The sequence below is a fragment of the Oligoflexus sp. genome, from assembly GCF_035712445.1.
Taxonomy (GTDB): Bacteria; Bdellovibrionota_B; Oligoflexia; order Oligoflexales; family Oligoflexaceae; genus Oligoflexus.
In genome coordinates this window covers 1-115,343 of the sequence record NZ_DASTAT010000145.1, presented here as the reverse complement: position 1 = coordinate 115,343, position 115,343 = coordinate 1, and the positions used below count along the sequence as shown (strand labels likewise).

Annotated in this window: 98 protein-coding genes and 2 pseudogenes (1 of these 100 running past the window's edge); 45 read left to right on the top strand and 55 right to left on the bottom strand. The window is 55.3% G+C overall.

The genetic code is table 11. The annotated features are described in order from the left end of the window. Nucleotides 1–609, bottom strand: partial view of a hypothetical protein gene (locus tag VFO10_RS31105; protein ID WP_325145937.1) — the 5' portion only. 93 nt of this gene lie to the left of the window's left edge; only the first 609 of its 702 coding nucleotides appear in the window; it begins with the start codon at nt 607–609; its stop codon lies off the left edge, out of view. Nucleotides 610–945: 336 nt separating this feature from the next. On the opposite strand from VFO10_RS31105, the gene VFO10_RS31100 reads away from it, so the two are divergent. Continuing rightward, the gene (locus VFO10_RS31100; RefSeq protein ID WP_325145936.1) at nt 946–1,692 is read left to right on the top strand and encodes a hypothetical protein; all 747 of its coding nucleotides are present in this window, start codon (nt 946–948) and stop codon (nt 1,690–1,692) included. A gap of 154 nt (nt 1,693–1,846) precedes the next feature. Here VFO10_RS31100 and VFO10_RS31095 read toward each other — a convergent pair whose 3' ends face one another. After that, the gene (locus tag VFO10_RS31095; protein WP_325145935.1) at nt 1,847–4,153 is read right to left on the bottom strand and encodes an MGH1-like glycoside hydrolase domain-containing protein; all 2,307 of its coding nucleotides are present in this window, start codon (nt 4,151–4,153) and stop codon (nt 1,847–1,849) included. A gap of 154 nt (nt 4,154–4,307) precedes the next feature. On the opposite strand from VFO10_RS31095, the gene VFO10_RS31090 reads away from it, so the two are divergent. Beyond that, nucleotides 4,308–4,838, top strand: a complete 531-nt coding sequence (locus VFO10_RS31090; protein ID WP_325145934.1) for a hypothetical protein — start codon at nt 4,308–4,310, stop codon at nt 4,836–4,838. A gap of 68 nt (nt 4,839–4,906) precedes the next feature. On the opposite strand, the gene VFO10_RS31085 is transcribed toward VFO10_RS31090, so the two are convergent. Both VFO10_RS31085 and VFO10_RS31080 read right to left on the bottom strand, forming a co-directional pair. Continuing rightward, the gene (locus tag VFO10_RS31085) at nt 4,907–5,989 is read right to left on the bottom strand and encodes a hypothetical protein (protein ID WP_325145933.1); all 1,083 of its coding nucleotides are present in this window, start codon (nt 5,987–5,989) and stop codon (nt 4,907–4,909) included. Nucleotides 5,990–6,141: 152 nt separating this feature from the next. Beyond that, nucleotides 6,142–6,681 (bottom strand): hypothetical protein, encoded by a 540-nt coding sequence (locus tag VFO10_RS31080; RefSeq protein WP_325145932.1) that lies wholly within the window; start codon nt 6,679–6,681, stop codon nt 6,142–6,144. Nucleotides 6,682–6,859: 178 nt separating this feature from the next. Between VFO10_RS31080 and VFO10_RS31075 the strand changes: the two genes are divergently transcribed. The 10 genes from VFO10_RS31075 (at nt 6,860) to leuB (ending at nt 18,591) form a co-directional block, all read left to right on the top strand. Further along, nucleotides 6,860–8,134, top strand: coding sequence for a pyridoxal phosphate-dependent aminotransferase (locus tag VFO10_RS31075; RefSeq protein ID WP_325145931.1), 1,275 nt, complete (start codon nt 6,860–6,862; stop codon nt 8,132–8,134). Between the two features lie 527 nt (nt 8,135–8,661). Next, complete coding sequence (gene ilvD / locus VFO10_RS31070; protein ID WP_325145930.1) at nt 8,662–10,308, top strand: dihydroxy-acid dehydratase; 1,647 nt, start codon at nt 8,662–8,664, stop codon at nt 10,306–10,308. Nucleotides 10,309–10,433: 125 nt separating this feature from the next. After that, nucleotides 10,434–11,468: a ketol-acid reductoisomerase gene (gene ilvC, locus VFO10_RS31065; protein ID WP_325145929.1), complete on the top strand. Its 1,035-nt coding sequence runs from the start codon at nt 10,434–10,436 to the stop codon at nt 11,466–11,468. Further along, a complete protein-coding gene (gene ilvG, locus VFO10_RS31060; protein WP_325145928.1) occupies nt 11,443–13,107 on the top strand; it encodes an acetolactate synthase 2 catalytic subunit in 1,665 nt (554 codons plus the stop codon). The genes ilvC and ilvG overlap by 26 nt, the downstream gene beginning before the upstream one ends. Then, nucleotides 13,091–13,405, top strand: coding sequence for an ACT domain-containing protein (locus tag VFO10_RS31055; protein ID WP_325145927.1), 315 nt, complete (start codon nt 13,091–13,093; stop codon nt 13,403–13,405). Before ilvG ends, VFO10_RS31055 begins: the two co-directional genes overlap by 17 nt. Then, on the top strand, nt 13,383–14,600 hold the full coding sequence (locus tag VFO10_RS31050) for a 2-isopropylmalate synthase (RefSeq protein ID WP_325145926.1): 1,218 nt from the start codon (nt 13,383–13,385) through the stop codon (nt 14,598–14,600). Before VFO10_RS31055 ends, VFO10_RS31050 begins: the two co-directional genes overlap by 23 nt. A 1-nt stretch (nt 14,601) precedes the next feature. Beyond that, entirely contained in the window at nt 14,602–15,585 is a 984-nt protein-coding gene (locus tag VFO10_RS31045) for a branched-chain amino acid transaminase (protein WP_325145925.1), read from the top strand. Continuing rightward, entirely contained in the window at nt 15,563–16,945 is a 1,383-nt protein-coding gene (gene leuC, locus VFO10_RS31040) for a 3-isopropylmalate dehydratase large subunit (RefSeq protein WP_325145924.1), read from the top strand. Before VFO10_RS31045 ends, leuC begins: the two co-directional genes overlap by 23 nt. Nucleotides 16,946–16,954: 9 nt before the next feature. Next, on the top strand, nt 16,955–17,530 hold the full coding sequence (gene leuD, locus VFO10_RS31035; RefSeq protein WP_325145923.1) for a 3-isopropylmalate dehydratase small subunit: 576 nt from the start codon (nt 16,955–16,957) through the stop codon (nt 17,528–17,530). Continuing rightward, entirely contained in the window at nt 17,527–18,591 is a 1,065-nt protein-coding gene (gene leuB / locus VFO10_RS31030; protein WP_325145922.1) for a 3-isopropylmalate dehydrogenase, read from the top strand. The genes leuD and leuB overlap by 4 nt, the downstream gene beginning before the upstream one ends. Before the next feature lie 58 nt (nt 18,592–18,649). Here leuB and VFO10_RS31025 read toward each other — a convergent pair whose 3' ends face one another. After that, on the bottom strand, nt 18,650–20,809 hold the full coding sequence (locus tag VFO10_RS31025) for a hypothetical protein (protein ID WP_325145921.1): 2,160 nt from the start codon (nt 20,807–20,809) through the stop codon (nt 18,650–18,652). Between the two features lie 171 nt (nt 20,810–20,980). Here VFO10_RS31025 and VFO10_RS31525 point away from each other — a divergent pair. The 3 genes and pseudogenes from VFO10_RS31525 to VFO10_RS31015 all read left to right on the top strand — a co-directional run. Next, a pseudogene (locus VFO10_RS31525) lies at nt 20,981–21,454 on the top strand (7TMR-DISMED2 domain-containing protein); the annotation flags it as partial. Between the two features lie 59 nt (nt 21,455–21,513). Beyond that, nucleotides 21,514–21,897: a 7TM diverse intracellular signaling domain-containing protein gene (locus tag VFO10_RS31020; protein ID WP_325145971.1), complete on the top strand. Its 384-nt coding sequence runs from the start codon at nt 21,514–21,516 to the stop codon at nt 21,895–21,897. Continuing rightward, nucleotides 21,894–22,403 carry a sensor histidine kinase gene (locus VFO10_RS31015; RefSeq protein WP_325145920.1) on the top strand — a complete coding sequence of 170 codons (510 nt, stop codon included), beginning with the start codon at nt 21,894–21,896 and terminating at the stop codon, nt 22,401–22,403. Before VFO10_RS31020 ends, VFO10_RS31015 begins: the two co-directional genes overlap by 4 nt. Before the next feature lie 2 nt (nt 22,404–22,405). Here VFO10_RS31015 and VFO10_RS31010 read toward each other — a convergent pair whose 3' ends face one another. Continuing rightward, nucleotides 22,406–23,110: a hypothetical protein gene (locus VFO10_RS31010; protein WP_325145919.1), complete on the bottom strand. Its 705-nt coding sequence runs from the start codon at nt 23,108–23,110 to the stop codon at nt 22,406–22,408. A 236-nt stretch (nt 23,111–23,346) separates the two neighbouring features. On the opposite strand from VFO10_RS31010, the gene VFO10_RS31005 reads away from it, so the two are divergent. The 5 genes from VFO10_RS31005 (at nt 23,347) to VFO10_RS30985 (ending at nt 31,386) form a co-directional block, all read left to right on the top strand. Continuing rightward, nucleotides 23,347–24,336, top strand: coding sequence for a DMT family transporter (locus VFO10_RS31005; RefSeq protein ID WP_325145918.1), 990 nt, complete (start codon nt 23,347–23,349; stop codon nt 24,334–24,336). A 342-nt stretch (nt 24,337–24,678) separates the two neighbouring features. Continuing rightward, a complete protein-coding gene (locus tag VFO10_RS31000; RefSeq protein WP_325145917.1) occupies nt 24,679–26,292 on the top strand; it encodes an ELWxxDGT repeat protein in 1,614 nt (537 codons plus the stop codon). A 289-nt stretch (nt 26,293–26,581) separates the two neighbouring features. Beyond that, on the top strand, nt 26,582–28,012 hold the full coding sequence (locus VFO10_RS30995; protein WP_325145916.1) for an OmpA family protein: 1,431 nt from the start codon (nt 26,582–26,584) through the stop codon (nt 28,010–28,012). A gap of 39 nt (nt 28,013–28,051) precedes the next feature. Then, nucleotides 28,052–31,075 carry a LamG domain-containing protein gene (locus VFO10_RS30990; RefSeq protein WP_325145915.1) on the top strand — a complete coding sequence of 1,008 codons (3,024 nt, stop codon included), beginning with the start codon at nt 28,052–28,054 and terminating at the stop codon, nt 31,073–31,075. Between the two features lie 182 nt (nt 31,076–31,257). Beyond that, the gene (locus VFO10_RS30985; RefSeq protein ID WP_325145914.1) at nt 31,258–31,386 is read left to right on the top strand and encodes a hypothetical protein; all 129 of its coding nucleotides are present in this window, start codon (nt 31,258–31,260) and stop codon (nt 31,384–31,386) included. Between the two features lie 100 nt (nt 31,387–31,486). On the opposite strand, the gene VFO10_RS30980 is transcribed toward VFO10_RS30985, so the two are convergent. Continuing rightward, nucleotides 31,487–32,989 (bottom strand): pyridoxal-dependent decarboxylase, encoded by a 1,503-nt coding sequence (locus VFO10_RS30980; RefSeq protein WP_325145913.1) that lies wholly within the window; start codon nt 32,987–32,989, stop codon nt 31,487–31,489. Nucleotides 32,990–33,119: 130 nt separating this feature from the next. Between VFO10_RS30980 and VFO10_RS30975 the strand changes: the two genes are divergently transcribed. The 6 genes from VFO10_RS30975 (at nt 33,120) to VFO10_RS30950 (ending at nt 41,247) form a co-directional block, all read left to right on the top strand. Further along, on the top strand, nt 33,120–35,120 hold the full coding sequence (locus VFO10_RS30975; protein ID WP_325145912.1) for a TrkH family potassium uptake protein: 2,001 nt from the start codon (nt 33,120–33,122) through the stop codon (nt 35,118–35,120). A 29-nt stretch (nt 35,121–35,149) separates the two neighbouring features. Next, a complete protein-coding gene (locus VFO10_RS30970) occupies nt 35,150–35,821 on the top strand; it encodes a TrkA family potassium uptake protein (RefSeq protein WP_325145911.1) in 672 nt (223 codons plus the stop codon). After that, nucleotides 35,821–36,525 (top strand): hypothetical protein, encoded by a 705-nt coding sequence (locus VFO10_RS30965; RefSeq protein ID WP_325145910.1) that lies wholly within the window; start codon nt 35,821–35,823, stop codon nt 36,523–36,525. Before VFO10_RS30970 ends, VFO10_RS30965 begins: the two co-directional genes overlap by 1 nt. A gap of 744 nt (nt 36,526–37,269) precedes the next feature. Further along, a complete protein-coding gene (locus VFO10_RS30960) occupies nt 37,270–38,607 on the top strand; it encodes a hypothetical protein (protein ID WP_325145909.1) in 1,338 nt (445 codons plus the stop codon). A 54-nt stretch (nt 38,608–38,661) separates the two neighbouring features. Beyond that, on the top strand, nt 38,662–39,186 hold the full coding sequence (locus VFO10_RS30955) for a hypothetical protein (RefSeq protein WP_325145908.1): 525 nt from the start codon (nt 38,662–38,664) through the stop codon (nt 39,184–39,186). 597 nt (nt 39,187–39,783) lie between these two features. Next, entirely contained in the window at nt 39,784–41,247 is a 1,464-nt protein-coding gene (locus VFO10_RS30950) for an aminoacyl-histidine dipeptidase (RefSeq protein ID WP_325145907.1), read from the top strand. A gap of 122 nt (nt 41,248–41,369) precedes the next feature. Here VFO10_RS30950 and VFO10_RS30945 read toward each other — a convergent pair whose 3' ends face one another. Together VFO10_RS30945 and VFO10_RS30940 are read right to left on the bottom strand one after the other, a co-directional pair. Continuing rightward, on the bottom strand, nt 41,370–42,779 hold the full coding sequence (locus VFO10_RS30945) for a glycoside hydrolase family 5 protein (protein WP_325145906.1): 1,410 nt from the start codon (nt 42,777–42,779) through the stop codon (nt 41,370–41,372). Nucleotides 42,780–42,959: 180 nt separating this feature from the next. Beyond that, a complete protein-coding gene (locus VFO10_RS30940) occupies nt 42,960–44,555 on the bottom strand; it encodes a D-arabinono-1,4-lactone oxidase (protein WP_325145905.1) in 1,596 nt (531 codons plus the stop codon). 378 nt (nt 44,556–44,933) lie between these two features. Here VFO10_RS30940 and VFO10_RS30935 point away from each other — a divergent pair, with 378 nt between their 5' ends. Beyond that, nucleotides 44,934–45,404, top strand: coding sequence for a hypothetical protein (locus tag VFO10_RS30935; protein ID WP_325145904.1), 471 nt, complete (start codon nt 44,934–44,936; stop codon nt 45,402–45,404). Nucleotides 45,405–45,407: 3 nt separating this feature from the next. Here the strand turns inward: VFO10_RS30935 and VFO10_RS30930 are convergent, their stop codons facing one another. From VFO10_RS30930 to VFO10_RS30910, 5 genes are all read right to left on the bottom strand, one after another. Beyond that, nucleotides 45,408–46,685 (bottom strand): phospholipid carrier-dependent glycosyltransferase, encoded by a 1,278-nt coding sequence (locus tag VFO10_RS30930; protein ID WP_325145903.1) that lies wholly within the window; start codon nt 46,683–46,685, stop codon nt 45,408–45,410. A gap of 138 nt (nt 46,686–46,823) precedes the next feature. Beyond that, complete coding sequence (locus tag VFO10_RS30925; RefSeq protein WP_325145902.1) at nt 46,824–48,089, bottom strand: DUF1552 domain-containing protein; 1,266 nt, start codon at nt 48,087–48,089, stop codon at nt 46,824–46,826. Between the two features lie 15 nt (nt 48,090–48,104). Beyond that, nucleotides 48,105–49,949 (bottom strand): DUF1588 domain-containing protein, encoded by a 1,845-nt coding sequence (locus tag VFO10_RS30920; RefSeq protein WP_325145901.1) that lies wholly within the window; start codon nt 49,947–49,949, stop codon nt 48,105–48,107. A gap of 96 nt (nt 49,950–50,045) precedes the next feature. Next, complete coding sequence (gene bla, locus VFO10_RS30915; RefSeq protein WP_325145900.1) at nt 50,046–51,041, bottom strand: class A beta-lactamase; 996 nt, start codon at nt 51,039–51,041, stop codon at nt 50,046–50,048. Nucleotides 51,042–51,118: 77 nt separating this feature from the next. Further along, a complete protein-coding gene (locus tag VFO10_RS30910) occupies nt 51,119–52,009 on the bottom strand; it encodes an SDR family oxidoreductase (RefSeq protein ID WP_325145899.1) in 891 nt (296 codons plus the stop codon). A gap of 205 nt (nt 52,010–52,214) precedes the next feature. Between VFO10_RS30910 and VFO10_RS30905 the strand changes: the two genes are divergently transcribed. Then, nucleotides 52,215–53,669, top strand: coding sequence for a hypothetical protein (locus VFO10_RS30905; RefSeq protein WP_325145898.1), 1,455 nt, complete (start codon nt 52,215–52,217; stop codon nt 53,667–53,669). 275 nt (nt 53,670–53,944) lie between these two features. Here VFO10_RS30905 and VFO10_RS30900 read toward each other — a convergent pair whose 3' ends face one another. From VFO10_RS30900 to VFO10_RS30880, 5 genes are all read right to left on the bottom strand, one after another. Continuing rightward, nucleotides 53,945–54,694, bottom strand: a complete 750-nt coding sequence (locus VFO10_RS30900) for a DUF72 domain-containing protein (RefSeq protein WP_325145897.1) — start codon at nt 54,692–54,694, stop codon at nt 53,945–53,947. 74 nt (nt 54,695–54,768) lie between these two features. Continuing rightward, on the bottom strand, nt 54,769–55,539 hold the full coding sequence (locus VFO10_RS30895) for a class I SAM-dependent methyltransferase (RefSeq protein ID WP_325145896.1): 771 nt from the start codon (nt 55,537–55,539) through the stop codon (nt 54,769–54,771). Continuing rightward, complete coding sequence (locus tag VFO10_RS30890) at nt 55,539–56,537, bottom strand: NAD-dependent epimerase/dehydratase family protein (RefSeq protein WP_325145895.1); 999 nt, start codon at nt 56,535–56,537, stop codon at nt 55,539–55,541. Before VFO10_RS30890 ends, VFO10_RS30895 begins: the two co-directional genes overlap by 1 nt. Next, complete coding sequence (locus VFO10_RS30885; protein WP_325145894.1) at nt 56,524–57,549, bottom strand: glycosyltransferase family 2 protein; 1,026 nt, start codon at nt 57,547–57,549, stop codon at nt 56,524–56,526. Before VFO10_RS30885 ends, VFO10_RS30890 begins: the two co-directional genes overlap by 14 nt. Then, nucleotides 57,546–58,646, bottom strand: coding sequence for a DegT/DnrJ/EryC1/StrS family aminotransferase (locus VFO10_RS30880; RefSeq protein ID WP_325145893.1), 1,101 nt, complete (start codon nt 58,644–58,646; stop codon nt 57,546–57,548). Before VFO10_RS30880 ends, VFO10_RS30885 begins: the two co-directional genes overlap by 4 nt. Before the next feature lie 4 nt (nt 58,647–58,650). On the opposite strand from VFO10_RS30880, the gene VFO10_RS30875 reads away from it, so the two are divergent. Then, entirely contained in the window at nt 58,651–59,814 is a 1,164-nt protein-coding gene (locus VFO10_RS30875; RefSeq protein ID WP_325145892.1) for a mannosyltransferase family protein, read from the top strand. Here the strand turns inward: VFO10_RS30875 and VFO10_RS30870 are convergent. From VFO10_RS30870 to VFO10_RS30835, 8 genes are all read right to left on the bottom strand, one after another. Then, nucleotides 59,797–60,084, bottom strand: a complete 288-nt coding sequence (locus VFO10_RS30870) for a hypothetical protein (RefSeq protein ID WP_325145891.1) — start codon at nt 60,082–60,084, stop codon at nt 59,797–59,799. The genes VFO10_RS30875 and VFO10_RS30870 overlap by 18 nt on opposite strands. 106 nt (nt 60,085–60,190) lie before the next feature. After that, nucleotides 60,191–61,261, bottom strand: coding sequence for a universal stress protein (locus VFO10_RS30865; RefSeq protein WP_325145890.1), 1,071 nt, complete (start codon nt 61,259–61,261; stop codon nt 60,191–60,193). A 190-nt stretch (nt 61,262–61,451) separates the two neighbouring features. Next, entirely contained in the window at nt 61,452–62,990 is a 1,539-nt protein-coding gene (locus tag VFO10_RS30860; RefSeq protein ID WP_325145889.1) for a PAS domain-containing hybrid sensor histidine kinase/response regulator, read from the bottom strand. Between the two features lie 55 nt (nt 62,991–63,045). After that, nucleotides 63,046–64,323: an acetyl-CoA hydrolase/transferase family protein gene (locus VFO10_RS30855; protein ID WP_325145888.1), complete on the bottom strand. Its 1,278-nt coding sequence runs from the start codon at nt 64,321–64,323 to the stop codon at nt 63,046–63,048. Nucleotides 64,324–64,352: 29 nt separating this feature from the next. Next, complete coding sequence (locus VFO10_RS30850) at nt 64,353–65,210, bottom strand: universal stress protein (RefSeq protein ID WP_325145887.1); 858 nt, start codon at nt 65,208–65,210, stop codon at nt 64,353–64,355. Nucleotides 65,211–65,221: 11 nt separating this feature from the next. Next, nucleotides 65,222–66,190, bottom strand: a complete 969-nt coding sequence (locus tag VFO10_RS30845) for a universal stress protein (RefSeq protein ID WP_325145886.1) — start codon at nt 66,188–66,190, stop codon at nt 65,222–65,224. 170 nt (nt 66,191–66,360) lie between these two features. Next, nucleotides 66,361–67,440 carry a hypothetical protein gene (locus VFO10_RS30840; RefSeq protein ID WP_325145885.1) on the bottom strand — a complete coding sequence of 360 codons (1,080 nt, stop codon included), beginning with the start codon at nt 67,438–67,440 and terminating at the stop codon, nt 66,361–66,363. Nucleotides 67,441–67,539: 99 nt separating this feature from the next. Next, nucleotides 67,540–68,676: a hypothetical protein gene (locus VFO10_RS30835; RefSeq protein WP_325145884.1), complete on the bottom strand. Its 1,137-nt coding sequence runs from the start codon at nt 68,674–68,676 to the stop codon at nt 67,540–67,542. 180 nt (nt 68,677–68,856) lie between these two features. Here VFO10_RS30835 and VFO10_RS30830 point away from each other — a divergent pair, with 180 nt between their 5' ends. The 3 genes from VFO10_RS30830 to upp all read left to right on the top strand — a co-directional run bounded on the left by VFO10_RS30830 (nt 68,857) and on the right by upp (nt 73,145). Continuing rightward, nucleotides 68,857–70,470, top strand: coding sequence for an aspartate:alanine exchanger family transporter (locus VFO10_RS30830; RefSeq protein WP_325145883.1), 1,614 nt, complete (start codon nt 68,857–68,859; stop codon nt 70,468–70,470). Between the two features lie 125 nt (nt 70,471–70,595). Continuing rightward, the gene (gene thrS, locus VFO10_RS30825; protein WP_325145882.1) at nt 70,596–72,407 is read left to right on the top strand and encodes a threonine--tRNA ligase; all 1,812 of its coding nucleotides are present in this window, start codon (nt 70,596–70,598) and stop codon (nt 72,405–72,407) included. 105 nt (nt 72,408–72,512) lie between these two features. After that, entirely contained in the window at nt 72,513–73,145 is a 633-nt protein-coding gene (gene upp / locus VFO10_RS30820) for a uracil phosphoribosyltransferase (RefSeq protein ID WP_325145881.1), read from the top strand. Nucleotides 73,146–73,159: 14 nt separating this feature from the next. Here the strand turns inward: upp and VFO10_RS30815 are convergent, their stop codons facing one another. From VFO10_RS30815 to VFO10_RS30790, 6 genes are all read right to left on the bottom strand, one after another. Then, nucleotides 73,160–75,727: an Hpt domain-containing protein gene (locus VFO10_RS30815; protein WP_325145880.1), complete on the bottom strand. Its 2,568-nt coding sequence runs from the start codon at nt 75,725–75,727 to the stop codon at nt 73,160–73,162. A 291-nt stretch (nt 75,728–76,018) separates the two neighbouring features. Beyond that, entirely contained in the window at nt 76,019–77,209 is a 1,191-nt protein-coding gene (locus VFO10_RS30810) for a hypothetical protein (RefSeq protein WP_325145879.1), read from the bottom strand. A 105-nt stretch (nt 77,210–77,314) separates the two neighbouring features. Beyond that, a complete protein-coding gene (locus VFO10_RS30805; RefSeq protein ID WP_325145878.1) occupies nt 77,315–77,905 on the bottom strand; it encodes a TMEM175 family protein in 591 nt (196 codons plus the stop codon). Between the two features lie 48 nt (nt 77,906–77,953). Further along, the gene (locus tag VFO10_RS30800; RefSeq protein WP_325145877.1) at nt 77,954–78,646 is read right to left on the bottom strand and encodes an ABC transporter ATP-binding protein; all 693 of its coding nucleotides are present in this window, start codon (nt 78,644–78,646) and stop codon (nt 77,954–77,956) included. Beyond that, nucleotides 78,639–79,853: an ABC transporter permease gene (locus VFO10_RS30795; protein ID WP_325145876.1), complete on the bottom strand. Its 1,215-nt coding sequence runs from the start codon at nt 79,851–79,853 to the stop codon at nt 78,639–78,641. Before VFO10_RS30795 ends, VFO10_RS30800 begins: the two co-directional genes overlap by 8 nt. Further along, nucleotides 79,843–81,069 (bottom strand): efflux RND transporter periplasmic adaptor subunit, encoded by a 1,227-nt coding sequence (locus VFO10_RS30790; protein ID WP_325145875.1) that lies wholly within the window; start codon nt 81,067–81,069, stop codon nt 79,843–79,845. Before VFO10_RS30790 ends, VFO10_RS30795 begins: the two co-directional genes overlap by 11 nt. 240 nt (nt 81,070–81,309) lie before the next feature. Between VFO10_RS30790 and VFO10_RS30785 the strand changes: the two genes are divergently transcribed. Both VFO10_RS30785 and VFO10_RS30780 read left to right on the top strand, forming a co-directional pair. Beyond that, nucleotides 81,310–81,444 (top strand): hypothetical protein, encoded by a 135-nt coding sequence (locus tag VFO10_RS30785; protein ID WP_325145874.1) that lies wholly within the window; start codon nt 81,310–81,312, stop codon nt 81,442–81,444. Between the two features lie 165 nt (nt 81,445–81,609). Then, a complete protein-coding gene (locus VFO10_RS30780) occupies nt 81,610–82,623 on the top strand; it encodes a hypothetical protein (protein ID WP_325145873.1) in 1,014 nt (337 codons plus the stop codon). A gap of 60 nt (nt 82,624–82,683) precedes the next feature. On the opposite strand, the gene VFO10_RS30775 is transcribed toward VFO10_RS30780, so the two are convergent. The 11 genes from VFO10_RS30775 to modA all read right to left on the bottom strand — a co-directional run bounded on the left by VFO10_RS30775 (nt 82,684) and on the right by modA (nt 95,654). Then, nucleotides 82,684–83,022: a hypothetical protein gene (locus VFO10_RS30775; protein ID WP_325145872.1), complete on the bottom strand. Its 339-nt coding sequence runs from the start codon at nt 83,020–83,022 to the stop codon at nt 82,684–82,686. 36 nt (nt 83,023–83,058) lie between these two features. Beyond that, nucleotides 83,059–85,365, bottom strand: a complete 2,307-nt coding sequence (locus VFO10_RS30770) for a xanthine dehydrogenase family protein molybdopterin-binding subunit (protein ID WP_325145871.1) — start codon at nt 85,363–85,365, stop codon at nt 83,059–83,061. 12 nt (nt 85,366–85,377) lie between these two features. Next, entirely contained in the window at nt 85,378–85,839 is a 462-nt protein-coding gene (locus tag VFO10_RS30765; protein ID WP_325145870.1) for a (2Fe-2S)-binding protein, read from the bottom strand. Nucleotides 85,840–85,976: 137 nt separating this feature from the next. After that, the gene (gene rsgA / locus VFO10_RS30760) at nt 85,977–87,053 is read right to left on the bottom strand and encodes a ribosome small subunit-dependent GTPase A (RefSeq protein WP_325145869.1); all 1,077 of its coding nucleotides are present in this window, start codon (nt 87,051–87,053) and stop codon (nt 85,977–85,979) included. Nucleotides 87,054–87,309: 256 nt separating this feature from the next. Next, nucleotides 87,310–88,215 carry a hypothetical protein gene (locus VFO10_RS30755; protein ID WP_325145868.1) on the bottom strand — a complete coding sequence of 302 codons (906 nt, stop codon included), beginning with the start codon at nt 88,213–88,215 and terminating at the stop codon, nt 87,310–87,312. Nucleotides 88,216–88,229: 14 nt separating this feature from the next. After that, nucleotides 88,230–89,069: a hypothetical protein gene (locus tag VFO10_RS30750; protein WP_325145867.1), complete on the bottom strand. Its 840-nt coding sequence runs from the start codon at nt 89,067–89,069 to the stop codon at nt 88,230–88,232. A 46-nt stretch (nt 89,070–89,115) separates the two neighbouring features. After that, nucleotides 89,116–90,030 (bottom strand): TIGR02147 family protein, encoded by a 915-nt coding sequence (locus VFO10_RS30745; protein ID WP_325145866.1) that lies wholly within the window; start codon nt 90,028–90,030, stop codon nt 89,116–89,118. A 342-nt stretch (nt 90,031–90,372) separates the two neighbouring features. Further along, nucleotides 90,373–91,686 carry a cytochrome P450 gene (locus tag VFO10_RS30740; protein WP_325145865.1) on the bottom strand — a complete coding sequence of 438 codons (1,314 nt, stop codon included), beginning with the start codon at nt 91,684–91,686 and terminating at the stop codon, nt 90,373–90,375. A 63-nt stretch (nt 91,687–91,749) separates the two neighbouring features. Beyond that, complete coding sequence (locus tag VFO10_RS30735) at nt 91,750–92,937, bottom strand: hypothetical protein (protein WP_325145864.1); 1,188 nt, start codon at nt 92,935–92,937, stop codon at nt 91,750–91,752. A 132-nt stretch (nt 92,938–93,069) separates the two neighbouring features. Next, entirely contained in the window at nt 93,070–94,857 is a 1,788-nt protein-coding gene (modB, locus tag VFO10_RS30730) for a molybdate ABC transporter permease subunit (RefSeq protein ID WP_325145863.1), read from the bottom strand. Further along, nucleotides 94,854–95,654, bottom strand: coding sequence for a molybdate ABC transporter substrate-binding protein (gene modA / locus VFO10_RS30725; RefSeq protein WP_325145862.1), 801 nt, complete (start codon nt 95,652–95,654; stop codon nt 94,854–94,856). The genes modB and modA overlap by 4 nt, the downstream gene beginning before the upstream one ends. 186 nt (nt 95,655–95,840) lie before the next feature. On the opposite strand from modA, the gene VFO10_RS30720 reads away from it, so the two are divergent. After that, nucleotides 95,841–96,113: a DUF2171 domain-containing protein gene (locus tag VFO10_RS30720; RefSeq protein WP_325145861.1), complete on the top strand. Its 273-nt coding sequence runs from the start codon at nt 95,841–95,843 to the stop codon at nt 96,111–96,113. Nucleotides 96,114–96,185: 72 nt separating this feature from the next. Here VFO10_RS30720 and VFO10_RS30715 read toward each other — a convergent pair whose 3' ends face one another. From VFO10_RS30715 to VFO10_RS30695, 5 genes are read right to left on the bottom strand one after another with little or no spacing between them, the layout of a single operon-like run. Then, nucleotides 96,186–98,369 (bottom strand): hypothetical protein, encoded by a 2,184-nt coding sequence (locus tag VFO10_RS30715; RefSeq protein WP_325145860.1) that lies wholly within the window; start codon nt 98,367–98,369, stop codon nt 96,186–96,188. Between the two features lie 13 nt (nt 98,370–98,382). Continuing rightward, nucleotides 98,383–99,543 carry a hypothetical protein gene (locus VFO10_RS30710; protein WP_325145859.1) on the bottom strand — a complete coding sequence of 387 codons (1,161 nt, stop codon included), beginning with the start codon at nt 99,541–99,543 and terminating at the stop codon, nt 98,383–98,385. 28 nt (nt 99,544–99,571) lie between these two features. Continuing rightward, the gene (locus VFO10_RS30705; RefSeq protein ID WP_325145858.1) at nt 99,572–100,216 is read right to left on the bottom strand and encodes a hypothetical protein; all 645 of its coding nucleotides are present in this window, start codon (nt 100,214–100,216) and stop codon (nt 99,572–99,574) included. Beyond that, nucleotides 100,213–101,271, bottom strand: coding sequence for a Hint domain-containing protein (locus VFO10_RS30700; RefSeq protein ID WP_325145857.1), 1,059 nt, complete (start codon nt 101,269–101,271; stop codon nt 100,213–100,215). The genes VFO10_RS30705 and VFO10_RS30700 overlap by 4 nt, the downstream gene beginning before the upstream one ends. Before the next feature lie 20 nt (nt 101,272–101,291). Then, complete coding sequence (locus tag VFO10_RS30695) at nt 101,292–102,740, bottom strand: hypothetical protein (RefSeq protein WP_325145856.1); 1,449 nt, start codon at nt 102,738–102,740, stop codon at nt 101,292–101,294. A gap of 348 nt (nt 102,741–103,088) precedes the next feature. On the opposite strand from VFO10_RS30695, the gene VFO10_RS30690 reads away from it, so the two are divergent. The 3 genes from VFO10_RS30690 to VFO10_RS30680 all read left to right on the top strand — a co-directional run bounded on the left by VFO10_RS30690 (nt 103,089) and on the right by VFO10_RS30680 (nt 105,924). Next, a complete protein-coding gene (locus VFO10_RS30690) occupies nt 103,089–103,499 on the top strand; it encodes a hypothetical protein (RefSeq protein WP_325145855.1) in 411 nt (136 codons plus the stop codon). A gap of 52 nt (nt 103,500–103,551) precedes the next feature. Further along, nucleotides 103,552–104,502, top strand: a complete 951-nt coding sequence (locus VFO10_RS30685) for a BON domain-containing protein (RefSeq protein ID WP_325145854.1) — start codon at nt 103,552–103,554, stop codon at nt 104,500–104,502. 126 nt (nt 104,503–104,628) lie between these two features. Continuing rightward, nucleotides 104,629–105,924: a sodium:proton antiporter gene (locus VFO10_RS30680; RefSeq protein ID WP_325145853.1), complete on the top strand. Its 1,296-nt coding sequence runs from the start codon at nt 104,629–104,631 to the stop codon at nt 105,922–105,924. Here the strand turns inward: VFO10_RS30680 and VFO10_RS30675 are convergent. After that, on the bottom strand, nt 105,914–106,537 hold the full coding sequence (locus tag VFO10_RS30675; RefSeq protein WP_325145852.1) for a hypothetical protein: 624 nt from the start codon (nt 106,535–106,537) through the stop codon (nt 105,914–105,916). The two genes, VFO10_RS30680 and VFO10_RS30675, sit on opposite strands and share 11 nt — an antisense overlap. A gap of 41 nt (nt 106,538–106,578) precedes the next feature. Further along, on the bottom strand, nt 106,579–107,211 hold the full coding sequence (locus tag VFO10_RS30670) for an outer membrane beta-barrel protein (RefSeq protein ID WP_325145851.1): 633 nt from the start codon (nt 107,209–107,211) through the stop codon (nt 106,579–106,581). A 150-nt stretch (nt 107,212–107,361) separates the two neighbouring features. Between VFO10_RS30670 and VFO10_RS30665 the strand changes: the two genes are divergently transcribed. Beyond that, nucleotides 107,362–108,249, top strand: a complete 888-nt coding sequence (locus tag VFO10_RS30665; RefSeq protein WP_325145850.1) for a phospholipase A — start codon at nt 107,362–107,364, stop codon at nt 108,247–108,249. A gap of 117 nt (nt 108,250–108,366) precedes the next feature. Here the strand turns inward: VFO10_RS30665 and VFO10_RS30660 are convergent, their stop codons facing one another. Both VFO10_RS30660 and VFO10_RS30655 read right to left on the bottom strand, forming a co-directional pair. Continuing rightward, entirely contained in the window at nt 108,367–108,975 is a 609-nt protein-coding gene (locus tag VFO10_RS30660; RefSeq protein ID WP_325145849.1) for a hypothetical protein, read from the bottom strand. A gap of 27 nt (nt 108,976–109,002) precedes the next feature. After that, nucleotides 109,003–109,425 carry a BON domain-containing protein gene (locus tag VFO10_RS30655; RefSeq protein ID WP_325145848.1) on the bottom strand — a complete coding sequence of 141 codons (423 nt, stop codon included), beginning with the start codon at nt 109,423–109,425 and terminating at the stop codon, nt 109,003–109,005. Between the two features lie 304 nt (nt 109,426–109,729). On the opposite strand from VFO10_RS30655, the gene VFO10_RS30650 reads away from it, so the two are divergent. Next, nucleotides 109,730–111,154, top strand: a complete 1,425-nt coding sequence (locus tag VFO10_RS30650) for a sigma-54 dependent transcriptional regulator (protein ID WP_325145847.1) — start codon at nt 109,730–109,732, stop codon at nt 111,152–111,154. Nucleotides 111,155–111,304: 150 nt separating this feature from the next. After that, nucleotides 111,305–112,108 carry an Hpt domain-containing response regulator gene (locus VFO10_RS30645; RefSeq protein ID WP_325145846.1) on the top strand — a complete coding sequence of 268 codons (804 nt, stop codon included), beginning with the start codon at nt 111,305–111,307 and terminating at the stop codon, nt 112,106–112,108. A gap of 54 nt (nt 112,109–112,162) precedes the next feature. Here the strand turns inward: VFO10_RS30645 and VFO10_RS30640 are convergent, their stop codons facing one another. Then, entirely contained in the window at nt 112,163–113,044 is an 882-nt protein-coding gene (locus VFO10_RS30640; RefSeq protein ID WP_325145845.1) for an OmpA family protein, read from the bottom strand. A 272-nt stretch (nt 113,045–113,316) separates the two neighbouring features. On the opposite strand from VFO10_RS30640, the gene VFO10_RS30635 reads away from it, so the two are divergent. From VFO10_RS30635 to VFO10_RS30620, 4 genes are all read left to right on the top strand, one after another. Further along, nucleotides 113,317–113,619, top strand: coding sequence for a hypothetical protein (locus VFO10_RS30635; RefSeq protein ID WP_325145844.1), 303 nt, complete (start codon nt 113,317–113,319; stop codon nt 113,617–113,619). Between the two features lie 230 nt (nt 113,620–113,849). Beyond that, nucleotides 113,850–114,050 carry a hypothetical protein gene (locus VFO10_RS30630; protein ID WP_325145843.1) on the top strand — a complete coding sequence of 67 codons (201 nt, stop codon included), beginning with the start codon at nt 113,850–113,852 and terminating at the stop codon, nt 114,048–114,050. A gap of 18 nt (nt 114,051–114,068) precedes the next feature. Then, nucleotides 114,069–114,299: a hypothetical protein gene (locus tag VFO10_RS30625; protein ID WP_325145842.1), complete on the top strand. Its 231-nt coding sequence runs from the start codon at nt 114,069–114,071 to the stop codon at nt 114,297–114,299. A gap of 148 nt (nt 114,300–114,447) precedes the next feature. After that, nucleotides 114,448–114,900, top strand: coding sequence for a hypothetical protein (locus VFO10_RS30620; protein ID WP_325145841.1), 453 nt, complete (start codon nt 114,448–114,450; stop codon nt 114,898–114,900). Nucleotides 114,901–114,930: 30 nt separating this feature from the next. On the opposite strand, the pseudogene VFO10_RS30615 reads toward VFO10_RS30620, so the two are convergent. Continuing rightward, nucleotides 114,931–115,343, bottom strand: a pseudogene (locus tag VFO10_RS30615) (glutathione-dependent formaldehyde dehydrogenase); the annotation flags it as partial.

Here is a 115,343-nt window from a genome sequence, read left to right as displayed (position 1 = left end):
AAACAAAGGAACGCGTTCCACGGTGCCATCACCATCGATGTCAGCGGAAATCGAGAGCAGCTCGCGCGACACATTCGAGAAACTGCTCTTGCCCTTGGTACGAATCTGCACCAGGGTTTCCAGGCTGCAGACAAGCTCACCCGAGACCACGTCGGTGGCACAGGTATTGGCTTTGATCGAGCCATTGGGTTTGCCCAGAGCGCGAGCATAAACCGAGTATGACGTCACGCCATCACCATCCGCATCCGGCGCTGGCAATCGGAAAGCGGCCACACCATCGGTGCCGTTGGCGTCAAGAACCATGAAATCACCCTGGCTCAGGTTGACCTTCGCCGTACCTTCCAGAGGAAGGAAAATGCGGTTACCGCTGGTGATCGTTGCTGTCTTGTTCTTGGGAACGCCGATCAGATTCAAGCTGAAATGCTTGCCGGACGGAGCGCCATTGCCAGCCAGTGCTGCTGCATCAACTCCTGCCCGGCTGCTCTTTTTGCCAAGTCCGAGGGAGCGAAGGTTCATATCATCCGTTCCACAGCCGGACATCGTCAGAGCAAAGGCTACAAAGCAAGCGATCGAGAAATGCATCCAGGTCTGGCTGTTCGTGCGGATCATAAAGTCCCCTCTAAATTGGCTCGTGATGTCGTACACACAAAAAACGTATCGGTAGAGCTGCATCAAAATTGAAATAAATCTTATAAAAACAGTGATTACAGTGAGTTGAGTGGAATTAATTGGGCTTTTTTCATACACAGAATTTGGCCAAAAAAGAGGCCAGGCAGAAAGCCTCTCAAGATTTCTGCCGCTCGTGCCGTGTGATCCGTGGGCAACGAAAGAAATGACGAGTCGCAAACCTTGGTTTTCAAACCCATCTGCAGAAAAGTTTTATTGGCGAATTTGAATACCGATAAATTTTCTACGCGACGCAAAAAATTCTGGAGGGACCAAATAATGAAAGTTCAACTCAACCATCTCACTCATGCGGCTCTCGCTGTCACTCTTATGCTAGGCGCAGCCTGTAACCGGACATCATCCACAACAGCCGCCGAGGAAGCACCTGCTGATATCGAGAGTGCCTACCTGGGTCTGTCGGCTGACCTTCAAAAAGAAATCTATGGCGCTGAAGTCATGCCCGTGGCGGAAGTTCGTAAGGAGCTTCTGGCCAAAGCTGATAAGGATGGCGACGGCAAACTGAGCGAAGAAGAAAAAGCCGCTCTGAAAGCCGAGTGGAAGGAAATGAAAGAAAAATTGCGCGCTGAAATGAAAGCCGCACTGGATAAGGACAAGGACGGCGAAGTCAGCGCCGAGGAAAAGAAAGCCGGTCTGGAGGCCATGGGCCAGAAGATCAAAGCTGCGATCCAGAGCACATTGGAAGACATTCGCACCGCCCAGGAAGACGCTCGCGCCAATATCAAAGAAGCCTGCTCCAGGAGCGACGATGCCGGCAAACCTGAAGCGGAAGCTGCTGCACTGAAAGAAGGCGCTGGGCGTTCCGCGGATGCCGGCCCTGCTGATGATTTGGATGCGGAAAGCATGGGCAAGGAAATCGAAAAGGAATTGAATGCCTGCCAGACGGTGGTTCAGGCTGAAAAAGAAAAGATGCGTGAGATGCTGAAGGCTTCCCTTGACGCGCTGCATGCCGAACTCGATGAGCTGAAAGGCAAACTCGGTTCTGTTGAAGACGTTCAGGGCGCTTGATCGCGGAAGGTTAAGCTCATGCCTGTCAAGAGTCGGCCGGTTGGTGCCGCGGCCGACTCCGAGCTGCCTGATGAGCCGATGAAATCTCTGGTTCCAGCGCTTGATAAGACTCCACCCAGACCGGATGCGCGCACCGCGAATCCTCGGAAAAGTTTTAGTCCAAGCGCCGGACCCGCACTCCACTGATGTTCACCCGATTCACGGCACCGTCCGCACCTCCGCGCCCGGCTGTATAGCGATCAAAGTGTTTCAAATAACTCATATTCTTCGCATCAAGAACCCGCAGCCGATAGCTTCGGCCCGCTTTGAGTTTCAACCCAGCTGCCGAAGAAAAAGCCCAAATTCCCCAGTTCGTTTGATGCGGCATGAACACCGCCGCACCCTGTGTTTCTCCACTCCCCACATCCATCACTTCAATCCACTTCACCGCCGCCGTGATCCCGGTGTTGATTGGCCCGAAAGCATTCCCAAACGCAATCTCCGCCCGATACGCCCCATCCGTCGGCACCTGAAATGAACTCACTTCAAGAACCTGCTGCGGAGACCCCCAGCCATTGAAGTGCCGCCGATTGTGATCGCTGGATTGCGAGGCTCCATCCAGGCTCTTCAAAGTCCCGTTATACGCCGTATATTCCCAGTTCCAACCAAGCTGACAAAGTTCGGGACTGGGATGCGAAGCGAGGCTTCCATTCTGATAGGTTTGAATCGCGGTGTAGCAGCCTTCCTTCGGAACTCTGATGCTGTCGCTCGTCAGATTCTCGGCGAAAAGCCGACCATTGCGATAAAGGTCCCAGCGGGTCGGATTCTGTTCACGGCGATCGATGCGAATGGTCTCTGCATTCACCCAACTCAGCCGCGGTTCCATAGGCGCAAAAACCTGCCGATATTCTTCATTGGGAAGACCGGGTCCAATACCGACCTCAGGCTTATTCACGCTCAGTGTTTGAGCCGCAGCATCCTCAACCAGCTCGATAAGAATCTGATTGTCAGCCTTCAGCTGATCAAAACGAACAAAGGCCGCATCCTGCAGCTGACCGTTCACCTCGATACGCTGCACTTTCAAAAAACCGTCTTCGGTTTCATGGATCGTCGGCCAGCGCAGTTCCACCTGAAGACGTTTGCCACGCCACTGAAGATCACGCAACTCCACGCGTCCATTCGGAATCCAGCGTTTGGCGATCACATGGGTCAGATGCGGCTCCATGTGCAGCTGATCGCCTTCAGCGTTCAGTCCAAAAATTCCCTGGATGACGACTGAAGCAAAAGCCGCGACCGACCACAGCTGCCGCTTGGAATTCACCACCGGGCCGGAAAGATTGCCATCCACCACATAGGGAAGTCCCGACAGGAATTCCAGGTTTTCCATATGCGAACTATTGCGCGAGGCCCCGTTCCAAAGACTCTGCATGGCCTCGCTGACGAAGGGGGCGTGCTCGACCTGAGCAGCGGCCTTGATCGCATAAGCCGTGACGAAGGGCCAGACCGCGCGATTATGATAAATCGGCGTCGCGGGGAGCTGCGGATGAATCACAGGAGGTCCCGCTTTGTGGAGGGGATACTGCGAAAAGATGCGGCGGCCTTCTTCAGGTGAAGCAAGGTTCGCGAGCACAGCCAGGGACGAACCGAGAAGGTCATACTTTTCCAAAGGGAAGGCCGGATCGGTGGCGCTGCTCATCGCTGCGAACATCCCGCGTTTCGGCAGCCAGAAAAAATATCGAATATTCTGAGCCAATGTCTCCGCCCAGGTTTCATAACGTTCCTGACGAACCCGATCGCCCAGTTCTTCCGCATAACGCGCCGCCTGCCGCAGAGCGAGAAGATGCAGCACGTTGGTGGACAGAGCGAAACTCTCGCCGATCGCTTTCACATCATTTTGGGTCCAGCTTGGATAGGTCTGCTCGCGCCAGTCCAGGAAGGACTGTTCGCCGCGATAAAGCCCATGCTCAGGTTCGAAGACCACAAGTCGATCGGTTTCTATGGTATTTTTCAGGGCCTCATAAGCCTGCGCGAGGAACGCGGACTGCTTATCTTCCGTCAAATGCGGCAGCACACGATCCGCGCCAAGACCCCAGACCACGCGATCCGTGCTGACCGGCCAGCTGCCACCGCTGCCGGTATCCTGCACGATTTCAGGGCCGGATCCAAAGCGCGAGTCCTGCCGCGCCTTGGATAATTTGAAGAGCAGAGTTTCCTGACTGCGTTCGGGATCGAGCCAGGCGAGGCCCAGGTCCACGGCATAGGCGCTGTCGCGGGTCCACACGTAATGCCACAGTTCACCAGTTTCAAAGCAGTCGCAGGGCAAGGGCTGCCCGTTTTGAAAGGCGGCATCGCGTATGGTGCTGACCGAGTTATCTTTGACCTCTTTCATCGTCAGCGCGAAGAGGGCATCAAAATCCGCCTGCCCGGAACGCAGTGAAGGCCGATTCGAAGTTTCAGTTCCGAAGGCTGGTGCGGCGCTCATAAGGGAACTCCCCAGGAGAATCGTAAGCATGGATTTCAACATCATCGAATCCTTCCGAAGACAAAAGGGTGAAGTCACCCAGGGGACAAAAAAATCATGACAAGCTCAAAGCCTTGGGGTAAGCTGCGCGCACTTCAATCCAAGGAGCCACTTTATGAAAACATGTGTTCGCGCAATCATCGGTCTTTCCCTCTCTCTGTCCGCCTCTGCAGCTTTTGGAGCGGTGCATGATCGTCAAACCAACCTGGAACTCGAGGCCATGGCCCTTGTTCAACTTTCCGAGATGCAGGCGGAAGTCGGCGTTGAAACCCAGCGCCTCGGCGGACTTGGTGACGCTCTTGGGAACATCGGCGATCTTGTGAAGCAGATCGAGGACATTAAAAATCAGCTGGTCGAGCAGTTTGATGAGAACAAAAATGGCCGCATTGATCCGGGTCCTGAACTGGATAATTTCAAGGAAACCATTCAGTCTGTCATTCTGCTTTTGGCCGACAGCAACACCAACGGCCGCATCGACCTTGAGGATATCAAAGTCCTGACCCAGACTCTACTGGATCAAGCCAAGGGCAAAGCTTTGGAACTGGCGTGCCCCACCGTCATTCGCGAGGCCGAAAAAGCCGGCTGGTGGCTGCGTTTTCGCCCCGTTTTGAAGCATTTCTATGAGGTGTGCACCTTCGGAGTCTAAGAGCCGAAAGCTACCGGAGCGGAGGCCTTGGGCATCCGCTCGGGCGTCCCGACATGCCATCTTCGGCACTAAATATCCATGCTGTAGAAGAGGCCGAATCCGCTGTTGCGTGAGATCTCTCTGGGGCTGCTCTTCTGCTCCAGATAGTAATACTGCCAGCCCAGCCCGAATCCAGCGAAGAGATCCCGAAGGCCGAAGAAGGCCGAGGCTTCCAAACTTCCGTCAGGCAGCGCGGCCAGACTTTTGCGCTGGGTGAGTCCTTCATAAGGAAGCTGCTCAATGCCATCCCGCAGACCCTCGTCCTGATCCGCGTGGATGATGTATTTCGCGGAACCCGACATTCCCAATTTCCAAAAGATGTGCAGCGACGTGAGAGCTTTTACATACACACTCTTCACGCTCGCGATCTTTTCAAAAGGCTGATCCGAAGCCGCTCTCCCGGAATATTCGGTGCGGCTCATCCCGGGCCCGACATCCAGATTCATATTAAAGAGCGAAAAGGCGAGGCATCCGTGGAGCCAGTGATCGAGTTCTTCGATCCCGGGCTCGTCTTCGCCGCTTTCGGAAACCGTCAGGTAGGTGAGGGTGTAATGCGCCGAGAAAAAAGGCAGTATCATAAGGCCGAAATCATTCTGAATGCGCCGGGAGCTGAAGTCGACGAAAGCGTCCTTATCGTGAAGGATCTGGCCCTGGCCGATATCCAGGCTATAGCGAAATGCGCGGTAATAAGCGCGGCCAACCACCCCGTACCAGGAGCGTTGGAATCCCGTGCTTTCCGTGGTGTTCAGATTCGCATCCTTCACCTTTTCGGTACGATTGCCCCAGGTATAGCTGCCGTAAGGCTGCACAGTGAGGCCTGGGTTGCCGGGAACCAGAGGAATTCCATACACGCGCGCCCCGAGTCCGAATTCCGAAGAAATCACATCCGTGCGCAGTCCATCGACATCGGTTTGCCTTGCCCGGAATCCAGCAATCGGCCCAATGTTCCAATCAAAGCCTTCGGGACTCCAATCGGGAAACAGAACGCTGTCGGAAGCTTCCATGGGTTCCTGAAGGGTTTTCGTCACTTTTTTCGCGGGTTCGGCCACGGCCATCCCGCTTAGGAACAGAGCCAAGCCGCTTGCCATACTCATCCATTGCTGCCCATGCATGCCTTGTTCTCTCCAGATGAAAAATGAAGTGCTGTCGCATTCTAACCCGAGATGGCGTGGGATAAAATGCAAAATGCAACAGGATTGTGAGCTGAAGGGCATGTGCGGCGGAAAGAGGGCGGAAGAGAAGGGGAAGGGCGGACCCTTCCTCTTTACGAGAGACTTTGCAGAAATTCGCCGACGCTCTTATTCATGCGTTTCAGGGCGGATGCTCCCTGGCGGCTGATTTCTTTTAAATTGTCAGACAATTCCGCTTTGGTATCCTGCAGCGCATCGGACGTTTCCGCCTTGGCCAGTTGCGCCTGGACGCGCATCTCCTGCAGGAAGGATTTGGCTTTTTCCCTGTCCTCTTTGAAAAGACTCAGAGCTTTGTTGGCCTCTTCGCGAGCGGTTTCCCAGCGGGTGCGCGCATCCATGAGTCCCAGGTGAAGCTGCACTTCGGCGGATTCCTTGGTTTTCTCCAGAGTTCCGGCATAATCGCTCAGACGACGGCTCAGGTTGTCCACCGTGTCGAACAATTCGGATTTCAAATCCTTGGCTTCCATTCCCGCAAGGTGAAGTTTGACCCGCAGTTTTTCGCCGAGGATCTTCAGTTTATCCGCCGTGTCCTCGATGGATTCACGCAGATCCGTGGAAATGTCCGCATCATCGGGCAGTGTGTTCAGAGGACCTGTTTCATGTTCGAGACGCATGGTGATTCTCCCTTGTTACAAACGTTCGGGTCGGCATGAGCCTTTTCGCCCATAAGCGACATCCATAAGTGGAAAAGCAAGGGTCGTACCAGATTTTTAGTTGGCTGCGCTTGCGCCTGTCACGCATACTGAAGATGGAAGACGAGACCTTTACCCCACAGCAAGGAATGCGGACACAATGATGCCCCAGGACCAGTTCCCCAGTTTTCGCGAGGTGCCCAACACGGGCGTAATCTATGTCATGACCAAAGCCCAGCAGGCCGGGTTTCACTACGGTGCGGCGGACTGGGCCAACCTCGGACAGGGGGCACCGGAAACCGGAGCCTTGGCGGCAGGCGAGGAGCGGCTGGAAGCTGTGGCGATTGACGCGACATCGAGTGAATACAGCCCGGTAGCGGGGCAAAAGGAACTGCGCGAGGCGGTTGCGGAGCTTTATAACAAGCGTTATCGACGCGGTCTGAAGTCACAGTATACTTACGAGAACGTCGCCATCTCGTCGGGTGGGCGGACCGGGCTTGCCCGGGTGGCCGCTTCGCTGGGACGCGTGCACCTCGGTCACTACCTGCCCGACTATACAGCTTATGAAGAACTCTTCGATGCCTTCAAAGGTTTCGTCCCCATTCCCATCGTCCTGAAGGAAAAGGATCAGTTTCGCGCCACGGCCGGTCAGCTCGAAGAAGAGATCGTAAGCCGCGGTCTCGGGGCTGTGCTGCTGTCCAATCCCAATAACCCGACAGGTCAGGTGATTCACGGCGCCGAACTCGAACGCTACGTGGAGGTAGGACGGCGGCAGCGCTGCGCTCTGATCTTCGATGAGTTCTATTCCCATTATCTTTACGATAGCGCGGCTTTGGAATCGGCCTCGCTGTCGGCCGCCCGTTATGTCGAGGACGTGAATAAGGAAATGGTCATCGTGGTCGACGGCCTGACCAAGAACTGGCGTTACCCTGGCCTTCGCATTTCCTGGACCATCGGTCCCAAGGCCATCATTCAAAGAATCGCCTCCGCCGGATCCTTCCTGGACGGTGGAGCCGCCCATCCTCTGCAAAAGGCCGCGATTCCCCTGGTCGATATCAAGGTCGCCGATCAGCAGGCGAAGATCATCCAGGGGGAATTCTCCAAAAAGCGCGAACTGATGATGCGTTCTCTTATTAGTATGGGCTTCCGCCTGCCGGCGCCCCCGATCGCCGGCTTCTATTGTTTCGCAGGTTTGGAGAAACTCCCGGAATCCCTGCAGGATGGTATGCAGTTCTTCGAGGCTGCCCTGCAAAAAAAGGTTATCGTGGTGCCGGGTAAATTCTTTGATGTGAATCCAGGCAATCGGCGGGGTCATATCCCCTCGCGACTGAACAAGTATGTGCGCTTCAGCTTCGGCCCGAGTCTCGCGGAAGTCGAACGCGGCCTGTCCCGCCTGCGTGAAGTCATTGCCGAGGCTGCTGCCAAAGGCGAATGAGTGTAAGATGGAAGCGCCCTCGTCCAGGATGAGGGTGCTTCATGAATAAGATCGAGCCGATTCCCTCACCATGTATCCCCCACATTAAAAATTCATTTGAGAGAATTTTATTTCTTCCGCAGTCGGAAGAAAGCCTCATCTACTCTGAAATTTCCTTACAATAACAGGTGCCTACAAATCACTTGCGCCAAAGAAGTTACCATTTGGTGAGGCGTTTCCAAACTTTCATTCGGGGCCGGTTGACTTCTCAGCCAGTGAAGAGGAAATTAGGGTCAGAAATGAAAGCAACTCGGAAGAGAAATATATGAGGCCGCACATTTCACAAAAAGTTCAGGAACAAGCTGCAGTGATCAGCGTTGTATCCGTGCGACTTATTTCTCTTATTCTCATTCTCGTGCTTCTTGGCATTGTACTTCTTCTTATTGCCAACGGGGGCCCGCCGTAAAGCTTACAAGCGAAAGACGGAGCCCCCAACACCCTGAAAAGTGTTGGGGGTTTTTCATTTACACGGTCACGCAGAGGACTTTATGCACTATCGGAGCAAGGAAATCACATCGCGCCCACCTGCTCGGGCCATGCTGAAGGCAACCGGACTCACCGATGATGATTTAAGTAAACCATTGATCGGCATTGCCAACACCTGGACTGAAGTCACGCCTTGCAACTTTCACCTGCGGCGCCTCGCGCAGAAAGTGAAAGAAGGCATTCGGGCGCGCGGCGGTACTCCGATTGAATTCAATACCATCGCCGTGTCCGATGGCATCACCATGGGAACCCAGGGCATGCGTGGCTCCTTGGTTTCACGGGAAGTGATCGCCGACTCCATCGAGCTGATGACCCAATCCCACCTCTTCGATGGCCTCGTGACCATCGTCGGCTGCGATAAGACCATACCCGGTGCGGCGATGGCCATGGCCCGCTGCGATCTGCCTTCTATTATGTTATATGGAGGTTCGATCGCTCCCGGTCAGTGGCGCGGTCAGAGCGTGACCATCCAGGACGTATTCGAAGCCGTCGGTGCGCATAGCGCCGGACGCATGAGTGATGATGAACTGTTAAGTTTGGAAAATCGCGCCTGTCCGGGCGCGGGTGCCTGCGGTGGGCAATTCACCGCAAATACGATGGCCATGGCCTTCTCTGTCATGGGGCTGTCACCGATCGGACTCAGTGAAGTGCCAGCCCTCGACCCCCGCAAAGACCAGGCCGCCTACCGCTGCGGTGAACTGGTGATGAAAAACCTCCAGGATCGAATCACCGCCCGCCACTTCCTGACTCCCGAAGCTTTCCGTAATGCCATCGTCGCTGTCTGTGCCACAGGTGGATCCACCAATGCGGTGCTGCATCTCCTCGCTTTGGCCAAGGAAGCGGACGTCGAGCTGCCGATCGATATCTTCGATCAGATTGCAGCGGAAGTTCCCTTGATCGCCGACCTCAAACCTTTTGGTCGGTATATGGCCACCGACCTGGAACGTGAGGGTGGAGTGGCCCTGGTTTGCCGCAAACTCTTTGCGGCCGGGATGCTCGTCGATGCTCCTAACGTGAACGGCCGCACTCTGAAAGAGGAAGCCGACGACCTAAAGGAACGCGCAGGTCAGGATGTTGTTTTGAATGTTGCAAATCCTTTGAAAACTCGCGGAGCTTTTGCCATCCTCAAAGGCGATCTCGCTCCCGATGGTTGTGTCCTGAAACTCTCAGGCAAAAATATCCAGCGCTTTGAAGGGCCGGCTCGGGTTTTTGATTCGGAGCAGGAAACCTTCGCGGCTTGCCAGGAAGGTCGCATCCACGCCGGTGATGTGGTTGTGATTCGTTATATGGGCCCGAAAGGGGCGCCTGGCATGCCCGAGATGCTGGCTGTAACCGCCGCGTTAATCGGCGCTGGTCTGGGAGATTCTGTGGCTCTCTTAACCGATGGACGATTCAGTGGGGCGACCCATGGACTTTGCATCGGACACGTGGCACCCGAGGCCCATGTCGGTGGACCCATCGCTTTGATTCGCGATGGAGATCGGATCACGATTGATGTCCCATCGCGCCGACTCGATGTCGATGCGGATTTGAAGAGTCGCCGTTCGGAGTGGAAGGCTCCGCCCGCACGATTTGAACGCGGTGTGTTTGGTAAGTACATCCGGGAAGTCGGCTCGGCCGCGCAGGGAGCGAGTACGCAGCCGGAGTAAGCCGACGGCTCAAGAGGTCCCCCTTCGGGGGATGACGATTAACAGGTGATGACGGAATCATACGTAAACCCTTGCAGAAGCAAGGGGCATGGCAGCGCTTTGCCAACTTCATAGGAGACACACAGATGAGCGCAGCATTCTTCGCCCAGCAGAATCTTGATACGACCCTGATTGATGGTCTAACCATCGCCGTACTTGGCTACGGTAGCCAGGGGCGGGCCCATGCTCTCAACCTGCGTGATAGCGGTTGCAATGTGCGCGTCGGTGTGCGGGAAGGCGGACCGAGTTATGAACAGGCGATCGTGGACGGCTGGCAGGTGCAAAGCGTGGCGCAGGCTGTGCGTGATGCGGACCTGATCTGCTTTCTGACCCCGGACATGCCGCAAAAAGCCATGTACGAGGAAGATGTGAAGCCGCATATGAAAAAAGATGCGACCCTGCTTTTCGCTCACGGCTTTTCCGTGCACTACGGCCGCATCGAGCCAGGTCCCGATCATGACGTGATCCTCTGCGCTCCCAAAGGTCCCGGGGCCCTGGTGCGTCGCCAGTATGAAGAAGGCAAAGGCGTCCCCTGCCTCATCGCGGTGCAGGCCGATCCTTCGGGCCAGGCGAAACAAAAAGCGCTGCAATACGCGCATAAGATCGGAGGCACCCGCGCCGGTGTTCTGGAAACGACCTTCAAGGAGGAAACCGAAACCGACCTCTTCGGCGAACAGGCCGTCCTTTGCGGTGGCGCGACCGAACTCGTGAAGGCCGGTTTTGAAACTCTGGTTTCGGCCGGATATCAACCCGAACTCGCTTACTTCGAATGTCTGCATGAGCTGAAGCTGATCGTTGACCTTCTCTATGAAGGCGGCCTTGCGAAAATGCACCAGTTCATCAGCGATACGGCCAAATACGGAACACTCGTCAGCGGCCGCCGCGTGATCGATGCCCACGCCCGCCGCAATATGCAAAGGATCCTGGAAGAGATTCAGGACGGAACCTTCGCCGCCCGTTGGCAAAAAGAATACGAAACGGGCCTGAAAAACTACCGGGCGCAGCTCAATGACGAACTGCGGCATGAGATCGAGTCAACAGGTAAACGTCTGCGTTCGCAGATGAGTTGGATTCAACAAGCGGGAGATAAGGCCGATGATCGGAGCCGACGCAATCATTAAGGCTCTCGAGCACGAGGGCACGGACCTGGTATTTGGATATCCGGGCGGCGCGATCATGCCTCTTTTTGATCGCCTGCTGGATGCCGGCTTCAAAACCATCCTGGTGCGGCATGAGCAGGGCGCGTCCCTGGCCGCTGATGGTTACGCCCGGGCCACGGGTCGAGTCGGTGTTTGCATAGCCACCTCAGGCCCTGGTGCCACCAATCTGGTGACAGGGATAGCCAATGCTGCTCTGGATTCGGTGCCGATCGTGTGCATCACGGGCCAGGTGGCGACGTCCATGATGGGCACGGATGCCTTTCAGGAAGTCGATATCTTTGGAATGTGCCTGGGTGTCGTGAAGCATAGCTTTGTGGCTCGCGATGCGAATGACCTTTATGGAATGATCCGCCGGGCCTTTGAAATCGCCCGCAGCGGACGTCCCGGTCCGGTGCTCGTGGATCTGCCGAAGGATATTTCGATTCAGCAGATCGAAACTCTGGAAGCCTGGCCGCCGATGCCCAAGCGTCAGGCGACTCCTTCGGAAACGGCGATGGCCCGCGCGCAGGAAATGATTCAGGCGGCCCAGCGTCCCCTGATTTATGTCGGCGGCGGCGTTGGCATCGCCGGTGCGGTGCGCACCTTCCGAAATTTTGTGAATACGACCCGCATTCCTGTGGTCGCGACCCTGAAAGGTCTGGGTTCCATTGAAACCGAACATCCTTTGTTTTTGGGGATGCTCGGCATGCATGGAATGAAGGCGGCGAACTACGCGGTCGAAAACTGCGATCTTCTGATCGCGGTCGGGGCCCGCTTCGATGATCGCGCGACGGGGAAACTGCAGGAATTCGCGCCGACGGCCAAGGTCATCCACATGGATATCGATCCGGCGGAAATCGGCAAGAATCGGTCACCGGAAGTGTCGCTCTGCGGCGCGCTGGAACCGAATCTGAAAGCCCTCACAATGCCTTTGGAGAAAGTCGAGTGGCTGGAGCAGTGCCTCGTCTGGAAGGATGAGTACCGCTGGAATTACGAAGCGCCCGGTGAAGGCATCTATGCCCCGCGCTTTCTGCAGCTGCTCTCACGACTCGTGCCGCGTCGCACGATCGTGACGGCCGATGTCGGTCAGCATCAGATGTGGCTCGCGCAGCATTTCGCGCTGCAGAATCCGAATGATCATCTGACCAGCGGCGGGCTTGGCACCATGGGCTACGGTGTTCCTGCGGCGATCGGCGCGCAGCTCGGCAATCCCGATGCGCTCGTCATCTGCTGCAGCGGTGATGGTTCCATCATGATGAACATTCAGGAATTGGCCACGATCAATCGCTATTCCCTGCCGGTCAAGATACTGCTCTTTGACAATCAAAGGCTCGGCATGGTGCGGCAGTGGCAGGAGCTTTTCTTCGCGGAACGGTACAGTGCGGTGGATCTCTCGGATAACCCCGATTTCGTGGCGTTGGCCAGGTCCTTCGGCATCGACGGCATGACGATTCAGGATCGCATGGATGAAATGCCAGGCATCGACTACCTGATCAATCATCCTGGTCCCTGTCTTCTGCACGTTCGCATAGATCCGCAGGAAAACGTGTGGCCTTTGGTCCCACCCGGAAAATCGAATATCCACATGATGGAGGGCTCTTCGTATGCTTTATCACGCTGAAATTCTCGCTCGGGATGAAGAAGGGGTCATGGAACGGATCCTCAGAGTTTTTCGCCACCGCGGCTACAGCACGCGCACGCTGCGGGCCACCTGTGATCAGGAGCAAAACCTGATTCACATCGAAATAGAAGGAGACAGCGAGCGCCCTCTCTCGCAACTTTCCCTTCAGATCGAGAAGCTCTGTGAAGTCATCGAAGTGACAGTGGGATCGCTTCCCGCTGTGCTGCCGAAGTTCGAAAGCCGGGGATTGAATCAGGTGATGAGGAGGCCAGTCTATGCAAGTTCCAGCCGAGGATAGAGTAAAAATTTTCGATACCACGCTGCGGGATGGCGAGCAATCGCCTGGGGCTTCGATGAACCTTGAAGAAAAGGTTCAAATGGCCGAAGTCCTGGCCCAGCTGAATGTTGATGTGATCGAGTGCGGTTTTCCCGCCAGCTCCGAAGGGGATTTCGCAGCGGTGCGCGCCATCGCGGATTCGGTTTCCGGACCGACCCTCGCCGGCCTGTCCCGCTGTCGCCGGGATGATATCGTGCGCACCCAGCTCGCTTTGCGGGGAGCGAAACGCAGCCGAGCGCATATCTTCCTCGCGACCAGCGAAATTCATCGGACCTATAAACTCCGCATGAATCGGGGCGAGGTCCTGACCTGTCTGCGCGAGGGTTTGACGCTGGCCCGGGATCTTTTCGATGAGGTGGAATTTTCCGCGGAAGACGCCGCGCGCACCGAACCGGATTTCCTGGCGGAAGCGGTTTATGAAGCCATCGAAGCAGGCGCGACTGTCATCAATATTCCGGATACGGTCGGCTATGCCGTGCCGCATCAGTTCGGCAATTTGATTCGCTATCTGAAAGCCAAGGTCCCCAATATCGATAAGGCCGTACTCAGCGTGCATTGTCATAACGATCTCGGTTTAGCCGTGGCCAATAGCCTCGCTGCGATTGAAGCCGGAGCCCGCCAGGTGGAATGCACCATCAACGGGATCGGCGAACGTGCCGGCAACTGTTCGCTGGAAGAACTGGTGATGGCGCTGAAAACCCGCAAGGATTATTACGGCGTCGAGACGGGCATCAACACCCAGAGCCTGGTATACGCCAGCACCATGCTGACCCGTATTACCGGCCTCGCCGTTTCGCGCAACAAGGCCGTGGTGGGTATCAATGCCTTCGCGCATGAAGCGGGTATACATCAGCATGGTGTGCTCATGCATCCGGCGACCTACGAAATCATGCGTCCTGAAGACGTTGGCCGCGCCGGCAACAGCATGGTGCTCGGCAAGCATTCAGGTCGACATGCATTTCATTACTGGATGGAAGAGCGGGATATTCACTGCACCGAGATGCAATTTGAAGAGGCTTTCAACGCTTTCAAACGTCTTTGTGACCAGAAAAAAGAACCCCAGGAGCATGAATTGCTGGCCATCGTAAGGGATATCGTGCACACTGCGGGCCATACGTCCCCTGTGCTCGCAAACTATTCCCTACGAGGAGTGTAACATGTCTATTAAGCCCAGCAATTGGATTTGGCATCGTGGAACCCTGGTCCCCTGGGAAGAGGCCACTGTGCATGTGCTCTCGCATGCCCTCCATTACGGAACCAGTGTCTTCGAAGGCATTCGTTGTTACAACACCAGCACGGGCCCGGCCTTTTTCCGCTTGCGCGAGCATGCAAAACGCCTTTTGGAATCGGCTTCGATTTACAAAATGCCGGTGACGTATGACGAGGATCAAATTTCGGAAGCCATCCACAAAGTTGTGGCGGTGAATGGTTTGGAAGGCGCTTACATCCGCCCGATCATTTTCTACGGCTATGGCAGCATCGGTGTGATGCCGACCACGGCCACGCGCCTGGAAATGTCGATCGCGGCGTTTGAATGGGGTTCCTACCTTGGCGCCAAGGGCCTTGATGAAGGCATCGATACCTGCGTGACCTCATGGTGCCGCGCGGCGCCGAACACGCATCCGCAGCTGGCGAAGGCCGGCGGGAATTATCTGGCCTCGTTCTTCATGGTCGACGAAGCCAGGCGCCATGGTTATACCGAAGCGATCGCTTTGAACAGCCAGGGCTTTTTGAGTGAAGGCCCGGGTGAAAACCTTTTCATCGTCAGAAATGGAAAGATCTATACGCCTTCCATTCACTGCTCGATCCTGGAAGGCATCACCCGCGATACGGTGATCCAGCTGGCGAAAGAACTTGGTTATGAACTGGAGGAAGGCACCTATCCGCGCGAACTCCTTTATCTTGCGGATGAACTCTTCTTCACAGGAACCGCCGCGGAAATCGTGCCCATTCGCAGCGTCGATGGTCGCAAGGTGAAAGATGGTAAACCCGGTCCCATCACCCGGGCTTTGCAGAAGGCTTTCTTTGGCCTCTTCAAAGGCGAAACAGAAGATCGCTGGGGCTGGCTCGAACCTTTGAGAAAGTTCGAAGCGCCGGCCCAAGTACTGGAGGCTTCCTATGCATCCTCGGACCCTTCTTGACAAGATCTGGAGCGCGCATGAGGTGGCGGCGGAATCCGCTGACCACCCCGCTATCCTCTATATCGATCGTCACCTCGTGCATGAGGTGACCTCGCCTCAGGCCTTTACCGAGCTGCGGCAGCGGGGGCTTCGGGTCCGACGCCCGGACAAAACCTTTGCCACGCTCGATCACTCGATTCCCACCGATGCGAAGCGCGAGGCCTATATCGACGATCAGGCCCGCACGCAGGTGGAAACCCTTCGCAAAAATTGCCAGGACTTTGGCATTCCGCTCTTCGACCTGGGATCCCCGTATCAGGGGATTATCCATGTGATCGCGCCGGAACTCGGGCTGACGCTGCCCGGGCAGACCATAGTTTGCGGCGATTCCCATACCAGCACGCATGGGGCGTTTGGAGCTCTTGCCTTTGGCATCGGAACCAGCGAGGTCGGGCATGTTCTGGCCACGCAGTGTCTTCTGCAGAAAAAGCCGAAGACGCTGGCTGTGCATGTGAGCGGGCAGCTCGGGCAGGGCGTGACCGCCAAAGATCTGATCCTGGCGATCATTCAAAAACTGGGATCCGGCGGGGGCACGGGTTATGTCCTTGAGTATCGCGGCGCGGCGATTGAAGCGCTCGATATGGAAGCGCGCATGACCCTTTGCAATATGAGTATCGAAGCTGGTGCGAAAGCCGGATTGATTGCGCCGGATGAAAAAACCTTCGCCTGGCTCCATGACCGGCGTTATGCGCCGACTGATGAGAAATGGCAGGAGGCCCTTGCGTACTGGAAGACTTTGAGAAGTGATAAAGGCGCGGTCTTTGATCGGGAAATTTATCTGAATGCCGATCACATTGCACCGATGGTGACCTTTGGAACATCGCCGGATCAATCCATCAGCATCCAGGAGCCTGTTCCTTCCGCGGACGAACTTCAGGGTGCGCTGCAGTATATGCAGTGGAAGGCCGGACAGAAAGTGGAAGGCACGGCAGTGGATGTCGTCTTCATCGGCAGCTGCACCAATTCCAGGATCACCGATCTGCGCGCGGCCGCGAAAATCCTGAAAGGCCGCAGCGTGGCCCAGGGTCTGCGCCTTATGATCGTCCCAGGTTCCGTTGATGTAAAGCGTCAGGCGGAAGAGGAAGGCCTTGCGCAGATTTTCCTGGATGCCGGCGCGGAGTGGCGGGAACCGGGCTGCTCGATGTGCATTGCCATGAATGGTGATCAGCTGCAGCCTGGACAGCTTGCGGTCAGCACCAGCAATCGAAATTTTGCAGGGCGGCAGGGCAAGGGTTCGCGCACCATCCTGGCGAGCCCTTTGACAGCAGCGGCCACAGCGGTCACGGGTCAGTTAACCGATCCTCGGGTTTTTCTGCTTTAGGAGTCAAGCATGCAGCCTTTTCACAAGCTGACGTCCCCTTTCATCACGCTGCCGGTCGAGAACATCGACACCGATCAGATTATCCCGGCCCGCTTTTTAAAGCAGACCCATCGCGATGGTCTGGGGGATGCTCTTTTTTTTGACTGGCGTTACAACGCCGACGGCTCGCGGCGGACTGATCAGGTTTTGAATGAGAAAGCAGGTCAGGATTATCAGATTCTGGTCGCGGCCCGCAACTTCGGTTGCGGTTCGTCCCGGGAGCATGCCGTGTGGGCCCTTCAGGGCTATGGTTTTCGGGCGATTATCAGCCCTTCGATCGGCGATATTTTCAAAAGCAATGCTTTGAAGAATGGGCTGCTGCCGATTGAAATCAGTCAGGAATTTTATGAGCGCATTCGGGCTCAGGATGTCGGCGCCCTTTTCATCGACCTTGAGAAACAGGAGGTGAAGCTGGCGTGCGGCATGATTGAGAAATTCTCGATTGACTCCTTCGCGCGTCTTTGTCTGCTTCAGGGTGTCGACCAGCTTGGATATCTTCTGGGCATGGATGAGGCCATCAGCCGTTTTGAAAGGAGAGCGCTGTGACCGATGCGCATATCGTAATACTTCCTGGTGATGGAATCGGTCCCGAGGTTTTGGAAAGCGGCATCCTCGTTCTGCAACGAGCCGCGCTGCTGGGTTCGCTTGATTTGCGCCTGGAACACGGATGGATCGGAGGCGCGGCCCTTGACCTTTGCGGCGAGCCTATATTCCCCGAGACCCTGCAGGCCTGTAAGGAAGCGCATGCGGTTCTTTTGGGAGCCGTGGGTGGACCCAAGTGGGAAAAAAATCCGGGACATTTACGGCCGGAAGCCGGGCTTTTGAAGCTAAGGAAAGAGATGGGCGTCTACGCGAATCTGCGTCCGGTCGTCACGCGTCCGGCTTTGGCGGGATTCACGCCCTATCGCCCGGAGATCCTTCAGGATGTGGATCTGATGATGGTTCGCGAGCTGACGGGCGGCGTTTATTTCGGTGAAAAGGGCCGCACGGAAGATTCCGCGTTTGATGTCTGCACTTATAAACGAGACGAGATCGAACGCATCACGCGGGTCGCGGCCAGACTTGCGCAAAAACGCCGGAAAAAGCTGACGTCGATTGATAAGGCGAATGTCATGGAAACCTCGCGCCTTTGGCGTCAGGTCGTGACCGACGTGATGGAACGTGAATTTCCCGATGTGCAGCTGGAGCATATTCTGGTCGATGCAGCCGCCATGTATCTGACGCAAAGGCCGGCATCTTTCGATGTGCTGCTCACTGAAAATATGTTTGGTGACATCCTTTCCGATCAAACCAGCACGCTCGCCGGTTCGCTGGGGCTTTTGCCGTCCGCTTCGCTCGGCGATCGTCAGCGCGGACTCTATGAGCCGATCCATGGCTCCGCTCCCGACATTGCCGGACGTGGGATAGCCAATCCCATCGGCACCATCCTGAGTGTGGCCATGATGCTGCGACTCTCTTTAAATCAACCAGACCTGGCGGATGCGGTGGAAAGGGCTGTGGAGAAAGTTCTCGCCACAGGACCTTTGACACCGGATTTGGAACGACTCCATCCCAGTCATACGCGGGAACTCACCACCCGTGTGTGTTCCGCCATGGGCGCGGAATAGTGCAGGAAGGTGGAACTTCGGTTCCACCTTTTTTCGCGAGGTTAAGCCCTGGCGGCTCCTAAAGAGTGAAGCTCAGTTTGGCGAAGTATTCCCGCGAAACAGGATCTTCCTGAACCTCAGGACGGATCTGATTCACACCACAATAGGCCGACAGGCCTTCGATATTCTGATAGCCAAGAACCCAGGACAGGCTCTTCTGTTCGACGACCTCAGCATAATCAGTGATTTTGCTTTGCTGGGCTGTTATCCGCATGAAAAGATTGCGACTGAAGAAGACGCGCAGAATTCCGTTCTGCACCCTTTCATCCAGGCCATGATCAAGAGCTTCGATCTGATAATTGTCATGATCATGCGCATATTCCAGAGACACATGCAGACCCAGGCTGACCCCGATCCGGCAGCTGGTCTTGCGATTGCGGCCCAGTGAATCTTCGCTGTAGACGGTCGCATGCCCCCAGAGGTAGCTGCATTCCAGTAATGATAGATAGCGCGGTGGCCTTAGAGTGAAACCCGCTTTCTGAGCGTTACCTTCGTGGAGCTCGCCGCCGAAGTCCACCCGCTGGATGTCCCGGGGTGCCCAGGCATAGTAGAAGGTCATCCAGTGATCCGTTTCATAAACGGCTTCCAGGGCCACGCTCGATGCCATCAGGGCTTTGGATTCATCTTCATATCTGCGAGCACCATTGATGTTGAAAAGAAGGTCGGACAGCATCCATTCCGGCTTTTTCAACTGGGTGCTCCAGGATCCAAAAAAATTGAGTTCCTGCGTTCCACGCTCCGGCATGAAGCCGAGGTCATTGACGAAGCCGGCCTCCGTGCGTTTGCCGGCGATATTGAACATGGTCTGGTCGCCACTATAATCATAGGCGATGGCTTGCGCCCGGCCCTTCTCCTCGTAGGCGTCCAACACGCCATCTGCCTTGTTTTCAGTACGGGAACTCAAGAACTGCGCGGTCACCCGATGGGTTGCATTGAATTTATAAGTAAGATCAGCGCTGCCGACAGCGTTCTCATAAAGATCCTTCTCCTGCTTCCCATTGAAACCAAGTCCAAGAGTCAAATGTTCATCGGCATTCCAACTGCCGCGGGTCATGATGTTCTGTGATGTGGTCCTGGCTTCCACATACTCCGACTGATAGGTGCCGGGTCGCAGGCGATAGACCTGGGACTGATCCCCTGCGGCCAGCGCGAAGACTTTATAATGCTCATGCCGGCTCAGAAGCTTTAGCCCATAGGTCGGCGAAACGATGGATCGACTTTGGGCACTGGAAAAAAGAGGAGCAAAGAGAATATCATTGCCTTCCAAAAAGAAGGGGCGTTTTTCTCTCTTCGGCAAGGGGAAGGGACTGTTGGCCTGCAGGTAGGGACTGTCGTCTTCCACCTGGGAATAGTCGGGCCGCCATGTTCCATCCAGCCGGGTGCCGGCGGCCAAAGGAAGGCTCACCGTGACGCCCAGATTCTCACGGTTGCGCCGTTCGCCGCCTTGGTCCTCGCGGCTGGCGAACGCCTCAACGACAGCCTTGATATGATTCTGCTTGGGCGGAGGGGTCAAGGTAAATTGCTGGGCTTTGCAAAGAATGCAGGATCCAAAATATTCCAAAGGGCTCGATGTCAGAAGCCCGAATGATTCCCGCAAATAGCGCCGCTCCACCAGAAGCGTGATGACGGTGGGGCTGGTCTTGTATTTCAGCTCATGGAATGGCAACTTCATACGCACCCGCCACCCGTCCGGCAGCGATTCGCATTCTGCCGTGAAGGTGAACTGCGGGGCGATATCGAGATAGGAATTCACTTCGTCGATCACAGCATCATAGGGAACGCAGGCCGCATTCACACCGATCAGCTGGCCAAACTTTCGATGTCCCGTCGGGTCTATCATGACGGAAACACGATCATCATCTTCGCTCATGGGCTGATCACGCAATCCATATTTTCGCCGCACCTGACTCATGTCATCATCATAGGACATGATTTCAAAGTAAAGCGCGTCGGCATCATAAACCATTTTATAGACTGTTCGAAAACGGGGTTTGGCGTGATCGATGACGGAATAGGTGAGTTCAAAGGCCTGGGCGGCCTGCCAGACCTCTTCGTTGTGAAGAATATCGGCTGCGGCGTTGGGTGCGAGAGGAGCCAGTTCAAGCGGCGAAGTTTCGGCCAAAAGCTGCGGGGCTGATACCAGAATAAGAACCGTGCCTACCCATGATGGCAGCTTCATAACGTGTCTCAATTGTAAGGAGTTCAGGATATCTTTCCATTCTAAGACGCTTCGCCGACTTCCACAAACACCCTCCGTGAAATGAGATCAAGATATACGGCCAGGAAAGAATCCCAAGGCCGGCATCGAAGCCTCCCTTAAGTTTCCTTGCTGCTTTCCGAAACCAGATCCATGAGCTGGTTTTTAAAGAAATTTCTCTCTATTTTAAGTCTTCTCCTTCTGCCAGCCCAGGGCGGGTCAGCAGCTCCTTTCGCCTTGTCTTCGATGTCTGAAACAGTGGACGTCAGTGATGCCTTCGTCTCTCAGATTGAAGAGAGGGGCGTTGCCCTTGACCCTGAAATGTTGAAGCAGAGTGACGAGAACTGGACGCCGAACCCAAAATCCTGGCCTTACGGCGACGATATCATATGGCTGCGGGCGCGCTTTCAGAATGAGGACACGCAAACGTCCCATAAGATCTTGTCGCTGGCCTATGCGTCGCCGACGATAGCCGATTTCTTTGTCTACGATGCGAACGGACAGCTTGTGAAGAAGGTGGCCAACGGCACTTTTTCTCCCTGGTCGGGCCGTGATCTGAAACTGAATCTTTCTGGAATTCGGCTGGATGTCCCGCCGGGTGCTGTTCATACTGTGCTCTTGCGCATGCAGTCGAAGAGCCTTGAGGATAGCCACTTTCTTTTAAGTCCGAGGACGCCCAGAGCCAGCTGGACTGGATTTACCTCGCAGCTTATGGGCTTTACTTCGGCCTCGCTCTGGCTCTTTTCTTTCATAACCTCAGCCTTTATTTTTCGGTGCGGGATAAGGTTTATCTTTACTACCTCGCTGTCGTGGGCTGTATCACGCTGGCCATGTGCTTTTCATCGGCCTATTACTCGGTGTTCTGGTACCGCCTGCCGAAGGTCTTTCATAACTTCCCTTATGCCACGCCCTCCATGGTTCACATCGTGGCCCCGCTCTTCGTTGCTGAGTTTCTTCATATCAAACTCCGACAGCGTTGGGTGGGCCTGGCTCTGGCTTTGATGTCCTGCTCCGGGCTCCTCGTGGCGCTGATGCAGCTGAGCGTGCTGATCGCATTGCCTTCATTGTGAATGCCCTGCGCTCTTTTTCGCAGGATGATGACGTATCCGAGCGGGACTCTTTCTCCCTGGCCGATGCTGTTCAGAAAGCGCTGTCCCTCTGCGACCAAAGAATGAAGGACCGCGGTATCCAGCTGCAACTGGATCTCGATACAAGATCCTATCAGGTGATGGGGTCGGAAGCTCGCAGCATGGAAGTGATCCTGATGCTGCTCGATAATGCCATTGATATCCTGGATGAAGTCCCCGAGAAAAAAATCGTGGTGCATTTGAAGAAACGTGACAGCTCCAGCGGCAGCCGGGTGCGACTGACGATTCAGGATAGCGGTCCGGGTGTGCCTCCGGATCTCCAGACCCATCTTTTTCAGCCCTTTTTTACGACAAGGCCGGTCGGTGAAGGCGCTGGTTTAAGTCTAAGCCGTAGCCACGGCATTGTTCAATCCATGCAGGGCGAACTTTCTTATGAACGACGCGAGGGTCATACGCATTTCATCATAGATCTGCCTTTGGCAGCCTGAAATCATGGCAGGCAGGTCATGGAATTGATCTCCACGGTATGAACCGCCTCGTGCGCGTCGCTATCATCAAGTATGCTGACAGAGGACGGGTAGGGGAAGGCAGCGAAAGCCTTGTCCGGCCCATAACGCAACCAGCCGACATAGGAGCGGCTCAGGTCGCGATAAGTGAATTGCACAAGTGTGAGCTTCGGTGAGCCTTTGGGATAATAGGCGATATACTGGTCCAAAGATGGGTCGTTCCAATCTCCAGGTTTCAGAGTGAAGAAAAACGCCGCAAACGTTTCTGTGCCGAGAGTCTTCTCGCCAAGATAGACGGGATTATACGCGGCGGCTATGGCCTGTGGCAGAGTCACGTAAAGTCGCAGCGACTCCACATAGATGCGATCCCATCCGCTCAGTTCACTATCCTTCAATACAAAGGGCGATTGACCAGGGAGGTTGACGGCGCTGTTTGCGCCAGCCTCTTGCAACTGAAATGGGCTGTGGTTCTCGCTCAGGGGCGTGAACCAACGCAGAACACGGCTGGACCAGGTGTCGGTACCCCGGATGTCCAGCACCCCGGCGCAATGCGGCCGGTTTTTTTGCAGATCCTTATGCCAGCTGACGCCTGCATCCATGCCAGCTTTTTCGGGACGGGCATCGAGAAGATCCACATGACGGCAGCTCGACAGGAAAAGCCAGAAAAGGACCAGGATCGACGCGCGCATGGTGCTTCCTTTCCAAGGACGATGTTCCCATCATTTGGCCCCGGGCCGGGGTGGGATGTCAATCGAATTTGCCTCTGTACACCCGGAAACATAAATCATGTCCAGGGGTTTTCAGTCCCCAGCGGCTGCATCTTTCGCCTCTTGCAAGGAGCCATCAATGGGAGTAGAAGGACCATGCTTGTGCCTGATAGACTTGGCTTTCAGGCCAACTAACTTTCCGCGAAATGGTCACGATTATGCCGCTTGCCTTTCTTGCCCTGATGCTCGTGCAGCTCAATTTTGGAATACTCCCGGTCGCGCAAAAACTGGCGTTGAATACCCTGACTCCACTGGCGCTCTTTGGAATTCGCACGGTGCTCGGTGCGAGTTTGTTCTTTGTCTTTTATAAATTATGGTCAAGCCGCAAGACGGGATCAGGCGTCGGAACGAAAACGCCCGCGAAAGTCTACTTCATGCTCTCGCTCCTCGGCATCGCGTTGAATCAGTTCCTTCTGATCCTCGCTCTGACCCACACCACCGCCATAGCCACGGTCGTCGTCGTTCCTTCCATCACACTTTTCACTTACGGCTTCGCCATTCTTTTGAAACGCGAGAGCTTCGAATGGAGCAAGGCCATCACCCTTCTTCTGGGCGGCATGGGCGTTCTTTTGCTTTTTGGTGAAGGGCTTTTGCACATGATCGAAAAGCTGGACGCCTCGATCTTTCTGGGGAACGCCCTGTGCCTCGTATCCGCTGCTGTTTACGCTTTCTATCTCGTCATCTCGCGCGATTATGTGGGCCGGCAGTCCGCGGTGGAATTCACGAGCCGCATGTTCGGGGCCGCTGTCGTTTGGTTCGCTCTGCTCTTGTTGGGAAGCTGGATCTGGCAGCTCATGCAGGATCCTAACGGGTCCATCGTGAGCCTCTTTTTAAAGGAGGCCCCCATGGACAGCACTCCAGTCGTCAGCGGATTCACACCCCAGCTGATCGGAACCCTCGGCTTTATCGTCCTCGGCCCTACGGTCATCAATTATTTCTTGAATCTCTGGACTTTGAAACATTTGCCGGCGAGCACGGTCAGTGGCTTTATCTGCCTGCAGACCCTGATCGGATCCACTGTTTCCTACTTCGTTCTGGGTGAGACGATCAAGCCAAGCTATGTGATCTCGGCTGTATGTATTCTATCCAGTGTTTTGCTCTTGAGCATGCGTTCGCTGCGGGCGCCGCTCAGGGCCCGCTGTCATTGATCACGAACGAACCGTTTCCCGCCCCGCTGACCTTTCAAAGGAATGCATGAAATGAAGCCTGCATGGGTTCCTCAAAGACGGCTTAGGCCTTTCGGGCTAGGCTTTGGGTGGTCTTGCTCTACTTTTAACTTCGTATAAATAGCTGCTGCACAAAATCAAGGGAGTCGATTGAAATTATACTCTCAAATCTTGCGTGCATGATCGTCAATGGCTCAAGGTTTGGCCCATGCTGCCGAATCAAAGCCTGAATTCGAGACGATCATTGCACTTAGGATGTGACAGATGAAAAAGCCCAGGCTCGCTCTTTTGATGATGACTTTGGCGTGGAATAGCAGCGCCTGTTTGAAGAAGAAGAAGAAGAAGACCAACACTGCCGCAGCCACGGCCGGGGCAGAGACGCTCGCTCCCACTTATACTTTGAAGGGTACTGTGAGTGGTCTCTTGCCGGGCGCGAGTCTGACTTTCAATCTCAATGAATCGGAATCCTTGACGCTCACAGAAGACGGTAATTTCACTTTTGCGGCTGTCCTGAAGGAAGGTGACAGCTATGCAGTAGCCATTGATAGCTTGGACGGTCAATGGGTCGATTCCTTGTTGAATGAATGTTCGATCACGAACGGATCTGGAACAGTCAAAGAAAATCCAAGCGATGTGGCCATTGAATGTAAAAAAATTCTCGTATTCTATGCGAACAGCGGTACAAGCGGTGAACGCGGTCTGTGGCGGACCGATGGGACGGAAGCAGGGACAACGTTCTTGCATGAAGTGAATTCAGCAGCCAGTCCCTGGGCGCCATACAATACTTTCATGTCCCACACGATTCAAAACCAGCTCTATTTTTTAGCCAAAGGCAGTGATACCGGAACCCAGCTCTGGCGAAGTGATGGAACCGGCGACGGCACGTCAATCTTCTATAATACCGGGAATGTGGTATCAGCCAATGCAAATCTGAAGTTCGTGAAGCTGGACTCACAGTTTTACTATGCCTTCAATGATGGCACCCATGGACTTGAACTGTGGAAGACCGATGGTTCGGCAAATGGAACGGGATTGGTTAAAGATATTGGCAGTAATGGTGGGGGTCCAGGCAACCTCGCTGTCGCCAAGGATCGCCTTTATTTCAACATCGATGATGCCGCTCATGGCACTGAGCTTTGGACCAGTGATGGTACGGACGCCGGTACTGTTCTTGTGAAGGATGTGGTGGCAGGGACCGATAGCAGCTACCCTGGTAAAGTAGTAGGCATGGGTGATAGCGCATATTTCCTGGAGTTTAGTTCACCCCATCAAATCAAAAGACTGTGGAAAACGGATGGCACCGAAGCGGGAACAAGCGTGATCAAGGAGATCGATCGTGGCGTTACGTCCGGCGTTATTGATAGCACGCTTGCTGTTTTAGGTAACACCCTGCTCTTTCCAGCGGATGATGGAGTCAACGGTCTTGAAATGTGGAAAAGCGATGGGACTGCGGCAGGTACCGTGATGCTCAACGACATCGCTGCTGGAGCCACTGGGTCCAGTCCTGGTCCGATAACCATCATGGGCGGTTTTGCGTATTTCAGTGCCAAAACCGCAACTCATGGAATTGAGCTTTGGAAAACGGATGGCACCGAGGCCGGAACTGTTCTGGTAAAAGATATCTATGAGGGTGCGACGGACGGCTCTCCCTCAATCAAAGTGGTGACAGGCAACAAGCTCTTTTTGACCGCAACCGATGCCGCTCACGGGACTGAGATTTGGGTGAGTGATGGCACAAGCGAAGGGACCGTCTTGCTTAAGGATATCCAAGGCAGTGGAGGCGGTATTCCCAGTATTTTCGCCTACGATGGAACTCATGTCTACTTTCGTGTCACCAGCCTGGAGTATGGCTCCGAACTTTGGAAGTCTGATGGCACCACGGCCGGTACCGTTTTGGTGAAAGACATCAATCCAGGTTCTACTGGATCGAACCTTTGAATTCGGTTCGCTGGCGCGTTCGATCGTTCAAGACCGCGCCTTGAATTAAGAAGTCCTCTCCTCAGACAAATCAATTTTTACGGACCGCAGATTCTTCAGCCTAGGCCGAACATCCTAGGCCGCTCAATCCCATACTGGAAGCGTTGTCTAGCGAAGTCCGGTCATGGTAATCTTAGCCTATTATAGCTGCCAAAAATGAAGCGGGAAAAGCCGCCAACGCGTGACGCTCTCTTACGAGAAACATTCACGAGGCGCGCGGCTGAACATCTCTTGTGATAGGGAATCCTGGATGAGAAAGTGGTTCTTCCTCAGTTTACTGTCTTCGGCGCCCATTTTTGCTGAAGACAAAGACGCAAGCTCCAAGCTTTTCCTCCTTTCAACCTATGATCGGTATTCACTCAAGACCACCGATGCGCTTGAGGTCGACAAGGAAGGCTCGGGCTATTCCCTCGCGCTCGGCGGTTATTCGCCTCTTGGTCAAGGATACCTGCAATATGGAATTGGCTTCAGAGGCGGGCAGGCCACAGGGGAAAACTATGATAGAAGCCAGGAAGTCGAAGTTTCCGATATCCTCATAAAACTCGGCTATCTTTATCCCATTCCTGGTGTTGAACCGTATCTGCACGCTGGCCTCGTCAGTGACATATCCACAGGCAAAGGATCCAGTTTGGGCTACGAAGATACTGAATCCATTCAAACCGTCGCTCGGCTTGCCCCCATCGTTCACCTGCGATTTCCTGTGGGTGGTGCCTGGAGCCCTTACCTGGAAGCCAGCTATGCCTGGGACCTCAACAATAAATTCTACCGCGAGAATCGCAGCAGCTATGGTTTGGGTATCCTGCTGGAGCTTGGTCAAACGGCAGCAGCAGAACCCTTGAAGTCCTCTCCTGTAGCCGTGTCTGCCCCGGAACCGATTCCTGAGTCAGCCCCACAGGTCGCGGAAGAGACTTTGGCCATCGGCAGTGGCGTGCTGATCTTTCCTCTGGGTGAAGCGGAGTTACCGACCTCACTGCAGACCTATGCGGGTGGCCTCGCACACATACTGAAGGAGCAAGCTGATGCCTGGACCCGCTTGTCGATCATAGGCTACGCGGAAAACACCGAAACTGAACTCTATGGTGCCGACTTGAGCGGGAAGAGGGCAAAATCCGTCTACGATTTCTTCCTTGCTCAGGGGATCAATGGGGAACGCCTGGGCATAGCAGAAACTCCCAGGGGTGAGGGAGACACCTTGTCCCGGCAAAGGGTCGATATCTTCCTGTCTGGTCGCTCGATGGGCAGACTCAGGGGCATCGAGACACAGATTGCGAGCAAACGCAGCGCCACAACCATCAGTCTGCGACTTGAGACCTTGACTATGGATAAATCAAAAGTGGATGTCGGACCCAAAGGCAAAAGCTTTCTGATCGAACTCGCCAAGCTGCTGAAAGCTCACGACGATCAATGGAAATTTTTGACTGTAACTGGTTTCACCGACGCACGAGGCAATGCCGAAATCAATCGTCGCGTGGCGACACAGCGCGGGGAGCGTCAGGCCACTATTCTTATCAACGAAGGACTGCCGAGTGACCGCGTGAAAAGCATGGGCGTAAGCACCGCGGCTTTGCTGGAATCGCAGAATCCAACCTCGCATTGGAACAGGCGTGCTGAAATCGAAATTCACGGGGTTGTGGATGCCACGACGCTCAAGGCTAAAATTGATGAGCTTTCTGGACAATAGCAGTTGGGCAAAAGCCATGGACAGGACGAGGAATTTCCCATGAAAATCGTGCAGAATGTTTACGTGATCTTCGGTTTTCTCTTGGCCGTATTGATGTCCACTTGCAGTGTCAAGCGGAAAGGACAATGCTACTCATGCTTTGATTCCCTCGCCAATGTACAGCAGGTCTATCTCGATTCGAGTCAGGCCACATTCAACCTGGATGTGACGCTCAACCCGGAGAGTCAATTCAAGATCGTCCTTGCCAAGAGCAGGGATCTCATTGATTCCGTTGAAAAAGCCAATATTGCAGCCACATCCGATGACGTCCAAATCGTGAGTGACTGGAGCCCACGCGTATCCCTGGCATTCCTGCAGGGGCTCGTTCCCGATCAAAGTTATGCCTTGGCCTTGCTTGAACAGAACAAGTTTGAACGCATTCGCATCATGGAGATCAAAGAGTTTTCCACTCAGTCCGCCGCTTCGCCAATGACCGGCGGGGTACCCAAAGTCCTGCAGGTGAAGAAAGAAGAAGCCACCATAGCCTTTCCCAGTGCTCTCGACGATACGACGAAATCCGCAGAAATGGATTATCTGGTCGCTGTTTGGAACAAGGACTTCGGTTATCCCACTAAAGAGCAGATCCTCGAAAAAGCCTCGGGTATCTCGATCGTGCAGGACTGGACGCAAGCAACGGATCAGGACATTCAAGAGGTGCGAATCAGTGGTCTCTCTGTCGAGACAGACTATGTTATCGGGATTGTCGCGCGAGATAGCGATGGTAACACGACTCTCCTGCCCTTGCGTTCCCTACGAACGCTCGATGAATCAGCGCCTGATGCCGATGCCATCTCTTTAAGCAGCTCCAGTGGATCCTCGGTTACCATCACCTGGCCTCAAGCCCAGGACCAGGAAACGCCTGCCGATCGCCTGGAGTACAAAGTTTTGCTGGCCAGTTCCCAGTCCAGCCTGCAAGACCCGACAGTTATGAATTCTACCGACAGCAACTCGCTGGAGCCCAGAGTTCTGCAGGAATGGACACCAAATCTGCTTCAGTATGAAGCGACAGGTTTGGCTACAGGTAGAAGGTATTATTTCGCTGTCCTCGTCCGCGATCTTGGGAAAAATTTGGCTTCTTACCGAACACAGTCTGCCGTTTTAGTTGATGAGAATGCGCCGGCTTTCAAAGAGGATGCACTTGAAATCTTCCAGATGAGTACAGGTTATAGGTACCTGGATGGCAAACAAGTCATATCGTATGGAGATGCTGGTCACAAATCGAGTATCGCCGTTGATAAAGCCACGCCTTCTGAAGAGATTGAATATCTGTCGGCCTGTTCGTCGGATGCTGCGGCTTTGACGTCACTGGAAACGATTGAAAAAAATCTTGGGAAGGTAAAACGATCAAGCTGGCAAAAGGCCGTCCGAAAAAAGACCAGCTATTCGATCACAGTGGATCGCAGGGATAGGGATCTGGAGGACTATTGTAATAGGAGCGACTATGCGGATTACTATGAGATGGGGGGCCCATACCGGACGGCTACTCCTGAGCTGCAGAATGCTCAACCCCAAACGTTTGCCAATATCTGCCGGGTTTTGCAGAGTTATGAGAATGGCAGCACCTATGAAATGTTGGGTGTCCGGACCGGCTGCCGGTATTCTGGAGTGGCGGGGGAACTCTATGGAAAAGTTTTCGCTCGCGATGCGGATGGTATGATGACCAGCCTGGGTCCTAAACTCCTAGCCTATGCCTGGGACACCGATGCTCCAAGGTTTAAGGCGGACCCCACGCTGAGCGGCGACGACACCCTGAGCTGGACAGCAGCAACAGACTATTTTACTCTTCCAGAAAAAATTGAGTACAAAGTGGTTCTTGCTACCGCGGCCGAGTCTATCGACACTCTGGAAGAAGTTGCGGCCATCACGACTTCCGCTGGTGGACTTGTCATGGATTGGACAGCAAATGTGACAAGCACTCAATTGAATATCGCCCTGACAGGATCCTCTTATACAATCGCGCTCGCCACCAGTGATGAGCTTGGCAACGTAAGGCTGGCGAAGGCTGTGAGCCTGCAAGACAACGCGCCGAGCGTGGGGACGGCGTTGACCTTTTCCGATTTTGTTTTCAATTCCTTGATCATGAGCTGGGGACCGGCGTTGGATGATAAGACGGCAGCCGCTGATCTTTATTATAAGCTTGTGCGGGCTGATGCTTCCGCTGACATTGATACGGTTGCCGAAGCCAATGCCCTGAGTGGCAGCAATGTGCTCCTCGACTGGACGAAGGCGACGACCTCGTATGAACTCACCGGATCGCAGCTTGCGGTCGGCGCTCTGGCTGTGCTTGTCCGTGATTCCGTTGGGCAGATGGCGCTTTACGAACCCGTCAGTCGCAGCCAGACAGTTGACGGATTGCAGCTTTACTTTGATCCGGGTAACACGGCCTCATACCCTGGCACAGGAACCACCTGGAAGGATCTGTCTGGTAATGCCTTCGATTCGACTCTTTATGGTGGAGTCGCTTACCTGACCAGCGACGGTGGCGTTATGGATTTTGATGGAGTTGATGATTATGTGCTGCTCGGTGACTTGAGTGCGCTTAAACCGACGGCGGCCATCTCCATTTCGCAGTGGCTGGCTCCAGACAGCTGGGCACCTGCGGGGCCTGGGGCGTACTATATAGTTTCCATCAGCTGCACCCAAGGCTCTGGCTATTCCATCAATGTACTTGAGGCGGGTAGCGTAAGGTTTCAGATTTATGCGGGCGGGACCTATAGAGCGCCTTCGACTTCCACAGCGGGATTCACGGGCTGGAAGCATGTTACAGGAACTTTCGATGGCCGTTATGCCAAACTCTATGTCAATGGCGCCCTTGCCAGCACTGTAGACGCGGGAGCAACAGTTGCTGTCAGCTATATTCAGAATGGTATTTTGATAGGGGCTGAAGCCACGAGCAATAACACGCCCCACACCGAAAACTGGTGGGCTGGCAAAATCGGTCCTACCCTGATTCGTTCCGGGGCCATGACCGCTGATGAAGTGCTGGCGGAATTCAATGCGAGTAAAGCCAGGTTTGGTCTTTAACAAAGCAGGGCCCAGGCTGGAGCCACGCTTCGAAGCGAATACCTGAAGTAAAGTCTACAACGCCCTATCTGGGGCGGGGCAAGCTGCTGATAAGAGGTCTGAAACCGACCGCTCCTTCATTCTGCCGATACCTGGGCAGTTCGTGGGCAAGTCCACCCGCGATATTTGGAGGAAAAACATTTATGAAAAGTCAAAGACTCTGGATTGTGGCCTTCGGCTTTTGGTACTGGTTCTGGCCTGCAGCAGATCTTGATGATGGAACCTTGCCCTTGCCGCTGGAATTCGCGGCAGTGCGGGTGATCGTCACATGACGCCAGCCGCGACGCAGGTTCGTAGTGCTGTCCTTGAATTGAGGCGCCGTGGCCAGCGGCGATTCATTCAAATGCCAGATGTCGGCGGAATGCACAAATCTTACGAGTGGTTAAGAGGATGATGGGCGGCCTTTAAGCAAACATCCCAGAGGTATTCCATATCCTGGGATTCACTGTGAACGCTGCCCAAAGCCAAGCGAACGAAGCGCTCTCCATTCAGCTGCGAGGGATAAACGAGGAACTTTTTCCCGTGCTCGCTCAGCTCATCAAGCCGCTGTAAAAAGCTTTCGTTTTTGCTGCTGTCGTCAGTATTCAACTGAAAACACACCAATCCCCATTCCGTCGCGACAGTCTGCTTGAAAATTCCGGATTCGTCGATCCGTTTACGGAAGCTGTCCGCCTGCGCAATGGACTGCCGCAGATAATTCTGCAGGCCTTCCAAACCAAAATAGGAGAGCACCATCCAAATCCGCAGCGATCGAAAACGCCGTCCCAAGGGAATCGACCAGTCTTTGAACTCGGGGTTATAGACCTCTTCTTCAGCGGCCTTGGCCATAAACGTGTCACCCGCTGCATAGACCGCTTTCAGCAGCTGGCGATCGCGGATATAGAGGAACGCGGAGTCAAACCCGCAAAGAAACCATTTGGAGCCATTGAAATTAAACGAAGTCGCGAGGTCCTGAATCAGGCGTGAACGCTCCTTATACTCAGGCAGAATCAGCGAGGCCCCGGCATAAGCGGCATCGACATGCACCCAGACGTTTTCCGTTTCGCGCAGGTCACGGAAAGATTCCAGATCATCCGTGCCGCTCGTATTCGTGGAACCATAATTCAAAATCACGGCGCAGGGCGTCAAGCCACGCGCTCGATCCTGAGCCATCGCCGCCTTCACATCATCGGCCGTGATCCCATAATTCCCATGCGCAAGTTTTCGTGCTGGAATTTTATGAAGCCGCATCCCGGCCACACGCACGGCTTTGGGGCCGGAGAAGTGCGTTTGATCCGACATGTAAACGACCAGGGACGAGGAATCCTGCCAGTAGAGTTCTTCAGGCGAAAGTTCGCCATGATCCTTGCGATGCTGATGCACCCGCGCGGCCACCATGATTACGGCCATCGCTTCCCCTGCCGTATTTTGGATGATGCCGCCGCCTTCCTTCGATTGATGCAGAAAGGGTGAATCCGCGGGCGCATGCAGCATGCGCATGATCCAGTCCATGACCACGCATTCCAGTTCCGTGGCCGCGGGATTCGCGCTCCACTGCAGCCCCACCGATCCCAGGAAGGCGATGAGGAGTTCGCTCAGTATAGCCGGTATGGATGTGGTTGCCGGATAGTACGCAAAAAAGCGAGGATGCTGCCAGTGAGTGATCGCGGGAAGAAGATGTCCCTTCACTATCTCCAGCAGTTCGTCCATTGTTCGGGGAACCACGGGCGCTTCGGTGGGAAAGGCGGCGGCGACGGCGCCCGGTTTCAGATCAGGCTTGACCGGGCTTTGTCTCAATTCGTGCAGATGAGCCATGCTCAGATCAAGAACAAGCTTGAGCTCGCGCTGGAGCGTTTCAGGGTCCAAATGAAAAGAGGAGACGGCGGTCGTATTCATGGAATTAAAGGTCCTTCCTGGCAGAGGTCACCTGCGTCTGATATTCTGGGTAACTCTGTGCGCATCCTATGCTAAAATCCCTGGCAGGTCGCGAAATTTCTGGGCGGACATGATGCTGAAGTTCCTGTACTTGAATCCGTTGAAGCTGGGTTTTTTTCTGACACTCGGAACCAGTTTTGCCATCGTGCTCAGCGCGAGTCATCAGCTTATTCCCGAGATGAAATCCTGGCATCTCGAACCAGGACTTCTGGTCAGCCTTGGACTAAGCCTGATCGCCTTCCTGTTTTTTATTGATGCACGGAAGGCCCAGTGGGTCATGGGCTTGGGCCTCGTTACGGCCACGGTCGTATCCCTTTTCTATCTGTATATGATGCCGGCCCGCGCCTACTTCATCCTGTGCCTCCTCATGCTCAGCGCCTATCTCTTGCCGGGCGTCGTTACCCGGGAGCGATGGCGACCGGAGGTGTTTCGGCATGATCTTCTGAAAAGCATGCTGCTGATGACCGGCTTCAACTGGATTCTGGTCCAGCTCTTCCGTGTCACGGACGATAGCACAGCCCAGGCCTGGCTGGTCTTTTCCACCTGGCTCTGTCTGATCTTTTCATTCCTGGATCGGTATTACACTGGACAGGCCTGGAAGCGCGGAAGCCTTTGGATCGCAGCCGGGGTGCTGGCGCTGGGTTTTGCGCCGATCTTTTTAGGTCAAAGCTATCTGGTGGCCGCCAGTCGCCTGAGCGTGCTGGGTCTGATCGCCTGCGCTCCGACCTTTCGCTTTCGCAATGGGGTGCGGCAGCGTATGACCTCCATTGTGGAAGGACTCTTCTTCCATCCTGAAGGTGTGGTCATCACCTTTTTCATCTGGTTCTGTTTGATCGGGACATTTTTGCTGGCTGTCCCTTTCCGAGGGGTGGAGGCCGGCGGGATCGCCCTCATAGATGCCGCCTTTACCGCGGTCAGTGCAGTCTGTGTGACTGGTTTAGCGACTTTGGATGTGGTGAAGGATTTTAAAATCGCCGATCAGATCATTATTATGATCCTGATCCAGGTCGGTGGTCTTGGGATCATGACTCTTTCCTCTTTGGCCCTTTTCCTGATGGGACAGCGCATGAGCCTGGCCCAGGAAACCACGCTTTTTGGAGCGATCGGTCAAAAGAAATTAAAAACCGAGGTGCGCCACACGCTGGCACGGGTTCTGATCTTTACGCTCCTGGTCGAGGCGGCCGGAGCCTTCGTCCTGACTCTGGCCTTTGCCAAGGGTGGTGAATCCTGGGGCATGGCAGCCTGGAAGGGCATCTTTGCAGCCATCTCCGGTTTTTGTAACGCCGGTTTTGCGCTCGAAAGCACCAACCTCATACCCTGGAACCAAAATCCCTTGGTCCTGCATACCGTGGCTGCGCTGATTATCATCGGCGGTCTGTCGCCGGCTTTTGTGATGGCCATGCCGCGCATGGGTCGCGAGGGCCCCGTTCCTATTCAATATAAACTGGTCTTGATTGCCACCGTGTCTCTTTTATTCGGTGGCACCGCCATCCTCCTGGCTTTGGAATGGAATGCCAGCCTGAAGGATTTATCCCTTGTGGATAAGCTGCATAATGCCTGGTTTCAATCGGTCACGACCCGGACCGCCGGCTTCAATTCCGTGGATATGACAACGCTCACCAAGCCCTCCATTTATGTCATGATGCTTTTGATGTTCGTCGGCGGCAGCCCAGGCGGTACCGCCGGTGGTATCAAAACCACGACCTTCATGGTTTTGATTTTTACCGCAGCCAATATCATCCGCGGCCGGATGGAGGTTCAGATGTTTGGCCGTCACCTGAAACATACAACAGTTTATCGGGCTTTCACGGTCACGCTTCTGGCCATGGGTGTGGCTACGGTTGCCTTCCTGCTTCTCATCCTGTCGCAGCCGATCGACAGCGAGAAATTACTCTTTGAAGTGATCTCCGCCCTCGGCACCGTGGGACTTTCGCTTGGCATTACCCCGCAGCTGGATGCCTTCGGTAAAGCGGTAATTATGGCTTGTATGTTCATGGGCCGGGTGGGCGCTCTTTCAATTTTTATCTTTATGCTGGAGCAGCCGGTACGGAAGCGTTGGACTCTGCCCAGCGAAGACGTGGTGGTCAGCTAAGCATTTCCTTGGAAGGATGTGGAGTTTCTATGAGAAAGCAGATCATGGTCATCGGACTGGGACAGTTCGGAATGGGTTTGATCAAAACCCTGGCCAAAAAAAATGCTGAAGTGATTGCGCTGGATGTCGATCAGAAGAAGGTGCAGATGGCTTCCGCCTATGCGGCCCAGGTGCTCTGCTGCGATGCGACCGACGAGGACATGCTGCGGCAGCTGAACCCCGCGTCGCGTGACGTCTGCATCTGCGCGACAGGGGATCAGTCCAAGGAAGCTGCGATCATCTGCACGGCGCTTTTAAAGCAGATGGGCGCGCGGCGGGTTATTGCCAGGGCGAATGATGAACTCCACGCAAGGATTTTGAGCCTGGTCGGTGCGGATGAGGTGATCAATCCCGAATGGGCCTTTGGCGAGCGTTTCGCCAACCGGGTGATCAACGAAGCCATTCTGGAGGAAATGTCCCTGGGATCGGATCTGGTGGTCACGGAATTCAAAACGCCGGGTGCTTTTGCCAATAAATCCCTTTTGGACCTGAATCTGCGCCGCCGCTACGAAATGACAGTCGTAGCGATTCGCGCCGCTCAGAGCGGGCAAGTGAAGCTGGCGCAGCCTGAGGAAGTCCTGCATCGTGATGATATCCTGGTCGTCGTATCGACGATCGGCAGTGTTTCGCGTCTTCTGGATGAAACGAAGGAGCCACGCTAATGTTTGTTTTCGAGCGGCGCTTTCATCGAGGCATGCTCTCTCTTCTCATCATACAGGTCATTCTGAGTTTTTTTACCGTGTATCTTTTGGAACGCATGGCCAATGACGAAACGCGGATTCCGATTGATGTCGATCTGGGCCTGAGGCGCAGTCTGAATGCCCTGACAGTTTCTTTGCAGAACCCCGATCCCGATTTTGCGACCTGGAATCTGGCCTGGAGTCAGGCGCTCACGGAGACCGGCCATCAGCTTCAGAATGCGAAACATCCGGTCACGCTCTTTTTGCCGCTCTCCAAACTCGATAGCCGCACCTTGCACCAGGACGCCGCGCTGCGAGCCGAAACGGAGAAGACAATCCTGGCCTTGGCCCAGTCTTATGAAACGCATTGGGCCCAGACCCTGAAAACCTTTCGCCTGACGGCGGTGGGGGGCGCCTGGTCAGTGACGCTGCTTTCTTTGATCGGATTTGTCAGTCTTGCTTACATTCACAGTCAGATTCGGCGATTTCTGCTTTTTCCCTTGCGGGAGATTTGTCAATGTCTGCTTGACTGGAAGCGTGGCAATCGTTTGCGTCGCTGCTCGGTGTCCGGCATCGATCCGAAAGTGCAGCGATCCATGGATGTCATCAATAGGGTCCTCGACGAATATCGACCGCTCAAGGTCATGAACCCCATTGAACGCAGGCATGACGAGGATGATCGTTAGTCCGCTTACGGCCGTCGCTCAGAGCAACCGCATAGTAAATTATGGGTAGCCGATCTGCCTGAAGCCAAAGGTCTTCATAGAGTTTTCAATCGCTATCACGAATTCCCTACATGTCTTTGGCTTCTCAAAGTTCCCAAGAGTCGATGTTACGAAAGCAAACAGCGACTCGCAAAAAAGGCTGAAATCGAGGGTGGGTGCTTCCGAGAAGGCGTTTGGCCCGCTGGCCTTGACGAAAACCGGGAAGGCCGCTTTGTGAATTTCTCTTGTCCATGGATGCGAAGATGAAGAATAGCATCCGCGCCCTTCCCCCACGAAGCTCTGGACTCGCTATGGTTTGCGAGGCCAATTGCCACCGGGATGGATCTCCATGCGTCCACGCTTTAACCCATCGCAGAGCCTCTTCTGAAGCTTAAGCCTGAAACTGCAGAAGGGGCCGCGCTTTTCGCTTGTGAAGCTGCAGAAAGCAAAGCAGGATTCCTTTCCACGCTTTAAAAAAATTTAACAGCTTCAATCTTTCCACTCTCTCTTTCATGGAAATCCCCATGCGGCGTCGATTCCATGAATGGAAATGCAATCACCGCTGTACTATCCCCGCTACAGACAGTTCGCTGTTTTTCTCGCTTCATAAACCGTTCAAGCCGTTTCTCATGCCTTCCTCATTTTGGAACGACTTCTGCAAATGGGGTCCTGTCAGTTCAATCGAGCCCGAAGGCTCCCGAAAACGTTATGTAGATAGGATACACCATGCATTGTTGTCAGAAGTTAGCGCTTATTCTGCCTTTGCTGATTACCGTAGCTTGCCAGGAAGAAAAACAGAAAACTGAATACCGTTACATAGATTCTCAGGGCAACCTGGTGGAGAATCCTGGATGCCAGGCTGATTTACAAACTCTCTGCAATGACGTTCAATCCCAAATAGATGCGAAACAGGAAGAAATCAAAAAGCTCGCCGAGGCGGGTGATAACGTCGCCCTTTACAAAGCCCAGCTTGACCTGAATGAATTGATGGAAATCCGTTCGGCTTATCAGAAGGGCACGAGCGATGTCACCGCAATCAAGGATCGCTATTCGTCCTTGCGCCAGCTGCTGGCGGCCAATGACGGTGACGCGACGGTGTTGGGTGCGCTGACCTATCCCAAAGAGGAAGTGGCCGCGGTGCGCGAAGTCTTCGACGCTTTGGGTGAACTGACGATTGATCCGGCAAATATCGCGACGGTGGCGAATGATAAAAACAAAACCATTATCTATAGCTCGCAGGAAAACGGCACCCCATGGGCGGCCTACTGGTATCCGCGTCGCAACAAGAGCATGTTTGAAGCCGGCGACTCTCCATTGCGGAAACTGGATCAGTGGTTGAACAGCCAAGGCAAGGGCAGCAAGATCGTCGAATGGGAAGAGAATAGCTTCGATGGCGCCGCTGCGGAATGGGAAGGCCTTTGCGATGCCTGGGCCATGGCCGCGATCACGACGCCCGAGCCGCAGAAGGATGTGAACATTGATGGCGTCAACTTCACGCCGAGCGATCTGAAAGCTCTGACAATCAAGTATTATGAAGGCTATAAGCCCAAAATCTACGGCCGCCGCTATCAGGGTCTCGCCGCCACCGATGGGCTGATTCAGGATCTGCGCCCCGAAGCGTTCCATCGCATCGTGGAAGAATATCTGGGCAAGCAGAAAAAACCCATCGTCATCGACGAGGATCCAGGTCCCGAGATCTGGTCGAAGCCCGTCTTCCGCATGGCCGTGAACATCATGAAAGATCCGAACAGGCCCCAGGCCCTTGTCGTGAAAGCCTTCCCCTGGATGACCCGGCAGCGCGCCAGCGTCGATAACTCGGCGACCAGCCTTGCTTCTGACCTTGCGGCTCCGACTTATGAATATCGTCTTTATTACGAGGCCAAGCCCGATGCCAACGGTCGGCTGAAGATCATCGCGGGCGAGTGGATCGGTCCAAGCCTGAACTTCCATCCTGATATGGTGTTCCTGCCTCAAGGCAAGGACAACAAGGATCAGTACAATCCCGAGTTCAAAAAATACAATAGCGACATCCGAAAACTTCTGGAAAAGGCAGGGATGTTCTAACCCTGACCGTCCAGCTGTTTAGTATAACACCATCTTTGCATAAGGATTACTTCGATGAAAACATTCTCCATGTCTGTCCTGGCGCTCAGTTTCGCAGTTTCTGCATCGGCTTTTGCAGCTCAAGGCGGCAGCCAATCTTCGATGAACCTCGAAGGTCTGAAAAACAAGTGTACTGAGCTTTCAGCCAACGAGCAGCTGAAACCTTTCAAAGCTGTCGTGACCTGTAAGCAAGTGACCACCGAATGGCGCCCAGCTGCTGAAGCGCCAAGCGTAGAAGTGCAGAACACCAAGCAAATCGGCGCTTCATTCAGCCTGAAAGGTTACGCAGTACCCTTCCAAGCTGAAGACGTGGAAGTAGGTCCAGCCACCGCCGCTTGTACTGTGTTGGAGCAATATAAATTGACTGTTCCAGCTGTTGACATCGAACTGGATTGCGCAGGCCTTCAGGCCGTTCAGAAATTGGCTGACCTCTGCGGTCCAGTCATCGACGAGCGTCTGACCGCTGACCCCAGCATCCAAATCGAAGAGAAAACTGGCGCAACATTCAACAGCTGCAATCCTAACTCTCAGGTCCAATAATCTGTTCCGCTTCTGACTCCATTCCAGGGAGGGGGTTCAAAGTCCGATGGAAGGATTTTGAACTTCCCTTCCTATTACCTTGTGGGGGAATGGAGTCCCCAGGAAGTTCGTATGGGGCATGGCCGAAGGCGCTTTGCCGAAGGCGCTTCGCCGTCGGAATTCATCGGTCATACCGCAACCATGTCATCTTGAAATTTTGTAGGGATTACATCGTTTTGAGGACGGATCGAGGAAGAGAAGAGGATTCAGCTCATGAGCGAGCTGAACAGAGCGCCAGCGGCCAGACGGGACAGGAGGTCCTGGGCCCATTTGCTGGTCTTACGGGATTTTTCTTTTTTCATACCAATAACCTTTCTTGTAAGCCCGACCATTCGGGCATTTCACAGGACGATGGTAACGCTTCTTTATTGCGTTTGAAAAGTCACAAAAATTCGCTAACTGGCTATCCACCGCCTGTTTGCGGGTTTATCCCGGGGCTGTCAGCTGGGCCAAGTCTGTTAAATTTCTTGATATCTTCCTCTGCTGTCCCTTAGTCTAGGGATGGAAACACCGTCCTCAGGCGAATTATCGCCGCCTGCACAAAGGAGCTTTGCCATCATGTCTGAAGCAGTCTCGGGTCTGGAACCCGCACTCCTCTGGAAGCACTTCGCCGCCATATCCTCGATACCGCGCCCGTCCAAAAGCGAGGCGGCCGTTGCCCGTTATGTCATAGAAACCGCTCAACGCACGGGCTGCAGCGTCGATCGGGATGCCATTGGCAATCTCCTCATTCGAAAACCAGCGTCTCCAGGGCGTGAAGGCGCGCCTTCGATTTGCCTGCAGGGGCATCTCGATATGGTCTGTGAAAAGAATGCGGAGACGGCTCACGACTTCAATAAGGACCCCATTCGCCTGCAACGGAACGGGGGCCACATCAAAGCCACGGGCACCACGCTGGGCGCCGATAACGGCATCGCTGTCGCCACCAGTCTCGCGCTCATGGAGGACGAAAAAGTCCAGCATGGTCCTTTGGAATTCCTGCTGACCATTGATGAGGAAACCGGTCTGACGGGTGCCAAGCTTTTGGATCCGAATCTGATTTCCTCGCGCATCCTTTTGAATCTGGATAGCGAAGAGGAAGGCGCTCTCTACGTCGGCTGCTCGGGTGGCCGCGATACCAATGGCAGCTGGAAACTCGCCTGGGAGAAAGCCCCGGCGCGCAGTCACATCGTGCGCATCAGCGTCAAAGGTCTGAAAGGCGGACACTCGGGTCTTGATATCGACAAACAGCGCGGCAATGCCATCAAGATCGCAGCGCGGGCCGCGGTGCTTTTGACAGCACGCGGGGCGCGGGTTTCCGCTTTCAACGGCGGGAATAAACGCAACGCCATACCCCGTGAGGCTGATGTCACGCTTTATCTGCCGCAGGTGCAGTGGGATGAATCGGTCCAGCTGATGGAGCGTTTCCAGGAGGTCATCCAGGCCGAACTTCAGGCGTCTGATCCTGGCGTGAAGATATCCATAGCCCAGGTCAAGACCCGGCGCGGGAAAGTTTGGGCCCGCGCGCTGCAGAACAAGATCCTCGCCACCGTCGCGGCCATTCCGCACGGTGTGACGAAGATGAGTGCCGACATTCCGGGCCTCGTGCAAACATCGAGTAACCTGGGTGTGATTCGCAGCACGAAAAATGAAGTGGTGATCTCGACCAGTCAACGCAGTTCCGTCGCTTCGGAAATGGCCGATGTCGCCTACACCGCGGCGGCCTGTTTGCAGCTGGGCGGAGCGAAAGTGGATGCAGGCGTCGGTTATCCGGGTTGGAAACCCAATCTGGAATCACCCGTGCTGAAGCTGGCCCAGGCCACGTTCAAGGAACTTTATCGTCGCGATCCGGCTGTGAAGGCGATTCATGCTGGTCTGGAATGCGGGATCATAGGCGAGAAAATTCCGGGGATTGATATGGTTTCCTTTGGGCCGACCATCGAAAACGCTCACTCCCCGGATGAAAGTGTGGAAATTGCGAGTGTGGATCATTTCTACCAGTACCTTCTGCGCATGCTGGATAGGCTGTCGGCGTCGGCGTAAGCCTTCTGCGCAGCCGAAGGCCGTCTATCGGCGTCCGCCTCACACGGCGTTCGCCTCTGTCGGCATGCAGCCGAAGGTTCTCTCCCAAGAAAGAAAAAGGGCAGGTCGGCCTGCCCTTGATCTTATTCCATCATTTTCTTTCGGATATAATTGCCGGATTCCGTCAGATCATTCGTGGTCCAGCCGCCTTTAGGATTGGCACCCGGCTTCAAAGCCGAAGCGCTTTCATTCTTGTCAAACAGCGACCAGTTCGCCCAGCTCAGCTTATGCTGATCCATGAAGGCCATCCAGCGATCCGCTTCCGCGAGGTCGATGTTGCCGTTACCCGAAGCGTCGCAGACACCAAATTCCGTGACGAAAAGGGCAATACCCTTGTTCAAAGCATAGGTAGCCTTATCACGAAGGTCCTGGCGGTGCGTCCCGGAATAGAAGTGAAGGGTATAGGCCACATTCTTATCCTGAACCGGATTATCCGCAGCCAGGTCCACACGCTGCGACCAGGAAGGGCTGCCGACGATCACAAGGTTCTGAGCGCCTTTCGCGCGGATCGCTTTGGTCACCGTCTCAGCATAGGCCTTGACCTGCTCCCAGCTGTCGTCCAGCGGCTCGTTGTAAATCTCAAAAATCACATGGGGATTGTTCGCGTAAAGACCGGCCATCTCGCTGAAAAACTCCACAGCCTTGGCCGTGTTGCGCGTGGCGTGATGATCATGCCAGTCGATGATCACATAGATGCCTTCTTTCATCGCAGCGTTGACGATGGTTTTCACCCGGTCTTTCTCGGCATTGGGCTGGGTCAAATAACCACCATCTTCCACACCCATGGCGGCCCGAATCAGCGTGGCCTTCCAGTCTTTCTTAATGAAGGTCACGGCATCGGAATTCCAGAAATTCCCTGACCAGTGACTCCAGAAAAGACTCATTCCTTTCAGCTGAATGGGCTTCTTATCCTTATCCACGATCTTATTCCCGGAAACGCTCAGCATGCCGTGCTGGGCCACGAACGACCCCGAGGTAACCGGAGGCGCGGGCGTGTTCGGCGTTGGCGTTTCTGGAGTCTTGCCACCAGGAATGGCGAGTTCGGGTTTCACGATGACATCCGCGCCGTCACCGACAACGGTGCCAATCGGCGTTGAGCCGCCGATGGAACAGACTTGGACCGTTACGGAATAAGTCGGCACGCGAATGTTATGCTCCTTGGCTCTATCATTGGGGCAGGATTCATAGATCGCTTTGCCCTGAGCATCCTTATAAGTCAGGAGCAGTTTATAGTCACCATAAAGCACCTTGGTCTTGGCAACAATGGTTTGACCTGCAACTTTCTGGTAGCTGCTTTGCACGGTTTCCGGGGACGGGCGCAGGCGTTCGAGTTTGAAATCGAAGCTGCCCCAACCACCCTTGTCGAGTTCGACGACCTTCACATCAGAGAGAGTCGAGGAGTTGGAACGATCCAATTCGGGACGGGTCATCTTACAGTTGGTCAGGAGGAGGCTGCTGAACGCAAGCACAGGCAAAATTCGAGAGGTCTTCATGTGTGTCTCCGCAGTCAGGGCAACAATGGGGTCTCAGCTCAGAACAGGTGCCTGACCTCGGGGATGAGGTCAGAACTTGCTCACCTTACCAATGCGACTGACTGCGGGGTTGATTGAAACATCGGAAAAACAAGTTTATCAGCGTGAAATCTTTATACATAGTCCGTTTGAAAGAGGCGCTCAGCGAGCGCGGCACACCCGGGCTTCGGGATAGACAAGGCCCTCTTCACAGCTATAACCCTTCGGACAATGCTCATCCGCTTCACAGTAACAGGCCTGATCCACAACGCAATTCTTCGCGGCGGCCGTGGGGCTGACGCGCCCATTGATCCGGGAATAGAAATCGTTCATGAAGATGCCGCCTGGATCCTGCGTCTCGCGATAGGCTTCGAACTCAGCGAAACGCGGATACTGGTCCCGGATGTTTTCGAACATCGGATGCTGGTTCTTGCCCCAATGCGGTCTTCCGCTGTATTCGCGAAGCAGGAGCTGCTCCAGCTCCTGAATCACCTCAAAATCTCTGGGATAACGATTGCCCCAGGGATTACGGACATATTCCATCCCGATGTAGACCGTTTCCCTTCCGCTCGCCATGCCGAGCGCCCCGCGCGATCCATGACCAAAGCGGAAGTAGATGCCGTTGAGCGGCATGCAGGCCCCCGTTTGATGGAAAAGTTCCTGAGCTCTCTGAATGAAGCCCGGCAGATCCTTGAGGTCGATCGCAATTTCCTCCAAAGCATAAGGCAGAGCATTGAAAGGGCAGCGGTCGCGGCAAACGAAGTTGATCATCTCATGCGCCCAGCCTACCGCCGGTTCCAAAGGTTTGCCGAACTCCTCGCCGAAATAACTCTTGGCTTTCATTTCAAAACGCTGCTTTTCCACAAAGCAGGTGGCGGCGCGCGAAGGCCCGACGTGCGAGGCTTTAAAAATAAGGGGCATGAGGGCCCTTTGCCACCAGGCGGCTTCAGGCTGACCGTTGTGGGCGGTGCCGGGGGTTTCATTCGGGACCTTGTCGAAGGCGGTCACCGTATATTTCTTCTGCCCCGGAAACCAGGTGACGTTGGTTCCATAATGAGCGCCAGCCAGCTCCTGAATATCCTGGGCAAGGTTGGCTTCATCATGGGCGCTGACCTTGGCCTGAACTTTGAAGGACGGCTGCAGCTGCAGGGTGACTTCGGTCAGGATTCCAAGGACACCGAGGTTAGTGGCGTAAAAATCCAGCTCATCACCGTTGATTGTTTGAACCTCACCCAGGCCGTTCACGACAGTCACCGACCGCAGGTAGTCCTGAATCGAGGACGAGGGTTCGTGCAGGGTCGAACCGTGGGTTCCGTTGCCGAGCATCCCGCCGAGGGTGGGCTCTGCATATTCCTGGACGGCCGAAAGTATCAGCCCCCAATCCTTATGCATTTTCTGATTGAAATCCCAGAGCTTGATCCCGGGCTGGACGGTGACCAGCATCGTATCCGGATCCACGCGCACGATCTGATTCAGGCCTCCTGTGTCGATCTGCAGGCCGCCGTCGCCAACGCAGGAATTATTATTGGAACCCTGCCAGCCTTTGGCCGCGGCCTTGATCGAAAGACCCTCGGCCCTCGCTTTTCGAACCGCCGCCTGGACATCGGCCGTGCTGGAGACGGTCACGATTTCGCGAGCCGGGCAGGTGACGGTGGCATCCATATTGGTGAAAAGATTTTTCGCCTTGGAATAAAGAGCGGGACTGAGGGCGGCCAATGCAAAGGCAGTGGCGAGCCCCACGGGCATGAGTCGACGCATGATGATCCTCATATTTTGGTCAAAGCTGACAATAATTTAGACCTTTAACAAAGCATTGCAACGCCAATGGGCTCGATTTAAGAATTGCTCAGGTCCCTATCCATCCAGGGCACGACGTAAAAATCTCCGCTCGAACCGGCTAGCGGACTTTGGTAGCAGGACTTTGTGAGATGCCTCAGACCTAGGTCCTAGGATGCGCGAATACGCTCGCGCACAAGGGGGCCGCCTGAATCCTTCCCGAGACTTAGCGTTTGGCCCTGATCTTGCTTACTGCAAACCATCGTTTTTATGTGACTTTCGCTGAATAAAGACCCGATCCGGGGCCTCAAGTTTTTTTACACACAGAGCGGTTTTTGAGAGTTTTTGGAGGACGATCCCTTGGCACGAATTTCTGGTTTCATCATTCTTCTGTGTCTTTTGTTAGGCTGCGGAACCGATGAACCGTCCGCGACAAGAGTCATGAAAAACATGGAGAGCGCCAATGCCAGTGCAGTCACGAAAAAGGTTTTGGTGGGTTGGAATGAGCCCATCTCGTCCGCAAAATTTGGGCTCGCACCCAACCCCAGCATCGACGGCAAAACGCTGGCGGAAGTTATTTCCAGTCAGAAGGCGGGAAGGGATGATGGGCAGCTATGCAGCGCCTGTCACAATCAGAATGATGCCCAAGGTGGTTATGGCGTCCCGGTCGCCAAGAATGGCGCCAGCCCCAATTTAAAACCGACGGATATGGTTTACAACAAGACCTGGGTTGGACCGGGCGGCTGGGCCGAGCGCTTCGTCAAGAACAGCACCAAGCCCGCGAACGTGAAGGCGGTGGTGCAGGCCTGGATTGATAATAATTATAAGTAAAGCTCACACACCCGTGAATCGAATCAACATTAAATAATAATCCCGTGTCATCGGCCAGGCGAGGACCACGGGCATATAAAAGGCGCTGACCGCGAGGAAGAGGGACGCATAGCCCACCGCCAGCGCCTTCAGGCTCACCTTCCGGGAGAGAATATCGAGCATGCGGATGACGGCCAGGATGATGATCGGCAGCACCAGCAGCATGTAATATAAAAAGCCCTGGCGTTCCATCAGGACAAGGTGGAAAGGCAGATAGCAGCATGCGAACCAGCCGAGGATGAAGATATCCTGGAGCTGCCTCGTCTTCCGATAGTTGAAAAAAACAAGGCCGAGCGCAGGCAGCGCGGAAAAGATCAGAAGAGGATTCAAAAGTCCCACCAGCCCGACCGTCATCTGTCCCGGCAGCTGCTTGAAGTAGTACCAGATGTTGCGGCTGTTGCCGAGCATGGAGAAGGCCGTGGCTCCATAGGGATGCTGAGCGAGTTTTCCCGTGGTGACCGCGTTGGCGGCGATGTGAAATTCCAGCCATTCGCCGTAGGAAAAGCCGTGCGCGGCATAGTAAATAAACCAAAGATGATAAAGACCGAGCGATATCAAGCCCACAAGGACAAGGGTCTGGAACCTTTTGCCCAGGCTGCCGCGCCCCAGAGCGAGCAGACACCAGCAGAACCCGAGTATCGCAAAGGCGAAAACCCATTTGCTGGAAAGGCCTGCCGTTATCCAGACAGCGGAGCTGATACGGGTGGTCCAGTTCCCCGGATCCTGAATGAGCTGCCAGCTGCTAAGCAAAAGACCGATCAGTGCGGTCATCAGAAAGATATCGAGCATAGCCAGTCGGGAATGCAGCATGGACATGCTGTCAAAGCCCAGAAAAAGCAGGGCCAGGAGCACGGGTATCGGTTTTCCAAAGAAGCGCAGAGCGAGGAAGGCCATCAGGATCAGGCTCGCACTACCGGCCAGGGCCGGAAAAAAGCGGGCGCCCCAGTAGGGGTCTTCAAACATTCGCAGTCCAAAGACGATCAGGAATTTCGCGAGGAGGGGGTGCTCGAAGTTGGGGGCTGGGGCTTTGCCTATCAAAGGATGCGAGGCCCAAAGGCCCATGCCAGGGTGCTCCTTGAGTCCGACCAGCACTTCGGCAGCCGGCACATAATGCGCCTCGTCGAAGATCGCTTCCTTGATGGAACCAAGCCCGACCCAGCGGAGCGTGAGGGCTGTGATAAGAATGATTGCGGCCAGGATCCAGGTTTTCACGTGCGTCTTGGAATCATCTGCGAAGTTCATAGTCCCCCAAATCGCTGCCGACAGCCCAAAGTATGCCCCGCCTTATCCGGGGTCATCCTTAGAATGGAACGGTCCTGAATTTTCTTCAAGACTTTGGGAGTGACTTTCGCATTTTTAGTGAGCACGGTGGTTTCGGCCTTAGCCGCCCTTCAGTATGGCATCAATTCGACCTTGACCGGCGCCAAAACCATCCAGTCGTTGACCCAAAGCCGTGGCCAGCGTCGCCCACAAGGAACCGACCGTCCGGCCTTCACAGCTGATGACCCGCCCAGTCGTGAGACCCTGGCTGCCACCGAGCGTATAGTAGGGCAGGTTGGAATGGGTATGGCTTGCGCCGTTTTCCACCTCGGTCACGACCGCGATGATGGTGTTATCGAGCATGGTGCCTTCCCCGACGGGATCCCGCCGATCCCTGAGCATGCCGGCAAGGAATGCGACCTGCTCATTGATCAATTTTTTCTGTGCTGCGTGTATATTCATATCATTATGCGAGGCTTCATGACTCCGCATGGAGCGTTCGCCTGTGGGAATGAAGCTCTCACTCGTGTGATGCGAAATCTGCAGGGTTCCCACCCGAGAAAGTCCGCAGGCCATGGCATCCACCATGTTTTTCATCTGACCGCGGGTCTTATCAAGCAAAGTCCCGGTGTTGGACGGCGCTGTCCCGGGATTCTGACAGCTGGCGCTTCCGCCTCCACCTGTCGGGGCCTGCTTTCTTTTTTGAATTTCCAGGACGGACTGCAGATGCGTTTCGATCTTGGCCGCCTCGGTCTTATCCAACTCCTTTTTAAAACTTTCCAGGCGCGTTTTAAGGCCTTCCAGAAGGGATAAATCATCAGTGCCGCCGCTGCCTGCTGGTGGCGGTGTCATGCCGCCTCCAAAGAGCGACTGCCAGGCGCGGACGAGATCATCTTCCGCAGGCTTGGCCGTTCCGCCTTCGAAGCGCGAGATTTTTTTATCCGCGCCATCACCGATGTTGCTGTCCACTCCCAGGTGCACATGCGGAAAGAGACTGTCACGACCGAAGAGCTGCGCGAGCACCACATCGATGCTCGCCGTTCCTCCGCTGGTGCCGGTCAGCATACGCTGCACCCCTTCGGGATGGGAACCCGGTTTGGGATCGAAATAGCTCAGACCCGTATAAAGATTCAGGCTTGTTTTGAAAGGGCTCAATGGGCTGAGACTGGAATTCAGGGCATCAACCGATGCGGAATGCCATTGCTCGGGGACAACGCCATCGGGATGATAAACGAAGATGATGCGCTTGGCGAAGGATGTGCCGGCAGCTAAAGCCGATCTTTGCTGGATGATCTGGGAGATTATGCAAAAGAAGGACGCATACCCGGCATGAGCCAGGAGTTTACGGCGATCGAGTGTAGGGGCTTTGGATATCATGAGTTTCATATCGTGATCCTTTTGTTATTTTTTCAGTACAAAACCCGGGGCCTGCGTTTGCTCGACCATCATGTCGGCAATGGTCATCCCGCCTTCGATAAACCTCTGATTCGCTTTCCGGCTGGCGCAGCGATCCTGGGCCTGGCCGGCTACTCCGCGGCTATAGCGATAGAATTGAAAGGCGAAGCATTCCTTGGCCGTGGGGCTGGTGCTCAGGATCTGAGCCAGCTCGGGGAGACTGGAAAAATCCTGCTGAACCTGCGGCTTTTGGCTCAGATCATTGAGGTTGGTGATCCGCCCCGAATTGTCCACGGGCTTGCCATTGTCCATCGAACGAAAGCGGCCGGTGGCATCAAAGTTTTCAAAGCCAAAACCAAGTCCATCAATAAACTGATGACAGTTCTGACAAGCCGCTTCGGCTGTATGCTGGGCAAAGCGCTCTCGCGTGCTGAGGTTCGGATCCACCTTGGGAACGATGATATTGAGGTTGGCCGGTGGGCTTGGCAGTTTCTGACAAAGCAGACGATCCCGCACGAAGAGGCCTCTGAGAATCGGCGAACTCTGATCAGGGTGGCTCGTCGCCACCAGAACCGATCCATGACCTAAAATTCCGGCCCGGTTTCCATCCAAAGGCGTAATCGCGAAGTCACCGGCATTGGCCGGAAACTGCAGACCGTAATATCGGGCCAGATCGGTTGGAAGATAGGTGAAGTTCGAAGTCAGAAGGTCTTCGAATCGGCGGCTTTTTGCATCGAAGGTGATGTAGTTGAACATCGCCTTCGTTTCATTCAGCATGTTGAGTCGCATGCCGGCATCAAGCTCTGGATGGACGTTTGTGCCTTCGGCGATTTTGCCGACATCCAGCCATTCGACGGCGAATTGAGCTGTCATCCGCTTGGCCTCGGGCATTTGTATCAGGCGCTGGGCCTGGGCGCGGATTATTTCTTTATCACTGAGGCTCCCGTCGACCGCCAGTTTCAAGAGCTGCTCATCGGGAGTCGTTTCAAGGAACATATAGGAAAGGGCGGAGGCTATTTCATATGGGGTCAAATGATAGTATCCATCGTCTTTCAGAACGCCCAGCTCTGATCGATAGAGAAAGGCCGGATCCACGAGCATGGCTGTCAGAGCAGGCTTTAAGCCTTTGTCGCTGATCAGGGCGCTATAATGCTGCGATTCCGCGGGTGTCAAAGGCCGGCGGAACATCTTCGTTCCGAAGCTATTCAGGACGCAGCGCGGATCCCGATTGAAATCACAGCCCAGGGCCTTGTCAAGGTTCGCTTGTGCGACAACGTTTTGAGCCGCCATCAGCCAGTCCTCGACGCGCCGCGTGCTGGCCACGGCCTCCTGGTGATTGGTGGAAAAACCTTCGACCTTGGTTTCCTTCAGAAAGGATGAGGCTGGGTTCACACCGTCAGGCAATGGAAAGAGGGCGCGCACGGTATTATCGTACTCGCGGTTGGTCAGAAGCCTGACGGCTCTTTTTCCAGGGACGATACTCGATTCTTCACAGGACGCCGTTCCTTTCAGATAAAGTTCGGCACGAATATACTGGGCCACGATCGTGGCGCAATTTTTATCGCAGGCGGCGGGATTTGCGGGAGGCATGGTGCGGGTGATCACATCGATCAGTTTGCCTTCGTCGCCGCAGCTTTTGCAGCTCGCATCATTCAATCGCGGACCGATCGCGCCCTGACCTTCCGGGCCATGGCACGCGGCGCATTGCTTCCCGTAAAGGGCTGCGCCTTCTTCCAATGCTACGCGATCAGCCGTGGGTTCTGTGCGCGATCGGTGGTCACGTTCGGGTCGCTTCGCGCATTGGGAAAGCACAAAAGGCATCATGAGGAGGAGGAGTCGCAGGGGTCGCATGGAGGTCTCCTTAACAGCCGCAGTAGGGATAAAAAACAGGTTCCGCTCAAGGGTCGCCGTTTATCATACTGGCAGCTGTTAAGGGTCTTTTTTGGATCAGGATTTCTGTCGGTTCCCCTGGAAAGCCGCAGTCACAGCGCGTGCCGCCTTCGCGATGATGGCCCCGCGCTCACTGCTGCTCTGCTTGGAATCGGCGATGAAAACCGCGATTGCGACTGTGGTTCCATCGGGCGCCGTCATGATGCCGACATCATTGGTGGTGGCCGCGCGTCCGCGCCAGCTGGCACTGGTTCCCGTTTTGTGGGCGATTTTCCAGGATTGTGGCAGTCCCGCGCGCAGCCTGTCCTTGCCGGTTACCGTTTGCTCCATGATGGACAGAAGCTTTTGGGTTGAGGCTGCGGAAAGGAACTCGCCTGCAGCCAATCTTTTCAGAAATTGAACCATGGCTGCTGGGGTGGATGTGTCCCTTGGATCCTTCAAATAGGCTTCGAGCGCCTGATCTTTTTGCGCGGGTGGAGCGGCCTTCACAGCCGCTTCGAATTTTCCCGCCGCCGCATAGGACGGCTGCCATTTCAGGCCGGAAAACTCCGACTGCAGATCGCGTTCATTGCGATCTATGCGCAGACCCTCGACTTTTCTCTGCTTCAAAAACTCCTGAACCTTGGCGAGCCCACCGATCCGCTGCAAGAGAACATCAATCGAAGTGCTGTCGCTATCGACAATCGAGCGGCGCATCAGCTCTTCAATCGTTGCGGGATACTCGCCCTTGGCGCGGATCATATCGGCGAATTCCTGTGGGCCTGGACTTATATCTTCGGGCTTCACGCGGATGATATCGGTGAGCTTGAGCCTGTTCTGATCGACCTCATTCAGCACGACGGCCGACACTATGAATTTCATCACGCTTTGTATCGGAAACCGTTCCGTCCCGTGAACGCAGACAGGCTCCGCGTCCAGGGCTTCCAATGCGCAGACACCCACTTTTCCATCAGATGCGGCGGCGATGGCGGTCAGGTCCTTTTGCAGAGCCGCTCGATCGGCAAAGGAAGCAGGTCCAGAAAGGGCAGCGGCCAGTAATAGCGTGTTCAGCATAAAATTCCATTCCCCGGAAAAAATTATGACCAGAGTCCAAAGGACCCTGATCATACTAGAAGATAAGGAATGATTTCTCAACCTGCCGTGGTATCACCGCCCAGAAGCGTGAGAACCTCGCCAGTGATATAGCTGGAGTCCAGGGATGATGCGAAGAAGACGAAGGCTGGTGCCACTTCTTCGGGTTGCGCAGGACGACCAAAGGGCGTGCTTTCGCCGAAATGTTTGATGGCTTCCGGCTTGTTTTCCGCGGGATTCAATGGAGTCCAGACAGGGCCTGGAGCCACGCAATTGACCCGGATTTTCTTTTTCACCAGATTCTTCGCGAGGGATTTGGTGAAGGCATGGATGGCGCCTTTGGTGGCGGAATAATCCAAAAGTTCGGGGCTGCCTTCCAGGCCCGTGATGGAACCCGTATTGATGATGGCGCCACCTTCCGGGAGTTCGGGAATCGCAGCCTTGGCCATATAGAAATAACCGAAGATATTGGTGCGGAAGGTCTGTTCGAATTCCTTCTCGTCCAGATCCTCGATGTCTTTGATATGTTTCTGCCTGGCTGCGTTATTCACCAGGATATCCAGGTGACCCCAGGTATCCACGGCCGTGCGCACGGCTTTCCGGCAAAATTCAGGATCGCTGACATCACCGGGAATACTGATGGCGCCGCGGCCGAGATCACGGATGACGCTGAGCGTTTCCTCGGCATCATCCTGCTCCTCGGGCAGATGAACGATGGCGACGTCGGCTCCCTCTTTCGCATAAAAAACCGCGACAGCCCGTCCAATTCCAGAGTCACCCCCGGTGATGAGCGCCACTTTTCCTTCCAGTTTTCCCGAGCCGCGATATTCCAAACCCTCATACTGAGGGCGCGGGTCCAGATCCTTTTCCAGACCAGGTTTGGGTATTTTGCGAGCGGGAAAGGGAGGGGACGGCCTTTCCTGTTCTCTTTCAGAATTGTTGATTTGCATCGTGCACCTCCTGAGTAAAAAAGCGGACGCCTTTTTCAAACTGCAGAATCCGTTCCATATTCAATGGGGATTTCCGAAAATCCTACCAGTCTGTACCGGGAATTCTGATCTCTGCAAAAATTGCGGAATCTTCCCAGCAGCCATCATCAGGCGCACTTTTTTAGTGTTACGGGCAGAGTCGATCTTCAAATTGGGAGTCTTTGCCATGAGGAAAATTTCGGTGGTGGCTGTACTAGCCACCAGTCTTGTGTCCTGTCATCAAAAAAGCGATCTCTTGAATAAAAAGAGCAGCGCCTCCAATCCCGCTCCGGTGCAAACGCCGAATCAAGCGGAACCACCGAAGCCGCAGGAAGGTGATACGAGTTATACTCCGGTCGCCATCACCGAATCGTTTGTTGACATGCGCGCCCGCCTGATTGCGGGAAAGGCTCCTGCGGAAAAGCTGCAGAATGATCTTCTGAACGCCCGCTATGATATGAGCAACAAGGCGGAAGCGAATGTGACGATGAGTCGTGGCAAGCCTGTGCAGACCGGCGTTCGCGTGCGCCTTGGCAAGGATGTGACCTGGGACAAGCTGGCGAGCATGACGCCCGAGGAGATCAAAAAGCAGGGAATTTTCCCTCCAGGATTTATGCCGCTGCCGCATCCCCGGCATGACGAAGGCGGACAGGTCCTGCCCCAGTTTCACATCGACGAGATCAAGGCTGCGGAAGGCCGCGATCTTCTGCGCTTTGATGTCGAACATGATATCCCTGATCATTTCCTTCCGGAATTCCCGGCGCCTATTTTCCTGACCACCAGGCCTGATCTCGGGGATGTTTCCCATGGTGTCCTGCTCACCATCAAAAACTACTTTGAAATTTTCGATGGAATTCTGACCCCAAGGCAGCTCGATGGTCTGCGCCTGCTCCTGACGCCTTTTGCTCAGCAGCAATTCAACCTGACGAATGATCGCCGCACGGATGAACCGGAACAGGGAATTTCCTGCATGGATTGTCACGCCAACGGTCATACGAATGGTGCCGTTCACCTGGATCCTGTGACCCGTACCCAGGAATTCCGCCGGCGGCTTGATGTTCCGAGCCTGCGGGGTCTGAACATTCAAAGACTCTTCGGCAGTCAGCGGGCGATGAAGACGGTCGAGGATTTCACGGAGTTCGAACAGCTCGGCGCCTATTTCGATGGCGATCATGTGCTGGCGGCGAAGAAGGGCTTCAATAAACTCGATCGGGCCCTGCAGGTCGCGCACATGGCGGAATTTCAGTCGATTCTGGATTTTCCACCGGCGCCGAAGCTTGATATCAACGGCAGGCTCATTCCGGCCCTGGCCACGGACGCGGAAAAACACGGCGAAGAACTCTTCTATGGCAAGGCTCAATGCGCCAGCTGTCATGCTGGACCTTATTTCACCGACAACAGCATGCATGACCTGAAGGTGGAGCGCTTCTTCGAGCCTCACAAGGTCAACGGTCGCCTCATGACCGCGGTCGGCCCGATCAAGACCTTCCCGCTGCGGGGCATCCGGCATTCGCCCCCTTATCTGCATGACGGGCGGCTTTTGACCCTGGATGATACGGTGGAATTCTTCAACATCGTCTTCCAGCTGCGACTCACGGATGCTGAGAAGAAGGATCTCGTCGCCTTCCTTTACGTTCTTTAAGCCTTCATCAAGGAAAGAGGAGGTTTTCGATGATGCATCGAAAACCTCCCTGCAACTCATCCATCAATGGGTTCGGCTGAAGTACCGGGAGCAAAGCTCGAGATCGCTGATACGATCCATGTCTTTGTCCTGCTCTGATGTCTCTCCTGCGTTGGACATAGGCCGGATGCTGTCCGGCTTATGCAACACTTTCAGGATTCGTACCAAACCCTAAATGCCTGAAAATCCAGTCGAGCGCTGTGAAAAGAGGCAGCCTGCAGTGCAGGTCAAAAACATCACCTTATGTCCCCTGCTGACTCCAAACCGGGACTCTCCAGAATATTCACCAGCTCCAATGCATTGTGCGTGGCGCGACCGAATTTCGTATTGTCAAAAATAACCCATGAATCCTGCCCTCCGGCTTTCTCGGCCTGGAGCTTCTCGCCGAGCTGCTGCAGATCATGATACGCGTAGTCGCTGGCGTAGATTTCAGGAGAACCATGGAGCCTGTAGTAGCTGATAGGGCTTTCGAATTCAGGCTTCAGATCCGGGCAGCGCTCAGGATCAGCGTTCACCTTGCCGACCTTCATTTCATGCATCAGAAGATGGGCCTCGTGGCTCGCCCAGCTGCGATGCCGAGGCTCGACCACCATGGGGCCATCGTAAACACGGCGAACCGTGGCAAAAAGTTCGCGATCCTGCTCGGGATCGAATTGATGGCGCGGTGCGAGCTGAACCAGGATGACTCCGAGTTTTGGGCCGAGATGCAGGTAACCATCGACAGTGTGCAGGAGATCCGTTTTGTTCCACTCCCGCGAATGGGTATAGGCCCGGGAAAGTTTGACGGCGAAATGGAAATTCTCCGGAGTCATGGCGGCCCATTTTTCGTAGGTTTTGGCCCCGTGATCCCGGTAAAAGGAGCTATTGATTTCCACCGCTTTGAAACGACTGGCATAACGCTCCAGGACCGCGCCGGAAGACGCAAAGAATCCGGTTGCGGTACGGGGGATGCTCCAGCCGGCGGTTCCGATGAAAAAGGTTTTCATAAAGGGCCTCGCGTGAAAGGGACGGCCATGCAGGAGCCGTCCGTCGCTCTTTCATGCGAGAAATATGCCTGGATTCAAAGGCGGCGAGCCACAAGCAGATGCGAAACGCCGAAGGGCAGGCCAAGGCCGAGGCGGCTGAGCCTCCACTCGCTGAATGTGATCCAGCGCAGAAGTCGATTGATGAGGCCAGGGACGGGTTTGTGATCGCTCCCCTCGGCGGCGGACGTGGTCTGGCGGTCGCTTCCCCATTGCCAGCGGTCTTTCAAAGCCAGAAGACAGGCGATGGGAAAAGCCCAGGCTAAAAGGTGGGATTGAAAGACCAGCTCGTAACCCTGGTCCTTGAGCAGCTGATGCATGCTGCGCGGATAAAAACGTCGGCCCGCTGCCGTTTGACGATCATGCTGCCGCCAAAGGAAAGGGTAGGCGGGCTCGTTCCAGATGAGTATGGATCCCGGCTTTTGCACGGCCGCAATATTCTTCAAAGCCGCGGCCGGATCCTTGATGTTCTGATGATAAAGGACGCAAAGGATCACAGCGACATCGAAGTCCGCGTTGGCCTGGGCCGGCAGTTCATCTATGGTCCAGGGCTGCACCTTCAGATCTGGAAAACGCTTCTGTGAAAGCTCGCGGGCCAAAGGTGAAGGCTCCATTCCCAGCACATCCCCATAGCGCCGCAGCAAGCTGGTGCTGCCTCCGGTCCCTGAGCCGATATCCAGGATGCGCAAAGGCCGCGACAGTCGCGGTGCAAAACGCTTCATCAGATGATCCACGGCCTGACGTCGGGCCCTGTAATACCAACCATGATCCTCGGCTTCCGCCAGTGCAAGATAGGCCGTCTCTTCCATCAGGCATCCTTCCTTGGGCCCTTCAGATACTCCTGAAGATGCTCTTCATAGAACGCAATGGTCGCCTCCAGGCCTTTTTCCAGCGTGGTGCGCGGGACCCAGCCGGTCGCCTTATGAAAGTGCTCATACGATCCATAATAATCCCCAATGTCGATCGCCTTGCGCTCCGGGGGGAAAACCACATCCTCGATTTCAAAAAAGAGTTTTCTCGCCAGGATCTCGGTGAACTCGCGCAGACTATGCGGCTGATGATGCCCAAGGTTAAAGATCCGCCCCGCGTGATCCCCGAGCGCCGCGAGTTCCAAGGCATCCAGCACATCCTCGATGGCATTGAAATCGCGCAGCTGATGCCCACCGTCGAAGAGCTGAATTTTTTCACCCAAAAGCGCCCGCCTCAGGAATATGCCGGCAAAACCCTTGTCCTGACTCAGAAGATCCATGCGCGGGCCATAGGTATTGGTGAGGCGCAGCACGGTCGAAGCAATGCCATAGACTTTATAATAGAGCTGAAAATACTGCTCGGCCGCGAGCTTATGAATGCCGTTGATATCCACGGGCTCAATCGGATGATTTTCATCCACCGGCAGATACTGCGGCTTCCCATAAACCTGGCGCGTGCTCGTCAGAACCAGCTTCACCTTGGGATTATGCTTGCGGCAGCTTTCGAGGACATTCAGATGACCCAGGCAATTGATCTGAAGATCATTGACGGGATTCCTCATGCTATCTATATGACTCAATTGCCCGGCCAGGCAGAAGATGTAATCCTGCTCGGCCACCAGATAATCGACGCTATAAGGTTCGCGTATATCGGAAAAATTCACCTGAACCTGATCACGAATACCGGCGATATTAAAGGTGCGGGCTCCATAACTCGGGATCATCGCATCAATCAGCGTGACCTTCGCCCCGCGCTCCACCATCCTTAAAGCGAGGTTACTGCCGATAAAACCAAGTCCGCCCGTAATCAAAACCCGGGCGTTTTTAAATGCTGCCATGGAAAGGCTCCTCTCGCGTTACAGCCGGGGGTGCCGGCCGCCTGGGTGTGGTGGCCCGCGGCGCCTCGTTCAGGCTCTGCTGATCGCCCGCGTAGGCATAGCGCACGATATACTGAGGCGTGCCCGCGTGATCCAGAAACATGCGGCCGAGGTATTCACCGACCAGGCCGATAATCAGGAGCTGCAGTCCCGCGAAAAACGTCATGGCCACGAGTATGGTCGGGACACCCATGGTCAGCTGCGGATTCATGATCTTGTCGATGATGATGAGTAAAATCAAAGGCACGCTGGCCGCAGCCGTGAAAAGACCGACGATCGCAGCAAGGCGCAGGGGGCTAATGGAAAAATTCAGGAACATATTCAGCCAGAGCTTCACCAATTTTTTCAGCGTGTAGCCCGAGGCTCCATCCTCACGTTTTTTATGTTCGACGGGAATCTGCGCGATGTTTTGAGTCGCGCGGAAGATCAGGCCATCAATATAGGGAAACGCGCCCTTGTAGGTGATCACCTGATCGACGGTGAAACGATTCATGATCTTGAAACTGGAGAGATAAAGATCCCTGGGTTTTTTCAGCATGACATTGGCCACCGCATCATTGAAGCGGCTGCCGAGGTTACGAAACCAGTGATGCTGCTTTTCCTTATAAAAGCCATAAACCGTATCAAAGTTTCCGGTCTTGATGGCTTCATACATGCGAATGATTTCGGCCGGCGGATTCTGCCCGTCGTCATCGAGGACAGCCACATAGTGGCCGCGGCTCTGATTGAGTCCGGCCAGCACCGCATTATGCTCGCTGAAATTCCGGGAAAGCTGCAGAAAAATCACGCGCTGGGGATGGGCTTCGACCAGCTGCCTGCAGACGGACTCGGTCGCATCGCGCGATCCGTCATTCACCAGTATGATTTCAAATTCAAGAAAAGAAAAAAGGCGCAGGATATCCTGCACCACAGCGCCTATCGTGTTGGCGCTATTATAAACGGGAATCACGAACGATATCTCAGGTGTATTCATCGCGGCAGAGCCTCGTGTAAAGCTTCGATGACCGCATCCTGCTCGTCCTGCGTGAGTTCAGGAAAGAGCGGCAGGGAAAGGAGTTCAGACGCCGCCTTTTCCGCGACCGGCAGATCGCCCGCGGTATAACCGAGATCCTGATAAGCGGGCATGCGATGCAGCGGAACAGGATAATGGACGCCGGTCACGATGCCTCGCGCGGCCAGTTTTTCTTTAAGCTCCTGACGGAAGGGACTCCGAATCGCAAAAATGTGCCAGGAGTGGGTGCGGTCCTCGGGCTGATGAGGCAGCTGCATGCGCCGGCCGTCCAGCTTTTGCAGATAACGCTGGGCGAGGCTCTGACGCCTTTGCATGTCGCCATCGAAGTATTTCAGCTTCAAATTGAGTATGCCGGCCTGCAGCTCATCGAGACGACTATTGAGGCCATCCACCTGGGCAATCGGCGTTTCATCGAAACCATACATGCGCTGCCGCTTCAGAGCCTTGGCCAGATCCGCATTGTCTGTGGCGCAAAGCCCGCCATCACCATAGGCACCTAAATTCTTAGTCGGATAGAAGGAGAAGCAGGACACATCGCCGAACGATCCCGCGGCGCGTCCCTTATAAAAAGACCCGAAAGACTGGGCGCAGTCTTCGATGACAAATAGACCCCGCGACCGGGCAAAGGCCATCAAAGGATCCATATCCACCATAAGACCATGCAGATGCACGGGGATAATCGCCTTGCAGCCCTTGAGGTCAATCTCCTTGAGACGCTCGACATCCATAAGCAGAGTGTCGGGATCCACATCGACGAAGACCGGACGGGCCCCGCAGAGCCGAATCGCAGCCGCTGTGGGAACGGCGGTATTCGGAACGGTGATCACGCCATCCCCGGGCTGAATGCCCAGAACCCGCAGCGCAAGCACCAGCGCATCGGTTCCGGAATTGACGCCCACGCAATGCTCGACCCCTATAAGACTCGACATGGCACTCTCAAAGGCACGCCCCTCGGCGCCTAAAATCAGCTGGCCGGATGCCAAAACTCTCTGTATCGTAGTTAAAATTTCAGACTGCCGTTCACGCCATTGGCGCTGGTAATCAAAAAGGGGAATCATCTATATGCCTCATCAGCCTAGGGTGCATGGGAAGATCATAGCGAAGTTCCAAGGACTCGACTATCGAAACCCTGCTCTATTCCATAGTGCCGCAGCGCGCCCGACCCTGGCCCAGGCCCTTGGTTTAAGCCTTATCATGCTGAGCGTGCATCTGGTGCTCTGGTTCGCTGTACGCATGCGGTCCGGTGAAAGCTGGACGGGTCTGCTCCAGCATTGGGATGCGGGCTGGTACCTGATCATTGCGACCCAAGGCTACGATGCCGCGAGCTCCGCCTTTCCCCCGCTTTTTCCCTATCTGACGCGCGGGCTCACGCAGCTCTTCGGTTTAAGGGGGGATACGGCTGTGCTGATAACGGGCACGCTCTTCTCCGTGTTTTGTTTTGCCGGCAGTCTGAAGATTCTGATGGCCGGACGCGGCCCGGATCGGCTGTCGTGGATAAGCTGGGGCGCTCTGCTCGCTCTGCTCTGGAGTCCCGCCTCGTACATCTTTCATTCCTTTCACACTGAAAGTCTTTTTCTGCTGCTTTCCGTTTTAGGCTTCAGCGCCCTGCATCGGAAGCAGTGGTGGCTCGCGGCTGTGTGGGCTGGACTGGCTGCTCTGACAAGGCATCAGGGGGTTTTCCTGGCGATCGCCTTGGCTTTTGGCGGCATGCTGACAACCCGCGTGCTCTGGAAGCGCCTTGCAATTTTCGCAGGCATGGGCCTCATCAGCGGACTTTTATGGGGTCTTGCGCCTCTTCTGCATTATTGGGAAGGCCGCGGCTGGTTTCCCGCCATGGGCGCGCATCAGAGTCACTGGTTCATTGCCGATGGAATCAGCAGTTACTTCAAAACATTCATACTCGCCAATCCGATTCAGAATTTTCGCATCGGTAGCCTTCTGCATCATCTTTTTTATGGGCTCTGGCTTTTGGGGACCTTTTTGCTCGTCGGTCGGGGACGGTATGCGGAGGCTCTGTATTGCTTTCTGAGTCTTGCGATCATGCCGCTGCAGGGCGAGCTGGTGGACGCGTTCCGCTTTGGAGCGGTACTCTTTCCCCTGCTCTTTGCTTTGGGGGAGGCCTGGGAACGGCTGTCCCGCTGGGCGGCATGGCCCATGCTCGGGGCTTATGTGCTCTTGAATCTGGTCGTGACCTGGCAGTATGCGATCTCACGCTGGGCTTATTGAAACGGTGCGCCGCAGTTCCCGTAGAAGACTGTCAGCACGGGCGACGAAGGCCCGTGCTTCGAGACTGCTCCTATTCAGAGTGCAAAGCTCGCTGCCGCTCGGATAATGAAAACCCACGGCTGTCATATCGCTTTTCAGCGCATCAAATGCGTGCTGAAGGTCAACACGATCGGCAAAGCGGAGTTCCTCTTCCAGGATCTTTATGGCGACATAGAGATTGCGGCAGTGAATCTGAACCGCGCAGTGCTCACAGCTTTGCCCGTGTTCCATGACAGCCCCTCCAAAGTCCAGGGGGTTTGAGTGCCTGGACATTAAGATATTTATAACAAAAATCATACCAGGGTCTGCTCGCCTGACATTTCAGTGACTTGTCCTTTCATTCCCAGGCCATCTGCGGGATTTCGCTCAGATCCTTGTCCGCATTGAAGCGGCTGTCCCATTCGCCTTCGTGAAGACGGCTACGTGATTCCTCGTAGTTCGGGATCACGAGAAGCCCGGCCTTGCGTTCCATAATCGCGCGATAGGGAATATGATCCAGCGCCAGGCGACGCCCTGAATAGAACTGATGGCGTCCCATGATCATGAGCCTTGCCCCGCTGGTATTCATGATGTGATCGACTTCGCAATCAATCTCGCCAATCGCGGCGATCGGATGATAGCGCTGCATAAGGTCCTTGCTCGCGGAGGTATTGTGAAAGCGATAGAAAAGCTCCTCGTTGATTTTCTGCAGAAGGGTTTTTTCCAAAAGCTCAGGAGTAAAACAGATATCCCGGGGCAGTCGCCCCTGCTTGGCGCTTTCGGTCATATCGCAGAGAGTGGCCTGAATATCCATGCTGCTGGCCTTCAGGATATGCGCGTGATATACGCCCGCGCATTCGAGGTATCGCGCCAGCTGCAGGCCGCTTTCCAGAACGTGCCAGCCTTCTCCGCCGAGGCTGTCGGCGATCAGGATGCTCACCGTTTTCTCGAAATCAATCGTTACAGCCAAGGGAAGAATCAGCACCGGGATCGGCGCATAAAAAGCCAGGGACAGGGCCGTGGACAGCCCCTTGAACGCCCAGGGCTGGGCCTGGTGGCGTATGCCGCAGACGATCAGTCCCGCGCCCACTTCCCGCGCGATGCGCACGAGGTTTTCAGCAGGATCCCCGCGCTCGACATGAACGTGAATGTCCAGGCGATCATTCGCAGCGTTGCCGAGGGCTTTGAGTATGGCTTTGGCGCGATCTTCGCTCCATGGGTTGCTCAGGGTCTGGCACTGCGTGGTGGCCTTGGGTAGGATCTCACCTGCGCTGGAATAAGCAATGGACGACTCGAAACAGTGCACGAGTTCCACGCAGGATTGTAATTTCTTTGCCAAAGACATCGCGCTTTGCAAAAGTTGATCTTCGCGGTCGTCAAGTCGCATGCCTACCACGATGGGTTTTTTTTGGGCCTTCCATATTTTCATCGTCGACCTCCATTCACTTCGTTTTGTGCAAGAATAGAGCCTGAAAACAAGATGCGATTCGCTAGGGATTTGGCGACATTCGGTGATATGGACTGCGCGAAGTATAGCGGAATTGGTGGCAAAAGCCACGCCCTTCGCAGTCGCGTCCGCTTCAGAAAAGCGCGATCGAGAAGAACATGCAGTGGGGTGTTCAAGCTTTGGGGAAGGCCCTTTGGAGCGACTGAAGGACGAGCTGAGGCGTGATGGGCTTCACTATGTAATCATCGAAAGGTGTTTCGTCCAAGGATCGCTCCTGGAAGTAATGAGCGGCTCCCGTTACGGCGACAAGCGGTGTGCGTGCGACGCGAGCTTCCTCATGGTCGCGTACGAAGCGGGCCATCTGATGGCCATCGAGTATGGGCATCTGCAGATCAATGAAGACGATATCAAAGGACGATGCGATGAGGCGATCGAGGCCCTCGCGCCCATTGCTGGCCGTTTCCGCTTCCACTCCGTATTTGGCGAGCAGGCGGGCCAGGATCTTTTGATTCAGTTCGTCATCGTCGCACACCAGAGCCTTGATGCCGGGAAAAGGGAGCGGGCTCGATGGGGACGCGGCGGATTCTTTGTTGGTTTCGCTCATGATCCTGGCTTTTTTAAAGGGAAGATCGACAGTAAAACGCGTCCCGCGCCCGGGCCGGCTCCAAACCGTGATGTTCCCGTGCATGAGATCGACCAGCTTTTTGGTGATGGTCAATCCCAGGCCGAAGCCACCATAGCGGCGGTGGATGGAGCTATCGGCCTGGGCAAACTGATCAAAGATGCGTTTTTGCGCCTCTTCCCCGATGCCTATCCCCGTGTCCGCCACCAGCAGCCTGAGCCTCACAAGGTCCTCGGTCTCATGCAGGACCTCCAGACGGAGCGTGATCTCACCATTTTCCGTGAATTTGGTCGCGTTGCCAACCAGGTTCTGCAGAATCCGCGACACGCGCCGCGCATCCCCTGATACAAGCGGGACCCGGTCGGGCACCTCCACGCGGATCACCGAATGGGCCGCGGCGGCTTTGGCCGCGAGCAGCTGCTGAACATCGCGAAGCGAATCCTTAAGATCGAAGTCCTCGGCATCGAGCTGCATCCCGGCGGTATCCAAACGGGATTCATCGACGATATTGTCCACGAGCGAAAGAATGTTCTGTCCAGCCCTTTTCATGGTCGCCAGGAGCTCCCGCTGCTCGGGGTCCTGAAGTTTATCATCCAGAATCTCGGCCAGGCCGAGAAGCCCATTTAAGGGCGTCCTGATGTCATGCGAGATATAGGCAAGGTTGCGCCAGCGTGCGGCGGACTCCTCGCGCAGATCCGCCTGCAGTTTTTTGTAGCCGGTTACATCGCTCAGGGTCGAGACATAACCCTGGATGGAAGCATCCTCATCGAAAATCGGTGCGATGGTCAGAAGGGCTTCATAAAGGGTCTGGTCACGTTTTTGGTTGGTGACCTCGCCCTGCCAGACCCGGCCGGCCGTGATGCATTGCCAGAGGTCCGCATAGAACGCAGGGCTATGCCGTGTGCTGCGCCATAGATTGGGCTTTAATCCCTGGACTTCGGCCAGGGTATAGCCAGTAAGACGAGTAAAAGCCGGATTCACATACTGAATGACCCCGCGGCGATCGGTGATGACGATGGATTCTCCCGCGCAGTTCAAGGCGGCAGCCATTTGATTCTGGAACAGCGGGAGGCCGGGGCTCTTTTCCATGCGGGAGCATTCCTGACAAGGCTGCGGGGGTGATCGCCCACCGCAGCGTCGCGCTTTAAAGGTAATTGGCCTTCTGCGCAGCAAACATAAGACTCTCGCGGTATTTCGGGTGGGCGATGGCAATCATCTGACGAACCCTCTCGGACACCGTTTTGCCTTTCAGGCTGGCCACGCCGTATTCTGTCACGATCGTATCCACATCGTTTCTGCTGATCGAAACCTTGGCACCAGGATTCAATTCAAAAACGATTTTTGAATGATCCTCTTTCGCCGTGGTGGACTTGATGACGATGATGCCTTTGCCGCCTGCGGAACGCTGCGCCCCGCAGTGCGTGTCGCTGGCCCCGCCGACGCCGCTCAGTTCCTTGTGCCCGAGTGATTCCGAACAGACCTGGCCGGTAAGATCGACTTCAACCGCCGAGTTGATCGAGATCATCTGATGGTTCATGGCGATGCGATAGGGATCATTCACGACGCTGGCCGGATGGAATTCGACCAGGGGATTTCGGTCTATGAAGCGATAGAGAGCATCGGTGCCATAGGCGAACGCGGCAATCATCTTGCGCGGCCAGCGGGTTTTATAGCGGCCCGTGATCACGCCCTTTTCATAAAGGTCGAGCATCGTGTCATTCATCATTTCGGTGTGAACGCCCAGATCTTTTTTGCTCTCCAGCGCCTTGCCAATCGCGTTCGGAATCGAACCGATGCCCAGCTGCAGCGTGCTGCCATTGGGGATAAGGTCAGCCACTAACTCAGCAATCCGTATATCATTGGCGTCCATGCGAGGACGGGAGACAGTGGGCAGCGGGGCCTTCGATTCGATGAAGTGATCAACCTCGGCAACCGGCACGATGGTGGAGCCATAGGTCATGGGTATGTTGGGGTTGACCTCCAGGATCTTGAGCTTCGCATGACGGAAGGCCTCGGACTCGTAGCAGTTGCTCGGGCCCAGACTGACAAAGCCGCGTTCATCGGGAAGGCTGCAGGAACCCCAGAAGATATCGATGGCATCACCGTTGCGCTGAATGCCGGCGAACCACTGCGAAAGATGCTGCGGCAGATACTGGACGGTGGGGCCGTGATCGGCCCGCACGCTTTCCGTCAGAAACATGACGACGAATTCAGCCTTCCCTTTATGACAAGCTTCAGTGAAACAGTCATAGCGCTTGCCGGGGTTGGCACAGTATACCCTCAATTGTTCCTGGCGCTTTTCGATCACTTCATGAAAGCGCGAGAAAAGCAGCTGAGGTTCCGCGGCGGCCATGCTCGTGACCATACGCCGGCCCTGGTTTTGCAAAAGATCGAGGGCATTGTCGAGTTGAATCAAACGCACAAAAGACTCCGAAAAGAAAAAAATCCCACTTAGGCACGGACGACCAGCACGGAATAAGGCTGTTTGATAGCCTGCTCCAGTGAAGTGCTGCCGAGTGCGACACGTTCCATAAATCCATGTCCCTGGGAACCAAGGATCAAGAGCTCCGACTGGGTTTCCTGCATGACGCGCGCGATCGTTTCCGAAACCGGACCGACCTCAACACGGGTCTTGATATCCGGGCTTAAGCCTTGCAGTTTTTGAGCGGCCTTGTCATTGGCCGTGTTCAGGCCCTCGCGAATCCAGGTTCCGATGTCGGTTTGAAACATGACATCGGGCAGGACGGACAGCAGAGTGAGGTGCTTGATGCCTCGCGGCGCCCATGCCACGAATTTTTCCAGCCAGCGATCGGCATAAGGCGAATGATCAGTCGCCAGCACCACGGAAAGATCGCTGCCATCGCGGTAGCTGTCTTTGGCGATCAGCACGCTGTGCTTGGAATTGATGACGGCTTTGCGGCCGACGCTGCCGATCAGGATTCCTTCCCAAGGGCCTTTTCCAAAGGACCCGATCGCCAGGAGATCCGTCTTCGCAGCATCCGCATAGTCCATCAGCTGGTTGCTGATGTTGCCATAGAGCAGCTGGGTTTCGCAGTCCTTCATGCCCTGGCGCTCGGCATTCTCCTTCAGGAATTTAAGCGCGCTGCGGGCTTCATCCTCGACCGCCCGGAAGTAGCCTTCCAGGTTATAAGGTGTGGCTCCGAAACCATACTGCATCGAACCCTGTTCGATCCAGACCTCGACGATATTGACGAGTTTCAGCTGAGGCTGCGGGAAATCCAGGTCACGAATGACCTTGAGCACAAGATCGCCTTGCGGCAGGTTATCCACACCAACGACTATTTTCATGGCAGGCTCCTTCACGGCACGATAAGTACGGCATCGGATTGCGCCAGCATCGCGGCAAACGGCACGCGGGCGAAACCAAAGGGCCCATGATGCAGCCGCTGACGCCGGCCGAACACGGTGAGGTCAGGTTTCTTTTCCTGGATCATGCTGCCGACCTTGCTGGCGACATGCCCCACCTGGACCATGGCTTCATAAGTCGAGCCCTTTTGCTTCAAAGCTTCCTGGTATTCGGCTGTGCGGCGCAGAAGGACCTCTTTCATTTCGCCTTCAAGATACTCCAAAAGCTCGGGAGTTCCCATGGGCCCCACATTCACTTTTTTGCTGATGGCTGCCAGCTCTGTCAGGGTTCCATGCATGGCCTGCTCGATCACATGCAGATGAATGACCCGCGTGTGACCCCATTGAATGGCCAGGTTCATGGCCTTCCGCACGGCGCCGAGCGAGGATGCGGACAGATCATCGGCGACCAGCAGCACCTGCTCACTCTTTTCAAAATGATTCGGCGCACCCTGCCGCAGGATAAGGACAGGCATCGGCGCGTGCTGAAGAAGGTTAAGGGCAACCGAAAGACCCTGAGGAATGAGCTGGTAAAGATGCTCATGCACTTCGATCACGATCATGGACGCTCGGGTGAGCTGGGCTTCCGCGATCAGGCTGGCCGCCGCATCCTCGGAATGCACGATTTGAATGCGGATGTTTTCCTGATCATCGAGGGTGGCCTTCATCGTTTCAAGGGCCGCGCGGGCTTCCTTTTCATGGATTTCGGGCAGCTGGCGGCCGAGCTCGCTGATATCGAAACTGCCGAGGATTTCCCGATAAAGAGACGGGAATTTCATTTTTTCTTCCACGGCGTGGACCAGACAGATCGGGACCTGGGGCCTTTTGCTGAATGACCGGATCTTACGGATCAGATCCGGGTGGGCTCCATCTTTTTTCACGCCGACGACAACGGTATCATGATTTTGATTCGATGCAGGCATACGTTAACCTCCCGATGATGTCTGTCTCACCAGGATATTGCAAAGTCTGGACCGCGACCATGGGCGGGATTTCGGAGGGAATTGTGCGGAATGGGGCCGGGCGGTTGAGGCAAATCACGCGGCGATTGCCTCATTTCGTAAAGATGTCCTTACAGCGTTGATGAGCAGGCTCAGAGTTCATTCATCCAACCGCCTTCTTCGGTTTGATCAGGGCTGAACCAGCAGCGGGGCCGGGCGGCCTGGGGCCAGAAGCCTTCATGGCAGCTGAAGGTCATGGAGAGATCGCGGGCCGCTTCGCCACCAGGAGCTGCCAACTCATAGCCAGGTATTTTTGTCTCGTCATAGACCACGGCCGCCGGATTCTGCGACGGATCAAAGACGGTGGGGCAAAGGGCGCCGGCGACAAAGGTATCAAGCCGGCATTGAGCGGCCGGGTGCATGTTATCTGTGACTCCAACCTCGTTCAGATCGGGTGTGCCGACGCTCGGTGCCGGGTCTTCTTCGCGGCTCTTTCCAAGCGCCTTCACGAAAGCCATCCCGGCGAAGACGGTCTTGTAGCAAAGATCCCGCTCATTCTGCGGAGAATAAATGCTGTTGCATTGCGCGACGGCCGCGGGTTCAATCATCTCTTCATAGCGGATGCCCTCGGCGTTCACGCTGTTGTCATCCTGAGCCCAGATTTTCCGCACGCAGACCTGGGCCGCGAAGTAATCCGCCTGGCCATCGACCGAGACGGGCAGGGCAAGGCCGGTAAAGCCTTCCCGCAGGAAGGGGAAGCCAGCAAAAAGATGGCCGACCTCATGACAAAGAACAAGGGTCAGGCCTTCCGCTGTCATGGCCGGAAGACGAGCAAGACCTCCACCCACACCGATGTACCAGGTATTGTCCTGTCGACTGCGGCCGGCGTCGGCGTTGGGGAAATCCGACTGCCACGAGCAGCGCAGGATACTGTCTTCATCCTGAGCGTTCACGCAGTCCTTGGGAACCTCGGCTTCCACCGGAATGCGCAGGGCAATGCGGGCGTCGTGCAGTGCGGCCAGTTTTTGATAAGGATCCAGCACACGATGGATGATCGTGCGGAATTCCGCTTCATCAAGGACGGGTTTTCGCTGCACAGCGGTAAAAGGATCAGGAGCGGGGAAACGATCCTGGGTATTATGAAGTCGCGATGGATTCAGAGCTGTGGCGCTACAGGCGCAGATGAAGGCTGTCAGCAGGAAGCTGGTGATGCGAGTGATGCCGGCAGACATAAAAACCTCCATGGTACGGTACGGTTACTTGAATCGAAGCAAGTAAGGTGCCAGATACCATGAAGGTAAAATTTCTAAACTCCAGGGCTCACGATCATGTCAGGGAGCCATTTCTGAAAGCTGACGCAGCTTATCCTTGTCCCATGCCTCGCCCGGAAATTTCTGCTGATAGCTTTCCCACTGCTTCCTGCACTCCCTGGCTTCAGGCGTGCGTGGGCGGATGCGGATGCAGGCTTCGTAATAAGCCTCGGGGCGCATCCAAAGAAAGACCTCACGCAGGTTTTCACTGGCCTGGCCGGTCAGAAGATAAGCCTGGGCCTTCAGCTCATCCGCCATGTCGCTCAGGGCGAGTTCATTGAGCAGCGAGCCGGCGCGCATGTATTCGATAAAACCAAAATTGGCCCCACGGTCATTCAGTTTTTGCCCCTTGCTCATCATCTGCCGCACTTTATCGAGCGCGTCCTTGCCTTTGATTTTCTTGTCCAAAGGCTCACGCTGCCAGGACTTGGCCGATTGCCGCCAGACCTGGAGCATTTCGGTCTGCTGCGGGCTATAGCCGCCTTCGTCCAAAAGCGCGCTGATCATCTCCAGAGTGATCGATGCGTCCTGACGAATGCGGATGGTGATCGCGAGCAGGTTCTGAACGGCTTTTTCCCAGAGTTCCGGCTGGGCCTTTTTGAATTTTTTATCAACCAGGAATTTTTCATAGGCGATCATCGCCTCCTCATGCCGCCGCGTGGCGCTGAAATATTCGGCGCGCTCCAGATCATTCATGGTGCCTGATGGTTCCTTGAACATCACGACGGCCGAGTGTTTGATCGACGACGCCGCATGACAGCCGACGCAGTACTGCGTGGTCTGCCGGAGCAGATAACGCGAATAGGGATAGTTGCCGGCGCGATAGGCGTCCTCGATCCGGGTGAACTGGGTGGTCAGATCAATCGAAAGATAGCGCATGACGGGATCGACCGCGTAAAGGTCCAGAGTCGGGCGCACGTCGTGCGAGAGGCCTTTCAGGGTGGTGAGGGCCTCTGTCACGCTCTGTTTTTGCTCCTTGCTCGGATTATTATCGAAGGCCCGCAGATTCTGAAGGAGGATGGCGACGTTTTCCGCGTACTTCTGCATTGTCGGTCGCGCGGCCGGGGCCGGCTCGTTCGACGTTTTCGTAGCTTCGGTGGGAACAGCAGCCGGTTGAACGCCTCCAGCCAACGCCAGAATTAAAAACAACGTGCGCATCTTCATTCTCCATCAATGAAATCTGTCTGACCCGTCCTTTGCAATATATGTGCACAATGGACTTCCCCTTGCATCGGCCTGTGAATTGGCTCAATAAAGGGCTGTTCCCTCAAGGGACGATGATCTGAGTGTAGCATAACTTCGTTCAACCTGCGTGAATTGACGCAAAAGTAGGTTCCCATGCAACTTCTCCGAGACAACCCCATTCTGCTCTTATTCCTTGTGCTTGCCCTGGGCCATGTCCTGGGCCGCGTGAAAGTCCTGGGCTTTAGCCTCGGCATTGCCGCGGTGCTCTTCGTCGGCCTTGGCTTCGGGGCCTGGGATGAAGGCCTGAAACTCCCGGAATTCGTTTACACATTCGGACTCACGCTGTTCGTATACACGATGGGCATCAGCAGTGGTCCCGGTTTCTTCGCGTCCTTTAGGCAGAAGGGTTTGCGGGAAAACCTGCTGGTCTTCAGCGTGATCGTCCTTGCAAGTTTATTGACCATGGGACTTGCGCGTCTCTTCGGATTCAATGGTTCGTTCGCAGCCGGAATTTTTTCCGGGGCTCTGACCAATACCCCGGCTCTGGCGGCTATCCTGGATACTTTGAAGGCGAGTGGCGCTGATGAAGCCGGGCTTGCCGCGCCTGTCGTCGGTTATTCGCTGGCCTATCCGGGTGGGGTGATCGGCATGCTCTTCGCCGTCTTCCTCGCCGCGAAGTGGTATGGACGACGTTCGGCGAATCAGCAGCCGCTGCATCAGGCGAAAGCGGAACCGATGCTGGAATCTTGGGTCGTCGAGGTGGAAGGCAGGGCTGCCGGCCGCATTCATGAGCTGCGGAAAAAAGGGGCTTTGCGGGTCAGTTTCGCTCGTGTGAAACGTCATGATGCGGTGATGATCGCCACCGATGAAACGGAGCTGCAGGCCGGAGACCTTGTCAGCATCGTGGGCCAGCGCGCGTGTCTGGAACACGCCGTGGAATTTTTAGGAAGGCGCTGTGAGGAGCAGCTCGACCGCGATCGCAGTCACATCGACTTTCGCCGGATTTTCGTTTCGAAACGCGCCGTGACGGAAAAGCCCCTGGCGAGTCTGAATCTCGGTTCCAAGTTCGGTGCGGTCATCACCCGGGTACGGCGTGGTGATGTCGAATTCGTTCCGGATCGTGATACCGTTCTGGAACCTGGTGATCGCGTGCGGGTCGTCGCCCCGCGCCAGCGCATGGATGAAATCGCGAAGTACCTGGGTGACTCCTATCGGGCGCTGAGTGAAATTGATGTCGTGACCTTCAGCATCGGGATCGCCCTTGGCCTTCTTCTGGGACGACTGCCCATTCCCCTTCCGGGGGGCTCGTTCGAACTCGGCTTTGCGGGTGGCCCCTTGATCGTCGGTCTGATCCTGGGCCGCATCGGTCGTACCGGCTCTTTTGTCTGGACGCTCCCTTATAGCGCCAACCTAACTCTTCGGCAGCTTGGGATGGTTCTCTTTCTTGCCGGGGTCGGGATCCGATCCGGTCATGCCTTCGGAACGACGCTGGCCCAGGGCGGGGGCGTGTGGCAGATGATGCTGAGCGGGGCTCTCGTGACCATGACCTTTGCCGGTCTGATCTTCGTCATCGGTGGTTTGATATTCAAGATGCCTCTTGCGCAATTGGCCGGGACCATGGCCGGTGCGCAGACTCAACCTGCAGTTTTAGGTTATGCCCTCGAACAAACCCGCGATGACCAGCCGAATATGGCCTACGCCACGGTTTATCCCATCGCCATGCTCACCAAAATCGCCATTATCCAGATCATTCTGTCTGGTTTTTGAGCCGCGCGCCGGGGCTTTCGGGGCCCCGACACAGCCAAAAGAATAGCAGCCGAAAATTTTCCATGATAAGAATGATGTCCTGGTCAATCCCGGCTGTTTGCTCCGCCTTTTTGTGAGGTATTTTGATGGAACTCCAAGACAATCCCAAACTCTATCGCATCCGCCATTCGCTGGCTCACATTCTGGCCCAGGCGGTGCAGCAGAAATTCCCCAATGTGCAGCTGGGATTCGGTCCTCCGACGGAACATGGCTTCTTCTATGATTTCGATTTCGGTGGCAACCCCATTACCGAGGCCGATCTGAAGGATATCGAGAAGGCGATGAAAAAAATCATCGGCGCTTCGCAGACCTTCGACTACTTTGAATTCGATTACGCCGGTGCGGTGGATTTCCTGCAGAAGCACCGGGCCGAACCCTATAAGCTGGAAAACCTGCAGAATCTGCGGGACCGCGGCGAAACCAAGTTCACGTTCTATAAGACCGGGCCCTTCCTGGATGTCTGCGAAGGTCCGCACGTGGAAAAAACCAGCCAGCTGCCGCCTGATGCCTTCAAACTCGATCGCATCGCCGGTGCCTACTGGCTCGGCGACGAAAAAAGAAAGATGCTGACCCGCATCTACGCGCTGGCCTTTGAAAACAAGGCCCAGCTCGACGACTTCTTGAAGAGGCGGAAACTGGCCGAGGAATTCGATCATAAGAAACTCGGCAAGGAACTCGATATCTATCACTATGAAGATATCGTCGGCAAGGGCCTGCCCCTTTGGTTGCCGAACGGTACTGTGATCCGTGACGAGATCCAGCGCTATGCGATGGATATGGAATTCCGTTTCGGCTACAGCCGCGTGGCCACCCCGCACATCACCAAGGGCGACCTTTACGTCCGCAGCCAGCATTTGGAATCCTACAAGGATTCGATGTTCCCACCGATGGTGATCGAGGATGAAGGGCAGAAGACCGAGTATTACCTGAAGCCGATGAACTGTCCGCACCATCACCTGATCTATGCCGCGCGCAAAAGAAGCTATCGGGACTTGCCCCTGCGCCTTGCCGAATACGGCACCTGCTACCGTTACGAGCAGTCGGGTGAAGTGTCGGGTCTGATCCGCGTGCGCTGCATGACCATGAATGATGCGCATATCTATCTGCGGGAGAATCAGTTTGAGGAGGAGTTCGGCAAACTCCTCCAGATGTACCGCGAATTCTATACGACCTTTGGATTGACCAATAACTTCCGCAGCCGCCTTTCGATCCGCAGCATGGAAAACAAGAGCAAGTACAAAGGCTCGGACGTGATGTGGGACAAGGCCGAGAAGATGCTGGAAAAAGCCTTGATCGACGCGGGGATGGAGTATTACCGCGGTGAAGGCGAGGCGGCTTTCTATGGTCCGAAGATCGACTTCCAATTCCGCAACCTGATGGGTCGCGAAGAAACGGTTTCGACCATTCAGGTGGACTTTCTGAGTCCGCAGAACTTTGGGCTGGCTTACACCGATGAGCAGGGCCATGATCAGATGCCGATCATCCTGCACCGTGCGCCTCTGTCCACTCATGAGCGTTTCATTAGTTTCCTTCTGGAATACTACGGCGGGGCTTTCCCCACCTGGTGTGCGCCGGTGCAGGTCGTGGTCGTTCCCGTTAACGAGGAATGCCATGCCTACGGTCGGGCTCTGGTCGAAGAGCTGCACAGCAAGATGGTGCGGGCCGAGATCGACGAGTCGGATAACAGCTTCAATAAGAAGATCCGGAATCATACGATTCGCAAGGTTCCCGTGCAGCTCATCATCGGCCTTAAGGAGGTGGAGCAGCAGCAGGTGACTGTTCGCCGTTATGGAATCCAGGAGCAGAAAACCGAGGGACGCGATGCGTTTATCGAGGAGTTGCTCAAGGAGATCAAGGGGCGTGTGATGCTGCGGGAGCCGATGGGGTCGCTGCTGTAAGGGGGTTGCTGCTGTAAGGCGTTCGCTGCGGCCTTGGGTCGCTGCTTGAAGTCCTGGGCTGTTGGCCGTTGTCTACTTTGGAAAGTCCAAACGAAAGGGGATGGGATGAGTCAGGTTTTGGTGGTGAAGCACCCGATGGTCCAGGATCGCTTGACTGCGTTGCGGCGCGTTGCGACCGACAGCGGGGCTTTCCGTGAGCATATGGCGGCTGTGGCGGCCATGCTTTTCTATGAGGCCGCGCGCGATCTGCCCGTGGTTCAGGAAACCATTGAAACGCCGCTGCAGCTGACACAAGCGCCTGTTCTGAAAAGCGGTCTGGTCCTGGTCTCTGTCCTGCGAGCCGGCCTTGGTTTTTTGGATGGAATCCTGCCGAGCATGCCGAAAGCAAGGGTGGGTTATCTGGGGCTGGCTCGTAATCCCAAAACTCTGGAAGCCGAATCCTACTACGCGAATCTTCCGAAGATCGTTCCCGAAGATCAGGTCTTCGTTCTGGATCCGATGCTGGCAACCGGCCACACGGTGATTCATGCATTAAAACAAGTGGAAGCCGCCGGCGCCCGCAACATCCAACTCGTGACTCTGCTCGCGAGCCCTGAAGGCGTTGCGAACGTGCAGAAGGCTTTTCCGCACATTCGGATCGTGACCGCTTCGATTGATAGCGCGCTCAATGAAAAAGGCTATATCGTCCCTGGACTCGGGGATGCCGGGGATCGGCTTTATGGAACTCTGGGCCATTAAAAGCGCAGAGTCTTTCAAGCAGCATCTTTTTTAATTTTGGTGATCAGCGCAGGCCAGCGGACATGCAGCTCGGCCCCGCAGGCATCAGCCCGATTGCGAAGCTGCACCTGCCCCTGCATCCGGGCTGCAAAAGCTCGCACCGCCGACAGACCCACGCCGCGCCCGCTGGTCGTGCTGAGCCGCTCAGCAGTGGTCACGCCATCTTCAAAAAGAAAATCCAGCCAGTCCTGTCCAGGCTGGGGCTGCCAGCCCTGGGCTTTGGCCTTGTGCATCACGCGATCATGATCCATGCCGACGCCGTTGTCACGGAGCACAAGGCAATTCCAACCATCCTGATGAGTCAGCTCAACTTCAAAGAGAGCGGCCGTCGTAGGTATACCGTGAGCCGCGGGCAAAAGAAAACCATGGTCGGCCGCATTATTGAGTCCATGCAGAAGGATCTCGTAAACCATTTTCAGTTCGTTCACGTCCAGGCTTGCTGCATCGCGCAACTGCAAACCCTGAAAAGCATGCCCGGCCCGACTCAGACGTTCTTCCAGCGGACGCTTCAAAAGTCCGATCAGCTCCCAGACGCTGTTCATTTCATGTCCTGAACCCTGGAAAAGGCGTCCCATGGCTGTTTGATACGCGCTCGTCACATCGCGCAGGGTCTGAAGTTCCGTCAACGCCCGACCTCCCGTACCGGATACGAGACTGCTTTCAAAACCATGCGTCGCTTCCTGGAGCTTCGCCAGCCCCAGTGTGCGAGCGCTGCCTTTCATGGTATGCGCGAGTCGCAGCGCTTCGGTGCGTCCACCTTCACGGTTCATGAGCCGCTCCAATTCGAGCAGCTGCTCACCAAGTTGGGAAAGGAAGACCTGCACGGCCTTGGGGTGGGCGCGGAAAATTTCCTGACTCAACTCCAGAATGCGATCCGAAGCCGCGAGGGCTGAGCTTCGCAGCCGCTCGCGTTCTCTGACTTCCGTCACATCCCGCATGACCAGGATCACACCGCTATTCACTTCGTGCCGAAAGATCGGCTGCCAGAAGCATGCTATGGTTCGCTGCTGAATCCGCCACTCATGAGGCAGGTGCGGGTGATTCAACTCAAAGGTCAGCACCGATTCCCCCAGCGCGGCTTCCACGCAGGCGGCCGTATGCGCGCGTTCGGCAGCCGAAAGATCAGTCAGTTCCAATAGCTCCTGCAAGGGCCGGGACGCGAGTTCCCGATGGCCGACGATGGCATCCAGGTGTGACGATCGTTCCGGTTTCATTATAAGCCCCGGGCCAATCGTTACGAGACCCTCTTCAATACCATCGAGGATGCCCTGCAGATGCTGTTTTTCTTCCGCTGTCTGCCGCGCATTCCCACGCTGCACTCGCCAGAAGCGATAGAGCACCAAGGCCATGGCCAGCAGCAAAAGAGCAACGACCGTAGCCATCGCCGTGGATTGCTTATAGAGTTCCAGGTTCTGGAGTTCCAGGTCCCTCATCTTCTCATTCGCCTTCATGCGGGCCAGTTCCGCTTGATCGGTCGCCGCTGCAAGATACTCCTGGATGTCGGGTTTGATTTTCTGATCGAAGTAGAGGTAAAACTTGCGCCACATCGCATTTTCTTCGTCAGCGGACAGGTGGCTCGTCATGATGTGGGCGGTCAGATCCAGAAGGACGTCGTGCTGGGGATTCTCCAGCTGCAGGCAGTGCGGAATGGGATTGCCGTCGCCCATAAGTCGATAGCTCAGTTCCTTATAGCAGCTCAGGAACTGACGGCGCTTGGGATCAATGACGTCCTTCGTATCGGTTCTTTTCAGGATTGCGCGCGCTTCATCGTGGCGCTTGAGATGCACCAGGGTATAGGCCTGAAAGATCGCGTTATCAATTTCGAGAAGATGGATGCCCTCGGCGGCCTTGAATGCCGCGAGTGCATCCTCATAGGCGCGGAAGTTGAAAAGGAGCGCGATACCCTTGTTGTAACTGGTCCAGCCGAGGTTTTGATTCTGCCAGGCTTCCTTCTCATTCTCTTTGTGATAGACAAGCACCTCGTCATAGTACTTCAGTCCCATTTTCTGGACCTCCATCGGGAACAGAGGATTCAGATAGGCCAGCGCGAGGTTGCTTTTAGCCAGGACCAGGGCCGTTTTGTTATCTTCGGGGCAGAGTTCAAACGCACGCTTATAAATGCGCAGCGCTTCCACAGGCCGACCGTTGAATGTCAGATAATCGCCGAGCGTGCTCATGACGTTCATGGGAAGGACCTGTCCGGCCAGCTTCCGGTGGGCGTTTTCCGCCAGAGTTTCCACGGCCGCGATCTTGTTCGCCAGCGGTTCTGACCCGATGAGGATGCACAGGGATTTATAGCTGAAATCACCGCGCCGAGGCGGAACCGAACGGCATTCCACGGCCAGCTCGTCGGTCAGTCCATCATTCCAAAGTTCCCGAGCCAGAAAACTTGTAGACCAGTACCGATGCTCATCTGTCTGCAGTCGATCATTGCGGATCGCCCGCATCTGCTCGCTCACGGTTCCCAGGGGTGGGCGCGCGCCACCATAAGGATTGTCGCCCACAAAAAGTTTGGCGAACATGCCTTCTCCCGCACGCAGCATCGCCTCCTCCTCATCAGGTATCTGGGCCCCAGCCCAGCCCCCTATCAGAGCGAGAAAAATTATGCCGAAGCGGTAAAGTTTCACGAGCCTTCCTTCTCTCTTGCTTACCCAATTTCGGTCGCAAATGCTTTGCATCTGAGGCTTTTTTTGGATATTTCGGCGAAAAAGGAAGAGCGGAATGCGAAGCCTTTCAATATTCAAAGTATTCAGTTATAACAGGCTATTATAGGCGGCCAGTCGCATGGGCTCGCACGGTCGATGACGACTCTGCTTGCTTATAATCCAGCTTCTTCAGGCCGAACGCTGGGTTTTTCGAAGTTTGTCGAGCATCTGCCTGGCTTTTTCATAATCGGGATGAAGTTCAAGGGCGGTTTCCAGGTGCTTGATGGCCTGAGCAACACCCTTGGGATTTTTGGTTTTCAGGATGGCCAGAGCCATATTGAAATGTATGGCATGCACGCTCTTATGCTTGGGATAATAGTTAAGGGCGCGCCCATATTCTGAGATGGCTTCAGGTACATGATCCGTCTGGGCCAGCACCACACCTTTATTGTTAAAGTAGGTGACGACTTCCTGAGGCCCCGTGGTGTCCCGGCAGAAAGCGGCGGCCTGCTCGCCAAACCCATGATTTTCGAGCTGTTTGAAAAGATCAAATTTGATTTCAGGGCGGTCAGGGTTGAAGTCGATGATCTCTTTCTGCTTTTCGATGGCCTGCTCGGGAATCTGCATTTTTAAGTAGAGATCAACCATCTGGGTCACGCGTTCCAGGTTTTTCGGCGCAAGGTTGTCGGCTTCCTCGAAGGCTTTTTGCGCATCCTCCAGGCGACCCAACTTCAAATAGAACTTGCCCATCAGATTCAAGCGTTTCAAAGAATCCATTTTACCGGGCTCTATACCCTGGATGAACTGCAAAGCTTCCCGATAATGCTCGCTTCGTTCATAAAGTTCCATCTTCAGAACCAGGTATTCATCCTCAAGGGCTGTTTTCAAATCTTCCAGTTTTTGGTTCAGCCGCGTGAAGTCGAATTCCCCGTTCATCTCGTTCATGATATCCGTCCGCATCTTGTCGATCAGCTCCCGCTTCACCGCGTTCCGCCAGGCTTTCTGGACGATGGACGTCAAGGGCCCCCAGGCCAGGGGCTTGCTCACGGTTTGGATCTGGCCCAACTCATCCAAAAGGCTCAGGTTTTCCTTGCTCAAACCGCTGTTGTTCGTGGTCAGAATATAGGACGCCAGAGCCTTTTCCCGTATCGAATGCTGACGGAGGCGCTGGATGATGGAGACACCGTCCAGCTCGGGGAATTGTTGCTCCACCAGCACAACTTTAAAGAACTGCTTGTTGAAGCGATACATTGCCGTCTGTAGATCATGGGCGGCGAAGATTTCAACCTTCAGCTTGGCAAAAGGCTCAATAAGGGGACCGAGTACGGTGCGGTCGGAATCAATAATCAAGAACTTGGGCGGAAGATTATCAATCGCCATGATCTTTCCATCGTGTATGGGGCTATCGCGTGTGTTGCGGCTCCCTTATTATACACGAACCCGCAATTTCGGAAAACGAGGATCACAGAAAGAGTCAACATGGGCTCACGCCGAGGCGCTGCCAAAGATCTTCTCAATCCGCCGGTCGGGAATGAGCCATAACAAGGCGACCCCCACATAGATGGCCAGCGAGATCCAGGTATCGACGAAGGCGAGTCCGATGGCGGATGCATACAAAATAAGCGAGGCCATGCCCTTCAGGTCCCGACCCACGGCCTTTTTCAGGATCGAATGCTGGCCCTGTGACCGAATGATGGTATTCTGCAGGATCCAATAGGCGAGCGCGGTAGCAAAGAGAGTGAGGCCATAGAGAAAGACAGGCACGGCTTCAAAGTGATTTTCACCCATCCATCCGGTGGAAAAGGGTACGAGTGATAACCAAAAGAGCAGGTGCAGGTTGGTCCAGAGTATCGGGGCGGTGACCGACTTCACGGTATGCAGAAGATGGTGATGGTTGTTCCAGTAGATGCCGATGTAGACAAAGCTTAAGACATAGCTGAAAAACACGGGGATCAATGGTTGCAGAGTCGCAAAATCCACACCATGGGGCACCTTGATTTCCAGCACCATAATCGTGATGATAATGGCAATCACACCATCACTAAAGGCCTCCATGCGGTTTGTTCCAAGACCCATATTTACTCCCTGGTTGAAAAAAGTCAGTCCGTAAAAACCTGCGGCTCGTTACCCCTTGGGCCGCGGTTTTTCCGGTAAAACACGCCCATCGACCACTTCAATAATCCGATCACAGCGCTGCGCCAGCCGCGGGTCATGCGTTACGACCAGAAGCGCGATGCCCTTGCTTTCATTCAAGCGCCGCAAAAGCGCAAAGATCTCATCCGCATTTTTCGTATCCAAATTCCCCGTGGGCTCGTCCGCTAAAACCAAAGGAGGGTTAGTCACGAGGGCCCGCGCGATCGCCACGCGCTGCTGCTGGCCCCCCGATAGTTCGGTGGCTTTATTGTCCGCCTTCTCCGCCATGCCCACGGCCTTCAGAATATCCAGCGCCTGCTCCCGCATGCCGGGACGGATGCGACCGGCATGCGCGATCAAAGGCAGCATCACGTTTTCAATCGCCGTGAAGGCTGGCAGGAGATGATGGAACTGAAAAATAAATCCGATCTTCTGCCCGCGAAAACGGGTCAACTCCGCTGGAGGAAGCTGAACGACATCCTCGCCCAGAAAGTAAAAGCCGCCCGAACTCGGTTTATCGAGCAGCCCGATGATATTGAGCAGCGTGCTCTTCCCCGATCCCGAAGGTCCGATGATCGCCGAGAAGGACCCTTGCTTCAGCTGCAGATGAATATCATGCAGCACCGGAGCCTGCGGGCCAAAATCCTTATAAATACCCTGAAGATCAAGCAGGAGATCACCCATAGCGAATCACCGTCGCAGGATCAAGCTGCGTCGCACGCCAGGCAGGGAAGGCTGCCGAGGCAATGCCCACGCTTATCGCAATCAGTGCGGTCGAGGCCAAAAGCCCCACCGTGACCGCCACCGGAAATGTGGGAGCCCCATCCGGATTTTTCGCAAGGCTCCGAAAACCAAAGGCCAGGACGGCCCCTAACAGGGAACCTCCGAAGGAACCAAGCGTCCCGAGGATCGCACCCTGCAAAAGAAATACCCCGATCACCTGCCGATCGCTCGTTCCAAACGCCCGCATGATGCCAATCTCCTTGGATTTCTGCACGACGGCGACGAGCAGCACGCTGGCGATGCCCAAAGCCACGGCTATCACCACAAAGAATTCGATGATATACCGGGAGCTGCTCTGCGACTTCAAACCTGTCATCAGCTGCTTATTCAGCTTGATCCAGCTGTCCGACTGCAGGCCCGTGCGCGCGGCGATCATGCCGGCGATCTCGTCCGCGGCGAACACATCATCGGTCCTGACTTCAAGGGAGGTGACGCCGCCCGGCATATCCAAAAGCGTCTGCCCGACCCTGAGACTCGTGAGCACCCAGCGTCGATTCACATCCTTATTGCCAAGATCAAAAATCCCGGCAATCGAAAACGTGGCCGCCTGGCTGCTGGATGTTTCAATGCGAAACTTCTCGCCGACACCGATGCCCAGGTCGCGAGCCAGCTCCACACCGATCAGCACCTGATCACCGGACAGGGTAAAGCGCCCGGCTTTCAGCTTGCTGCTGATCTTCACGATCTGATCATAATCTTCAGGAATAATCCCGCGAATCGCGATCGTCTTCGAAGCCGCGCCGCGCGCAGCCAGACCAGGACCGCTTGCGACCGCAGATACCGCGACCACGCCCGGTACGCTCCGCACATCACGCTGCACATTGGTCCAGTCGTGCAGAATCAATTCCCGGGCAGGAGGCTGTTCCACCAAAGCGGCCACCACGCGCTGCGGATCGGGAAGAACCCGCGGCGGGGCCTCGACGCGGGTGATGATCACATGCGGCTGGGAACCCAAAGTTGTGGCCAGAAGGTTTTCCTGCAGTCCGTTGATAAGGGCGGATAGAAAAACGACAACGCCGACCCCCACCGAGACGGCTGCCAGAATCAGAAAAGTTTGAAACCTGGCCTCACGCAGATAGCGCAGGGCTATGAATATTTCAAAGGGCACCTTGCCCTCCTTTCACGTCAGGCCGCACGCGGGCCCCTGGTTTTAAAGCTTCGGTGGGCAGAAGGACAAGGTCATCGGGTTTCACGCCGCTCGCGATTTCCACCACGGTATCCCCACGCAAACCCAAGGCGACCGGACGCTTCGCAACCTTGCCCTGCTCGACCACATAAAGAAAAGGCTCTTCGGTCGCAGCAGCCTGCACAGCTTCGATAGGCAGAAGCAAAGCGCCTTCCGCACTGTTGGTGATAATTTCCACCGAGGCGCTCATATCAAAACGCAGAAAAGGCGGCGCCTCGGCAATAATCAGCTGCACTTCGATGGAACCCCGCTCCTGATTCACGGAAGGCGCGATGCGTTCGACCTTGGCGTCAAAGGATCGACCCGGATAGGCATCTGCCGTGACACGCGCCGCGAGTCCATCGCGCAGAAGAGATAAGTATTTTTCATCGACCTGAACCTGGGCCCGCGGTGCATCCACGGAACCCAGCACCAGGAGCGCTGTTCCCGGCTGCACACCATCACCGGGTTCGATCCGGCGTTGAATGACCCGGGCCGCGATCGGCGCTGTGATGCGAAATTGAGCGAGCCTCGCCTCCGCTGCGGCCAGAGCCCCATGACTTTGCTCGACAGCCGCAAGCGCCATGCGGGAATCACTCCCTTGCGGAGCGGTGGCTTTGACCTGAGCCATGGCCGATTGATAACTGCTCTCTGCCAGCTGCAGGGCGCTGCGCGCCTGATCCAAAGCTTCCTGCGTCGAGGCATTGGCGCGTGAAAGTTCCTCTTCCCGTTTCACATCGAGCCGCGCCTGCCGCAGTTTCACTTCCGCCTGCCGCAGGGTTTCCCGGGTCAGCCGCGCACTCACGCCCTGGAACTGATCGGCCTTGGCCTGCGCAAGTTCATAGGCGGCCTGGGCCTGTTCCACCTGAGCCGTGGCTTCCGCGCTGGCAATCTGCACCAGGACCTGGCCTGCCTGCACAGCATCGCCTTCCTGCACAAGGACCTCGTCCACAGTCCCCATGACCTGCGAAGTCAAATTCACACGTGTCCTGGGAATAATTTGACCTGACGCTACAACTTTCTGCACGACGGCTCCACGCTGAGCCGCGACAGCGGGCACGAGAGGGCCGCGAATGGCCTTCTGCAGAACGTACAGCAAAATCCCGCCGATAATCAGAATCGGCAGCGCCCAAAGAATCTTACGCCTCGTCATGTTCATGAATCTCACCCTTATCGTGCGGACGACCCATGCTCCAGGGCCTGCGGTCATGCGCAGAGTATAGCCTTTTGGATTGACATTCAAAAGAAGGGAACATGACGGAGCGTACCTAAGTATTCCAGCCTTGTGCCTTAGGGACCAGTCGTCTGTTTCGGTGACGGAAGCGAATGCCGCGACGGCGATTTCCGTGTCGGACGTTCCGCCCACGCCCTCGTCCTTAGCGAACTCGGTGCTCTTTCGGTGACGTTGAATACCACGATCGCAGCTCCGCTGACTTTAACCCGCGTCGCCAGCTATTGGCTCGGCGGTGAACCCAACAACACGGTGCTGAATAACGTGGATGAAGACTATGAGCGACCTTACGAAGGACAATGAATACACGGTTCGACTCCCCTGGGAAAACCTTTTTTCGCAGATAAAATTCCACAAAATTACTGAGTCTGCAAGTTCCCGGTATTCTGGTAAAAAAGGAAGTTTCTGGGGTTCGCGTCCGCATGCGCCGATAAGATATTCAGTGGCACACATTGAGGAGAGGGTCGCATGCTTATGCGAATCATGTCTTTTGCGATGACCCTGGCTCTGATCAGTTCATGCAGTCCTGGGCATAAGGTTGACAAGGGACGAACGGTTTCAGGCGAAGCCTATCGAACGGCCGATATCCAGACAGCTGAACCTGGTCCCAGCGCCGAGATCCCGAATCCGGAACCCCTGGCTCCCGTCTCTGAAGAACAACCCCGAGCCCCTGAAGCTGCTGCACCCGCTCCTGTTCCTGAGATGGAACCTGATTTCGATGAAGGTGAAAACAACAATAAAACAGCCGCAGAGCCCGTGCCGATTGGTGGCGCGTACCTGACCTGCCGTTATCAGAACGGTCAGATGCAGGGCAGCGAGAATTATCGCATGGACTGTGAAATCGCACCGCTGAAGGAAGTCTCGGTTCCGATCGCCAGCGCCGCTTTTTATAAGGTGGACGCGCAGGGGAATCGCAGTCCTCTAACGCTTGTGACCCAGGATCTTCTGGCTTTGAAATGGACGGTTCAGGAGAACGTTGCGACCATGGGCCTCAGCCAGGTTCAGGTGGTGTTGAATGTGCCCGGACTTTTGTCGGTGACTTTGAACACCACTGTCAGCTCCACGTTCAGCCTCGTGCAAAATATCGCGTACTGGCTCGGCGGTGAGCCGAACAGTTTGAATGAAGAGGAAGATTGCATCGAGTTCGTTCCGGCCAATGGAAAAATCAGTCATCAGAATTTTTCCGGTTTGACCTCAGGTCCTTTGGGCCGGATGAATGATATCGGCTGTACCGCGAGCTATCGCTTTCTTTGCCGGAATATCAGCGCCGGTGCCGCAGCTCCGAAATGGACGGCCAGCGCCAACGCCGGGCCCTTTGCCGATGGGGCCCTGGCCTGCAGCCAGGGCTATGCGTTCGCGTTTCCTTTGAACAGTGCCGAAGTCAGAGAAGTGATCAGCCTTGTCGATCGACTGGATATCAAAGTTTGGGTGAGCATGAGCGATCGCACGACAGAGGGCACATTCGCTGTCAAGTTCCGTTAAGGGATTTGATCGGCGGCAGCCTGCGGGATCAGCGGCCCGGCCGATCCGAAGGCCGTCATCTCAAAGATCCCGCGGCCTCGTCTTCCTCCCCGCTGCCTTTTGCCGGACGCTATCCAGCGAAATAACCGGAGCCAGAGGTCTTTCGTCCAACTCCGAGGCCACCACCAGCTGCTCCTTCAGATCCAGCTTGGTTTTCTTATCCTTCTCCTTCTTTGCGGCCTTGTTTCGTTCCTTGGCCTTCTGATAGGCCTCGCGCCTTTGCTCCTTGGCCTTTTCCTTGCGGGCGATCTCCCGCGGATCATTTTTTTTGTATTCCTTCGCTCTTTGATAAGCTTCACGACGGAGTTTCTTGGCGTATTCTTTTCTTGAGAGTTTCTCCGTTTCCTGGTCCTCGTTCATAAAAACTCCGTTTTCTTGTGTTAGGCGTTTTCTGCGTCAAGTCCACTGCTGATTCACAACGCCGAACTCGCGAATCCGCTTGCCCGTCAGCGCGAAGATCGCGTTGGTAATGGCCGGGGCGACAGGCGGCACTCCAGGCTCACCAATCCCGCCAGGCGCATGCTGGGAAGCTACAATCTCGACATGGATCCTGGTCGGCTCTTCGCCCATACGCACTATGCGCACACCATCGAAATTATTCTGCTCCACGGCGCCGTTTTTGTGCGTCACCCCTCCGAACAGAACCTGGCTCATGCCATTGATCAAAGACCCTTCCATCTGAGCCCGCACGCGATCCGTATTGATCACCGTTCCCGCATCGACCACCATCCACGCCTCGTCCACCCAAAGGTTGCCACTGGCGTTTTTCGTCACCGATGCAACAATTGCGACATAGCTCAGAAAACTGCGATGGGCGGCCAATCCCAGGGCGCGATTCTTGAGTTTCTTACGATTGGCCCAGTTGGCATTTTTGGTGACCCTCTCCACGACATCACGCAGGCGCCCCGCATCGACAGGATGCTTCTCCAAAGATGCCCCATAGTTTTGCAGTTGTTCAACCCCTAATTCTTTCAGAGGCAGAGTTCGGGGCGGACCAAAGATTTCGAGGAGATTGTCGCGCGGATCCTTCTGCCGCGCATGCGCGATTTCATCAAGGAACGAATTGATCGCAAACGCATGGAAAATATTATAAACCGAACGGAGCCAGCCTGTGCGCACATGCGCTTCCGCCTCGCAGGCCTCGGCTGTGATATGCGGAATCGCCAGCGGCACATCCAGCACACCCTGCTGCAGATCACCAGCTCCGGGCCTCTTCGTATTCGGATTGAAAAGCGATCCGATCGGCGGAAAAGCAGTGCGATGCCGCCAGGCCATCACCTTGCCATCTTTATCCAAACCCGCCGTCAGATACTGGGCGCTCACCGTATTCAGATAATCGTTGTGAATGTCGTCTTCGCGGGTGAATTGCACGCGGACCGGAACACCGGACTCACGGGAAAGAAACGCGGCCTCGGATACGAAATCGGCCTTGGATTTACGACCAAACCCACCACCGAGCAGCGTCACGTGCACAGCCACCTGCGCTTCATTCAAGCCCAAAACCCGGGCCACTTCCGTGCGAGCGGCCTGCGGGTTCTGCGTCGGGGCCCAGACTTCGCAGAATCCGCCCTTGTCCTTGCGAAAATGAGCGAGCGCGGCCGGAACCTCCATCGACACATGCGGAAGATGCGGCACATAGTATTCAGCTTCCACCGTGCGCGCCGCTTCTTTTAAAGCGGCCTCGACATTCCCGATCTTGCGCAGGGGCGTGCCGCCTTTTTTCGCCGAAGCCTCCAGCGTCTTGCGATACTCCGCTGTATTATAAGACCCGTTCGGTCCCATCTCCCAGCTGATCGCCAGCGCATCGCGACCCTTCATCGCCGCCCAGGTATTCTCGGCGAGCACAGCCACACCACCCCAGGGTTTAAACATATAAGGCGGGGTCGGTGCCGGCAGCTCGATCACCTGCTTAACGCCGGGGATGGCCTTGGCGGTCTTGGCATCGAATTGGGTGGCTTTGGCTCCAACCACTGGCGGCCTTGCAATCACAGCGATCAGCATATTGGGCACACGCAGATCCGCACCGAAAACCGCCTTGCCTGTGACATAGGCCGGACCATCGAGCAGCGGCAGATCCTTGCCCACGTTTTTGAGTTCTTGAAAAGGCCGCAGCTTGACCTCGGCCGGCTGCGGAACCTTCATGCGGCCCGCTTCGACCGCAAGATCACCGAAGCCCAAAGTTTTTTTTCCGCCTTTGTGAATCACCTGATGATCCATGGCCGTGCATTGATCGACAGGAACTTTCCAACGCGCGGCCGCCGCTGCGAGCAGCATCGTACGGGCCGTGGCGGCGGCCATGCGCATATCTTCATAAATGCCGCGCACGCTGTTCGAGCCATCGGTGTTCTGATCCCCATAGGCCTTGTCACCATCCGCCTGAACTATCTTCACGCGCTGCATGCTCGCGCCCAATTCATCGGCCAGGAGCACCGGCAGGGAACTTCGAATACCCTGACCCATTTCAGAACGGTGACAGACTATGGTCACCCAACCATCCGGCGCGATATGGACGAAAACATTCGGATTGAGTCCGACGCTGCTTTGTTCCACAGCGGGCGAACTCGTCTTCGGTTTGGGATCGGTATCACCTGCGGGCTCATTGGTGGGTTGATCCGCATAGGCGTAAACACCAAAGTAAAGACCCGCAGCGGAGAGGCCCAGGCCTTCCAAAAACACCCGCCGATTGCTTAAAATTTTTTGCATCACTCATCCCCATTAGGCTTTGGATTCCTGAGCCACTTTTTTGATTGCATCCCGGATGCGCGTATAGGTTCCACAGCGGCAAAGATTTCCCGACATGGCCTCGGCAATCTCCTTGTCCGTGGGTTTGCCCTTCTCCTTTAAAAGAGCCGCCGCCGTCATGATCTGGCCCGTCTGACAGAAGCCGCACTGGGGAACGCCGAAGGTCACCCAGGCCTTCTGAAGAGGATGCGTGCCATCGGCGGAAAGACCCTCGATGGTCGTAATCTTGCGTCCGTCTGCGGCGCGAATGGGTGTGACGCAGGAACGCACGGCAGCACCATCCAGATGCACGGTGCAGGCTCCGCAAAGGGCCTTGCCGCATCCGAACTTTGTGCCGGTCAGGCCCATAACATCGCGTAAAACCCAGAGCAGGGGCATGTCCGGATCAAGATCCGTCTCCTTATCACTGCCATTGACTGAAAGCTTCAACTTCATGGTGTGTTCCTTTACAAGGCCGGGAGTAAAAGAGAAATGTGGAATGGATCCTGGCGAAAAGAAATCACCAAAAATATGCAAGGGCGGGAAGGGGAGGCAGGGCCGGTCTTTGAAAGCAACCGGCCGCTGTGGCGAGGCTAGTCGTCACCGCGATTTTTGCGTTCGCGACGTGCCGCTTTATGAATCGCTTTCCAACGATTTTTTTCTTCGATCATTTTACGCTTGTCCTGGCGTCTTTCGTAAAAAGCCTGCTCCTTTTGCAGTTTGCGAAAGCTGTTCAGACGTTCCGGGGCCAGCTCGCCTTTTTGCACGGCTTCCTGCACCGCGCAGCCGGGCTCGCTTTCGTGCTGGCAGTCGCGATAACGGCAACGGCCTTCAAAGCCACCGAGTTCCTGAAAACTCTCCTGCAGGGTTTCTTCGTCCAGATTCCAAAGACCGAGTTCACGAATGCCCGGCGTATCAATTAAAAAAGCACCGGACGGCAGGGGAATCAAACTGCGGCTGCTGGTGGTGTGACGACCGCGGCTGTCGCTTTCGCGAATGCCGCCGGTGTCCTGTCTTTCTTCACCGAGGAGGGCATTCAGAAGAGTGGATTTCCCCACACCGGATGAACCGATGAAGACAGCCGTGGAACCCGGCGTTAATTTTTCGCGCAGAGCATCAAGGCCGACGCCTGAGATGCCGCTGACGATCAGCACCGGAAAACTGTGTTCGACCTCGGCCACCAACGCGGGAATCGCCGCGTCGTCGATCAGGTCGGCTTTGGTGAGAAGCAGCGTGCCGGCGGCTCCTGATTGCCGAACCAGAGCACGGTAGCGGTCCAGTCTTTTCGGATTCAGATCATAATTCAAGGAACTCACGACGAAGATGTGATCGACGTTGGCCGCCAGCAGCTGGGCCTCGTGACCTTCGCCGATCGCCCGGCGCGCAATCAGGGTTTTGCGGGGTAAAACGGCCAGGATCTGCAGGCGATCGCTGGGGCCACCGAGGCTCACCTGAACCCAGTCCCCGACCACAGGCAGGTCCTCGGCTCCGCGGGCTTCGAACAGAAGACGGCCGCTCGGTTCCGCCCACCAGTCCTGGGACTCGCCGGCGACCTTATAAAGGCCTTTTTGCTGTTCGATGACGCGCGCCAGCTGACGATCGCTGGTCATGTTTGATAGTACGGACGCATAGAAAGAGGCATCAAAGCCTGGAAATTTTAAAAATGTCAATGCAGTAGCCTTTCCCAAAGGATGAGACGCAAAAATTCCACGAGGTTTTTTTGGAAGGGAAAGACGCAAGGGTCAGGAGGTCCGGTATGGATACCGACTTAGCAGAGCTTTCCCTTTTTGAAAGTGATGACATCCATAATTTCTCTCCTTCATAAGGGGGTTATAAGTGAACAGTCCCAGGGTATACGGGGTTTCCGTAAAAAGCAAGCGGCCCGGGGTGAAATTCAGTCCTCAGGGCTCACAGCCCTGGGCAACATCAGTCCTCAAAACGGAGCACAGCGCTCACAGCAATCTCCAGCAGCTTATTCTGAACCCGTTCCTGATCAGGCGGCAGGATGCCCTCCGGCATGTTCTGCTGCTGGTCGAACCATGCCGTCAGAAGCGAAGCGATCAGTCGCGCCCGCTGCGCCGCCATGCGATCTTTGGTGCGGGCCAGCAGAGTTGACCTTAAGAAGACCTGGATCAATTCGTCCCGGAAGAGATCCTTATCATCCACCAGCAGGGGATTATGCCCAAAGACTGCCACCGCGTTTCTAAGGGTCGACCGCATCTCGGCATAGACCTGGCGAAAGGCCCTGATAATATGCGCCGCCGCAGCTTCGGAATGGGGCGTGCCCTTGAAAGTCGCCAGCTCTTTATTCAAGGCTTCCAGCAGCTGCTTCGCAAAACTTTCATAAAGGTTCGCGATGAAATCCATCCGCTGGGTCGTGAACCGCTGCTCCGCAGCATTGGGTAGCGGAGCTTTCGGGTTTGGCTCCTTCGGCTCTGACGCCTTCGGTTTCGCCTCCGATACCGGCTTTTTCCGGCGCCGATCGGTAACGGGCGGTGCCGGCGCTTTCTTCAAACGACCAAGCTCCTCGCGGACCAGGGCGGCGTTCTCGCTTTTCCCGAGTTTGATGAACGCGCGTTCGATCCACTGCAGCGCATCAATTTCAAGAGCCGTACCGGACCCATGAGCCCGGGCCGTTTGAAGGTTGAAGTAAGCAGCGCGCAAAGCTCCGTGGGGATTCGGGTCTTCCAAAGTTTCAAAGAGCTTTTCAAAATAAGGCTGCCGCGCCTTGGCATCGAGTTCCATAACCAGCGAAGCAAAGCGATCCACGAGAACATCGTTCTGCGGATTGCTCTTGATATGTTTTAAAAAGTCATTCAATCCAGTGGTCATGCCTGTCCTCGGAATCAACGGCCTCCGTTGCCGTCGCTGTCGCCATCACCTTCCTCGTGGCTGTCGCCAGTCTTCTTCTTCTCTTCCTTGCCCGCCGCAGGTGCCGCCGTGAATTTATCAAAGCTGGCGGCCGCCTTCACATTGCCCAGGAATGCATCACGCAGCTTCCGGGTTTCGCCGGTCATGCCGCCTTCTATGATTATATCCTGGCCCGTGGCATTGGAAAGATCCGCATCCTTGCCGGTAAAATTAAACCATTGATCGAGTTTGAACGTCACCGCAATCTGCTGATTCGTTCCCGAACTCACCTGGATCAGGCTGCTGTCATTCATAAGCGAGAGCTGGTCCGCCGCATCCAGAGTTATCTTCAAGGTGGACGTCTTCTGCGTGGCGTTCACATAGGTACCGATCAGCTGCACACTGCCGCCCGCCTTTTGGTAAAGGTTCAGGGCGATATCCTTATAAGTCCCCTCGGGAAGAGTCAGCTTATCAGGCTGGGGCGACATGCTATTGTTCATCAGATCCAGGACAAAGGGCCCGGCGAGGCTTGGCCTTGCCGTCGCATCACTGCGATCACTTCGGACGACGATATCACTCAGCACGATCCGGGCCGAGCTGAGCGTGACCTGACCAGCAGGCTTGCCGTTTTTATCCGTGACGGCCAGGGATTTATCCAAGAGCCTTAGGCTCGCGCCGCTGCCCTGCAGGACGATTTCAACCGTACCCTGCTTTTCGGGTGGCGCGATTGTTCCCGTCTGGACCTTGCTGCTGGGTGGATTGCCACTCCATGAGCCGCAGGATGGACTGCCGAGCACAATGCAGGAGGCGACCACACCCGACAGGGCTGGTCGCAACCAGGACATTCTGAATGTTTTTAGCCTAGGCATAGCGTGCAGTCCCTCATGTATCATTTTTCGTGCCGGGCGCTTTGCGGGTCAGGGCAAAGAGCTGCACGTTGATTTGATAAACCTCGGTGCGTGGCTGAGGCTGGCTTTCCATCGCCATGGCCTCTTCACAAGCCTTATGAAAAATCGCTTTGAGTTTTTGCGCGGCCTCATCGGAAATCGACAGCGTCATGACGTTAAGGTCACGACGATGCGAGGGAACCGCCGTCACGCTTTCGCGGGCATTTTCACAGGCTTTTTGATGAAAGCGCACGGCCGCCAGTGGGCCGACGGTCCGGCTCGGGAAGATCTGCTCGCCGGTGGACACATAACGCTGGCGGTTTTCATCAAAGCGAATCAGTTTCAATTCCTGCAATAGCGCGAGGCTGCGCTCGATCTGCTTCGGCAGAAGGCGCAGGAACAGCCGCTCATTGATCCAGTCGGGATCGGCTTGGAAATCATCCAATGCCACCATCTCCCGCAGGACGGGATGATACCACTCCTGGAAAAATTCCAGCGTGTTCTCATCGGCGCCGCTTTCCATAAAGTGCTGGGATTTCAGGGTGACGAGTTCTTTCATGCAGGCTTCACGCTGGCCCGGATCACGCGCATTGTTATGGCGAACGAGCAGCATGAAATACTTGCGGGATTCATGGGGCATTTCCAAGGCGCTGGCAATCTTTTGAGCCGAAGCTTCACTCAGATCGCGCCGCATGGTCAGGACAAGCCAAAGGGCATTGCTGGCGGAAAGTCCAAGGTCGGTGGCAAAGCGAATGTAGGAATAGGATTTGCGCCCGGTCTTGATCCGATCGTAGAGATTCTTCAGAAACTCACGATAGGAGGTGAACTGCGTGACATCAATCTGCGCGCGTGCGGTATCGAAGCGGTCCTGGACCGTCCCAGTCTTCTTCGATTTGTCCTTCTGGACCATGCACGCCTCAAATTAAGAAGGATTGCCGACTTCCGTGGAGCGCGTCCGACGGCCAAAGGGAGCGGTCGCATGCGCTCCCATGGTGACAAGCAAAAGGCCGGAATGTGCGGACTTCGTGATCGTCTTCATCGCTCATCTCCTCTATCGGTGCGCTTCCATGATTCCTTGCAGGGGTTGGATCGCATGCCCTGCACATTTCACTTAACGGCATTATTTGCGCGCACTTGAATCTTAATTGGAATTATTTTTGAAAACAGCGGTTTGCGGTCAATAATTGGGCGAAGTAAGGATTTTTCGAGCATACGAATGGGATCCGTATGCTCGTGGCGAGGGGCAGTGTTTTCAGAGGTTTGCCTCAAGCTCTACCGGAAGGGTCCGGGGTATATGAATAGGCACCTGCTGGAAGCGCACCAGTTCGATATCCGGAATTCGCCAGGAACATCGCATGCTGATCTTGCCAATGATGACGGAAAGGAATTTTTCAGCAAAGAACTGACCGAGGCAGCTGTGCATGCCGCCCCCGAAGGGCGCATAGGCAAAGGGATGCTTTTTATGTTCGGCCCTTGCATCACCAAAGCGCAGAGGATCGAAGCGATCGGGATCCGTCCAGTATTCCTTCATGCGATGCGTGAAGGAGGGAAAGACGGCGACATGCGTGTCCTTGGGTAAAAGAAAGCCCTGGAATTCCAGATCCTCATTGGTCACCCGCGGCAGGACCTTCAGGGGCGTGTGACGCCGCAGCGTCTCGCGAATCACCATCAAGGCTTCGGGCAGATGATCGGGACGCTGGGCCACAGGCACATGCGCCGCGGCCTCCGCTTCCCGGCGAATACGCTGATGCCACTCGGGATGCTGCGCGAGTTCATAGAACAGGCTGGAGAGCGTCGAGGCCGTGGTATCATGCGCGGCCATCATGATGAAGATCATCTGATCGACGATCTCCTCATCGGTCATCTGCCGGCCTTCTTCATCCACGGAGCGGCAGAGCTGCCCCATCATATCCTCCGTGTGATGGCGGCGCCGTTCCTGCACCAAAGGCCCCAGAAGTTTCACGAGTGCGCGTCGCGCCCGAACCGCTCTTTGATAAAGACGACCGAGGACAGGGACGCGATTGAAGGCAATCGAGCCGGCGACAATGTCGGTGATGAGTTGATTATAAACCAGCAGCTCCTTGGGCTGGCTGATGCCGAAGAAGGATTGAATGGCAATTTCCAGAGTCAGTTCCTTGACCCGCGGATAAATATTCGAGCAATGCTGCGGCCACGACTGAAGATGACGGTCGATGATGGGTTCACTCGTCGTCAGATAGTGATGCAGGGCTTCCTGACGAAAGGCCGGCATCAGAAGTTTCCGATGCTGCCGATGATCCGGTCCATCGCGGAGCATGAGCCCACCGTGAAAGAGATAACCGATCGGGCGTTCCCAGGCTTTGGCCGCCGACAAGGATTTTTGCTGGGTGACGAGGGCCCATTGATTGGCATCCGCGCCGAGCAAAACCGTGAAGGGGTTCAGAGCGAACCATCGAAAGATATGTCCATGTCTTTGATAGCTGTGCTGAATAGCACCGAGGAAATCTGTGTAGAAGCGATAGAGATCGAAAGGATAGAAGGTCATGGCGGACGGTGGCAGAGGAATAGCCGATGAAGAAACAGGCATACGAATCCCACCTATGTTTGTGACGTTTCGCAAACTCTAGATGGGAACGAAAAAACGGTCAAACTAGAAGTGAAAATCGAAGCGTGTTTCCCAGCGATGCTGACGCCAGAAATTATCCTTTTCCAAGGCCGCATCGGGAAGATGCGCATGCAATTCAAAATGATTGATGAGCTTATGAAAGTGAAAGGCCAGCTGGTAACGCTTTTCCATATGATAGCGCTCCAGGTGTACAGCATAGCCATTATCATTGCTGTAAAGATTTTCGAAAGTGGACTTCGTGAACTGCCAATCCTTGTTACGCTCCTGACGATAGTTCATCTTTCCATACACAGGCATACGGAAGCGATGTAGAACGTTCTCCTGCTTCAGGTTGCCTGTCAGCTGCGCTTCGAGCTGATAGTAACCCTGGCTCTGATCCAGAAAGAGCGACTGCGGAGGCAGGGGGCTGCCAGGACCGGGAAGGCCGCGCGGAGCCATCCGTCCACTGAATTTGTGCTCGGGCAGGGACGGCAGAGTTTGCCAGAACGTGGGCTTCGGCGCCGGCCCGGATTCGATGGAAACGGGATAACTGCGAGCGTAGCCTTCAGGATAAACTTCGCCGACTTCATAAACGAGATTGGCTTTGGGCGCATAGGCAAGGTATTCGTAATCATCGCTACCCAGCGCGGCCAGTTTCAGATTCTCGCGGCTCGGCTCGATTTCTTTCAGCTGCAGCCCATAGCGCATCTCGGGATTGCCGTTATGCACATAGCCCTGGGACGGTTGGCTGCGAGCCGGTCCACCGCCGCCTATATTGAAACGCAGGCCTTCTTTCCATGATTGAGGAAAGAAGTCACCTTTGGTTTCTTTCTGAGCATAAAGGCGAACGGACTTCAGCAGCGAACGGCGAATCTCTTCACCATTTTTCGGATTCACAGAGATCTTTTGCGGACCCACATACTTTGCATAACTCGACAAAGCTTTGGTGCCGAGGGCGTTGTGCATGTTGACCAAATCCCGCGCCTGGTCGGGGCTGTTCAGCGAACGCAGCATGATACCGCGCAGCTGCTCCAGGAAAGGATAGGAGATCTGGGCCGCGGCCGGTTTGTTGAACTGGAGTATGAAGGAACTGGATTGCCACTCGGCTGCGGTCGCGTGCCGTTCCATGGCCATGTCCACGCCCTCTTCCGCAGCAAGCGCAGACCAGGAGAAACCCCCCAGGCCGAGAGCCGTGAGAAGCGAAAGCAAAGGACTGAATGTGCGGCAAAGCATGGGCATACTCTGCGTAAGGCCTCGAATAAATATGTACGAAACCCCTTCAACCATGTCCTAGGACAAAGGTCAAGCGCTGTCATGATGCGCTTAAAAACGCTCAAACGCTTGACCGGACGGGCGTTGACGGGATCACGCAAGGGTCTGTAACGGAAGGATTTGTGCCTTGGGGAGAGTGACGAACCAGGGGCCGGACTTTTCCTGAAATTGCTGGGCTCTTTCCCGCGAAAGAACGACCTGAAGGTGGGCGTCGAAGGCGTTTTCCGGGGGGAATTGCAATTTCAGGAAGAAGGTCAGCCGATGCGGGGCTTCGCTGACCCGCGCCAGCCAGCAGGGAAAGGTATTGGCAGCGCCCGGATCGCTTTCGTGCAGCTGAATATGATGGGCGCGAATGCCGATCCAGGTGCAGTCCGCCATGTTCGGTGGCAGCTCCAGCTCACAATTCCAGTCCTTGATCGTCACCCGCGAGCCCTGCCTTGCGCTGATTTCCGCAAGGTTTTTGCAGCCTGTCAGCTGGGCGGCGGATACATTTTGAGGATCGGCGAAAACCTCGGCCTTGGGACCATGACGAATCACCCGGCCTGCATCCAAAAGAATAAAGTCATCGCAAAGCCGCCAGGCCTCGTCGACATTATGCGTGACGAGGAAGAGGCGACCGGGAAATTGATAAAGGTCGGCCACCAGCTGCTGCTCCAGCCTGTCCCGCAGGTGGGCGTCCAGCGCTGTAAACGGCTCATCCAGCAGGAGAAGTTGGGGTTCGGCCGCCAGGGCCCGGGCCAGGGCCACGCGCTGCTGCTGGCCTCCTGACAGCTGCGTGGGCCTTTGTTCGGCAAACTGCTGAAGTTGAATCTTGTGCAGCCAGGCATCAGCCTGGGTCGGAGTCGCGTCCTTCATTCCAAACAGGATATTGTCGCGGATGCTCATGTGCGGGAAGAGAGCATAGTGCTGCAGAAGAAGGCCCACCTCGCGCTCGCGGGGTTTCCATGAACGCGATCCCTGACTGTCGTAAAATGTTTGGCGATCGACATGGATCCATCCGCTGTCGGGATGCTCAAGACCCGCGAGGCAACGCAGAAAATAACTCTTTCCCGAGCCCGAAGGACCCAGGATGGCGACACGGCGACTCTGTGTTTGAATGTGAATATCCAGCGCGAAGTCATGCAGCTGCTTTTGAATATGCAAAGCCAGAGTACCGTCAGCGCCCTCTGTTTTTTTGCTGAGAGGGGCTCGGCTTCCAGAAAGCGGAGCCGGTTTTTCCGAGCGGTATTCGGCCACGAAGATGACGGCAAGGCTGATGATCATGATGAGCGCGGACCACATGGCCGCTTCCTGATAATCACCGGCTTCCACCGCATAATAAATCGCCATCGGCATCGTACGCGTGCGGCCCGGTATGCTGCCCGCGAGCATGAGCGTGGCGCCGAATTCACCGAGGCTGCGGGCGAATGCGAGTAGCGTCCCCGCCAGGACACCAGGCCACGCCGAGGGCAGAATCACCCGAAAAAAAATGCGGATTTCGCGATCGGAGAGCGTACGGGCCGCGGTGATGAGCTGCGTGTCGACCTGCATAAGAGCGGCGCGCGTTGTGCGGTACATCAGAGGGAAGGCCACGGTGCTGGCCGCGACGACCGTTGCCGCCCAGGAAAAAACCAAGGGGTCGCCGAAGATCTGTTCCCAGGCGCGACCGATCGGACTTTGCACGCCAAAGATCATGAGAAGGATGAATCCGAGAACGGTCGGCGGCAGGATCATCGGTGCAATCAGCAAGGAATCCAAAAGAGCAAAACTGCGCGTGCCCGGACGCGGCCCGCGATGCACCATCCAGGCCGCCATGGCAAGACCGGAAACCGCTGCGATCAGCGTCGCTGCGCCGGCGGTCTTAAGAGAAATCCAAAGCGTGAGGCCGTCCCAACCATTCACGTGGATTTCTCGGCTGGAAGACGAAAACCCTGTTTCACGAAAATTCGCCGGGCCTCAGGGCCTTCCAAAAATCTTAAAAAAGCCTGGCCGGCAGGCTGTCTGGTGGAGCGCTTCACAAGGGCGGCGGGATAAGCAATAGGGGGATGCTGATCGGCCCGGGCCCGCAGTGCAACCTTCACCTTGTCCGAAGTCAGAGCATCGCTCGCATACACAAAACCCGCCGCCGCGTTGCCGCTGGCGACAAAGGTCAGCACCTGTCTGACGTTGGAAGCCGGCACCAGACGATCCTTCAAAGCAGCGCTCAGTTTTTCATGCGCGATCCAGGCTTCCGCATACTGACCCGCGGGGACCGTCCGACTCTCGCCTATCGCGATGCGCTTATAGGCGGGATTTTTCAAATCAGCCAGGCTTTGCGGTCCAGGCTGATTCGCGGGGATGATTAAAACCAATTCATTGCTGAGTATCGTTTTCAAACTGTTCGGCACCACAAGGCCCTTGCCTGCAAGAATTTTCATCGGGCCTTCCGCCGCGCTGATGAAGACATCGACCGGCGCACCCTGCTCGATCTGCTGCAGAAGAGCCCCGGAGGCCGCCAGCTGAAAGTTCACCCGCAGTTCAGGGTGCTTTTTTTCAAAGGCCGGGCCGATTTCTTCCAGAACGTCTTTCAAACTGGCTGCAGCGGCCACCAGAATCTGCTCTTTGGGCTTCTCTGCCGCACCCAGCATGACAGGGGTGGAAAGCATGCTGACCAAAAGAAGGCAGGCAAACTGCTTGATGCGCGTCCGAGCTTTGAACATACGATCATCCCTCGCTTTGTGGACAATGCTTCCGTAGATTCCGGCAAAGCCCGGCATTCTGTCAAGTTTTTAGAAGCGCTGGAACTTTTTTTGCATCTCCGTACGTTCAGCAGTTCCCCCGTGGAACATCGACCCTCAATCAAATGATGACAGGCAGAAGTGCCTTCACTTCAAGGAGGTTTCGCAATGGATCTAGCTCTGATTAAACCCAACCTCTTGGTACAAGCGAAAGGCACAGGCCCTGTCCCTGGTTTGCAGGGCATAACGGTCGGCTGCGTGGACGACCTGGATGGGCCTTTTGTGAAGCTCAAGGAGACGAACGGGAAAAACGGCGGCAGTTACCACTGGATTCATCTGGATAGCGTGGATTATGCTGATGATAAAGCGATCTATTTGAAGCTGACAGAAAGTGAATTTCGAACGGTGCGCCTGGATACGCAACCGCTTCATGATCATTGAATGGATTGGTTCCCATCTGAGAAAAGTTCATGGAAACCGCGCGGCGTGAACATGCCGGGCGGTTTCTCTTTTTCAAAGGCCATTCTGCAGAAGAAAACGCGCCTGGTCCACGGCCTGATTCGCAGGCAGGGCCCCCGAAGCGGCAATGATCCGGCTGAAGACATCCGTGCGGTCGGAAGCCTTATCATTCAGCATCAGGCGATCGGCACGGGAGAGTCCGGCAATCGCAGCTGCAGCTTTCATCGCATAGCCTTCATGCAGGGCTCCGCCTGTCCTGACCTCCAGACGGTGTTGGGGATCAACATCAGCGCCAAGAAGAATGGCGAGCCTGACCTCGCGATTGTTCAAGGCCTCGCCATGGCGCTTGATGATTTTCAAGGCGACATTCGCGACCTTGGGGGCTGAGTACGATGACCCGCGCCGGCCCAGGTAGCTCAGGGGTTCGGCGGCGATATCAGCATAATCCCGGCCGAATTCCGCGAAGAACGCCAGCCCGTCACGCGATCCAGCAGCCGCAACGATGCGCAGATCCTTGCGATCCAGCTTTTGCGGACAGCGGAACCGCGGATTTTCCTTGGCCTCGTTGCCGGCCCCTGCAATCCAAAGGATATCGGCATCCAGAGCCGCGGTCAGACGATGGCATTCCTCCTCTTCCACCGAAAGAATCGCCGAGATCGTCGCGACGCGCGCCTTCGAAAGCTGCACCAGCTCGTTGAAGCGCTGACCCTGCAGAAGCCAGGTGAAATCCGTGCTGATGCCATAGGCTTCGCCCGGTTTGATATCCCGCATCAGATCGCGCAAAACTTCGCGGCCATGGGCGCCGTCGGTGCCCCAGTTCAAATCCATGGCGCCGAAATAAAAGCTGAAGGGCATGCCGGCCACATCATCAGGTCGAATCCAACCGTAAAGGCTCTTTTGCTGTTCGGGACGATCGGCGGCATAGGGCCCGCGGATCCAATAGTCCAGTTCCCAGGCTTCTTCCAATTGCGTCGATTCCTCCAGGACCAGAACGGTGGTCTGAGGCTGCGCCGTATCAAAGGTTTTCAGCTGCTTCAGCTTCTGCGCAAATTCCTGGCCATCGCCGAGCGGCGGATATTCGGTGTAACGCAGAAGGTCACCCTTCGAATCCATCGCATTGGAGTTCACTTCAAATCGACCATCAGGCGCAAGGTTTCGCTGCTCCGTGACATAAACGGAGGGCGTAAGATCCGGAAAGAGAAGCGTCATGGCATCCAGAGTTCCGTCCTCGCGTCCCAGATAGAACGCATGGCGGAAGGCCGAGCCGCGCGCATAATTTTTTTCATACCAGTAGTACTGACCCTTCCAATGGAACGAGGCCTTGTAATCACAGAGAACGTGACAGCCTTCATCGACGATCAGAACGTCTTCCCGCACATCCAAAGGCTGCGTGCCTTTCAAATAGGCCTGGAAGACTTCAAGCCCTTCCCGAAGCAGCTGCGTATCACGATTGGCCATCCAGGGCTGCTTGGGCAGCGAAAGCTCGGATGGACGCGGGGTGGCTCCCAAATGCTGGAAGTCATCCAGCGACCACACGAAGAGCTCATTGCCGTAACGTTCAATCAGGCCCGTATCTTCAAAGTCGAAGTAGGGGAGACGCTTGATGCGATCCAGGCTTTCATCCACCTTGAAGAGTTTAACGCGATACATCTCGCGCCACTGATTCCCCGCGGGGATATGGATCAAAGGCGCTTTCTCGTCCAGGTACGCGGCCAGATCCTTCAGCTGCGCATCGGGCAAGGCGTCGTCCATTTCAAAGACGAGCGAACGACCGTTGCCGATGTTCCTCACCTCGCGCAGGTCCTTGATGAGTTCCTCGCGGCCTTTGGCCAAAAGACTGGCGAAGCTGGCATCTTTCTGCGGTCGCAGCCGATACTGCTCGACGCAGGCATAGCGATCGAAGACCCGGCGCTTCAGCCCGAGGCTTGGATCCATGCGATAAAGCGCCTGAAACGACTGGGGCGTTCCGCTGGTGGAATCCGGACACGCGCAGCTGCGCTCACGATCGTCGAAGAGACCGCCGGCATCCCCACAGGCTTTCACGAGCCCTTCAAAAGCCTTCGCGGCATGCGCGCGGGCGTTAAAAACAGGCTCGACCTGGTTAGGCTCGGCCTGCTGGATATCGGAGGAAGGGCTGCGGGTTTTGTGCTGCGGTGAAGAGCCGCCACAGGCACTTAACAAAGAACTCGAGATCAGAAGGAAACTCCGATATCGACGTGCTTTGATCAAGTGTTTCATAGGTGTCGTCCTTTTATGGTGAAGCGACCATAGCGTTTATGGAATCAAGCCTGCTTTTGCAGGACTCATAGTTCTCCTGATCCGAACATGAAGCGGCGGCCTGGCGAATGGCTTCGGCCTTGCTTTCCAGCGCGGCCAACTGCCGCTGGGCGTCGTCTCGTCCCGCCCCATCGCGGCCCATTTCCATCAGGCGCGCATTCACCTGGGATATGGACTGCTGCACATCAGAATTCCATTGAAAAAGCTGTTCCGACAAAGACACAAAACCAGGGTCCATCGTTTGCGTCGCCGCTTCTTCGCTCAGAGAATGCCCGGCATCCTGATACGAGCTGCCATTGAGCCAGAGGACCGCGAGCTGCTCCGGTTTTGTGGAATCAGCATGCTTGCGGAAGCCATCCGCGCCAAAAGCATAGCGATGCAGGGCGGTGAAGCGGTCTAAACACGGTTCGAGATTGTCCATAGGGCAATATGAAACGTGCGAGGCCGATAGAAGATCCAGATCAAAGGTGTCACCGCCGTACTGAAAAGCCTGGATGGAAAGCCAGGCGTTCTGCGCCGCGCTGCGCACTTCATCGATCGAAGACTTCTCTTTTTTCAAGAGTCCGCCGAATGCAGATGCTGACACTTTGGTCTTGAAATAGCGGTACTTGACCTCGCTGTCAAATACTAGCGAAGCGGCCAGGTAAAATTTCGCACCGAGCGCGGCGCCGATGATGAACTGATCACCACAGAGCTGCCTCTGCTCGGCCTTGGGACGCGCGAGGGCCTGAAGACCCCGGGCATTGAGCTGGCGCTTGTTCAGGAACACGGAGCCGCCGCGGTATTCGACGCTCCACATCAGCGATGACTGCGTGCGGCTTTCGCTGTTGCGCAGAATGAATTCACTGCGCGCCTTCGCACCCAGGACCCAGAAATCAACTTTCAAACTGCCGTAGCCGCGCTGATCTTCGAGAATTTCAGACGCCGATTGCGAGGCATACATTTTCATGGTAATACTACGATTGGCTGCAGAAGGTTGGACGGTTCCATCCACGCAGGGAGAACGCCATTGATTGCTGACCGATTCCAGACCCGAACCGATGCGCGGGAGTGCATCCGGACCTGCGAAGATCTGTGCCGCTTCACTGAGGCCCGCTTGCAACAAAATGCAGAGGCATAGCATGCGCCTGAACATGGGCTCAGCTTCCTTTTTGAGCTTAGGATTAACGACTGGCAGCCAAAGCTGTCTTCAGTACCTTATTCTTCGTTTCCGTTATGCGCCTTGATACGTCCTCATAGGATTCCGGGTCGTGCTGCTTCAGTATCATCAGCAGCTCGGTAATATCTCCATACACGCTCTGTTTGACCCGAAGATCTTTCATCTTATGAAAATCCACCGCCAGGATACGCTGTTTCACCGAGCGTATCACCTCATCGCGGTGGCTGACATCCTTGTAGCGAAAAATAAGACCCAGAACAGAAACAGCGTTCATGCGCAGTTTTTCAGCGCTGGCATCATAGGCCGCGCCATCGCTGGCAGCCAAGGCATGGCCGAGGGCACTGTGGAGTTCGGGATCGGAAAGGCTTTGAATAAGGGCCTCGCGCGTTTCCTGAGTCGGCAGCGTATAGCGGGCCAGCTCGTGAATTTTCTCAAGACGCGGCGTAAGGTCGTCAGTCGTGGGAGGCCGGGCCGCGGCAGGTGGAGAGGGCAGCCCGGAAGGAGTCCCGACGGGCGTCGGGACTCGGGATTCAGTTTCGATCACCTGGGGCTTTGGAGGGGAGCCGGATACATTCCGGGCCTCCCGCTTTCCCCAGAAACCGATAGCAGCGATCACAACGATGAAAATGGCTAAGCCAACAAACTTCATGGGACAGCTTCTTCCTCTTGGAACAGTTCCTCGGGAACGTTCCTTCGGAGGATCAGTCGATTCACATATTCGTAGCCATCATTCTGAAACCAGGAGGATCCGCTTAAAAAACCCTGCGCGATCACGATCTGCCCTGGTTGGGAATCCGCTTCGGGCTGAATATTGAACACCCGGCCGAAGTATTCCTTTTCGCTGATCGCGACGATCGCATCGGATTGTCCATCGATCTGCACCAATCTGTCCCCTACTTTAAGATTCCCCGCTTCAATCATCAAGCCCTCAGACGTCAAAAGCGGATGATTTTTTGTGACCTTGAGCTCACCACCGCTTTGCGAACTGATCGTCAGGATTTGATGCTTTGTCGGCGTGGCACTCCTAGTGTAGTGTTTCACCTTGCGACTTTGCAGATTCACAAAATCGAGCGTGGACTCATCGGTCAGGGTCATGACCTGATCCTCCAGGCGTTCCAGCGCTTCGCCAATCGGCTTTTCGCCGTCACTGAAGAGCAACTTCTGATCAGGCTCATAGCATGACGAGGTGCATTCCCCCAGCACCTGGTAACCTGCAGGGAATTCCGTGCAGGCGGCGGACGCTGCGCGCGGCGCATACCACTGCAGGGGATTCTCATAGGTGGCGGTGCCGAAAGTCAGGTAATTGGGGCGGACTTTCGGTTTGTTGCGATCACCGCCGACAAAAAACCATTCGCTTTCGATCGTCGCGATTTTCTGGTCATCCGTCGTCCCATCGTCACCATTGATGCTGTTGTAGGTGGCGACGAGCAGACCCTTATGACAAGCCTTCAGCCACTGGAGACGTTCCCATGCTTCAGGTCCGGACAGACTGTCCTCTTCACAACGATCTTTGATTTTTCCAAGATTCAAAGGCACCATCGACGCATAAAAAGTAGTCGGATGCGAGGGATTCTTGGGTTTGGGAAAAACGGGATCACCGACCGGTTCAGGCCGTTCCTTTTTCGGTGGAAAATCCACAGCCAGGGCCGTCGATGCTCCACCCGCTAAACACAGAATGACTGTCAGCACGGATGAACGTTTCATAGATACTCCCAACGGGTCGTTCAAACCTTGAAGTACTCACCATAGTACGCAAGAGCTTCTTCACAGGGACCCCAGACCTCGACGCCGAGTTCCGGTTTGCTGTTGTCGAAAAATACCGGGGCGTAACCCTTACGCCGATAGCCCATGGACCAGGAATCCGATACGACCTGAGCGTTGACTGCCGCCTGCCGTGCGAGTTCACAGCGTTGATAGGCGACGAGCGGAACGGTTTTGATCGACAGGAGACTGGCGTCATAGGTCTCGAGCAGCTTCAAGGTACTCTCAGCCTGATCGAGACAACCGGCATAAGGATTGTCGTAACAGTAGACCGAAGCATTGGAGAGGCGCGATGTATTGCGATTCGCCTTGGCTTCCAGGTCCACGATTTTCTGGTAGAGTTCGTCACTCAACCATTCACGATACGAATTGAGCAGCTTACGCGCCCGCGAGCGATCCATCAGAGCCTGCTGGAAACTGCGGTCCAGGGACTGGCGCGCCTCCTCCACCATGGCATTGACGGTCGGATAGCCTTCGGGCGGCTGAAGGGAATAGATACCGGATTCCGTATATTTCTGCGTCGTGTACTTCACGACGTTATACGAATCCAGGCCGGTGAACTGCCCCGCGAGATCGTTTTTCGCGTATTTGATCGCGGACGAGAATACGCTGAAGCAAAGCGAAGGGTTGTCGAGGCTGCAGGTCACAAGGTTATCCGGGATGATCTGGAGCAGCTGCAGAGGGTCGCCCCCGTGCTGAGTCGCTTCCACCGTGATCTTGACTGATTTTTTCACAGTCTGATCCAGATAATCGAGCTTGCCATCAACCTTGACCACGCCGGCCGTGGCGTCGACGGTGAGGTTGCCGCCGATGTCACGCTTGTCCTGTTCATTGCGGAATTCCATCTTGAGCGTCACGTTCAGCATCGCTCCGTATTCGATGCTGGTGATGAATTCATCACCGCATCGAGTCAGGGCGAATGCCGGATTTTTAGCCACCTCCTGGCCAAAAGCCGACAAACGGTAGGTTCCATCCGGGCCGCGCTTCAGGACGCGCTTTTTGGGAGTCGCACGCCAAAAAAAGTTGTAGCTGCTCGAATTCACACTCGCCGTATTCTCCGTCGCATAGCGGGCCGACGCTCCCGCTCTGATCGTCGGAAAATTGGTGTCCACAGAGAGTTTGCCGCCCAAACGATCGATCAAGTCGGTGAACCCCAGGTCCTGCCGCAGTTCGAATTCGGATGTGACGTTGCCCAGCTGCTCGGTGATCTCGCCTTCCACGCAGGAAACGTTCAGCAGCTTGCGTTTGTCGCTGTGATAAGCCTGTCCTGGAATGCCCGTATCACTGTGAGTGGACGGAACTTCGCTCATCAGATCGTTAGCGGGTTCACGAGGGTGATCCCGGCAGTTGGTGAGAAAGCTTGCCGATGCCAGAACGAAAACGGAAGACCAAAGTCTGAGGCCCTGTTTCATGCTTAAATACCTCGCAAGGGATAGGGCAGATGAAGCTAGTTCTGATGCACTAGCGGTTTTTTAAGAGATTGTTCGCAAGGTGTCCACAAGTTTTATTGGTCTCTCATCAAGCGGTCGTTTTCTTGCAGAGAAACATAAACGTGAGATGAAGATGGAACATGGAGAAAGACCCGCAGCCGCCTCTCGCCGACAGCCCCTGCATGCAAAAAGCTCCACCTTCATGCTGGTAAAATCCGACATTTAAGCCTTTTCAGACGCTTTCGCATCCCGATCGAAGCCTGGCAGAGTTCCTGCAATGGAGACGATGGCCATGCAAGCCCCTGGATTCAAGATATGAAGAGAATCACTATGAATAGAAAACAATCGAAATATAGACAGATTATATTGTTCGAGTCGCGTCGTGGTCGACTCATGACAGAAACGCCCGAGCCAACGCCGCAGGAACCCATGCCGAAGCGTTCGCCGGATCGTCCGCCCACGACCATGCCGCAGCCGCTCGTTCCCCATCCCAGCACCGATCCTTCGCCGCCCAACACAGCGCCTGATCCAGGACCAGCGCCGTTTGTGATGCGGGGACGACTGCCTGATCAGTCCGAGAACGCCTTGCCCCCTTACGCGCGTCGCAAGTTCCGTGGCTGGATCGTCACGCGTTTTGATGTGCGCCGGGTGCAAAGGCTGATTCCGATCAAAAGCGAGAACTTCAGGCTGCGCTATCGGAATCTCAGCTACAAGCGCAAGTGGAATCTGGTGTGGTGCTAGGCGCAAAGAGCAACACCACGCTTTAATGTGTAAGGTAATCAAGGAGCACGGTATGTTTGAGCAAAGCCATGAAAATGAAGATCGCTACACTCAACAGGGTCGCCGTTCGCAGTCGCCTTTCAATGATCGCCGCAGCTATTCGCGGGGCCAGGATGATCGCTTTGAAGATCGCTACCGCTATCGCGGCCAGGATTCCGAACGCCGCTACACCCGACCTGACTATGATAGCGACCTCGATATAGAACGCCCAGGCCAGGCCCATTTCGGATCCCGCGGGGGTGCGGACTACGGCCGTGAATATAATCAGGACCACGCGTGGCAACGGCCTTACCGCTCGCAAGGGTCGGGTGACCGTTATGGTTATGAAGGATCGCGCGGCAACTACGACTTCAGCCGCGGCGGAGTCGATTACGGCAGCTACGGTCGCGGCATGTCCGATTGGGGACGTGGCCTTGGTGACTATGGCCATCAGCAAAGCAATCAGGGCCGCGGTTCTTCCGAGTATGGCCGTGATTATAGCACAGGCTCAGGCATGGGCCATGCCGATTGGAATCGCCTTGGTTCCGATGATAGAGACCAAAATCAGGGCTGGGGTCGCCGCTCTTATGACCAGCAGGGTCAGCAGTCGTCCTGGAACGAACAGAGAAGTCGCTGGCCCAAAAGCTATAAGCGCAGCGACGAGAGAATCAAGGATGATATTCATGAGGAACTGATTCGTCATGGACGCATCGACGCTTCGGATGTCGAAGTCCAGGTCAAAGATGGTGAAGTAACGCTGACCGGTCAGGTCTCTTCACGCCAGGACAAGCGCGTTGCAGAGGAACTGGCCGAAAAAGTGTTGGGCGTTCATGACGTTCAGAATCAGCTGCGCGTGCGGAATCAGCAGCAAGGCAGCAGCAGCTCGGCCAGCAGCCCGAACCTTCCTGGCACCAATCGCATGTCGGTCGCAGGTCAGCAGCAGCAGGATCCCAACAAATCCACTGTGAATTCCACCAACAGATAAAGTTTTTTTCAGACAGGGAAGGGGGTTGCTCCGAACGAGGAACCCCCTTCTTGCGTGATCGTTCGCCTGCCCGCTTTGCTGGCTCTCACGAGGTGACCTATTGATCGTATAGCTCTTTGGTATCTGATGATCGGCCTTTTCCTGGTGGTGATGGTCTGCCTGGGAACAGCTCTGAAGCGCATGCCTTTGACCAGTTCCATTATCTATCTGGCGTTTGGCATCGGGCTCGGGCCGCACGGCGTGAATCTTCTGCGAATCAATTTTTTCGCCAGCGCCGAACTTTTGGAACATCTCATGGAAGCCGCGGTCATCATTTCGCTGTTCACCGCGGGTCTGAAACTGCGCATTCGCTTTTCCAATCCTCTTTGGAAGGTTTCTCTGCGCCTTGCGACGGTGTCCATGCTGCTGAGCGTGCTGCTCATTTCCATGCTCAGTTACGGGCTGTTCGACCTTTCCCTGGGGGCTGCCATTATTCTAGGCGCCATCCTATCGCCGACCGATCCGGTGCTGGCCTCGGATGTTCAGATCGCCGAGCCTGGTGATCGGGATAAACTTCGGTTTGCGCTGACCGGCGAGGCGGGATTGAATGATGGAACCACTATGCCCTTCGTCCTTCTGGGCCTTGGACTGCTCGGCTATCATGAGATCGGGGAATCGGGATTGAAATGGTTCGCTGTGGATGTTCTCTGGGCCGTGATTATGGGACCGACCCTGGGCTATGCGCTTGGTTTCGTCGTGGGGCAGATCGTCCTTTACCTGCGGCATCATCATAAAAACGCTTTGGGCTATGAAGAGTTTCTGGCCCTGGGTCTTATTGCTCTGACCTATGGACTGAATGAATGGGCCAGCGCCAATGGTTTCCTCGGCGTTTTCGCGGCGGGCCTCGCCTTAAGGCAGATCGAACACCATAAGACGGGTTCCGAAGTTTTGGATCAGAGGGAATTGAATGGGCCGGCCGAGGAAGTTGCGACCCATCCCGAGAAAGCTCCCGCTTTCCTAACGCATGCCGTGCTGACGAGTAATGAGCAGCTGGAAAGGCTCTTGGAGGTGGCGGTCGTCATAGCGATAGGCGCTTTGATTTCGCTTCAGGATTTCAATCCGCGGGTTTTTCTGCTGGCCATCCTGCTCTTCTTCGTCATTCGCCCCATCTCGGTCCGGCTTGCGCTGCTCGGCTGCCGATCGGTGGACACGCTGCAGAAGAATCTGATCAGCTGGTTCGGGATTCGCGGCATGGGTTCCATTTTCTGGCTGGCCTATGCCGTTCATCATGGACTCTCACCGGCCCATAGCCGGGAGATGGTGTCCATCGTCCTGGCCCTGGTGGTGTGTTCGATCCTCCTGCATGGAATCTCGGTCACGCCGCTGATGGAAGCCTATGAAAAACGAGAGAGGAAGAATCGTTCGGTCAAGCTCACTTCCTGATGTAAGGCGCTCTCATATCCAGCTCGGCAGGACGTTCGCTGGCGTCGTCCTTGCCAAGGAACATCAGCTTCTGGCCCATGAAGAGCTGGCCGTCCCTTATTTTAAAGCTATCGAACTGCACGCCACCTTTTTGCACTTTGGATCCTTCGCATTCCGCATTGGTCACATGCACGTCCTCGTTCACATGCCAATCACTGCGGCCGCAGAATTTCATGGCGTTCAGTTGCTCCAGCGTGGCATCGGACTTCACGGTCATGTACGCTTCGTTCACCGTGAAATTGATCATGTTGAGATCGGTTTTCTCCGGGTTCGGACCTTTGACTTCCACCGTGCCCACCACCTTATAGGTGGCGGCCAGATTCTGACAGTTGGGATCGCTGTAGTAGCGCTCCAACCGATCAAAGTCGCCGATGGCATTGAACACATATTCCCTTTGGCTGCTGGCCATATTCAGGGTCGTGGTCCCCATGCAGCCAGACTGCCAGGTGCCGCGCAATTCAGCAGGCGTGCTTTCCAGCTTGCGGCCGGTTTCGCTGGTTTTCTCGTCCTTTTTGCAGGCCAGCAAAGCCAGGGGTAGAAGCAGTCCGGGAAGCATGAATGCATATCGAGTCATGATCGTCTCCCTTCAGGCAGATGGGACAGAAACGCGATCCCTTACAAGACATAAGAGAGCGCGATGGAATAGTTCACCTGATCCAGGTCAACCGTCCGGTCCAGAATGCGGCGATAGCGAACTTCCGCCAGCATATCCATCGACGTCTGCACGCGGTACATGACGCCCGCGCCGAAGTCGGCTCCGAGTTCACCTTCGACGTCTTCGGTATTGCGGTCGTATTCATTGAATTTATCGACCAGAGGATCGGCGTTCGGGTCGCGATTGGCGACATCGACCTGGAAGCGGTGGACGGCAAGGCCAGCCAGCACGAAGGGACGCAGACCGGATGTGAACTCGGTGAACATGAACTTGCCATGACCGCCGATCACAAGGTCATCGACTTCCACGCGACGGGCGTCTTCACTGAAGGAATCATTCCAATAGTCGAGCGTCAGGCCCAGCGAGAAATTCGGTGCGGTGAAATAGTTACCGAAAACCCCGAAGGAAAAGACATTGTTGTCGATGCTGTTGACGTCAGCGGCCGCAAGGTTCACACCAAAGGCCCAGTTGCTGGCATCGCGCATCACATCAATCCGTTTGTAGTCGGTGCCGACTGGGGTCTGCGCCAGGGCCTGTCCGGCGAATCCGCAAACAGCCGCGCAGGTCATTCCCATCAGTGATTTCTTAAACATAAAAGCTCTCCTTGTTAAATGAACAGTGCCGTCCATCAGGTGTTTTGCACTCATCGTGCCAGTCACGAGCGCCGTAGCGGCCTGGGGACGCCCATGGTCTACTCTATGCAACACGGTTGAGGTCACTCGCCCTATGCAAGGAAGGTCCTCGTGAAAGTCCAACAATTGACCGTTCGTTCGTGGCTCCTGCCCCTCTTCATCTTGGGTTCAGGCTCAGCCTGGGCCGATCACCCTGAACCTCCACCCGGCACCGCCTCGGATGCCCGTGAAGAACTCGCGCTTCCGGACAAAACGCCGGAACCAGGACCCGAAGTCGCAGCCCAGGCTGCTGTCTTGATGAACAAGATCGATCATGCTGAGGAAACCAACATCTATCGCCATCGCGACATCTATGCGATCGGCGGCAAGCCCAACACCAAAGTCCAGCTGAGTTTCAAGCTGCGCCCCGTCCTGAGCCTGCCGGTCTATTTCGCCTATAGCCAGATGATGTTCTGGGAAGTGACCAAGGATTCGAAGCCCTTTCAAGACATTGATTTCAATCCCGAGTTCTATTACGTCCACGCTATAGATCATTCCGTTCTGCGCGGCATAAGCGTTGGGCTTGAGCATCGGTCCAACGGCAAGGACGCGGATGAATCGCGTTCACTCGATCGGGTCTTCGCCGAGCTTGAGGCCCGCATCGGCCGTGGAGCGTGGCGCATGCATGGGACAGTTCGGCTGTACTGGCTCTACGACATTGATTGGCAGACGAACTCCAATATTCGCCGCTATACCGGTTTTCTGTCGTCGCGGGTGAGTTTTGAAGGCATCACGGAGGAGCTTTTTCCGTCGAAGGGGGAAATGTATCTCGCCTTTTTGCCCGGTGGCGTCCCGGATATTGAAAAAGGCCATGGGGCTTTGGAATTCACCGTCAAGTACAGATTCGGCCTTTCCGATGTCATGCCCTATGTGATGTTCCAGTATTACTATGGCTATATGGAATCTTTGATCGAGTATGACCGGCTGCAGCGGTCCTATCGTATCGGCCTCGCTTTTTAAAGAGCGCAAATCCTCCCTTCCTCGATCGCTCGGGAAGGGAGGTTGAAAAGAGATTGGTTCTGCCGTGCTCTGCGAAAGCCCTGAGGCTTTATTGGACCAAGAGACCGTATGTTGATCTTACAGCATCGACGGTGGTGTCATCGTCGATGATGGAGGATTTACGTTTCTGTCGCGATCACGATCGAAATCGACGGATCGAGGCTGATCGGATGAGGCTTCATGGGCTGAAGCGATACCTTCGCCGTTCTCGACTTTGAAAATATCCTTGGCGAGCTGAACCCATTTGTCATCATCGCAGTGAACCGAGACCAGGATGCCGCCGTCTTTGACCAAACCTTCATAGCGCTTGGCTTCATACTCGGGAATACCAATGCCGATAAGTGCACCTGTAATACCACCCACAGCGCCACCGACGCCCGCTCCGGCCAGTGCCGCCATGATTGGGCCTGCGGCGATGACAGGACCGATCCCGGGAATAGCCAAGGATCCCATGCCGACGAGCCAGCCGAGCGTTCCGCCCAGGATGGCTCCGGTTGCGGTCCCCGTGGTGGCCCCTTCAGGAGCCTTGGTCGCTTTTTCATGGGCGAATTCCCGAGTGCTCTCGCGGTCGGGAAAAAGCACGGAAATATCCGAATGGCGGAAACCCGCGCGTTTCAGGGCGTTGACTGCGCGTTCGACGGAAGCGCGGCTGTTGAAAATCGCAAATGTAGCTGTGTTCTTAGCCATGATCGTTGTCCTTTCCTTGAATGTTCGTTACTTGGCCACTTCCAATTCACTCCGTACGCGATCCACACCTGCGATCCGTCCGGCCTTGGTTTCCACGTCTTGCTTCTCGGCCTGGCTTTTCACAGGTCCCTTCAGGACGACCTGGCCGTTTTCTGTGATGATCTTCACGTTATGAGCATAGGTGGAAAGCTTCTTATCTTTCACCAGCGCCTGGCGGATTTTCGCGGTCAGCTTCACGTCCGACTCGGTATTGCCGGCCTCCTGGGCTGTAATCCCAGTTTCGCTGTTGGCCTTGGCATTGGCTGCGGAATTATCGGGAGCCGGGGCATTCGTGGTCTGCGTCGAGCCTGGTGCATCAGTCGCAAAGGCTACGGGATTCGAAATGCCGAGTATCGCGACTGTAGTTAAAACAATACAGCGCGTCTGAGACGAAATTGACTTCATGATCATGGACAACTCCTTTAGTGCTATAAAACAAGGGTTCCGAGGCAGTCGTGTTGCATTCGCCTGGATGCGCATCCGTGCATTGCATTTTGTGTGCCTTCGTAAATTCTGCGTTCGTCCCACGCAAAATTTATGGTAAGGTGCCCTCAACTGGATATTGGGTGCAAATGCCATAATGACTAGTTGCAAAGTGATGCACTTCTCGCTAGAAGTTCCCGCGGAGTCAGGTGTATAGAGGAATTGTATTCCTTGCAGAGTGGCCAGGGATTGTGAATCTGGACCATCATTTCTTTTTTGAGAGAACGTTTATATGATGAACGACTACAAAGGCCGCCTGTTGATCGTGGACGATGATGAGCAAACGTGTGCGTTCTGGAAATTGGCGCTTTCCGAAGCAGGATTCATCGTCGATGTCGCCCACAATCTGGACGAGATGAAAGAAATCGTCCTGCGCTACACGATTGATGTGGTGCTGCTCGACATGAACCTCAAAAATGAAAACGGGCTGGATGGGATTCCTTTCCTCGTTTCGAGAACGCCATACTCGAAAGTTTTCATGCTGACGGCACATGCTTCGATCGAAACTGCAGTATCTGCGCTGCAGGATGGTGCAACCGGCTATATCACCAAGGATACGGATCCTGGTGTCATAGCTGAAATGATCTGCAAGCATCTCCAGACTCAAAATCGCGATGTGATCGATCCCACCGTGGAAGAATTTGCTCAGTTCGGGTTCATCGGCAAGAGCAAGGCGTTTCAGGATCTTTGCATTCGCCTGAAGCAGCTCAAAGACGTTGACTCCACCATTCTCCTTTTGGGTGAATCGGGCACGGGTAAGGAAGTCATCGCCCGCGTTCTGCACAAAATCTCGAATCGCGCCTCGGAACGCTTCGAAGCCATCAACTGCGCGGCGATTCCTGAGAACCTGCTCGAATCCGAACTGTTCGGTCACAAGCGCGGCGCGTTCACCGATGCCAAGGCTGATCGCAAGGGTATCTTCGAACTCTGTTCGAAGGGTACGCTCCTGCTCGATGAAATCGGTGACATGCCCCTCTCGCTGCAGGCCAAGCTCCTGCGCGTTCTTCAGGAAAAAGTGGTGGTGCCGATCGGCTCTTCGGTTCCCGTTAAAATTGATACCCGCGTGATCGCTGCGACCCACCGCGATCTGGTCGAGGAAATCGAAAGCGGTCGTTTCCGGGAAGATTTGTACTATCGCCTGTCGGTCGTTCCTCTTTACGTTCCGCCTCTGCGTCATCGCAAGGAAGACATTCCTTTGCTGGTCGAATCGTTCATCTCGGAATTCAACACCCGTTTCGGTCGGAACATCAATAAGCCGGCTGAGTCGGTGATGAAACGCCTTGTGGCCTATGATTGGCCCGGCAACATCCGCGAACTGCGCAACGCGATCGAACGCGCCGTGGTTCTGACCCAGGACGATCACCTTCGGATCGAGGATCTCTTCCACCATCTGCATTCGTCGCATCGCAACGCGGAACCCAATATTCCCGTCGATCCGAACAAGGGTGCGAACCAGCTGCCCAGCGGTATCAGCCGCGAGCTGTTCAAACTGCCTTTGACGGAAGCCAAGCAGGTCTTCGAGAAGATCTATCTCGAAACCCAGCTGAGCGAAACGCACGGCAACATCTCGGAGACATCGAAGCGCGCCGGCCGCTACCGGGCGGATATTTACCGCCTCCTGGAACGCTACGATCTGCAGATCGACAGCTTCCGCTAACGCGTCATTGTCCAGGCGACCCGGACCCGGGCCTTTCCTCCCGATCCGGGGCGACCTTTGGTGCGAATCTCATCCGGCCGCTGGAGATTTCAGACAACACCCTGTTTGTCCGTGACTCCATCCGCTTTCCAATCCAAGGTGGACGTTCCCGTGAAACCCAATTCCATTCAAGGTAAACTCGCCGGGCTTTCCATTATGGTGGTGGAAGACGGTGCTGATAATCAACGCATCTTCCGTCATTTCCTGAAAATGGCCGGTGCCGACTTCGTCATCATAGCGGACGGACCTTCGGCCTTGGAGCGCGCGCTCCACGATGAAGGCATTGATCTTGTCCTTATGGATATTCAGATTCCGGAAATGGATGGCTACGAGGTCACCGAAAGGCTGAGGCAGCGTGGCTTCACACGGCCCATCATCGCCGTGACGGCCCACACGCTTTCGATGGAACGCCCCAAGGGCGCGAAGGCGGGCATCACCGACTACATCGCAAAGCCGATCCAGATTGAAACGCTGATCCAAACCATCCTGCACCACACCCGGGCCGATGGAAAATCAAGCGCCCCCGCCGAGCCTTCTCCCGCCCCGTCTTCACGGGAAGAGGTCCAGGACAGCTCGCCTTATCTTCAGTCGAAGTATCACGACAAGCCCATGTACCGGCCCATCATCATAGAATTCGTGAACAGCTTCCAGCAGCGCATCGAAACCATGCAGAACCTGATCAACGCCATGGATTGGGAACAGCTGAGCGTGGCCATGCATCAAATCAAAGGGGCCGCGGCCACTTATGGCTACCCGCAGGTTTCCGAGGTCGCTGCCCAGATGGAACATACAGCCAAGGAAGCAAGGCGTGATGCCCATGCCGTGCATGCGATTCGTCAGCAGGCGGAAAGGATGCGGGGAATGGGGCTCAGGATGAAGGTGGGACTTGAGGAAGTGGAAAATCGCAGCGTCTGAATGAAAAAAAGGAGCCGACGAGGCTCCCTTTTTTTTGGTCGTCACAAGTAGCTCTTAGCGTTGTTGCGGTTGGCCTTGCTGAGTGTTCGAAGCGGTGGAAATATAAGCTTCCACGCGACGATCAAGCTGCAGTTGGGCCTGGCTGCGCTTGCCTTTCATATGCTTGCCACTGGTTCCGGGCCAGGCTTGAACCACGATTTGATCGGCGCTCACGCCGCGATCGCGGAGAATGGCCGCCACGGATTCGGCGCGTTCACGAGCGAGACGGTCATTGAGTTCCTTGTCACCACGAGGATCCGCGAAACCTGCAAGGGTCACCTTGGTGTTGGGATCCTGCGTCAGTGTCTTGGCAAGACTATTGATGTTGTCTGCATAACGTGGATCGACATCCGTCGAGCCCGCGCTGAAGTAAGCGACGGGTCCACGCAGGGAGATGTCAGGGGTATTCGCTGCAACCTGCTGGGGTTGTTCGCGGTTTTGAGCGGCAGCGCCAGCAACGGCAAGCTCACGGTTTTGATCCTGAAGTTGCTTCAACTGAGCCATCGCATCCTGGCGTTCCTGAACCATTTGCGTATAGCTCTGAATGTTGTTGTCCCAGGCCTTTACCTGATCACCCAACTGGATGGCTTGCTCGGCCATCGCTGTGACTTGAGCGGCCTGCTCGGTCGCCTGCTTTTCCAACTGGGAGCGTTCGTCTTTCTTCACGTCCCTGTCTCGGCTCTTCTTCCAAAGATCAGTAGCGGCTTCCAATTGAGTTTCGGCTTTGTCGAGCGTGTTGGGCAGATAGTCATCGACATCGCGCTGATCAGCGCGTTCCAGGGCTGCTTCGGCCGTGTGGAACTCCTGAGGGGCTTCGTCGGGAATACCTACGCATCCCAGCATGGAAAGTTGCAGCCCGACAACCAAAAGACCGTTTCGAATCGAAAAGTAGCGCATGAAGTCCTCCTTAATCGCATCACACAAATATCGCGATAGGGTAAGTGCATACGCTGTGCCACAGCTCAAGGTGGGCAGATCAGTCGGGGCGCCCCCTGCTTCACGAAGGATCCACCGCAGGTATTTCAGGACAGGGGATCCCATTCATGTCGCAAACGGTGAAGCGCTGGAGGCCTTGATTTTACGTCTGGCACGATCCTTGATAGGGATCTGGAGAGTTGGGAGGATAAGACTCCAGGCTATTACCCCGATCACGACGAAAGGAACAGACGATGAGTGATAGACTTGCGCAAATGAGCAATACAGTGACCGACACCAAAGACCAGCTGGTCAACCGCGCGAAGGAAAAAGCCGATGCGGTGGTCGGTCAGACCATTGAGTCGCTTGATCAGCAGATTGAAGTCCTCAGCGAGCGTTTGGAGCAACTTTCCAACGAAGCGCGTCGCCGCTGGCAGAGCGTGGACAGTCACCTGCATGAAAGACCCTATATGTATCTTGCGGGTGCAGGCCTTGTAGGGCTTGGCCTTGGACTTTATTTGAAAGCGAAGTCTTCGTCTTCGCGTGATTTTACTTAATTCAATTCAGTGAACGAAAGCATCGCGAGAATCCTGAGCACCAGACGAGAGTTGTGATGGTATCGTGCATGAATGAATAGAGGGTTGATTGAATGGCAAAGGTTGGGAGGCATTCGCATCCCAACCTTTTTTTTATGCGATCGCGTGGGCAGAACCCAGGACCTTGGTACGTTTCATGAAAGTTAGGAGCAGGATCAGCTGCTGATCCGCGAATGAGGAGACGGATGCCCATGAACCTTGATGACGACTTCGATTGGGAAGATCAGGATCTGGAGCTGCGGCCTTGGGGTGAATCCCGAGTCAGGCTCGTCCTGGCTGGACTGGTTCAGGCTCTGTCTTTAGCCTTCCTTTGGGGGCAAATCGCTGATGTCTGGCACATTGCACGGACAGTTTCGTTCAATGCGGAAATTCCCGACGACTGGCAATTCTAAGAGAGAAGGAGCCTAAGCATGCAAAGAACTTTTGGCGGCAAACTGTGGTCACTCGTCCAGTTCGCCTGCGTGATGTACGCAGGACAGAAGGCGTTTGGTGCACTGCAGCGCACACTCAAGACCAAGCGTGAGGAGATTCAATCCAAGCGCGCGAATTCGGACAAGGTGGATATCGCTTCGGAGGATTCCTTCCCCGCCAGTGATCCACCAGCCTGGGGCGGAAGTCACGCCGTGGGTCCTGTCCACTGATCGCTTCGAACCCTGGAAATGATCACCTTCACATGAAAATCCTGCGAAAGTTTGATCTGAAGACCCGGTAGGATCGGGTCGGGGTTCTGGAATCGAGCTGGACCTCGCTTCGGGCTTTCGCGCCCGGGCTGAGCTTCTTCAGGCGTCCTTGGCGCAACCTCGCCATCCTTATTCCGGTTTTTCTGAAGGTCCTTATCGTGAACAGGCTGAACGGGTAACTTCCCATCGGTTGAGGACGGATTTTCACCGGCATGGGTATCTTCAGAAATACGAAACGCTTCATGATATAAGCTTGATACTGGCGGGATTTCAGAATATTCAAGCATGGGCGGCTTCCTTCCATCGCAAGATGAAACCGATAGCAACACGGGAGGTAAAGGGAAAAGCCATGAGAAATTTTCAATCAACCGACGGGTTCAATCTTTACCCCGTATGGGAAAAGAAATCACAATCGGCTATGAAATCCAAGGGAGAACCTGCAGAGACAGCACTTTCTGAAATGGTCGAGTTTTTATGTAGTCCACATCGGATGGGTCGCTATCGGCAGTGCAGCCTGGAAAACGACGTCGAGTATCTGCGCTGGCTCTTGGAACGTTCGTGAATCAGGACGCCCCCACGGGCGTCCTGCGGTTCAGAAGAAGGGCCGCATCACGACCTTGGTGCAGGCGTCGTGTTTCGCAGCGAACATCTTGTAGGCGGAAGGTGCTTCATCCAGCGTCAGGCGATGGGAGATGATCATGGTCGGATCTATTTCCTCACGCTCAATATGTTCCAAAAGAGGCTTCATATAGCGGTGCACATGAGTCTGGCCCGCCCGGATCTGAAGTCCCTTGTTGAAGATGGCTCCAATGGGAGCATGATCCATGTAGCCGCCATAAACCCCAGGAATCGAAATCGTTCCTCCTTTGCGGCAGGCCTGAATCATTTCCCTCAGCACCACAGGACGATCGCGCTGCAGCTTCAGCGCTGTGCGCAGGCTATCATACTGAGCCCAAAGTCCTTTGCCATGAGCTTCCAGGCCGACGGCATCAATGCAGGCGTCCG

Excerpts from the sequence above, each read along its gene's own strand:
- VFO10_RS31100 (WP_325145936.1), top strand. The coding sequence starts at position 946 with ATGAAAGTTCAACTCAACCATCTCACTCATGCGGCTCTCGCTGTCACT.
- VFO10_RS31095 (WP_325145935.1), bottom strand. The coding sequence starts at position 4,153 with ATGAGCGCCGCACCAGCCTTCGGAACTGAAACTTCGAATCGGCCTTCA.
- VFO10_RS31090 (WP_325145934.1), top strand. The coding sequence starts at position 4,308 with ATGAAAACATGTGTTCGCGCAATCATCGGTCTTTCCCTCTCTCTGTCC.
- VFO10_RS31085 (WP_325145933.1), bottom strand. The coding sequence starts at position 5,989 with ATGCATGGGCAGCAATGGATGAGTATGGCAAGCGGCTTGGCTCTGTTC.
- VFO10_RS31080 (WP_325145932.1), bottom strand. The coding sequence starts at position 6,681 with ATGCGTCTCGAACATGAAACAGGTCCTCTGAACACACTGCCCGATGAT.
- VFO10_RS31075 (WP_325145931.1), top strand. The coding sequence starts at position 6,860 with ATGATGCCCCAGGACCAGTTCCCCAGTTTTCGCGAGGTGCCCAACACG.
- ilvD (WP_325145930.1), top strand. The coding sequence starts at position 8,662 with ATGCACTATCGGAGCAAGGAAATCACATCGCGCCCACCTGCTCGGGCC.
- ilvC (WP_325145929.1), top strand. The coding sequence starts at position 10,434 with ATGAGCGCAGCATTCTTCGCCCAGCAGAATCTTGATACGACCCTGATT.
- ilvG (WP_325145928.1), top strand. The coding sequence starts at position 11,443 with ATGATCGGAGCCGACGCAATCATTAAGGCTCTCGAGCACGAGGGCACG.
- VFO10_RS31055 (WP_325145927.1), top strand. The coding sequence starts at position 13,091 with ATGCTTTATCACGCTGAAATTCTCGCTCGGGATGAAGAAGGGGTCATG.
- VFO10_RS31050 (WP_325145926.1), top strand. The coding sequence starts at position 13,383 with ATGCAAGTTCCAGCCGAGGATAGAGTAAAAATTTTCGATACCACGCTG.
- VFO10_RS31045 (WP_325145925.1), top strand. The coding sequence starts at position 14,602 with ATGTCTATTAAGCCCAGCAATTGGATTTGGCATCGTGGAACCCTGGTC.
- leuC (WP_325145924.1), top strand. The coding sequence starts at position 15,563 with ATGCATCCTCGGACCCTTCTTGACAAGATCTGGAGCGCGCATGAGGTG.
- leuD (WP_325145923.1), top strand. The coding sequence starts at position 16,955 with ATGCAGCCTTTTCACAAGCTGACGTCCCCTTTCATCACGCTGCCGGTC.
- VFO10_RS31025 (WP_325145921.1), bottom strand. The coding sequence starts at position 20,809 with ATGAAGCTGCCATCATGGGTAGGCACGGTTCTTATTCTGGTATCAGCC.
- VFO10_RS31010 (WP_325145919.1), bottom strand. The coding sequence starts at position 23,110 with ATGCGCGCGTCGATCCTGGTCCTTTTCTGGCTTTTCCTGTCGAGCTGC.
- VFO10_RS31005 (WP_325145918.1), top strand. The coding sequence starts at position 23,347 with ATGCCGCTTGCCTTTCTTGCCCTGATGCTCGTGCAGCTCAATTTTGGA.
- VFO10_RS30995 (WP_325145916.1), top strand. The coding sequence starts at position 26,582 with ATGAGAAAGTGGTTCTTCCTCAGTTTACTGTCTTCGGCGCCCATTTTT.
- VFO10_RS30990 (WP_325145915.1), top strand. The coding sequence starts at position 28,052 with ATGAAAATCGTGCAGAATGTTTACGTGATCTTCGGTTTTCTCTTGGCC.
- VFO10_RS30985 (WP_325145914.1), top strand. The coding sequence starts at position 31,258 with ATGAAAAGTCAAAGACTCTGGATTGTGGCCTTCGGCTTTTGGTACTGG.
- VFO10_RS30980 (WP_325145913.1), bottom strand. The coding sequence starts at position 32,989 with ATGAATACGACCGCCGTCTCCTCTTTTCATTTGGACCCTGAAACGCTC.
- VFO10_RS30970 (WP_325145911.1), top strand. The coding sequence starts at position 35,150 with ATGAGAAAGCAGATCATGGTCATCGGACTGGGACAGTTCGGAATGGGT.
- VFO10_RS30965 (WP_325145910.1), top strand. The coding sequence starts at position 35,821 with ATGTTTGTTTTCGAGCGGCGCTTTCATCGAGGCATGCTCTCTCTTCTC.
- VFO10_RS30960 (WP_325145909.1), top strand. The coding sequence starts at position 37,270 with ATGCATTGTTGTCAGAAGTTAGCGCTTATTCTGCCTTTGCTGATTACC.
- VFO10_RS30955 (WP_325145908.1), top strand. The coding sequence starts at position 38,662 with ATGAAAACATTCTCCATGTCTGTCCTGGCGCTCAGTTTCGCAGTTTCT.
- VFO10_RS30950 (WP_325145907.1), top strand. The coding sequence starts at position 39,784 with ATGTCTGAAGCAGTCTCGGGTCTGGAACCCGCACTCCTCTGGAAGCAC.
- VFO10_RS30945 (WP_325145906.1), bottom strand. The coding sequence starts at position 42,779 with ATGAAGACCTCTCGAATTTTGCCTGTGCTTGCGTTCAGCAGCCTCCTC.
- VFO10_RS30940 (WP_325145905.1), bottom strand. The coding sequence starts at position 44,555 with ATGCGTCGACTCATGCCCGTGGGGCTCGCCACTGCCTTTGCATTGGCC.
- VFO10_RS30930 (WP_325145903.1), bottom strand. The coding sequence starts at position 46,685 with ATGAACTTCGCAGATGATTCCAAGACGCACGTGAAAACCTGGATCCTG.
- VFO10_RS30925 (WP_325145902.1), bottom strand. The coding sequence starts at position 48,089 with ATGAAACTCATGATATCCAAAGCCCCTACACTCGATCGCCGTAAACTC.
- VFO10_RS30920 (WP_325145901.1), bottom strand. The coding sequence starts at position 49,949 with ATGCGACCCCTGCGACTCCTCCTCCTCATGATGCCTTTTGTGCTTTCC.
- bla (WP_325145900.1), bottom strand. The coding sequence starts at position 51,041 with ATGCTGAACACGCTATTACTGGCCGCTGCCCTTTCTGGACCTGCTTCC.
- VFO10_RS30910 (WP_325145899.1), bottom strand. The coding sequence starts at position 52,009 with ATGCAAATCAACAATTCTGAAAGAGAACAGGAAAGGCCGTCCCCTCCC.
- VFO10_RS30905 (WP_325145898.1), top strand. The coding sequence starts at position 52,215 with ATGAGGAAAATTTCGGTGGTGGCTGTACTAGCCACCAGTCTTGTGTCC.
- VFO10_RS30900 (WP_325145897.1), bottom strand. The coding sequence starts at position 54,694 with ATGAAAACCTTTTTCATCGGAACCGCCGGCTGGAGCATCCCCCGTACC.
- VFO10_RS30895 (WP_325145896.1), bottom strand. The coding sequence starts at position 55,539 with ATGGAAGAGACGGCCTATCTTGCACTGGCGGAAGCCGAGGATCATGGT.
- VFO10_RS30890 (WP_325145895.1), bottom strand. The coding sequence starts at position 56,537 with ATGGCAGCATTTAAAAACGCCCGGGTTTTGATTACGGGCGGACTTGGT.
- VFO10_RS30885 (WP_325145894.1), bottom strand. The coding sequence starts at position 57,549 with ATGAATACACCTGAGATATCGTTCGTGATTCCCGTTTATAATAGCGCC.
- VFO10_RS30880 (WP_325145893.1), bottom strand. The coding sequence starts at position 58,646 with ATGATTCCCCTTTTTGATTACCAGCGCCAATGGCGTGAACGGCAGTCT.
- VFO10_RS30875 (WP_325145892.1), top strand. The coding sequence starts at position 58,651 with ATGCCTCATCAGCCTAGGGTGCATGGGAAGATCATAGCGAAGTTCCAA.
- VFO10_RS30870 (WP_325145891.1), bottom strand. The coding sequence starts at position 60,084 with ATGGAACACGGGCAAAGCTGTGAGCACTGCGCGGTTCAGATTCACTGC.
- VFO10_RS30865 (WP_325145890.1), bottom strand. The coding sequence starts at position 61,261 with ATGAAAATATGGAAGGCCCAAAAAAAACCCATCGTGGTAGGCATGCGA.
- VFO10_RS30860 (WP_325145889.1), bottom strand. The coding sequence starts at position 62,990 with ATGGAAAAGAGCCCCGGCCTCCCGCTGTTCCAGAATCAAATGGCTGCC.
- VFO10_RS30850 (WP_325145887.1), bottom strand. The coding sequence starts at position 65,210 with ATGAAAATAGTCGTTGGTGTGGATAACCTGCCGCAAGGCGATCTTGTG.
- VFO10_RS30845 (WP_325145886.1), bottom strand. The coding sequence starts at position 66,190 with ATGCCTGCATCGAATCAAAATCATGATACCGTTGTCGTCGGCGTGAAA.
- VFO10_RS30840 (WP_325145885.1), bottom strand. The coding sequence starts at position 67,440 with ATGTCTGCCGGCATCACTCGCATCACCAGCTTCCTGCTGACAGCCTTC.
- VFO10_RS30835 (WP_325145884.1), bottom strand. The coding sequence starts at position 68,676 with ATGCGCACGTTGTTTTTAATTCTGGCGTTGGCTGGAGGCGTTCAACCG.
- VFO10_RS30830 (WP_325145883.1), top strand. The coding sequence starts at position 68,857 with ATGCAACTTCTCCGAGACAACCCCATTCTGCTCTTATTCCTTGTGCTT.
- thrS (WP_325145882.1), top strand. The coding sequence starts at position 70,596 with ATGGAACTCCAAGACAATCCCAAACTCTATCGCATCCGCCATTCGCTG.
- upp (WP_325145881.1), top strand. The coding sequence starts at position 72,513 with ATGAGTCAGGTTTTGGTGGTGAAGCACCCGATGGTCCAGGATCGCTTG.
- VFO10_RS30815 (WP_325145880.1), bottom strand. The coding sequence starts at position 75,727 with ATGCTGCGTGCGGGAGAAGGCATGTTCGCCAAACTTTTTGTGGGCGAC.
- VFO10_RS30810 (WP_325145879.1), bottom strand. The coding sequence starts at position 77,209 with ATGGCGATTGATAATCTTCCGCCCAAGTTCTTGATTATTGATTCCGAC.
- VFO10_RS30805 (WP_325145878.1), bottom strand. The coding sequence starts at position 77,905 with ATGGGTCTTGGAACAAACCGCATGGAGGCCTTTAGTGATGGTGTGATT.
- VFO10_RS30800 (WP_325145877.1), bottom strand. The coding sequence starts at position 78,646 with ATGGGTGATCTCCTGCTTGATCTTCAGGGTATTTATAAGGATTTTGGC.
- VFO10_RS30790 (WP_325145875.1), bottom strand. The coding sequence starts at position 81,069 with ATGAACATGACGAGGCGTAAGATTCTTTGGGCGCTGCCGATTCTGATT.
- VFO10_RS30780 (WP_325145873.1), top strand. The coding sequence starts at position 81,610 with ATGCTTATGCGAATCATGTCTTTTGCGATGACCCTGGCTCTGATCAGT.
- VFO10_RS30775 (WP_325145872.1), bottom strand. The coding sequence starts at position 83,022 with ATGAACGAGGACCAGGAAACGGAGAAACTCTCAAGAAAAGAATACGCC.
- VFO10_RS30770 (WP_325145871.1), bottom strand. The coding sequence starts at position 85,365 with ATGCAAAAAATTTTAAGCAATCGGCGGGTGTTTTTGGAAGGCCTGGGC.
- VFO10_RS30765 (WP_325145870.1), bottom strand. The coding sequence starts at position 85,839 with ATGAAGTTGAAGCTTTCAGTCAATGGCAGTGATAAGGAGACGGATCTT.
- VFO10_RS30755 (WP_325145868.1), bottom strand. The coding sequence starts at position 88,215 with ATGACCACTGGATTGAATGACTTTTTAAAACATATCAAGAGCAATCCG.
- VFO10_RS30745 (WP_325145866.1), bottom strand. The coding sequence starts at position 90,030 with ATGGTCCAGAAGGACAAATCGAAGAAGACTGGGACGGTCCAGGACCGC.
- VFO10_RS30740 (WP_325145865.1), bottom strand. The coding sequence starts at position 91,686 with ATGCCTGTTTCTTCATCGGCTATTCCTCTGCCACCGTCCGCCATGACC.
- VFO10_RS30735 (WP_325145864.1), bottom strand. The coding sequence starts at position 92,937 with ATGCTTTGCCGCACATTCAGTCCTTTGCTTTCGCTTCTCACGGCTCTC.
- modA (WP_325145862.1), bottom strand. The coding sequence starts at position 95,654 with ATGTTCAAAGCTCGGACGCGCATCAAGCAGTTTGCCTGCCTTCTTTTG.
- VFO10_RS30720 (WP_325145861.1), top strand. The coding sequence starts at position 95,841 with ATGGATCTAGCTCTGATTAAACCCAACCTCTTGGTACAAGCGAAAGGC.
- VFO10_RS30715 (WP_325145860.1), bottom strand. The coding sequence starts at position 98,369 with ATGAAACACTTGATCAAAGCACGTCGATATCGGAGTTTCCTTCTGATC.
- VFO10_RS30710 (WP_325145859.1), bottom strand. The coding sequence starts at position 99,543 with ATGTTCAGGCGCATGCTATGCCTCTGCATTTTGTTGCAAGCGGGCCTC.
- VFO10_RS30705 (WP_325145858.1), bottom strand. The coding sequence starts at position 100,216 with ATGAAGTTTGTTGGCTTAGCCATTTTCATCGTTGTGATCGCTGCTATC.
- VFO10_RS30700 (WP_325145857.1), bottom strand. The coding sequence starts at position 101,271 with ATGAAACGTTCATCCGTGCTGACAGTCATTCTGTGTTTAGCGGGTGGA.
- VFO10_RS30695 (WP_325145856.1), bottom strand. The coding sequence starts at position 102,740 with ATGAAACAGGGCCTCAGACTTTGGTCTTCCGTTTTCGTTCTGGCATCG.
- VFO10_RS30690 (WP_325145855.1), top strand. The coding sequence starts at position 103,089 with ATGAATAGAAAACAATCGAAATATAGACAGATTATATTGTTCGAGTCG.
- VFO10_RS30685 (WP_325145854.1), top strand. The coding sequence starts at position 103,552 with ATGTTTGAGCAAAGCCATGAAAATGAAGATCGCTACACTCAACAGGGT.
- VFO10_RS30680 (WP_325145853.1), top strand. The coding sequence starts at position 104,629 with ATGATCGGCCTTTTCCTGGTGGTGATGGTCTGCCTGGGAACAGCTCTG.
- VFO10_RS30675 (WP_325145852.1), bottom strand. The coding sequence starts at position 106,537 with ATGACTCGATATGCATTCATGCTTCCCGGACTGCTTCTACCCCTGGCT.
- VFO10_RS30670 (WP_325145851.1), bottom strand. The coding sequence starts at position 107,211 with ATGTTTAAGAAATCACTGATGGGAATGACCTGCGCGGCTGTTTGCGGA.
- VFO10_RS30660 (WP_325145849.1), bottom strand. The coding sequence starts at position 108,975 with ATGGCTAAGAACACAGCTACATTTGCGATTTTCAACAGCCGCGCTTCC.
- VFO10_RS30655 (WP_325145848.1), bottom strand. The coding sequence starts at position 109,425 with ATGATCATGAAGTCAATTTCGTCTCAGACGCGCTGTATTGTTTTAACT.
- VFO10_RS30650 (WP_325145847.1), top strand. The coding sequence starts at position 109,730 with ATGATGAACGACTACAAAGGCCGCCTGTTGATCGTGGACGATGATGAG.
- VFO10_RS30640 (WP_325145845.1), bottom strand. The coding sequence starts at position 113,044 with ATGCGCTACTTTTCGATTCGAAACGGTCTTTTGGTTGTCGGGCTGCAA.
- VFO10_RS30635 (WP_325145844.1), top strand. The coding sequence starts at position 113,317 with ATGAGTGATAGACTTGCGCAAATGAGCAATACAGTGACCGACACCAAA.
- VFO10_RS30630 (WP_325145843.1), top strand. The coding sequence starts at position 113,850 with ATGAACCTTGATGACGACTTCGATTGGGAAGATCAGGATCTGGAGCTG.
- VFO10_RS30625 (WP_325145842.1), top strand. The coding sequence starts at position 114,069 with ATGCAAAGAACTTTTGGCGGCAAACTGTGGTCACTCGTCCAGTTCGCC.